This is a genomic window from Methanoregula sp. (genome assembly GCF_041645475.1).
Lineage (GTDB): Archaea > Halobacteriota > Methanomicrobia > Methanomicrobiales > Methanospirillaceae > Methanoregula.
Map to the genome: position 1 here is coordinate 173015 of NZ_JBAZQA010000003.1, position 115343 is coordinate 288357.

The 115343-nt window shown below is 52.0% G+C and carries 118 protein-coding genes and 1 pseudogene (2 of these 119 running past the window's edge); 76 read left to right on the plus strand and 43 right to left on the minus strand.

Translation table 11 applies throughout. The features are described from left to right. On the plus strand, window positions 1-646 hold the 3' portion of the coding sequence (locus tag WC598_RS04185; protein WP_372960213.1) for a hypothetical protein. It extends 326 nt beyond the left edge of the window; the window shows 646 of its 972 coding nt (coding positions 327-972); its start codon lies off the left edge, out of view; its stop codon occupies window positions 644-646. Window positions 647-1059: 413 nt separating this feature from the next. Here WC598_RS04185 and WC598_RS04190 read toward each other — a convergent pair whose 3' ends face one another. Further along, window positions 1060-1395 carry a hypothetical protein gene (locus WC598_RS04190; protein ID WP_372960214.1) on the minus strand — a complete coding sequence of 112 codons (336 nt, stop codon included), beginning with the start codon at window positions 1393-1395 and terminating at the stop codon, window positions 1060-1062. Between the two features lie 163 nt (window positions 1396-1558). On the opposite strand from WC598_RS04190, the gene WC598_RS04195 reads away from it, so the two are divergent. Beyond that, window positions 1559-2269, plus strand: a complete 711-nt coding sequence (locus tag WC598_RS04195; protein WP_372960215.1) for a hypothetical protein — start codon at window positions 1559-1561, stop codon at window positions 2267-2269. A gap of 15 nt (window positions 2270-2284) precedes the next feature. On the opposite strand, the gene WC598_RS04200 is transcribed toward WC598_RS04195, so the two are convergent. Continuing rightward, window positions 2285-2983, minus strand: a complete 699-nt coding sequence (locus WC598_RS04200; RefSeq protein ID WP_372960216.1) for a TIGR00266 family protein — start codon at window positions 2981-2983, stop codon at window positions 2285-2287. Between the two features lie 184 nt (window positions 2984-3167). On the opposite strand from WC598_RS04200, the gene WC598_RS04205 reads away from it, so the two are divergent. Genes WC598_RS04205 through WC598_RS04215 form a run of 3 tightly spaced genes read left to right on the plus strand, consistent with a single transcriptional unit; the run spans window position 3168 to window position 7264 of the window. Further along, a complete protein-coding gene (locus WC598_RS04205) occupies window positions 3168-4922 on the plus strand; it encodes an ATP-binding protein (RefSeq protein ID WP_372960217.1) in 1755 nt (584 codons plus the stop codon). Continuing rightward, on the plus strand, window positions 4919-5332 hold the full coding sequence (locus tag WC598_RS04210; protein WP_372960218.1) for a response regulator: 414 nt from the start codon (window positions 4919-4921) through the stop codon (window positions 5330-5332). Before WC598_RS04205 ends, WC598_RS04210 begins: the two co-directional genes overlap by 4 nt. A gap of 3 nt (window positions 5333-5335) precedes the next feature. Beyond that, on the plus strand, window positions 5336-7264 hold the full coding sequence (locus WC598_RS04215) for a PAS domain S-box protein (protein ID WP_372960219.1): 1929 nt from the start codon (window positions 5336-5338) through the stop codon (window positions 7262-7264). Window positions 7265-7291: 27 nt separating this feature from the next. Here WC598_RS04215 and WC598_RS04220 read toward each other — a convergent pair whose 3' ends face one another. Both WC598_RS04220 and WC598_RS04225 read right to left on the minus strand, forming a co-directional pair. Next, window positions 7292-8038, minus strand: coding sequence for an ABC transporter permease (locus tag WC598_RS04220; protein WP_372960220.1), 747 nt, complete (start codon window positions 8036-8038; stop codon window positions 7292-7294). 3 nt (window positions 8039-8041) lie between these two features. Further along, window positions 8042-9028, minus strand: a complete 987-nt coding sequence (locus WC598_RS04225; protein WP_372960221.1) for an ATP-binding cassette domain-containing protein — start codon at window positions 9026-9028, stop codon at window positions 8042-8044. Between the two features lie 156 nt (window positions 9029-9184). Between WC598_RS04225 and WC598_RS04230 the strand changes: the two genes are divergently transcribed. From WC598_RS04230 to WC598_RS04340, 23 genes and pseudogenes are all read left to right on the plus strand, one after another. Next, a complete protein-coding gene (locus WC598_RS04230; protein WP_372960222.1) occupies window positions 9185-9916 on the plus strand; it encodes a DUF2202 domain-containing protein in 732 nt (243 codons plus the stop codon). A 1978-nt stretch (window positions 9917-11894) separates the two neighbouring features. After that, window positions 11895-12569, plus strand: coding sequence for a hypothetical protein (locus WC598_RS04235; protein WP_372960223.1), 675 nt, complete (start codon window positions 11895-11897; stop codon window positions 12567-12569). Window positions 12570-12579: 10 nt separating this feature from the next. Then, a complete protein-coding gene (locus tag WC598_RS04240) occupies window positions 12580-15894 on the plus strand; it encodes a PAS domain S-box protein (RefSeq protein WP_372960224.1) in 3315 nt (1104 codons plus the stop codon). Beyond that, a complete protein-coding gene (locus WC598_RS04245; protein ID WP_372960225.1) occupies window positions 15872-17221 on the plus strand; it encodes a response regulator in 1350 nt (449 codons plus the stop codon). The genes WC598_RS04240 and WC598_RS04245 overlap by 23 nt, the downstream gene beginning before the upstream one ends. Next, the gene (locus WC598_RS04250; RefSeq protein WP_372960226.1) at window positions 17190-19289 is read left to right on the plus strand and encodes a CDC48 family AAA ATPase; all 2100 of its coding nucleotides are present in this window, start codon (window positions 17190-17192) and stop codon (window positions 19287-19289) included. The genes WC598_RS04245 and WC598_RS04250 overlap by 32 nt, the downstream gene beginning before the upstream one ends. 89 nt (window positions 19290-19378) lie before the next feature. Next, window positions 19379-19591, plus strand: coding sequence for a gas vesicle structural protein GvpA (gene gvpA / locus WC598_RS04255; RefSeq protein WP_372960227.1), 213 nt, complete (start codon window positions 19379-19381; stop codon window positions 19589-19591). Between the two features lie 841 nt (window positions 19592-20432). Beyond that, window positions 20433-21215, plus strand: coding sequence for a hypothetical protein (locus WC598_RS04260; RefSeq protein ID WP_372960228.1), 783 nt, complete (start codon window positions 20433-20435; stop codon window positions 21213-21215). Window positions 21216-21301: 86 nt separating this feature from the next. After that, window positions 21302-22177: a gas vesicle protein GvpN gene (gene gvpN, locus WC598_RS04265; RefSeq protein WP_372960229.1), complete on the plus strand. Its 876-nt coding sequence runs from the start codon at window positions 21302-21304 to the stop codon at window positions 22175-22177. Window positions 22178-22274: 97 nt separating this feature from the next. Next, window positions 22275-22634, plus strand: a complete 360-nt coding sequence (locus WC598_RS04270) for a hypothetical protein (protein ID WP_372960230.1) — start codon at window positions 22275-22277, stop codon at window positions 22632-22634. Further along, entirely contained in the window at window positions 22612-23376 is a 765-nt protein-coding gene (locus WC598_RS04275) for a GvpL/GvpF family gas vesicle protein (RefSeq protein ID WP_372960231.1), read from the plus strand. The genes WC598_RS04270 and WC598_RS04275 overlap by 23 nt, the downstream gene beginning before the upstream one ends. A gap of 2 nt (window positions 23377-23378) precedes the next feature. After that, entirely contained in the window at window positions 23379-23627 is a 249-nt protein-coding gene (locus WC598_RS04280; RefSeq protein WP_372960232.1) for a hypothetical protein, read from the plus strand. A 3-nt stretch (window positions 23628-23630) separates the two neighbouring features. Further along, window positions 23631-23939, plus strand: a complete 309-nt coding sequence (gene gvpO, locus WC598_RS04285; RefSeq protein WP_372960233.1) for a gas vesicle protein GvpO — start codon at window positions 23631-23633, stop codon at window positions 23937-23939. A gap of 27 nt (window positions 23940-23966) precedes the next feature. Further along, window positions 23967-24470, plus strand: coding sequence for an Hsp20/alpha crystallin family protein (locus WC598_RS04290; RefSeq protein WP_372960234.1), 504 nt, complete (start codon window positions 23967-23969; stop codon window positions 24468-24470). A gap of 80 nt (window positions 24471-24550) precedes the next feature. Then, a pseudogene (locus tag WC598_RS04295) lies at window positions 24551-24727 on the plus strand (gas vesicle protein); the annotation flags it as partial. A gap of 206 nt (window positions 24728-24933) precedes the next feature. Next, on the plus strand, window positions 24934-25581 hold the full coding sequence (locus tag WC598_RS04300) for a gas vesicle protein (protein ID WP_372960235.1): 648 nt from the start codon (window positions 24934-24936) through the stop codon (window positions 25579-25581). Window positions 25582-25615: 34 nt separating this feature from the next. Beyond that, window positions 25616-26722 (plus strand): ArsA family ATPase, encoded by a 1107-nt coding sequence (locus WC598_RS04305; RefSeq protein WP_372960236.1) that lies wholly within the window; start codon window positions 25616-25618, stop codon window positions 26720-26722. Window positions 26723-26726: 4 nt separating this feature from the next. Further along, window positions 26727-26942, plus strand: a complete 216-nt coding sequence (locus WC598_RS04310) for a hypothetical protein (protein WP_372960237.1) — start codon at window positions 26727-26729, stop codon at window positions 26940-26942. Next, entirely contained in the window at window positions 26942-27658 is a 717-nt protein-coding gene (locus WC598_RS04315) for a hypothetical protein (protein WP_372960238.1), read from the plus strand. The genes WC598_RS04310 and WC598_RS04315 overlap by 1 nt, the downstream gene beginning before the upstream one ends. Next, window positions 27645-28157: a hypothetical protein gene (locus WC598_RS04320; RefSeq protein ID WP_372960239.1), complete on the plus strand. Its 513-nt coding sequence runs from the start codon at window positions 27645-27647 to the stop codon at window positions 28155-28157. The genes WC598_RS04315 and WC598_RS04320 overlap by 14 nt, the downstream gene beginning before the upstream one ends. Before the next feature lie 16 nt (window positions 28158-28173). Then, window positions 28174-28536 (plus strand): gas vesicle protein K, encoded by a 363-nt coding sequence (locus WC598_RS04325; RefSeq protein WP_372960240.1) that lies wholly within the window; start codon window positions 28174-28176, stop codon window positions 28534-28536. Next, complete coding sequence (locus WC598_RS04330; RefSeq protein WP_372960241.1) at window positions 28530-29420, plus strand: GvpL/GvpF family gas vesicle protein; 891 nt, start codon at window positions 28530-28532, stop codon at window positions 29418-29420. Before WC598_RS04325 ends, WC598_RS04330 begins: the two co-directional genes overlap by 7 nt. Before the next feature lie 701 nt (window positions 29421-30121). Beyond that, a complete protein-coding gene (locus tag WC598_RS04335; RefSeq protein WP_372960352.1) occupies window positions 30122-30394 on the plus strand; it encodes a transposase in 273 nt (90 codons plus the stop codon). Next, complete coding sequence (locus WC598_RS04340; protein ID WP_372960242.1) at window positions 30378-30701, plus strand: transposase; 324 nt, start codon at window positions 30378-30380, stop codon at window positions 30699-30701. The genes WC598_RS04335 and WC598_RS04340 overlap by 17 nt, the downstream gene beginning before the upstream one ends. Before the next feature lie 240 nt (window positions 30702-30941). On the opposite strand, the gene WC598_RS04345 is transcribed toward WC598_RS04340, so the two are convergent. The 4 genes from WC598_RS04345 to WC598_RS04360 all read right to left on the minus strand — a co-directional run bounded on the left by WC598_RS04345 (window position 30942) and on the right by WC598_RS04360 (window position 34734). Next, window positions 30942-31967, minus strand: coding sequence for a WD40 repeat domain-containing protein (locus tag WC598_RS04345; protein ID WP_372960243.1), 1026 nt, complete (start codon window positions 31965-31967; stop codon window positions 30942-30944). A gap of 257 nt (window positions 31968-32224) precedes the next feature. Continuing rightward, window positions 32225-32869, minus strand: a complete 645-nt coding sequence (locus WC598_RS04350; protein ID WP_372960244.1) for a hypothetical protein — start codon at window positions 32867-32869, stop codon at window positions 32225-32227. Between the two features lies 1 nt (window position 32870). Further along, on the minus strand, window positions 32871-33908 hold the full coding sequence (locus WC598_RS04355) for a hypothetical protein (RefSeq protein ID WP_372960245.1): 1038 nt from the start codon (window positions 33906-33908) through the stop codon (window positions 32871-32873). Continuing rightward, window positions 33901-34734, minus strand: a complete 834-nt coding sequence (locus WC598_RS04360; RefSeq protein ID WP_372960246.1) for a radical SAM protein — start codon at window positions 34732-34734, stop codon at window positions 33901-33903. The genes WC598_RS04355 and WC598_RS04360 overlap by 8 nt, the downstream gene beginning before the upstream one ends. A gap of 176 nt (window positions 34735-34910) precedes the next feature. On the opposite strand from WC598_RS04360, the gene WC598_RS04365 reads away from it, so the two are divergent. After that, on the plus strand, window positions 34911-35270 hold the full coding sequence (locus WC598_RS04365) for a transposase (protein ID WP_372960247.1): 360 nt from the start codon (window positions 34911-34913) through the stop codon (window positions 35268-35270). A gap of 380 nt (window positions 35271-35650) precedes the next feature. Here WC598_RS04365 and WC598_RS04370 read toward each other — a convergent pair whose 3' ends face one another. The 4 genes from WC598_RS04370 to WC598_RS04385 form a co-directional block, all read right to left on the minus strand. Beyond that, window positions 35651-36046, minus strand: a complete 396-nt coding sequence (locus WC598_RS04370; protein ID WP_372960248.1) for a HEPN domain-containing protein — start codon at window positions 36044-36046, stop codon at window positions 35651-35653. After that, on the minus strand, window positions 36024-36368 hold the full coding sequence (locus WC598_RS04375) for a nucleotidyltransferase domain-containing protein (protein ID WP_372960249.1): 345 nt from the start codon (window positions 36366-36368) through the stop codon (window positions 36024-36026). Before WC598_RS04375 ends, WC598_RS04370 begins: the two co-directional genes overlap by 23 nt. A 548-nt stretch (window positions 36369-36916) precedes the next feature. After that, window positions 36917-37198: a hypothetical protein gene (locus WC598_RS04380; RefSeq protein ID WP_372960250.1), complete on the minus strand. Its 282-nt coding sequence runs from the start codon at window positions 37196-37198 to the stop codon at window positions 36917-36919. Between the two features lie 83 nt (window positions 37199-37281). Then, complete coding sequence (locus tag WC598_RS04385) at window positions 37282-37437, minus strand: hypothetical protein (RefSeq protein WP_372960251.1); 156 nt, start codon at window positions 37435-37437, stop codon at window positions 37282-37284. A gap of 851 nt (window positions 37438-38288) precedes the next feature. On the opposite strand from WC598_RS04385, the gene WC598_RS04390 reads away from it, so the two are divergent. The 13 genes from WC598_RS04390 (at window position 38289) to WC598_RS04450 (ending at window position 50407) form a co-directional block, all read left to right on the plus strand. Beyond that, window positions 38289-38621, plus strand: a complete 333-nt coding sequence (locus tag WC598_RS04390; RefSeq protein WP_372960252.1) for a hypothetical protein — start codon at window positions 38289-38291, stop codon at window positions 38619-38621. A 306-nt stretch (window positions 38622-38927) separates the two neighbouring features. Further along, a complete protein-coding gene (locus tag WC598_RS04395; protein ID WP_372960253.1) occupies window positions 38928-40028 on the plus strand; it encodes a DUF4238 domain-containing protein in 1101 nt (366 codons plus the stop codon). A gap of 39 nt (window positions 40029-40067) precedes the next feature. Then, window positions 40068-40610, plus strand: coding sequence for a precorrin-6Y C5,15-methyltransferase (decarboxylating) subunit CbiT (locus WC598_RS04400; RefSeq protein WP_372960254.1), 543 nt, complete (start codon window positions 40068-40070; stop codon window positions 40608-40610). Beyond that, window positions 40601-41206: a cobalt-factor II C(20)-methyltransferase gene (locus WC598_RS04405; RefSeq protein ID WP_372960255.1), complete on the plus strand. Its 606-nt coding sequence runs from the start codon at window positions 40601-40603 to the stop codon at window positions 41204-41206. The genes WC598_RS04400 and WC598_RS04405 overlap by 10 nt, the downstream gene beginning before the upstream one ends. Beyond that, on the plus strand, window positions 41193-41924 hold the full coding sequence (locus tag WC598_RS04410) for a cobalt-precorrin-4/precorrin-4 C(11)-methyltransferase (protein ID WP_372960256.1): 732 nt from the start codon (window positions 41193-41195) through the stop codon (window positions 41922-41924). Before WC598_RS04405 ends, WC598_RS04410 begins: the two co-directional genes overlap by 14 nt. Beyond that, on the plus strand, window positions 41921-42793 hold the full coding sequence (cbiG, locus tag WC598_RS04415; RefSeq protein WP_372960257.1) for a cobalt-precorrin 5A hydrolase: 873 nt from the start codon (window positions 41921-41923) through the stop codon (window positions 42791-42793). Before WC598_RS04410 ends, cbiG begins: the two co-directional genes overlap by 4 nt. Further along, the gene (cobJ, locus tag WC598_RS04420) at window positions 42777-43559 is read left to right on the plus strand and encodes a precorrin-3B C(17)-methyltransferase (protein ID WP_372960258.1); all 783 of its coding nucleotides are present in this window, start codon (window positions 42777-42779) and stop codon (window positions 43557-43559) included. Before cbiG ends, cobJ begins: the two co-directional genes overlap by 17 nt. Continuing rightward, a complete protein-coding gene (locus WC598_RS04425; protein WP_372960259.1) occupies window positions 43507-44193 on the plus strand; it encodes a precorrin-8X methylmutase in 687 nt (228 codons plus the stop codon). The genes cobJ and WC598_RS04425 overlap by 53 nt, the downstream gene beginning before the upstream one ends. After that, window positions 44168-45169, plus strand: coding sequence for a cobalt-precorrin-5B (C(1))-methyltransferase (locus tag WC598_RS04430; protein ID WP_372960260.1), 1002 nt, complete (start codon window positions 44168-44170; stop codon window positions 45167-45169). The genes WC598_RS04425 and WC598_RS04430 overlap by 26 nt, the downstream gene beginning before the upstream one ends. Then, a complete protein-coding gene (locus tag WC598_RS04435) occupies window positions 45170-45751 on the plus strand; it encodes a cobalt-precorrin-7 (C(5))-methyltransferase (RefSeq protein ID WP_372960261.1) in 582 nt (193 codons plus the stop codon). A 308-nt stretch (window positions 45752-46059) separates the two neighbouring features. Continuing rightward, complete coding sequence (locus tag WC598_RS04440; RefSeq protein ID WP_372960262.1) at window positions 46060-47967, plus strand: PT domain-containing protein; 1908 nt, start codon at window positions 46060-46062, stop codon at window positions 47965-47967. 478 nt (window positions 47968-48445) lie between these two features. Further along, on the plus strand, window positions 48446-50131 hold the full coding sequence (locus WC598_RS04445; RefSeq protein WP_372960263.1) for a LytS/YhcK type 5TM receptor domain-containing protein: 1686 nt from the start codon (window positions 48446-48448) through the stop codon (window positions 50129-50131). 93 nt (window positions 50132-50224) lie between these two features. After that, complete coding sequence (locus WC598_RS04450; protein WP_372960264.1) at window positions 50225-50407, plus strand: hypothetical protein; 183 nt, start codon at window positions 50225-50227, stop codon at window positions 50405-50407. Window positions 50408-50418: 11 nt separating this feature from the next. Here WC598_RS04450 and WC598_RS04455 read toward each other — a convergent pair whose 3' ends face one another. From WC598_RS04455 to WC598_RS04475, 5 genes are all read right to left on the minus strand, one after another. Then, window positions 50419-50934: a hypothetical protein gene (locus WC598_RS04455; protein ID WP_372960265.1), complete on the minus strand. Its 516-nt coding sequence runs from the start codon at window positions 50932-50934 to the stop codon at window positions 50419-50421. 390 nt (window positions 50935-51324) lie between these two features. Continuing rightward, a complete protein-coding gene (locus WC598_RS04460; protein ID WP_372960266.1) occupies window positions 51325-52197 on the minus strand; it encodes an A/G-specific adenine glycosylase in 873 nt (290 codons plus the stop codon). Between the two features lie 166 nt (window positions 52198-52363). Continuing rightward, a complete protein-coding gene (gene mutL / locus WC598_RS04465) occupies window positions 52364-54166 on the minus strand; it encodes a DNA mismatch repair endonuclease MutL (RefSeq protein ID WP_372960267.1) in 1803 nt (600 codons plus the stop codon). 2 nt (window positions 54167-54168) lie between these two features. Then, window positions 54169-56844, minus strand: a complete 2676-nt coding sequence (gene mutS, locus WC598_RS04470; RefSeq protein ID WP_372960268.1) for a DNA mismatch repair protein MutS — start codon at window positions 56842-56844, stop codon at window positions 54169-54171. A gap of 59 nt (window positions 56845-56903) precedes the next feature. Then, on the minus strand, window positions 56904-57632 hold the full coding sequence (locus WC598_RS04475) for a hypothetical protein (RefSeq protein ID WP_372960269.1): 729 nt from the start codon (window positions 57630-57632) through the stop codon (window positions 56904-56906). Between the two features lie 146 nt (window positions 57633-57778). Here WC598_RS04475 and WC598_RS04480 point away from each other — a divergent pair, with 146 nt between their 5' ends. After that, window positions 57779-59908 carry a thioredoxin domain-containing protein gene (locus tag WC598_RS04480; RefSeq protein ID WP_372960270.1) on the plus strand — a complete coding sequence of 710 codons (2130 nt, stop codon included), beginning with the start codon at window positions 57779-57781 and terminating at the stop codon, window positions 59906-59908. Window positions 59909-59969: 61 nt separating this feature from the next. On the opposite strand, the gene WC598_RS04485 is transcribed toward WC598_RS04480, so the two are convergent. The 3 genes from WC598_RS04485 to WC598_RS04495 all read right to left on the minus strand — a co-directional run bounded on the left by WC598_RS04485 (window position 59970) and on the right by WC598_RS04495 (window position 63301). Next, complete coding sequence (locus WC598_RS04485; RefSeq protein WP_372960271.1) at window positions 59970-60446, minus strand: pyridoxamine 5'-phosphate oxidase family protein; 477 nt, start codon at window positions 60444-60446, stop codon at window positions 59970-59972. A gap of 76 nt (window positions 60447-60522) precedes the next feature. Next, on the minus strand, window positions 60523-61899 hold the full coding sequence (locus tag WC598_RS04490; RefSeq protein WP_372960272.1) for a rhodanese-like domain-containing protein: 1377 nt from the start codon (window positions 61897-61899) through the stop codon (window positions 60523-60525). Between the two features lie 40 nt (window positions 61900-61939). Next, complete coding sequence (locus WC598_RS04495; protein WP_372960273.1) at window positions 61940-63301, minus strand: 2'-5' RNA ligase family protein; 1362 nt, start codon at window positions 63299-63301, stop codon at window positions 61940-61942. A 183-nt stretch (window positions 63302-63484) separates the two neighbouring features. Here WC598_RS04495 and WC598_RS04500 point away from each other — a divergent pair, with 183 nt between their 5' ends. After that, the gene (locus WC598_RS04500; RefSeq protein WP_372960274.1) at window positions 63485-63724 is read left to right on the plus strand and encodes a hypothetical protein; all 240 of its coding nucleotides are present in this window, start codon (window positions 63485-63487) and stop codon (window positions 63722-63724) included. A gap of 47 nt (window positions 63725-63771) precedes the next feature. On the opposite strand, the gene WC598_RS04505 is transcribed toward WC598_RS04500, so the two are convergent. Next, window positions 63772-63963: a hypothetical protein gene (locus WC598_RS04505; RefSeq protein ID WP_372960275.1), complete on the minus strand. Its 192-nt coding sequence runs from the start codon at window positions 63961-63963 to the stop codon at window positions 63772-63774. Between the two features lie 119 nt (window positions 63964-64082). On the opposite strand from WC598_RS04505, the gene WC598_RS04510 reads away from it, so the two are divergent. After that, window positions 64083-64313 carry a hypothetical protein gene (locus tag WC598_RS04510; protein ID WP_372960276.1) on the plus strand — a complete coding sequence of 77 codons (231 nt, stop codon included), beginning with the start codon at window positions 64083-64085 and terminating at the stop codon, window positions 64311-64313. A gap of 479 nt (window positions 64314-64792) precedes the next feature. Here the strand turns inward: WC598_RS04510 and WC598_RS04515 are convergent, their stop codons facing one another. Continuing rightward, on the minus strand, window positions 64793-65329 hold the full coding sequence (locus WC598_RS04515) for a hypothetical protein (protein WP_372960277.1): 537 nt from the start codon (window positions 65327-65329) through the stop codon (window positions 64793-64795). 1597 nt (window positions 65330-66926) lie between these two features. On the opposite strand from WC598_RS04515, the gene WC598_RS04520 reads away from it, so the two are divergent. The 16 genes from WC598_RS04520 (at window position 66927) to WC598_RS04595 (ending at window position 83920) form a co-directional block, all read left to right on the plus strand. Next, window positions 66927-67499: an archaellin/type IV pilin N-terminal domain-containing protein gene (locus WC598_RS04520; RefSeq protein WP_372960278.1), complete on the plus strand. Its 573-nt coding sequence runs from the start codon at window positions 66927-66929 to the stop codon at window positions 67497-67499. Between the two features lie 1458 nt (window positions 67500-68957). Beyond that, window positions 68958-69530 (plus strand): archaellin/type IV pilin N-terminal domain-containing protein, encoded by a 573-nt coding sequence (locus tag WC598_RS04525; RefSeq protein ID WP_372960279.1) that lies wholly within the window; start codon window positions 68958-68960, stop codon window positions 69528-69530. 177 nt (window positions 69531-69707) lie between these two features. Beyond that, window positions 69708-70649, plus strand: a complete 942-nt coding sequence (locus WC598_RS04530) for a hypothetical protein (protein ID WP_372960280.1) — start codon at window positions 69708-69710, stop codon at window positions 70647-70649. Between the two features lie 3 nt (window positions 70650-70652). Next, on the plus strand, window positions 70653-71150 hold the full coding sequence (locus tag WC598_RS04535; RefSeq protein ID WP_372960281.1) for a flagellin: 498 nt from the start codon (window positions 70653-70655) through the stop codon (window positions 71148-71150). Between the two features lie 6 nt (window positions 71151-71156). After that, window positions 71157-71648 carry a hypothetical protein gene (locus WC598_RS04540; protein WP_372960282.1) on the plus strand — a complete coding sequence of 164 codons (492 nt, stop codon included), beginning with the start codon at window positions 71157-71159 and terminating at the stop codon, window positions 71646-71648. A gap of 15 nt (window positions 71649-71663) precedes the next feature. Beyond that, window positions 71664-72395 carry an ATPase domain-containing protein gene (locus tag WC598_RS04545; protein ID WP_372960283.1) on the plus strand — a complete coding sequence of 244 codons (732 nt, stop codon included), beginning with the start codon at window positions 71664-71666 and terminating at the stop codon, window positions 72393-72395. A 1-nt stretch (window position 72396) separates the two neighbouring features. After that, on the plus strand, window positions 72397-74265 hold the full coding sequence (locus WC598_RS04550; RefSeq protein WP_372960284.1) for a type II/IV secretion system ATPase subunit: 1869 nt from the start codon (window positions 72397-72399) through the stop codon (window positions 74263-74265). A gap of 1 nt (window position 74266) precedes the next feature. Then, window positions 74267-75913, plus strand: a complete 1647-nt coding sequence (gene flaJ, locus WC598_RS04555; RefSeq protein ID WP_372960285.1) for an archaellar assembly protein FlaJ — start codon at window positions 74267-74269, stop codon at window positions 75911-75913. Between the two features lie 16 nt (window positions 75914-75929). After that, window positions 75930-77213 carry a hypothetical protein gene (locus WC598_RS04560; RefSeq protein ID WP_372960286.1) on the plus strand — a complete coding sequence of 428 codons (1284 nt, stop codon included), beginning with the start codon at window positions 75930-75932 and terminating at the stop codon, window positions 77211-77213. 71 nt (window positions 77214-77284) lie between these two features. Beyond that, window positions 77285-78094: a CheF family chemotaxis protein gene (locus tag WC598_RS04565; protein ID WP_372960287.1), complete on the plus strand. Its 810-nt coding sequence runs from the start codon at window positions 77285-77287 to the stop codon at window positions 78092-78094. Window positions 78095-78171: 77 nt separating this feature from the next. After that, a complete protein-coding gene (locus WC598_RS04570; protein WP_372960288.1) occupies window positions 78172-78534 on the plus strand; it encodes a response regulator in 363 nt (120 codons plus the stop codon). A gap of 4 nt (window positions 78535-78538) precedes the next feature. Continuing rightward, on the plus strand, window positions 78539-79579 hold the full coding sequence (cheB, locus tag WC598_RS04575; RefSeq protein WP_372960289.1) for a chemotaxis-specific protein-glutamate methyltransferase CheB: 1041 nt from the start codon (window positions 78539-78541) through the stop codon (window positions 79577-79579). Beyond that, the gene (locus WC598_RS04580) at window positions 79572-81533 is read left to right on the plus strand and encodes an ATP-binding protein (RefSeq protein WP_372960290.1); all 1962 of its coding nucleotides are present in this window, start codon (window positions 79572-79574) and stop codon (window positions 81531-81533) included. Before cheB ends, WC598_RS04580 begins: the two co-directional genes overlap by 8 nt. 9 nt (window positions 81534-81542) lie before the next feature. Next, window positions 81543-82154, plus strand: a complete 612-nt coding sequence (locus tag WC598_RS04585; RefSeq protein WP_372960291.1) for a chemotaxis protein CheC — start codon at window positions 81543-81545, stop codon at window positions 82152-82154. A 16-nt stretch (window positions 82155-82170) separates the two neighbouring features. Further along, window positions 82171-82659 (plus strand): chemotaxis protein CheD, encoded by a 489-nt coding sequence (locus WC598_RS04590; protein ID WP_372960292.1) that lies wholly within the window; start codon window positions 82171-82173, stop codon window positions 82657-82659. Continuing rightward, the gene (locus tag WC598_RS04595) at window positions 82637-83920 is read left to right on the plus strand and encodes a two-component regulator propeller domain-containing protein (RefSeq protein WP_372960293.1); all 1284 of its coding nucleotides are present in this window, start codon (window positions 82637-82639) and stop codon (window positions 83918-83920) included. Before WC598_RS04590 ends, WC598_RS04595 begins: the two co-directional genes overlap by 23 nt. A gap of 34 nt (window positions 83921-83954) precedes the next feature. Here WC598_RS04595 and WC598_RS04600 read toward each other — a convergent pair whose 3' ends face one another. Genes WC598_RS04600 through WC598_RS04610 form a run of 3 tightly spaced genes read right to left on the minus strand, consistent with a single transcriptional unit; the run spans window position 83955 to window position 87350 of the window. Next, the gene (locus tag WC598_RS04600) at window positions 83955-85148 is read right to left on the minus strand and encodes a hypothetical protein (RefSeq protein ID WP_372960294.1); all 1194 of its coding nucleotides are present in this window, start codon (window positions 85146-85148) and stop codon (window positions 83955-83957) included. Between the two features lie 48 nt (window positions 85149-85196). Further along, the gene (locus WC598_RS04605; protein ID WP_372960295.1) at window positions 85197-86969 is read right to left on the minus strand and encodes a ribosome biogenesis/translation initiation ATPase RLI; all 1773 of its coding nucleotides are present in this window, start codon (window positions 86967-86969) and stop codon (window positions 85197-85199) included. An 18-nt stretch (window positions 86970-86987) separates the two neighbouring features. Then, window positions 86988-87350, minus strand: a complete 363-nt coding sequence (locus WC598_RS04610) for a hypothetical protein (protein ID WP_372960296.1) — start codon at window positions 87348-87350, stop codon at window positions 86988-86990. A gap of 216 nt (window positions 87351-87566) precedes the next feature. Between WC598_RS04610 and rqcH the strand changes: the two genes are divergently transcribed. Together rqcH and WC598_RS04620 are read left to right on the plus strand one after the other, a co-directional pair. Continuing rightward, a complete protein-coding gene (rqcH, locus tag WC598_RS04615; RefSeq protein ID WP_372960297.1) occupies window positions 87567-89462 on the plus strand; it encodes a ribosome rescue protein RqcH in 1896 nt (631 codons plus the stop codon). Further along, complete coding sequence (locus tag WC598_RS04620; protein WP_372960298.1) at window positions 89452-90483, plus strand: mRNA surveillance protein pelota; 1032 nt, start codon at window positions 89452-89454, stop codon at window positions 90481-90483. The genes rqcH and WC598_RS04620 overlap by 11 nt, the downstream gene beginning before the upstream one ends. Before the next feature lie 1078 nt (window positions 90484-91561). Here WC598_RS04620 and WC598_RS04625 read toward each other — a convergent pair. Together WC598_RS04625 and WC598_RS04630 are read right to left on the minus strand one after the other, a co-directional pair. Then, the gene (locus tag WC598_RS04625) at window positions 91562-92665 is read right to left on the minus strand and encodes an IPT/TIG domain-containing protein (protein WP_372960299.1); all 1104 of its coding nucleotides are present in this window, start codon (window positions 92663-92665) and stop codon (window positions 91562-91564) included. Window positions 92666-92763: 98 nt separating this feature from the next. Then, window positions 92764-93441, minus strand: a complete 678-nt coding sequence (locus WC598_RS04630; protein ID WP_372960300.1) for a peptidylprolyl isomerase — start codon at window positions 93439-93441, stop codon at window positions 92764-92766. A 55-nt stretch (window positions 93442-93496) separates the two neighbouring features. Between WC598_RS04630 and cyaB the strand changes: the two genes are divergently transcribed. Beyond that, window positions 93497-94033: a class IV adenylate cyclase gene (gene cyaB / locus WC598_RS04635; protein ID WP_372960301.1), complete on the plus strand. Its 537-nt coding sequence runs from the start codon at window positions 93497-93499 to the stop codon at window positions 94031-94033. Window positions 94034-94354: 321 nt separating this feature from the next. Here the strand turns inward: cyaB and WC598_RS04640 are convergent, their stop codons facing one another. From WC598_RS04640 to WC598_RS04655, 4 genes are read right to left on the minus strand one after another with little or no spacing between them, the layout of a single operon-like run. Further along, entirely contained in the window at window positions 94355-94996 is a 642-nt protein-coding gene (locus WC598_RS04640; RefSeq protein ID WP_372960302.1) for a metallophosphoesterase, read from the minus strand. Beyond that, window positions 94993-96111 carry a TIGR04013 family B12-binding domain/radical SAM domain-containing protein gene (locus WC598_RS04645; RefSeq protein ID WP_372960303.1) on the minus strand — a complete coding sequence of 373 codons (1119 nt, stop codon included), beginning with the start codon at window positions 96109-96111 and terminating at the stop codon, window positions 94993-94995. Before WC598_RS04645 ends, WC598_RS04640 begins: the two co-directional genes overlap by 4 nt. A gap of 55 nt (window positions 96112-96166) precedes the next feature. Next, the gene (locus tag WC598_RS04650) at window positions 96167-96640 is read right to left on the minus strand and encodes a hypothetical protein (RefSeq protein ID WP_372960304.1); all 474 of its coding nucleotides are present in this window, start codon (window positions 96638-96640) and stop codon (window positions 96167-96169) included. Between the two features lie 58 nt (window positions 96641-96698). Then, window positions 96699-97112 (minus strand): DUF126 domain-containing protein, encoded by a 414-nt coding sequence (locus WC598_RS04655; RefSeq protein WP_372960353.1) that lies wholly within the window; start codon window positions 97110-97112, stop codon window positions 96699-96701. A gap of 44 nt (window positions 97113-97156) precedes the next feature. Between WC598_RS04655 and WC598_RS04660 the strand changes: the two genes are divergently transcribed. Together WC598_RS04660 and WC598_RS04665 are read left to right on the plus strand one after the other, a co-directional pair. After that, window positions 97157-98317 carry a proteasome-activating nucleotidase gene (locus tag WC598_RS04660; RefSeq protein WP_372960305.1) on the plus strand — a complete coding sequence of 387 codons (1161 nt, stop codon included), beginning with the start codon at window positions 97157-97159 and terminating at the stop codon, window positions 98315-98317. Between the two features lie 47 nt (window positions 98318-98364). After that, a complete protein-coding gene (locus WC598_RS04665; protein ID WP_372960306.1) occupies window positions 98365-98838 on the plus strand; it encodes a DUF5804 family protein in 474 nt (157 codons plus the stop codon). A 138-nt stretch (window positions 98839-98976) separates the two neighbouring features. Here WC598_RS04665 and WC598_RS04670 read toward each other — a convergent pair whose 3' ends face one another. The 3 genes from WC598_RS04670 to WC598_RS04680 form a co-directional block, all read right to left on the minus strand. Next, on the minus strand, window positions 98977-99123 hold the full coding sequence (locus WC598_RS04670) for a hypothetical protein (protein ID WP_372960307.1): 147 nt from the start codon (window positions 99121-99123) through the stop codon (window positions 98977-98979). A 219-nt stretch (window positions 99124-99342) separates the two neighbouring features. After that, window positions 99343-99468, minus strand: a complete 126-nt coding sequence (locus tag WC598_RS04675; protein ID WP_372960308.1) for a hypothetical protein — start codon at window positions 99466-99468, stop codon at window positions 99343-99345. 283 nt (window positions 99469-99751) lie between these two features. Continuing rightward, window positions 99752-100927, minus strand: coding sequence for a proteasome-activating nucleotidase (locus tag WC598_RS04680; protein ID WP_372960354.1), 1176 nt, complete (start codon window positions 100925-100927; stop codon window positions 99752-99754). A 260-nt stretch (window positions 100928-101187) separates the two neighbouring features. Here WC598_RS04680 and WC598_RS04685 point away from each other — a divergent pair, with 260 nt between their 5' ends. Continuing rightward, a complete protein-coding gene (locus WC598_RS04685; RefSeq protein WP_372960309.1) occupies window positions 101188-101697 on the plus strand; it encodes a multiprotein bridging factor aMBF1 in 510 nt (169 codons plus the stop codon). Window positions 101698-101709: 12 nt separating this feature from the next. On the opposite strand, the gene WC598_RS04690 is transcribed toward WC598_RS04685, so the two are convergent. Next, window positions 101710-102363, minus strand: a complete 654-nt coding sequence (locus WC598_RS04690) for a DUF47 domain-containing protein (protein WP_372960310.1) — start codon at window positions 102361-102363, stop codon at window positions 101710-101712. Window positions 102364-102370: 7 nt separating this feature from the next. Then, window positions 102371-103399, minus strand: coding sequence for an anion permease (locus WC598_RS04695; RefSeq protein ID WP_372960311.1), 1029 nt, complete (start codon window positions 103397-103399; stop codon window positions 102371-102373). Here WC598_RS04695 and WC598_RS04700 point away from each other — a divergent pair. Next, a complete protein-coding gene (locus WC598_RS04700) occupies window positions 103380-103634 on the plus strand; it encodes a hypothetical protein (protein ID WP_372960312.1) in 255 nt (84 codons plus the stop codon). The genes WC598_RS04695 and WC598_RS04700 overlap by 20 nt on opposite strands. 26 nt (window positions 103635-103660) lie before the next feature. Here WC598_RS04700 and WC598_RS04705 read toward each other — a convergent pair whose 3' ends face one another. Then, complete coding sequence (locus tag WC598_RS04705) at window positions 103661-104032, minus strand: hypothetical protein (RefSeq protein WP_372960313.1); 372 nt, start codon at window positions 104030-104032, stop codon at window positions 103661-103663. 235 nt (window positions 104033-104267) lie between these two features. After that, window positions 104268-104750 (minus strand): hypothetical protein, encoded by a 483-nt coding sequence (locus WC598_RS04710; RefSeq protein ID WP_372960314.1) that lies wholly within the window; start codon window positions 104748-104750, stop codon window positions 104268-104270. Between the two features lie 229 nt (window positions 104751-104979). Between WC598_RS04710 and WC598_RS04715 the strand changes: the two genes are divergently transcribed. Genes WC598_RS04715 through WC598_RS04725 form a run of 3 tightly spaced genes read left to right on the plus strand, consistent with a single transcriptional unit; the run spans window position 104980 to window position 107724 of the window. After that, complete coding sequence (locus tag WC598_RS04715; RefSeq protein WP_372960315.1) at window positions 104980-106200, plus strand: ABC transporter substrate-binding protein; 1221 nt, start codon at window positions 104980-104982, stop codon at window positions 106198-106200. Then, entirely contained in the window at window positions 106169-106954 is a 786-nt protein-coding gene (locus WC598_RS04720; RefSeq protein ID WP_372960316.1) for an ABC transporter permease, read from the plus strand. Before WC598_RS04715 ends, WC598_RS04720 begins: the two co-directional genes overlap by 32 nt. A 2-nt stretch (window positions 106955-106956) precedes the next feature. Continuing rightward, a complete protein-coding gene (locus tag WC598_RS04725) occupies window positions 106957-107724 on the plus strand; it encodes an ABC transporter ATP-binding protein (protein WP_372960317.1) in 768 nt (255 codons plus the stop codon). Between the two features lie 77 nt (window positions 107725-107801). Here the strand turns inward: WC598_RS04725 and WC598_RS04730 are convergent, their stop codons facing one another. Both WC598_RS04730 and WC598_RS04735 read right to left on the minus strand, forming a co-directional pair. Continuing rightward, complete coding sequence (locus WC598_RS04730) at window positions 107802-108212, minus strand: DUF3795 domain-containing protein (RefSeq protein WP_372960318.1); 411 nt, start codon at window positions 108210-108212, stop codon at window positions 107802-107804. 69 nt (window positions 108213-108281) lie between these two features. Further along, a complete protein-coding gene (locus tag WC598_RS04735; protein WP_372960319.1) occupies window positions 108282-108932 on the minus strand; it encodes a flavodoxin family protein in 651 nt (216 codons plus the stop codon). 308 nt (window positions 108933-109240) lie between these two features. On the opposite strand from WC598_RS04735, the gene clpB reads away from it, so the two are divergent. The 3 genes from clpB (at window position 109241) to WC598_RS04750 (ending at window position 112652) form a co-directional block, all read left to right on the plus strand. Further along, window positions 109241-111835 carry an ATP-dependent chaperone ClpB gene (gene clpB / locus WC598_RS04740; RefSeq protein ID WP_372960355.1) on the plus strand — a complete coding sequence of 865 codons (2595 nt, stop codon included), beginning with the start codon at window positions 109241-109243 and terminating at the stop codon, window positions 111833-111835. A 9-nt stretch (window positions 111836-111844) separates the two neighbouring features. Beyond that, entirely contained in the window at window positions 111845-111985 is a 141-nt protein-coding gene (locus WC598_RS04745) for a hypothetical protein (RefSeq protein WP_372960320.1), read from the plus strand. A gap of 376 nt (window positions 111986-112361) precedes the next feature. Beyond that, a complete protein-coding gene (locus WC598_RS04750) occupies window positions 112362-112652 on the plus strand; it encodes a 50S ribosomal protein L30e (RefSeq protein ID WP_372960321.1) in 291 nt (96 codons plus the stop codon). A 69-nt stretch (window positions 112653-112721) separates the two neighbouring features. Here WC598_RS04750 and WC598_RS04755 read toward each other — a convergent pair whose 3' ends face one another. From WC598_RS04755 to WC598_RS04765, 3 genes are all read right to left on the minus strand, one after another. Next, complete coding sequence (locus tag WC598_RS04755; RefSeq protein WP_372960322.1) at window positions 112722-113726, minus strand: transcription initiation factor IIB; 1005 nt, start codon at window positions 113724-113726, stop codon at window positions 112722-112724. Next, entirely contained in the window at window positions 113713-113865 is a 153-nt protein-coding gene (locus WC598_RS04760) for a hypothetical protein (RefSeq protein ID WP_372960323.1), read from the minus strand. Before WC598_RS04760 ends, WC598_RS04755 begins: the two co-directional genes overlap by 14 nt. Before the next feature lie 342 nt (window positions 113866-114207). Further along, entirely contained in the window at window positions 114208-114426 is a 219-nt protein-coding gene (locus WC598_RS04765) for a hypothetical protein (protein ID WP_372960324.1), read from the minus strand. A 248-nt stretch (window positions 114427-114674) separates the two neighbouring features. Between WC598_RS04765 and WC598_RS04770 the strand changes: the two genes are divergently transcribed. Beyond that, window positions 114675-115073 (plus strand): GerW family sporulation protein, encoded by a 399-nt coding sequence (locus WC598_RS04770; RefSeq protein ID WP_372960325.1) that lies wholly within the window; start codon window positions 114675-114677, stop codon window positions 115071-115073. A gap of 16 nt (window positions 115074-115089) precedes the next feature. Continuing rightward, on the plus strand, window positions 115090-115343 hold the 5' portion of the coding sequence (locus WC598_RS04775; protein ID WP_372960326.1) for a DUF2953 domain-containing protein. It continues 427 nt past the right edge of the window; 254 of the gene's 681 nt are visible here — the first part of the coding sequence; its start codon is at window positions 115090-115092; its stop codon lies off the right edge, out of view.

Sequence of the window (115343 nt, forward strand, 5' to 3'; positions counted from 1 at the left end):
GGACAAAGGAACAAAAAAGCAGATTCTCCTGACATTCAAGCTTCCGCAGGACGTGGGGAACGGCGGCAGGTACGCGATGGTTGTCATCCACACCCTCCCGGGAAAGAATGTCACCGCTTCGGACACCAACATCCCAGTATTTTTGACCATTCTCGGGAGCAACCCGAACGTTGAAGGCAGCATCACCAGTCTTGCGGCAGAGAACGTCACTCTCGGCCAGCTGGTTACCATCCTGACCGGCTACAAGAATACCGGCAATATTCACCAGAGTAATGTCGTGAATGTGGTGAATATATCCGGATCGAACGGGAACTTCCTCATTTCCAAATCCACAGAACCGTTAAAGGAGACGATCCTCCCGGAAAAGACCTATGAGTTTAGCATAACTCCCGATATCTCGAAGCTGCCTGCCGGCACCTATACCGTCCTTTCGAAAGTATATGCCGAGAACGGGAAATATCTCGACAAGAAGACCACTACGTTCACCATCAAATCCCCGGCGGGTGCCCAGGTATCGGCAACTCCTCTTGCAAATGCCACCTCCCCTCCCACACCCGCAGCCACCAAATCCGGTCTGCCTGCAGTTCTTGGTCTCGCAGCTCTTGCCGGTGCGATGGTACTGATATCCTGCCGGAAGAACCACTAACCACTCATTCTTTTTTGAGATCCTTTTATCCAGAGAGTGGATTATCCGGTTGATCCGTGTTATATTTTCTCCAAACCGGTTTCCTGGCCCGGGTCTGCTTTGCGCCCCTAATGTCCAGAATGGTTACAGGTTACAGGTTACAAGTTCAGTTTCAGCTTCCCGGTCCGCATTGGGAACACCCCTTTGGCGCGGCAGGGATATTCGAAAAATCATGTAATCCCTAATGAGGTTATTGATCCAGATTCTCTGCATTGCAAACAACAGGCGTGTGACCGCCTCACATCCCACGGGAAGAAAGCATCCGGATGAGCATCCGCTTAATCCCCCTGCAACCGGTTCGTAAGCACAAAAAAAAGATCCGGTTGTTATGCCCGGCAAACCAACGCGGCATACAGAGATTTCAGTCGCAGTGCTTACCGGAGTCCCGCGATCTCAGCGTCAATCCAGTCCTGAATAACGAGTTTTATTTCATCCCGGCTCATGCCGGGCAGGTACTTCCTGCGAATCACGATCTCAAGAGTATCCAGGACCGGGGTTACTATCGTAAAATACGACTGCTGGCCTTTGAACCCGCCATTCTTTTCCAGGTGAACAAGGACAAGCTCATTAAGATGCTCAAGCTCCCCGGTCAGGTCGATGATCTGTTCAAGGGTAAGAGCCGCCGGCACCGCGGACTGCAGTACATCGCAGTGGCCGGAACCCGCGGTGCTTTCCTGCGATCCGGATTCCCGTTGTTCATGGTCGAGCATGGTCATTATCCTGCATCATATTCCAGCGGCCGGTGCCGGACCCCCGGCCTGGCCGGGGCTGATACAGAGAGTCTTTTTTTTGGGAATTAAACCTTTGCCCGGCCGGGCAAGTCGCAAAGGTTTAAGCACTGCCATGTTCTCTCCTTGTTCATACGAACCGGATGTGATCCCTATATCAAGCACCGCACTCCTTGTAATCGAAGGGCTCTGGTGGACTCCCGAGCAGAAGCCCAAACGACCGTCAGTGCTCCACTTTCTCGAAGGCCTGGAAAACTACCGGGGCGATTTCAATATCTATTATGCAAACTTTTACGAGAAGACCGGGTTCCGGCGTGCGCTTGAGGACGACCTGACCAACACAAGCGAAGGCCGGCTCTTCCTCTACGTTGCAGCCCACGGCACCGGGAAGAGGATCGGGGGACTCAAGGCCAAGACCGGCATGAAACTTCCGGCCATGTTCAAGGCAGTGAAGAATGCAGCCAACTATTCCAATATCGAGGGAGTCCTGATTGGCTCGTGCAGTGTTGGCAACAATATTGACGATTTTATCTCGACTACGAAGAACTCCCACATTGCCTGGATCTTCGGCTATACCTGCGAGATCGGGTGGATGGCGAGCACCTTAATCGATGTCTCGATCTTCGAGCACCTCATGAAACTCCGGAAAACCGATCTCAAGGACCGGAAAAAGATCCTTGACGCGTTTGCCCGGGCCCTCGGCCGGTTCAACGGCGATTATGTGCTCTGCAAGATGAAGGGGAAGAATATCCCCTTAAAAAACGCCATCACGCTCGTTGTCCAGCCCCGGGGCCCCGGCTTCAAGGCGCAGGATGAAACCCCGTATCTCCTGGAAAAACTGGGCTGGAATTCCTGAAATCACGTCAGGAACCTATACCGGTTTGACTTTTATCTCGGGCTTTGGCAGGTAAGGGATAAGAGCCGTTGCAATCTTTGCAAGGTTCATGGACTGGAGTACCACTTTTCCCGGGCCCGTGAGGGTGGTGACAAAGAGGCCTTCTCCGCCAAAGAGTGCGGTTGTCACTCCCCCGGACAGCGAGATGTCGTAGCTGACCGTGTCCTCAAAACCGACAACCAGACCGGTCTGGACTTTCACCACTTCGCCCGGTGCGAGAACCTTCTCGACAATATCCCCGCAGCAGTGGAGGAGAACCGTGCCGTTCCCGCTCATCTTCTGGAATATGAACCCGCTCCCGCCAAAGAGGCCGGCCGGGATGTTGGCCGTGAACGCAAGGTCCAGCTCAACCCCGTCATCGCAGCAGAGAAACGAGTCTTTCTGGGCAATGAACTCTTTTTGCGGTGCAATAACAACCGCAAAAATCTTGCCGGGGATGGTGCCGGCAAACGAGACAAAGCCCCGCGTGTCCGGAGAGAGAAACCGGGTGAGAAACACGCCCTCCCCGGCAACCGCCCGCTTGATACCCGATATGAGGCCCCCCTTGAGCTGGCTCTCCATGGTCATCGTACCGCTCATGTTGACCATCGAACCGGCTTCAGCGTATATCCCGACACCTGCGGGTAAATCGATCTCGGCCATCTGGAGGTTATTGCCAATAATCTCGTAGTCCATAGTAATCCGGAGAGGAATTCGACGGAAAAGTACAAATGTGTTTGGGAATTGAACCGTATGGTTTCCAGCCGGAAACCGGATTTTTCTCACCGTCATGCTGGCGATTATAAAAAACAACGGATTTATAGCATCACTTCAGAACATTGATCAACTAATAACCGGTGTCAGGTGTTGATACATACTCATGGGAAAGATTTCTGAACTGTTCCGGAAGAATATCGGCCTCGCCTTTTTTCTCCTCATCCTGGCGGTGTCTGTGTTTATCTTCATCGCAGTTATCCTGCAGACCCAGAATATCCTCGTGCAGGCTGACGAGAACGAAGGCCTCTCTTCCGTTAAAATAGCGGCCGGGATGATCGACGGCAATATGCTCGAAAGCATCGGTCCCGGCGATGAGAACACGACCGCATACAAATCCCTCCAGACCGATCTCAACCAGCTCCGAAGTGCCAATCCGAATATCCGGCATATCTACACGATGAAACGGATCAACGGTACAATTGTTTTTGCCGTTGATGCCGATTACGGCAGCCGGACCTCGTCAGTTCAGGGAGCCCGCATCGGTGAGACATATACCAATGTCACACCGGCCCTGATGAAAGGGTTTTATGCTCCGGTTACAGGAGCGGGTTTCACCACTGACGAATGGGGCACGGTCCTCTCCTCCTTTGCCCCGGTCTATAACCAGCGCGGCGAGGTTGTCGGGGTAGTCGGCGTTGATCTCGATGCCGGGATACTCTCCTCGCGCATGACGATGTTAAAGAACATGTACATTCTCGTCCTGCTCGCAATATTTGTTGTAGCCGTATCGGTTGCCGCCTTTACTGCATCCATGCAGAAGGAGGCATACCGGGCGCTGAGGGAGAACGAGGAGTACCTCAACACGATCATGCAGTCCATCCAGGCCGGGGTTCTTATCATTGATGCAGAGACCCATATCATCACGGATGCCAACCCCAAGGCGCTGTCCCTGATCGGTGCAAAGAAAGAGGATGTGGCAGGAAAAACCTGTCACGCGTTCGTTTGTCCGGCCGAGACCGGCAACTGCCCGGTAACGGATCTCGAAGAGACGGTGGACAATGAGGAGCGTATCCTTCTCGATATCAATGGACGGAAGATCCCGATCATAAAAAGCGTCAACCGGATCACGCTTGGCAAAAAGAAAATGCTCATCGAGTCGTTCGTTGATATCAGCGAGCGGAAGAAGATGGAGGAACAGAATGCCCAGCTCATCAAGGATCTGGAGACTGCCAACTCGGAGCTCAAGGATTTCGCCTACATTGTTTCGCATGATCTCAAGGCACCCCTCCGGGCCATCGGGTCGCTCTCTCAGTGGCTGTACTCCGACTACAAGGACAAATTCGATGACGATGGCAAGACCCAGCTGGATCTCCTCGTCAACCGGGTCCAGCGGATGCAGAACCTGATCGAAGGGATCCTGGAATATTCCCGGGTTGGACGGGTGCGGGAAGAAAAAGAGCCGGTCAGACTGGATGCCGTGATTCCTGATATCATTGACAGCCTTTCCCTGCCACCCCATATTGCGGTGACCATAGATCCACAGCTTCCGGTCATTGCGTATGAAAAGACCCGGATCCGCCAGGTCTTTGCAAACCTGATAGGAAACGCGGCCAAGTACATGGACAAGCCCGCTGGAGAGATCCATGTCGGCTGCAAGCCCGATGGATCGTTCTGGAAATTCTCGGTTGCAGATAACGGCCCCGGGATCGACTCCCGGCATTATGAGAAGATCTTCCAAATCTTCCAGACCCTCCAGCCCCGGGATCATATCGAGAGCACCGGCATCGGCCTCTCGATTGTGAAAAAGATCGTTGAGATGAACGGCGGCAAAATCTGGGTCGAGTCTGAAGTAGGAAAAGGAAGCATTTTTTACTTTACCGTGCCGATATCCGGGATATCGGATGAGGGATCACCATGAACAGCGAGAGTACCATACTGCTAATTGAAGACGATGTCGTTGACATGATGTCGGTAAAAAGAGCGCTCAAGGAGCTCCAGGTAACCAACCCCTTAACGCATGTCGAGAACGGGGAAGAGGCACTTGCGTTCCTGAAAAACCCGGCAAATGTCAAGCCGGCCATCATCCTTCTTGACCTCAACATGCCCAAGATGAACGGGCATGAGTTCCTGGCTCTCATGAAAAATGACGAGGAATTAAAACGGATACCGGTGATCGTCCTCACCACGTCCCGCGGGGAGCTCGACAAGGTCCAGAGTTTCGACAACGGCGTTGCCGGTTACATGATAAAACCCGTGGATTACCGGCAGTTCGTGGAAGTCATGCGCACGATCCGGCTCTACTGGACATTAAGTGAATTACCCGGATAACCTATGACTGCGACCCCAGGAAACGATCGAAACCTGACGCTGCTTTTAATAGAGGACGATCGTGTAGACCAGATGGCCTTCAACCGGCTGATCCGGGACCAGAGGCCCTCGTACACGGTTCGTATCGCCGGCACACTTGCAGAAGCCCGGACGCTTCTGTTAAAGGAGCCGGTGGACATTGTCATCTGCGATTTCTACCTTGGGGAAGGAACGCCGTTCGATATCATCCCGGATCTCAAAGCCCGGGGAATACCGATCATCATCGTCTCCGGCGCCGAAGACGAGGACTCGGCAGCAGAAGCGATTCGGAAAGGCGCGTTTGATTTTATCGTCAAGGACCAGAATTATAATTACTTAAAAGTCCTTCCCCTGACAATCGAACGGGCTCTCGATGCAAGTCTGGGGATGGTGGATACAGCAAACGTACATGGCAGTGACGCTGCCGATCCTCCCGTGGAGGCAGATCACTCGGGCGACAAAGAGGATATCCAGCTGCGGCGCCTTGTTGTTGACCAGTCCGAGCTCATTGCCCGCTACCGGCCCGATGGTACCATCCTTTTTGTCAATGATGTATACTGCCGGTATTTCGGGAAGACCCGGGCAGCACTGATCGGACAGCCGTTCGAGCCGTTTTTACCGGAAGAGGACCGTCAGATTCTCAGGAACCAGCGGCTTGAGCTGAGCTTAGATAAACCTGCCGTGACGTTCGAGCACCGGGTCCACCTCCCCTCCGGAACCCTGCGCTGGATCCGGAGAACCGACCGGGCACTCTTTGACGAAAACGGTACCGTCATCGAATACCAGATGGTCTCAACCGATATCACGGAACAGAAGCAGGCCGAAGAGGCACTGCGGGAGAGCGAAGCGCGCTATCGTATGCTCGCGGAACATGCGTTTGACGGTATCCTTATCCAGGACTTGAACGGCCGGACCCTGTATGTCAACCAGAGCATTGTGCGGATGTTCGGGTATTCCAGCCTCGAAGATATCATCGGGAAAAATACCCTCTCCTTTGTTGCCCCCGAATCCCGGGAAACGGTCCGGGGTGACCTGCAAAATGTTACCGGTGGAAACCAGGGCTACCTCCAGAAATACCACGCGGTGAAACCCAACGGCGAGAAGATCATCGTCGAATCGGTAGGAACGCTGATCCCGTACCAGGGCAGGACCGCAAACATCGTTGCACTGCGGGACGTAACAGAGCGGGAGAATGCCGGCATCCAGCTCCAGAAAGAACTTGCCCGCAAAAAAGATTTCATCAATGTCGCGGCCCACGAACTCCGCACCCCACTCCAGCCGGTGGTCGGGTACCTGAACCTGCTGCTTGACGAAGAGAGTGGATACGTGATCCAGCCGGATGTGCTCGAGATCCTCAAGAAGATTCGTATGTACGTGGAATCGGAGCGGCACATGGTGAGCCAGATCCTGGAGCTCAGCCTTCTCGAATCCGTCCATGAGCATTACTGGCCCCAGATAGCGCCGGTCGCGATCCGGGAACTCCTCGACCTCGTGATTCGGCAGGGGAATTATGATTCTGAAGCCGGTATCACCGTCAATGTCCAAAAAGACTTCACCATCAACAGCAACGGCCCCTACATCCATGAGATCCTGGACGAGATCCTATCGAATGCCGTAACATACTCAAACGAACCCCGGATAATTTCCATTGACGGGGAAGAGACGGAAACGGAACTCAGGATCTCGATCACGGATAACGGACGGGGTATTGCGCCGGATAAACTGGAGGTCATTTTCGATCCCTTCTATCTGAGCGATGCGGACAAGCTCTCCCGGAAATACGGGCGGCTTGGCGTTGGGCTGACCATGGCCCGGAACCGGGCAACCCATCTCGGGGGAACGATCACGGTTAAGAGCGTCTTTGGGATCGGGAGCACGTTCACGCTGACCCTGCCAAAGAACGGCAGGGAATAACCTTCTTTTTGTTTTTGGGTTTTACCCTTATATCCGGATTTTCCTGAACAGAAATGCTCCGGTAACGGTCATTGCGAGAGCAAAACCCCCGATAACGGCAAGACAGATGAGCGGGCTTATCTGGGAGACGCCGGTCAGGCCGTACCGGATTCCCTCTACGCCGTATGTCAGGGGATCGAGTAGGGTGACGATGCCCATCCACGGGGGCAGGCTTGAGATCGGGAAGAACGCGCCCGAGAGTGCGAAGACCGGGAAGATGACAAAGTTCATGATGAGCTGGAACCCGGTCATGTCCTCCATCCGGGAGGCAATCGCGATCCCAAACGCGGTGAACGAGATCCCGATCAAGGCCATGAAGAGGAACGCTACCAGGAAGCGGGCCGGGTTGTCGATCGCAAGACCGATGAAGAGCGAGAGGACGAGGATGATGATACCCTGGATGAAGGCAGTTGTTGCGCCGCCAAGCGTCTGGCCGAGCATGATCTCAAGCCGTGAGACCGGGGCAACAAGCGTCTCTTTTAAAAAACCGAACTGCTTGTCCCAGATGATCTGGATCCCCGAGAAAACCGAGGTAAAGAGGACGCTCATGGCAACCATCCCCGGGATGAGGAAGACGATATAGTTCCCGCTTCCCGGCAGGGTCACGACCGCGTTGAGGCCGAACCCAAGGAAGATGAGAAGGAAGAGCGGCATGCTGATGCTGCCGATGATCCGGCTCTTTGACCGGGTGTACCGCTTCATGTTCCGGAGCCAGATCGTGTAGATGATGTCCATTTTTCAGCTCCTCATCATTTTCTGGTGCCGGCGCATCGTCTCCTTGTTGTCTGCTTCCTGCTCCCGGATTGTTTTTCCGGTAAAGAAGAGGAAGACATCCTCGAGGGTAGGCTTGTGGATGGAGAGAGAATCCACGGGTACCTGGTTCTCTGCAAGGAGCAGGACGATTGCGCTGATGTGCTGCTCGGCATTCCGGAGGCTGACCGATACCTTTCCCTCGTGCTGTTCTACCCGACCGAGCTGCGATGCGGTAAGAACGCTCCGGGTTCGCTCCGGGTCCGGAGAGCCGATGGTCACGACATCGCCCCCGATCCGGTCCTTGAGTTTTTCCGGGGAGTCGAGGGCTATGATCTTACCGTGATCGATGATGGCGATCCGGTTGCAGAGCCGGTCGGCCTCCTCCATGTAGTGCGTTGTGAGGATGATCGTGATCCCTTTCTCTTTTGCAAGGGTAGCAATGTAGTGCCAGAGCAGGTTGCGGGTCTGGGGATCGAGGCCGAGCGTGGGTTCATCCAGGAAAAGGACCGAGGGGTGGTGGAGCAGGCCGCGGGCGATCTCGAGCCTTCGCCGCATGCCCCCGGAGAAGGTCTTGACAAGGTCGTCCTTCCGCTCATGGAGTTCCACGAGTTGCAGGAGTTCAGCGATCCGCTCGTTCCGCGTCTCTTTTGGGATCCGGTAGAGCCGCCCGTGGAAATCCATGTTCTCCCAGGCGGTCAGTTCCTCGTCAAGGCTCTGGTCCTGGAAGACGATACCGATAGAATTCCGGACCCCGTCCTCGTCCTTTTGAATATCAATACCATTGATCGTTGCCGTTCCCGATGTTGGTGGGAGCATGGTTGAAAGCATGGAGAGCGTGGTTGTCTTCCCGGCCCCGTTTGGCCCGAGCAGCCCGAAGATCTCGCCCTGCTCGATATCGAACGAGATGTTGTCCACGGCTACGAGATTATCATAGCGCCGGGTCAGGTTCTGGATATGTATTGCCACCGTCATGGAGATCCCGCCGGTCACCAAAAGACCGGAAGTTCCTGTGGGTAGATCTACTCGTCTGCTCTTTTAATACGTTTTTTATCAGGAGCCCTGCCCGGTCAGGTTCCGGCCCGGAATGCAATAGGGAATGCTTAAGATTATTTCCGGCAAGTCTATGGTATGTCCCGATCTCTCTTTATCGGAGTCCTGTTCGTTGTATGCCTCCTGGTTGCCGTCACCGGATGTACCAGCCAGCCGGCCGCTACGCCCGCGGCCACACCGGTGGGTACACCGGTTGCTGCACCGGTAGTTGTCACTCCCGCAGTAACGAACGCGGTGTATGACCCCGCAGCTGCACAGAAAACATTCCTTGCGCTCCCGCAGATGCCGCTCAATGCATCGGAAACCGCAGATATTCTCGAATTGCAGGAAGCAGAAAAATTCATCTGCGATCTCAACGCGATCCTTGCAACCCAGCACAAGGATGTCCCGGTCTTTATGACCATATCCAATGGATCGAAAGTCTTCATGGTGGCTGACAACGTCATCCTCCAGCGGTACGGCCTCGCCAACCCGGAAAATGCCCTTCCGGGGGTATTCACCAACGTGAAAATCCAGCGGGCGTACAATGCCGGTGTCAATACCGGCAGCATGGGGGTCAAGGATGCAATCATGGTGAGCGCAACCGCTGAAGACATGCATATTGCGGATCTTGCTGCTGCGATCGGGCGTACGGATAACACCGATCTCCAGTTCATGTACCGCCAGGAGCTCGCATTTGCGCGCAACAACTTAAGAACCCTCAGCCAGTGGTTGACGGCATACGGAGGTGTCTTCACCCCCACGTACATATCAGTTGATTATTACAATGCGCTGATGAATTCCCCGGTTGAGCAGATCCCGGTGAAATAATTTTTTTTCATCTTTTTTCATGTTCATTGCAACTACGTTCTGTTGCTTCGCGTTGTCCCGGTTTTGTTTTAAGATTATTTGCGTTAACGGATCTTTTTCTGAACATTGCCCGGCTCGCCGGGAGCCGGAGGTACATCCGGTTAGCTTTTCACAACCGGACTTTGATTAAAAAAATTTCGGCAAACCTTGCCTGAAATTCTCCGATCGGACCTTGAATGTACATTTTTCATCGCGATCATAACCCTGCTGCAAAATCTGATCCGGATCAACCGGACGTTGATTGAAAAATTTTTGGCAGGGTTTGATTGAAATTATTTTTACAGACTTTAATAATAAAATTCTGAACGGACCCTGGCTGAAATTTTCCGGGTTTCATTGAGTTGGTGTATCCCTTCCCCGCGTTGCGATACTTTCCGCAGGAAAACGCCTTGCCCGGGTTTTACTCTTGCACAGTTACCATTATTCCGGCGAGTATTCCACGTTCTGCGTGAACGACGCGATGCGGATAGGGAAGGAGAGGGGCTCCGGAACAGCCCCTGCCGGTTCTCCGGGCAATCTCCCATCCGGAAAAACACCTCCGTCTTCATCCAAAAGGGTCTGTATTGACCGATTTAATCGGCTGGGAATGTCCCGGATAATCAAAATACGCATGATATGGTGCTTTTCCAGATTCGCTGTTGTATAATTCGCAAAAAGATGCGACCCTCAAAAAACCGGTTTTTCAAATCGGGCTTATTTTGTCAAACGGGGCGTTTTACGAGGAGATAATTATCCCGCACTTTTGAGGGTCCGGCCTTTGCCGGGGCAGGTACCCGCATGTGAATCTGCATCGGCGTGGATATCCAGGTTGTTCTCTCAATAGTGCGGCTTCGGGATCCCTAAAACATGAGTCCAAAACAGGTGTTCTTTTCGATCTGAGCCTGCTTACCCCCATTTTCACAGAGAAACGCCAGCCAAACGCGTCTATGGGGTTTTTACAATCGGCACCAAAATGCTCCGATTGGCGTTAATCGCGATTACAAGGCGTATTTCAAAATAGTATGTAGAAGTGTGCTGGTTTTGGCACGTTACTCTTGGGATCGACCCTCCGTAAGGGCAATCCGGGCTTGTATGGGGCCCGGATTTGGGGATGAGAGATGAGAGGTTTTTGGGATGGGCATTATGACGGAGAATGGGGGGGAAACATCACTTTTTGACAGCGGGGGTGCAGTCCGTTTCCGGGATTGCGGGGGAGGCCCGGGGCAGGGAAAATTGATTGGATTGTCCGGAAAATTTGTTTGAGAATTATTTTATCGTACCGGAATTTTTTTTTTAATGTGACAGGTTTGGATTATTTTTGAAAATATTTTACCGGGTTTGGTGGAGATGTCAATTTTTTTAGAGAATCGATAAATTAAAAATGTTCCAAAGGATTGTGTGGAGGAGTCATTCCGTAATAGCAATACCTTACGCGAGAAAACACCTCGTCGCATTTTGTTCTTGCACATTTATCCATTTGAGATTTTTTTTAAAAGGAACCGGCCCAGGCACAACCCGCGGGGAGTTGTACCGACTCCCGGCAGTTCCGGGAGGAGGGAATCGTTCTGGATAATTAAGAAAATCCACAGCGTCTTCTTGTCCGGATATCATCCCGGATCAACCGCCTGTAATGCCCTGGTTTCCGGAACCCGATGCGATCTCACCGTTTTATCTGAACTGACCAGATCAGACCCCTCTTTTTTCGGAACTCATGGGAATATTTATCAGCTCATATACTGTTTAGGGAATGTAATGACCCTGCCTGATCCTTCACGATAACCTGTAAACAATCCTGCACGGGCAGTGGAGTTCAGAAAGAATCTTCGCCATGCATATTCGCGGATGGTTATGAGTATGCCGTATCTTTGGCAAACGGGGCTGATGAGAAGAACAGACCGGTACGGAGACGGGCATGAGAACGGGTTAGCCGTAGAGCGGTTCCGGGGCTGATGTGCACATCATGACACGAAAACTGATGCTGATACCAATCGTTCACAGTGAGAAAGAGATGGGGTCACTGAAAAGCGACATCTCAGAAATGATCGACCGGAAATTCGGAAAAGAGAAGCGGGATCAGCACAGGAAAGATGTGGCCCTGTTCTGGGATAACCTCCGCTCAATTATCGGAACGGTGCTCGCAACCATTGATGGCAGCACCATCCGGGTATACCAGGACGGCATCCCCATCGGAGGGGAGATCGGTGCCAAACTCGTTGCAATGGGCGCAAAGGACGGCATCCCCAACCACCAGATTGTCCTTTCCATCATCGAACAAGGCGGAGTGCTGGAAAAAACCGAGAGCCCTGCGCTCTTGAAAGAAGAATATGAGATCATCAAAGCGATTGTGAATGCAAAGACTGATGCGGAACGGGAAGCATTGAGCGAGAAACACAAGAACCGGCTCTATGAACTTACCATTGAACGGGACCGGTACATTGCACAACGGATAGGTGAATCCTTAAAAGATGGCCAGTACGGGATGCTTTTTATCGGTGCAACCCATGATGTCGCACAGTACATTGACAAGGATATCGACCTGTTCATCTGCAACTTTATTCTGGATGATATCATTGCCTGGCTGAAAAAAGACCGTTCTGATAACCGGGATGGTGTCCCGGTCAAAAAAATCGCATAAAGGAATTCCCATGTCATGGTTGCAACGGATAATTGATCGTGATTCCCATAACGCATCTCCCATTACGGAGAATCCGGGTGCGCTCATCCAGGCCGATTCACTGGCAGAATTTCTTCTCATTTCCGGAAAACCGGATTCAGCCGTATCAGTGCCCGGAAACAATGCTGCCTCCGGTTCTGACGTCCATGCCATTTCCAGAAAAACGATCCTGGTGGTCGAAGATGAAGGGATTGTTGCCGATGATCTCAAAGAGACACTGACAAGTCTTGGATATGCGGTTTCCGGCATTGCGAAATCCGGAGAGATCGCTCTTGCAATGGTCAGGGAACACTCACCGGATCTCGTGCTCATGGATATTCACCTTGCCACCGCTATGGACGGAATTGAAGCGTCAGGAAAAATCCATATGCTCTGCGATATTCCTGTCATCTATCTCACCGCCCACGCCGATAAGGCACTCCTGGAACGGGCAAAAGTTACCGACCCGTTCGGGTACGTCATCAAACCTTATGATGAGCGGGAACTCCAGTCCACCATTGAGATCGCGTTCTATAAACATGACCAGGATCTGCAACTCCGCAAAGCATACGGGGAACTGGAACACCGTGTTGACGAACGGACGAAAGAACTCAGCCAGATCAACCGTTCATTGAAAGAGAGCGAGCTGCGGTACCGCAGTTTGTTTGAGGGGGTTCCGACCGGTCTTTACCGGGCGGCTCCCTCAGGAAAGATTCTGGACATCAACCCGGCTCTTGTGCAGATCATGGGTTATCCGGATCGGGAAATGCTCCTGCAGGTCCGTGTTCCGGATCTGTTTGTGAACGCGGGTGACTGCACATCCTGGCGGATCCCGGGTGAGTGCCAGGGGACAGTACGTGAGGCCGAATTGGAAGTTCGCAGGTACGATGAAACAATTATCTGGGTACGGAACAGGGAAAGCTCGGTCTGCGATGAGAGGGGCAACCTGTTATACTATAACGGGAGTGTCGAGGATATCACTGAACGTAAACGGGCCTTGAAAGCATTGAAGGAGAGCGAAGCGCAGCTGCGATCCGTACTGGACAATTCTACCGATATTATCTACCGCCAGAACCTGCACACCATGCAGTACGAGTACTACAGCCCTTCCTGCACCGAGACCTATGATTTTTCCACGGACGAAATGAGCGCAATGAGAGAAGACGAAGTGCGCAACCGCGTGCACCCGGAAGACCGGGACCGGCTTGATGCATTTATGGCCAACCTCATGGAGAACGATCATGGCCGGATCGAGCTCCGGTGGAAAGTCCATTCCGGGAACTATCACTGGTTTTCGGTCAACATGACGATAATCCGGGGTGGTGACGGGCACCCGTTGTACCGGGACGGGTTTGCCCGCGATATCAACGAACAGAAGATGGCTGAAGAAGAATTATTGGCAAGTGAAGAACTTTCCCGCGAGATCCTGAACAATGCCAACGATGGGATATTCTTAATGGAGAGAACCCATGAAGGCCCGGGAAAATATCTCCTTATCAACGAAAAAGCCACGGACATGCTCGGATATGCAGCTGACGAGTTCCTTCAGATGGCCCCGCGGGATATTGTCCCCGCCGATATCCAGAAAAAAGTCATGAAGACCGTAAGAGAAAAACTGGATACGGTCGGGTACGCCACCTTCGAGTCGGTCCATATACGAAAAGACGGGAGTACCTATCCTGTTGAGATCAGTACCCATACGTTCCGGTATAAAGGAAAGGAGGTGGATCTCTCGATCGCCCGCGATATCACGGAGCGCAAGACAGCTGAAGAAGCGCTGCAGGAGAGCGAAAGAAAATACCGGCAGCTGGTAGATCTTGCACAGGAAGGGATCTGGGCAATCGATGCCAATGGAAAGACAACGTTTGTCAACCCGCGGATGGCGCAGATGCTCGGATATACGGTTGAGGAGATGCAGGGCGCTCACCTCTTTTCCTTCATGGACGATGCAGGAAAGAAAATTGCTGCAGATCACATCGAGCGCCGCAGGCAGGGAATTATCGAAGACCATGAATTTGAGTTTATCACAAAACAGAAAAACCGCATGTATGCAGCTCTTGCCACTGCATCCCTGTCCGATGAGCCTGGCATCTACAAGGGTGCTCTTGCGGTTGTCTCTGACATCACCCGCCAGAAAGCGGCAGAGATGGCGCTGCGGGAGAGCGAACAAAGGTACCGTAATATTGTTGAGGACCAGACCGAGTTCATCTGCCGGTTCTTACCGGACCAGCGACTCACGTTTTTCAACGAAGCCTATAGCAATTATTTCAGGTTGAACCGGGAAGAATGCCTCGGGAACCGGCATCCGGTTGTTCTTCCTCCTGCCGACTCCTGCCTGATGAAAAACCATCTCGCAGCACTTACACCGGAAAAGCCGGTAGCAGTAATCACCCACAGGATAATCCTGCCCTCGGGGGAAGTTCGCTGGCACCAGTGGAGTGACCGTGCAATCTTTGATAAGAACGGCTCCGTTGCTGAATACCAGTCTGTCGGGCGGGATATCACCCTCCAGAAAGAGACCGAGACCCAGCTGAAAAATTACCAGGATACCCTTGAACACCGGGTACGTGAACGCACGTCCGAGTTATCCCGGACAAACCAAAAACTGAAAAAAGAGATCGAAGATCGAAAAACAATCCAGAAAAAATTAACCATATCGTCCAATGAAAAAGATCTCCTTCTCGGGGAAGTGCACCACCGGGTCAAGAACAACCTGCAGCTGATAATCGGGCTCATCGATCTGACAAAGACGAGGGCGCACGAACCGGCGGTCATCTCCACCTTAACCGATATCATCGTGAAGGTGCAGACCATGGGACTCGTTCACACGCAGCTGTACGAGAGCAAACGGTTTGACATGATCAATATGAAGCAGCAGATCAACGACCTTGTCGAAATGATATCCGGGTTTTATGATCATGAATACCTCGATGTGACCCGGCACATTGACTGCGATGAGATTTATCTTCCCGTGGACCAGGCAATACCCTGCGCACTCGCACTCAACGAGATCATCTCCAACATACTCAAACATGCATTCAAAGGGAGGAGGAGCGGGCATGTGGAGATCTCGTCATTCCTCCACGGGAATATGATCCGGTTCGTTATCCAGGACAACGGTGTCGGGCTCCCGTCGGGGTTCGATATCGAGAAGAGCAACCGGCTCGGACTCCGGCTGATGCGGACGCTTGTTGAACAGCAGTTGCACGGCAGGGTAACGCTCACCAGCAAGGCAGGGACTGAAGTTGTGATAGAATTTCCATTACACCTGGAGGAACCGGAAGATGGCACATGTACTGATAGTTGATGACGAAGCGATCATCACGATGCAGATCGAGGAAAAGATCAGCGCCATGGGGCATAAGGTGGTTGGCAGGGCCTCATCCGGAGAGGATGCAATTGCAAAGGCACGGGCAACAAAACCTGATATCGTGCTCATGGATATCGTCATGCCTGGAAAAACGAATGGTATCGCAGCAGCAAGAATGATCCGCAAGGATCTGGGTATCCCGATCATATTCATTACGTCGTATGCCGATGACAAGATCATCTCCGAAGTAAAAAAGGTGAACCCGTATGGGTATATCGTCAAGCCCTTCAATGATCTGGAACTCAAGGCAACGGTAGAACTGGCACTTTTCAGGAAAAAAAATGAAGGAACCGGACCGGGAATGAAGGGACATACGAACCGGCCGGTATCGGATCCAACGGGGGATGAGAGCAGTGATATAATCGAACCGGACGCTCTCATCACACCGGAGAGCCGGACGGTCCTTCTCAATAATTTTTACCATGGTCTCATCCTTCTCCTGTACGCCTCTCCGCAGACCCCCGAGTCAATCTATAAAACATTCATTGAATACGGGCTTACTAATAATCACCAAATCTTCTTTGGCTATTACCAGTCCCGTATTCCGAAGTCCTTTTACAAGGAGATCCAGAATGGTGCGGTCCTCACGCACCGGTTGAAGCCGGGAACCCTCGATATGGTCATCCCAGCCATTGAAACAAAGGCAACTGCATTGCGGAAATGCGGGACACCGGATGCCTTGCAGATTCTTCTCGATTTTTCCGACACTCGGGATTTTGCGCAGATCTGTGCTGTCAAAGAGTATATCCTCAAACTGATGACCGAAGGCCTGCCCGTATCAGGGATCATTGCATTGAATATCGAGCAGCTGTGCCGGGAGGAGATAGATTCGGCATCTTCCGGTATCACAAAGGTAATTGTCTCCACCGGCGATGAGACCTCTGTCTCTATCGCAAACCATTCCTATCCGCTCGAATCCATCTCCATTGTACCCCAGGCGGTTGTAGAGGAGATCGTGCGAAAATCCTTAGAACCGCTCGTCCTCTCGATCCTGAACAAACCACGGTCCGGCTACGATATTGTCCACGAAATTCACAGCCGGCACAATGTCCTGATTCCCCAGTCCCGGATTTATGCGATCCTGTACGAACTCGAACGACAGGGGATCCTTGAGGTGAAAACATCCGGCAAATCAAAACTGTACGCTCCCACTGAACGGGGGAGCATGTATATCCGGCAGAAAGTGAACGAGTTCAAATTTACATTCCAGCATATCTTTGGAGGCGGAGCACATGATGTTGAAAGTATCAGCAGCGCGAAATAAGGATATCGGGCGGGGGATCGGCAGGATCGATCCCAAAACAATGGAAGAGCTTGGTGCAGGTGTCGGGGATATTATCGAGATCTCCGGAAAGCGGACAACCTGTGCAAAAGTGATGCCATCATTTCCCGAAGACCGGGGCAAAGGTACGATCCAGATCGACGGCATCGTCCGGAAAAATGTAGGTATCGGCATCAATGAGACCGTTGAGATCAAATTGATAACCATTCCTCCGGTCAGCCAGATGGTACTCCAGCCGCTTGACCGGTTCTTACAAAAAGAAGTTGACAGCCGCCTGTTTGAAGGAATCCCGGTGACAAAAGGCGACCAGATCCGCCTCTCCATGTTCGGGAAGAAATTCGATTTCCTCATCTGTGATGCCACACCGGAAATCGGGCTTATCTCCCGGACTACGGTTGTAAAAATTCACGGGAAGAAGACGCAGGAGAAAGAGATAAAGAAGAGCTTCATCTCGTACGAGGATATTGGCGGGTTGAAAGGGCAGGTCGACAAGATCCGGGAGATGATCGAACTCCCCTTAAAATATCCCGAACTGTTCGAACGCATCGGCATTGATCCCCCCCGGGGGGTTCTGCTGTACGGCCCGCCGGGTACCGGAAAGACCCTTATCGCAAAAGCAGCTGCACAGGAGACCGATGCCTACCTGATTTTCATATCCGGCCCCGAGATTGTCGGGAAATATTACGGGGAGTCGGAAGCCCGGCTCCGGGAGGTTTTTGCAGAAGCCCAGAAGAATGCACCCTCGATTGTCTTTATCGATGAGATCGACGCAATCGCCCCGAAAAGGGAGGATGTTGGCGGGGATAAGCAGGTTGAACGCAGGATCGTTGCCCAGCTTCTCTCAATTATGGACGGGCTGAAGGACCGGGGTCAGGTAATTGTAATTGCAACAACCAACCTCCCGAACTCGCTCGATCCGGCACTCCGGCGTCCCGGACGGTTTGACCGGGAGATCATGATCCCCATCCCGGATCGTGAAGGCAGACGTGAGATAATCGAGATCCACACGCGGGGAATGCCCCTTGCAGCCGATGTTGATCTGGACGAACTGGCAAATATCACCCACGGGTATGTTGGTGCGGATCTTGCAGCACTTTCCCGGGAGAGTGCCATGCATGCGCTCCGGAAGATATTACCGGATATTGATTTTAAAAAGCACGAGGTACCCTACGAACTTATTGCCACGCTTACCGTCAAAAAAGAAGACTTCTTAAACGCATTCCGGGAGATCGAACCTTCTGCCCTGCGGGAAGTCTTTGTTGAGATCCCTGACGTCAGCTGGGAGAACGTGGGCGGACTTGTGGCAATCAAAGACGAGATCCGTGAGGCCGTCGAACTCCCGTTGAAATGTGCAGACCTGTACGCCTACGCGGCGGTCACTCCCCCGAAAGGGATACTGCTGTATGGCCCGCCGGGTACCGGAAAAACCCTCATTGCAAAAGCAATTGCCCATGAGACACAGTCGAATTTCATCTCGATCAAAGGCCCGGAACTCCTCTCGCGGTTTGTCGGGGAATCCGAACGGGGTATCCGGGAGATTTTCAAAAAAGCCCGCCAGGCGGTTCCCTGCATCATCTTCTTCGATGAGATCGATGCCATCGCCCCGGTCCGGGGCGGCAGGAATGACAATGGCGTTACCGAGCGGGTCATTGCGCAGCTCTTAACCGAGATGGACGGCCTTGAGGAGTTAAAAGGGGTCACAGTTCTTGCCGCGAGCAACCGGATCGATATGATTGATCCCGCACTCCTGCGGGCCGGGAGAATGGATCTCCTCATCGAACTGCCAAAGCCGGATGAGGCCGGACGCCTTGAGATCTTCGGGATACACACAAAGAAACGCCCTCTCGCAAAAGGGGTAAAACTGGCGGAGTACGCGAGGGATACGGAGGGCCTTTCCGGAGCAGAGATCGAAGCAGTCTGCAATCGCGCCACCATCCTTGCTATCCGCGAGTTTGCAAAGAGCGGGCAGGACCAGGCCGCATTTGTGGTGACTTCGAAGCATTTCCTCCGGGCGGTTGAGGATGTATGGGCAAATACTTCCAATGCGTGAAACTTGATTCGGAAATTCCGGGTATCTATATAGTCTTCCCGATTGAGTTGGTTGTGGGCAGAATGCCCAGACAAAAGGAGGAGAAAAATATGGTAGAAAAAATGAACTCATCTTCAAGCCTCGTTGAGGTTATCGACCGTATTCTGGACAAGGGCATTGTTGTTGACGCATGGGCACGCGTCTCACTTGTCGGTATTGAGATCCTCTCTATCGAAGCCCGAGTCGTGATCGCATCGGTTGAGACGTTCCTGAAGTACGCCGAAGCGGTCGGACTTACAGAACACGCAGAAATTGCGGCATAATACGCACACATCCGGGGATGAATTCAGACGGGTGGGGATGCAGACCATCCGATATTTTGAATTCGATCCTCATATTATTAAAAAAAATGCATCCACACCAGAAAAATCCTGCAAATGCTGTTCATCATGTCATACTATTGCACGTCCCTCATGCGGCATAATATGACAACCATTTTCATATCTTTTTTGTTCATTCTGACGGCACATCTCATGCCAAGAGAAAATTGCGGGGAATTATTACCAGAGGCCCATGCAGAGAGAAAACAGAGATGAGATGAGTGTGCGGGCTCAGGGTTTTTTATTTAAGTCCCTGATACTGGTTGAGATCGTAATCTTCAATCAGGACGAGACATAGTGCCCATATCCTCATAAAAATTGGCAGGGAAGCGCCAGACCGGACCTCTTGGCAGACCCGTTGTCGTACGTGATATACTGCACCTTGGCGTGTAATCGTTCACGAGGGTTTTTTGCACGCGGATGCCAGGTTATCCATCGCTCCCATTTTGCGGGCCCGTTTTTTTTTAAGGAGGGTTGTAAGGCCGTCGGGCCCCCACCGTTTTTTTAAATACCCGTTCCATTCGTGCCTTACAGCATCATCATTTCATGCCGGAGACAAAAAAATGGCGGGCGTATCACCGAGAATTCACAATAACGGATCTCACGATCATTCCGGACTCAGGACAAAACCCTGATCCCTTGTGCAGCCGCAAATAGTGACCCTTCATTCCACGTGAATTCTATCCTCTTTTTTTGAAACTTGCATTGGAACTTCCGGGCACGTATTTATCAGATCCCTCCAGAGTGGAGTGTGTAATAATAAAGACGATGTGAGGTGGGAAAAATGAGAATTGCAGATGGAATGCACCAGATCGTTGACAATATCAACGAAGCCAGATCGGTACGGGTATCGGACATAGCGGGGCTGACCCGGGAGGTCGGGGCAATCCGGGCGGGCGCACAAAAAGACTTAAAACAGATCAACCGCACCCGAAAACACGATGCAACTGCCCAGCACAAAATGCTCCACAAATATGTAAAGAACCTCCGGCACGATTCCGATGAGATGCTTGGCGGCTTTTCCGAAAGCCGGATGGCAATGGGACAGGAATGCAGGGAAAACCTTGCAGATTTTACGCACCAGCTCAGAAAGGATGTCACGGACATCCGGCTTGACGCGGTCCACATGATCCATGGCTTTGCTGATGAGCGGGTGAGTCGTGGCATCGAACTTTCCCGGATGCTTACGTCATACAATGATGGTATCATTGAAGATGTGCAGCAACTCATGGGCATCTTCAAAAAGGAGCGTATCCCGTTTAAGGAAGATCTCGCAGAAGCTCATACAATCTGGCAGAACGAGCGTTCCGGGGTGCATGAGCATGTCAGGGCCCATAAACGAACCGAGCCAAAACAGAAAGAGACCGTAATGGCGCCGGAAGAGAAGGCTGAAGCGGCACTCAAAGGAAAGATCCTTAAAGTCCTGAAAAATTCCCCGGATGGGATCACTCTTGCAAAAGCGGGAAAGAAAGTGGGGGTTGAATGGCGGAGGCTTGTCAAGCCCGCAAAGGAACTCCTGGAAGAGGGAAAGGTCACCAAAAAGGAGACGCAGTACTTCCTGAGCTGAAACGTTACTCCGGAAGACCTATTTTTGGTTTGACTTAGCCAGAAAGATCGTTCAACCGGATGGTCACAACTGCAGGAGAGCATACTATGGATCTTGTAACCGTTATCAACCCAAAACCCCAGAACGAATTTGTCGAGACCCCCTATATTACGAACATTGCTGACCGGAGTCTCCGCTACATAAAAAAAGGATTTCCCGTCCACCTTTCAGGACCAACCGGCTGCGGGAAGACCACCCTTGCGCTGCATATTGCATACCTGCTCGGGAGACCGGTGGTACTGATCAATGGTGACGAGGAATTTACCACGTCTTCCCTTGTCGGCAGCCAGTCCGGGTACCGGAAACGAAAGGTTGTTGACCGGTTTGTTTCAAGGGTCTACAAATCTGATGAATCCATGACCAAGACCTGGCTGGATGACCGGCTCACATCCGCCTGCAAGCACGGGTTCACCTTAATCTACAACGAGTTCACCCGGTCGCGTCCTGAAGCAAACAATATCTTTCTCTCGGTACTCGAAGAGCGGATGCTCGAACTGCCCAGCGCTTCTGATGACGGCAATTACATCAAGGTTCACCCGGACTTCTCGGCAATCTTCACGAGCAACCCGGAGGAGTATGCCGGGGTCTTCCGCTCCCAGGACGCCCTGATGGACCGGATGATCACCCTGCCGATGACCCATTATGATGAGCAGACCGAGATAGCAATTACCCAGGCAAAGGCAGGCGTCCCGCATTCGGTTGCCAAAAAGATAGTAACCCTGGTACGAAAACTCCGGGCCGCAGATCTCTGCGAGTTCACCCCGACAATCCGGGCATCGGTTGCGATTGCCAGAGTCTATGAGGACGGGGACAAAGACTGGTTCGAGCAAAGCTGCGTTGATATCCTCTCTCCGAAGATTGGAAAGGGAGACCAGGGGGATATCGATCCTGCCGGTATTATCCGCGACCTGATAGCGGCGTAGAGTTACAGCTATCCGGGACATTGTACCGAACGCCGGTCCTGAGCCCGGATAACCAATACCGCATGGCGATATGACGTTTCATGGAAGGAGTAACCGTATGAAGACCGCACGAGATATCCGATCCGGACTTGACCAGTCCCGGGAGAAGAAAGCCACCTGCAGGACAATCCAGATCGAGAACGAGATTAAAACGCAGATTGCTGAGAGCGACGGTGCACTGCTCACGGAAGAAGAACGCACCGCAATTATCGAAAAAGAGGAAAAACGGATCCGTATCCATAACCGGGCGCTGACAAAAGCCCGGCGCAAGATCCTCAAACGAAAAGCTGCAACTGCGATAGTACAGGCTGTCCGCAGGGGAGAGTCCGTTGAGAAAACGGGCAGCGCTACCGGCATTCCGGATAAAATCCCCGCTCTTAAGAAGAAGGAGTATCATGAAATCGATGTTGCGTACTGATACCCAGTCAAAACGCCGGTGGCGGTACGTATATGCCATCATCCTCTCAAAGAAGGAGCATGCCTTTGGCGCAATAGGCCTTGATGGCGAGAACGTTTACACGATCCACTACCGGGAGATTGCAGCCGTTGTCTCCGATTCAACCACAAAGACCTTCGAGGTGCTCGATTACGGGATCACCCACCAGCAGGCGCTCGAGAAGATCATGAAGGAGTATTGTGTTATCCCGATGAGCTTTGGTCAGTCCACAACGGAGGGGGATATCAAGACATTCCTCTCCCGGAACTACCCGAAACTGAAAGGATACTTCACAAAACTCACCGGCAAGACAGAGCTCGGCCTGAAAGTGACCTGGAAGATCGACACTACGATCAAGGAGATAGCTTCGTCAAATATCAAGATCCGGGCAATGAAACACCAGATCGCAGGAAAACCTCTCGAGAAAACTTACCACCAGCGCCTCACCCTCGGGACAAAAGTTGCCGAGGAACTGGGCAAACGGGAAGAGAAGATTGCCACGGATATCTTTGCCCGCCTTGCCGGAATATCCGCAGACGCAAAGCGGAACAAGAACCTCTCGGACGAGATGGTTTTGAACGCCGCATTCCTTGTTGACAAAACCAAAGAGCGGGATTTCGATACGCTGGTCAACACGCTCGAACAGGATTACGGCGACAAACTGCTGATGAAGTACGTAACAGCCCCGCCATATAACTTCGTGAATGTCCGGATCCGGAGCTGATCATGGTACTCATCGTCGATGACCTGCTGAAACTGCCGATCGATCTGGGCATGAAGGTACTCCAGGCAATCGCAGATGACGCGGACACGATGACATTGAGCACGGAGCGTGCAGTCCGGGAACAGGTGCTCCGGACCCAGATGCAGTTTGAGCAGGGCGATATCCCCGAAGACGATTATCGCGTGAAGATGGGAGAACTCCGAAAGCGCCTGGATGTATTGAAAGGTGTCAAACCGAGAAAAAAGGTGTAAGAAATGGTAAAACAGGTACAACAACAAGTCAGGTCCGGCAGTCTGGACATGAAGCGGGTAATGGATACGGTTAAAGCGGAGATGGTGGGACTTACCTCCCTGCCGTTCCATACAATCACCGGCGTAGCGCTTGACGAAGAAACCCATGCACCGATTGTTACCATGGAACTCGTAGAACGGAAGGCGATTCCGGATTCCATGGACCTTCTGGGGTTATACGAAGTTATGACCGATGAGGCGGGCATGGTCAAAACGTTCAAACGGGTCAGCATGCGAAAACGCGGGGACGCGGTCTCGAATACTGAGTATTAGAACGTCCGGTCAAATTGAGGGGGGAGAATGATGGAGAAACAGAAAAAAACAAAAAACGATGCACCGGTCCTGGACTTCGGCTTAAAGTTCGGGGGGATACTCACCGAACTGGGAAATTTCACCCAGGATATTACCCGGATGGTCGAGGAAGGCCAGACCGAGATGTCAAAGACCGGGGAGATCTCTTTTGACAAGGCCCAGAAACGCAAAGGCATGTACGGGATATCGGTCCGTATGGGGGGTGACGGATTGCCCCGTGTCGACACCTTTGGCAGGAGACCGGAAGCAGATACCCGCGAACCGATCGTTGACATTTTCGATGAAGCCGACCGGTTGCAGGTGATAGTCGAGCTCCCGGGCGTTGAAGAGAAGGATATCAACGTCGGGATAAAAGAGACCACCCTGACCCTCACTGCCGGGAAAGGTGAACGGAAGTACAAAAAAGAGATTGATCTCGGGGCTCCGGTCAAAGGCGAGCCAAAAAAACAGTACAAGAACGGAATCCTTGAAATCAATCTCAAAAAGGCGTGAGATCGCAGGAGGTCCGGGACAATGTACAGGTTTGCAGGAACAGGCGTTGCTGGTATCCACCCCAGAGCATGGGATGACTAATGGCGATACAGGCACTGCGGGATGACTCGGCCAGTTCCCTTGTCGATGTAATAGAGCGGGTGCTGGACAAAGGGGTGATCATCAACGCCGACATCTGCGTATCCGTTGCCGGTGTCGAACTCCTCGGCATCAAGATCCGGGCAGCAGTTGCATCGTTCGAAACTGCCGCCAGGTACGGGCTGGAGTTCCCCTCCGGAACGAACCTGAATACGGCGGTCTGGGACCGGGTAAAAGAGGACCAGGAACATTGTCCCCAGTGCGGAAAAGCCGCTCCCATCCATGTACTGCTCAACGAGAGCTGCCCGTGGTGCGGATGGTCCAGCGCAAAAGCCTTGAAAAACGCCCTGCCATTAAAACGGATTCAGACCCGGAGGTGAGCGGGATGGATGCAACCCGAGAACGGCGAACCACCCTTGTCGACCTGCTGGACCGGGTGCTGGAGAAAGGTGCGGTGATCGATGCAGATGTGATCATCACCGTTGCCGGAGTTCCCCTCATCGGGCTCAAACTCCGGGCCATGCTTGCAAGCATCGAGACCATGATCCAGTACGGGATGTGGGCCGACTGGGACCGGGCCATCCGCGCCGCTGCATGCGACGAGGAGAAGCGGAAGATCGCGTCAGAAAAAGCCCTGCTTGCGGGTGAGACGCCGGCATTCCAGTGCGCTGCATCCTACTGGCAGTCTAACAGTACCTGCCCGGCATGGACATACGGCACACTCACCATCACCGATCGTGCAATCCGGATCCACCGGAGAGAGCCGCTCGCATGCCTTGTGGCAATCCGGTTCGAAGACCTTGCCGGGTATTCGCTCGAATATGGTACGGTCTCGGTGTCCGCAGAACCCACTGGGTATCTCCATCTCGGTCTCACGGACGGATCGGTCTGTTCACTCCACCCGGCTGCCGCAGAAGAGGTCATTTGCTGCATTGGCGCAGAAATGAACCGGAAAAATATCCCGTGGGCGCCCGTGGAATGCCAGGCCCGGATGCCGGAGAATTACCGTAAATGTATCGTTAAAGAGGTGTGAACCCACCCGTATCCCGCAACAGGATGGACGTGCCATGACCCCCCCGGTCCGATTTACAAAAAAAACCGCGGAAAAGATCCGTACCCCACGAATACCTACCGGCAGAACCCCCCCGGTATCTTCAAAAAGTGCTCCAATACGTATCTCTCACAATGCCGGACATCCGGCGGATCCCGCATCACCGGCAACAAAGATCATCCTCTTTGGCGGGAAAGGCGGGGTGGGAAAGACATCCGCGGCGGCTGCCACGGCACGGGCACTTTCCGAATCGGGAGACCGCGTTCTGATAATCTCGAGCGATCCTGCACCCTCCCTGTCGGATATCTTTGAATGCACCATTGGAGGAAACGTTACTGCTGTAGGAAAAAATCTCTCGGCAATCGAGCTCAATGCCGATGTCGTTTTAGAAAAATACAAGAAGATCTATGGCAGCGCCATCATCGATGCCCTTGCCACCGTTATCCCGATAAAAGAGGATGTGCTCGACGACATCCCCAATACGGTCATACCGGGATTCGATGAGCTCTTTGCTCTTGAAGAGATGCTCACCTTCCTGCCGGAGGGGTATGATTACATCATCTGGGATACCGCACCCACCGGGCATACCCTGCGGCTTCTTGCCCTCCCGGATAGTATTGTCGGCTATACGGACGGTATGCAGAAGATACAGGAACGGCTTTCAGGGGTTATTGACACGATCCGGGTACTTTTCAACCGGGATTCCACCAAGGACAGCTTAACCCTGGCATTGCTGCACCTCCGAAAAATGGCCCGGCACGCCCTCTCGGTCCTTACCGATCATACGCGAACCGAGTTCGTTCTCGTCATCATACCCGAAGCTCTTGCCCTGTACCAGACCGAACGGTTAAAGCAGGAGCTTGACCGGCTCGGGATTCTCACCGCGAGGATTGTGGTAAACAATCTCATACCGGAAAATACCTGCCCGTTCTGCATCTCACGCCGGGAGGTACAGCAGCGGTATCTCAGGAAGATCCGCGAGCGCTATGAGGATGTGCTGGAGGTTATCGAGGTGCCGCTCTTCCCTGGGGAACTCAAAGGGCGGAATAACCTGATGGAATATGCCCGGTATCTTGACTGGGGAAAAGATGTACGGCAACGCGAGGCTGCGGTGAAGGTGTAATCCGATGAAAACGAAAGCTCGAAAGAAAAAAGGACAATCGGTTCTTGAAAGGGTAAAAAACGTGAGGATCGAGATTGTTGAGCCCGTGAAGATCAGTCCGGTCCGGCCCCTCTCCATCACTATTCCCGGTTTTTCCATGGAGACAACGGAAGTTGGCGTATCCGAGATCTGCCACAACAAGGCCATGTACCTGCGACTCTCCTTACGGAGTGATACCTGATGACTCAAACGGAGGAGAGCAGCATGAGCCCGATAATCGCGGTGCTGGCCGGCACACTCCATGAAATGTATACAACACTCCGGAAGAAGTACCCGGACGAGATCCTGCCGCTCTGCGCCGGCAACGGTGCACGGGATACGGGGAGTCCGGCAGAGCTTGAAGCGCTCCTTTTGCGGCATGCGGGAGATACCGAGGTCCGGGAGATCCTTACCCGCAGGTTCCGGGAGTGCGGGGCTGTCGCCAGTTCGATACCGGGCCCGCAACCTGCCCCGGCCGGGCAGCGATATGATATCTTCCGTACTCTCGATGAAGAAAGTGCCTGCATCCTCCGTATCCTGTACGAGCGGAGGTTTGCCACGCTCGATGAACTGAGTGAATGCTCCGGGCTCACCCAGTACGATGTGCTGCACCGGCTCAAGGAGATCATAATTCCGCGGTCCGTGAAACGCCGGGGAAAGCCGATAGCGGTCTTCAGGGAATCCGGAATGGATCTTTACACCGGCAGGCAGATCGCATTTTCCTGGTGGCTGAATGATGATTTCCAGAAGAAAGATGCAATTGAGGTTGTGGAGGCAGATGACTGCCTGATGATAACGCTCGATCGTACCGGGTGCAAGCTGCCCGCGGACATGCCGGCATCGGCTGCCTTCCGGCATGGCATCCTGGAGATACGGGTGGATACCGGGCAGAGAGGGGGATACCATGAAAAAGAATGAACGAGAAACCGACGAGACCGGGGATGACGAGAGCGTAGTGGAAAGTGTTGTGAACGATGTGCTCCCGGGGATGGGGAGTCTTGTGAAGAACCTGCGCAAACGATCCCCCGAGCTTGACCAGAAGATCAAAGAGAAAGACCGGGAGATCAAAAAGAGGCTCGAGGAGGGATATTCTCCGGAACCGACCGTCACCCACAGTGTAAAGATCCGTTCGCTTGTCCCCCCGGGCCGGAAGGTCGCAGAAGAACGCCCGGAGAACAAGACGATCGAGCCTATCACCGATATCTTCAATGAGGGCGATGAGCTCAGGGTCGTTGTCGAGATGCCGGGGGTAACAAGGGAAAAGATCCGGATCGCTCTCATTGGCCGGTCCCTTGAGATATCGGCAAAAGAGGGCGGGAAACGCTACAAAAAAGAGATCCCGTTACCCTGGGAGGGAAAGGTTTCAAAGGAACGGTACCAGAACGGGATCCTGGAACTGGTCCTGGAACAAAAGTGATACGGGAGCTCCTGGAATGACAATCGAGATCGATGAGAGCAACTTAAAAGAGGGCGTGCTTGGACTGGTGATAGCCGTTGTCGAGATTCTCGAAGAGGCGCTCAAGATCCAGGCATTGAAGCGGATGGAGTCCGGGTTGCTCGCGGACGAGGAGATCGAGCGCCTCGGCAGATCCCTCATGGATCTTCACGAGGCAATTGAGCAGATCAAAACCGACCAGGGTCTCACAAAGACCGTGGACGAGATCCGGGCCGAACTGGATGACATTGTCGACGATGTGGTCGAGAAGATGGTAAACCCCGTCGATTCCCGCGACCTATTGGGACAGGATACCGTCAGCCCGGGAACGTTATGGAACCGGGAGGGCGAGCTATGCTGAACAGGACTGCCATGGTGGAACAACGCGGCCATACCGATACCCCGGGAGAGGCTGCTGGAATGAACGATGCCCCGGGTTCCACGAGTGCCGATATCCGGGATGTCCAGGCTGCACCGGGAAAAGACGGCTTGTACCTGTATGCGCTCGTGGAGAACGGCAGGGAAATTCCCCGGGGAATTACGGGTGTTGACGGGGAGCAGGTTTTCGGGATTCCCTGCCGTACCATGTCTGCCATCGTGCATGCCTGCCCGCTCACCCCCTATGCGAGTGAGGATAAGGAAGTGGTGACCGGATGGGTGGTGAGCCATGAACAGGTCCTGGAACATCTCATCGGGGCTGGTATCAATACGATCCCCTTCACGTTCGATACGATTATAAAACCGGAGAATGGCCTTGATGCCCGGAGGGTGCTTACCGGATGGCTGTCAAAAGAGTATGAGACGTTTGTACAGAAGTTCGGGAAAGTCCGGGGGAAGAAGGAGTACGGGGTCCAGGTATCGGTCAGCCGGCGGAAGATTGGGGACGCGATTGCCGCAACCAGTGACCAGATACAGCAGCTCGATGAAGAGGCAAAGGTAAGCGGCCCGGGAAAAATGTATCTCATCCGGCAAAAACGGGAAAAAGCGATTAACGCTGCAACGGATGCAGAAATTGCCGGCATCATAACAGAGATCACGGGAAAGATCCAGGGATATTGCAGCGATCTCCACATGGGGAAACTGAAGAAGTGGCAGGTTCCGGAACGGGACATGATCCTGAACTGCTCGTGTCTCGTTCCTGATGAAAACTACCCGAAGCTGGGCGCTGTGCTGGAAGAGATTGAGCAGGAGGGAAACGTATCCATACGATTCACCGGGCCGTGGGCAGCGTACTCGTTTGTCTGAACGTACCCTGCGGTAAAATCGGATCCGGATCAACCGGACTCGGATTGAAATTATTTTGGCGGACTTTGATGATAAAAACCTGAACGGGCCCTGCAGAAATTTTCAGGGTTTTATTGAGTTAGAATATTCCATCCCAACGTTGCGAAGCCTTACGCGGGAAAACGCCACGCCCGGGTTTTACGTTACGCATTTGCCGGTATTCCTGCCCGAAAATTGTTTGCCCGACAGGTATCCGGTAAGGTGTGCATATGACACCGTGCCGGGCGGGAATGAGGGGACCCGGATCAGCCCCTGCCGGTTCTCCGGGCAATCTCCCATCCGGAAAAACACTTCCGTCTTCATCCAAAAGGGTCTGTATTGACCGTTTTAATCGGCAGGAAATGTTCCGGATAATCAAAATACTCGCGATATGGTGCTTTTCCAGATTCGCTGTTGTATAATTCGCGAAAAAACGCGACCCTCAAAAAACTGATTTTTCAAATAGGGCTTATTTTGTCAAACGGGGCGATTTACGAGGAGATAATTTCTTGTGTCTTTTGAGGGTCCGGCCTTTGCCGGGGCGGTACCGGCAGGTGAATCCACTTCAGAGAGGATATTCTGGCTGATATCTAAAACGTATGTCTTCGGGATCCCTGAAGCCGGAGTCCAAAACAGGGGTTCTTTTTGTTGTAGCCGGTGTGAGATCGGATGGATACTGAGAGATCTTTACCTTCAGCGTTGCTGATGCCGAACACGAACTAACCATGGAGGGGGTCTTCTCTGACCTCAAGGAACAAGGGTTCAACAAAGTTAATCTCATCTTTTCTGATGGTCACAACGGCATTCAGATTGCTACCGGGAAGAGGTTCCCGGGGACTTCATGGCAAATGTGTCACGTACATTTCATTCGTGCAGTTATCAGGAAAATCCCCAGAAAATACCACAAAGTGATAGCCGAGACATTGAAAGAATGTCTGAGTGATTCCCTCCGATGAACGGGGACTCTCTCGGGCAGCCGACACGATTCGCCGATTCAACCAGGGATTGTTGAATTATCAAACGTTTCCTACGGGGTTCTGGAAGAAGATCAGTATTACCAACCTCCTCGAACGAGTCAATAAGGAACTCAAACGCCGAAGCAGGATGATGGGAGCATTTCCAAATGATGCTTCCTTGCTCAGACTTGCCGGTTCGATCCTCATCGATATCAATGAGGAATGGATTACCGGTAGCCGGTATTTATCTTTGAAGAGCGAGATGATCTCTTTGGATACTGAGGCTTCGGATTTTACAGCAATATAGAGACACTACCCAAAACTACAAAAATAAAATATTTTTTCATATGATTTTTATTTTATTGATTTGATCACTCAAATTTTTTTGTATATTTGCTATTATACATTGTTAATTTTAATGATTCAACAGTTGACTGTGTATTATATTAAAATAACAAAAGTATGCTGTTAGTGTGCGCTTTCAGAGGTTAACACAAAAATACAAAGTTTAAAGGCTTTTACTTTAAGTTTCTTCATAAAAATTTCCTTATGAATGCCCATCTGCGGTTCCATTCCGGCTAAAGAAATAGACGTTTCCATCAGACGATCCTGCAACCACCCAGATCCCGTCTCCACTGACTGCGACACGGTTCACGGCTTTTCCGGCAATATACTTCCAGAGAAGCGTTCCATCCTGATCGAAACAATAGATGCCCGAATCCTTGGAGCCGGCCACTATCGTATTCCCGTTCCGGGATATTGCCAGGCTCGTAACCGGCTTCCTGGCGATATATGTCGAGATGAGCGTCCCGTTCCGGTCGAAGAAGGTGATTCCTGAATCATCTGATCCAGCAACGATATACTTACCATCCGATGACATTGCAATCGTTCTGACAACATCTCCGGTCGTAGCATTCCATAGCAGGTTTCCGGTATTATCAAAAACATATACACTGTGATCCCGTGATGCTGCCGCAATAGTATGTCCGTCAGCGCTCATTGCAATATTTTCCAGAGGCCTGCCGGTCTCATTGCTTTTCCAGAGAAGCGCTCCGCTCTGGTTGAAATAATATACCCGGGAATCCTCCCCGGATGCCCCAACGTACTGCCCGTCCGCACTCATCGCAACATGATTGCCGGCATACGATTCACTGGTGTTCTTTCGGTTGAACGTAGTGAAGTGCCAGGATGGAATATTTCCATTTGGATTCAAAAACCAAACCCGGTTATGACCCGAGGTTCCGATAACGAACGTTTTCCCTTCGGCACTGAGATCCATGCTCTCGATCCCGTCTTCGAATCCCCACCCGCCATCCAGAAGCCGGGTTCCGTTCTGACTAAAGTAATAAAAAGTGAAGCCCAAGGATCCTACGATAAATTTTCCGTCGTCACTGATGGAGAGATCTCTGAATGTCCCCCCATAGGTTCCCGGCTCACTGCCGGGGGTATAATTCCAATGGAGGATTCCCTCACGGTTAAGGCAATAAAGATCGGGGCCTGAACCAGCAGCAACATATCTGCCATCTCCACTGATTGCAACAGATCTGACGCTCTTGCCGGTTGCTGAATACATCCAGACCGGCGTTATCGTTTCTGGTAGGGAGCCAATCCTAACGATAGAACCGGAACTATATGCATTATTATATGAGACATTTTCATAAAGCGCTGTTTCTTTATGCTGTTGAAGAGTGAATGCAATTACTGCGAGAAAGAGGATCACCAAAATCAGCGCTAGCAACAAAATAGGTCCATATATCTGTCGGAAAGGACGTTTTCTTTTTTGAGGGGATGAGTCAGTTTCATGTGCCATAAAAGTCCGGAAATTATGAATCAGGGAACGGGACCCGTTCCCCGATTCCAGGTAAATTCTCCCCAGTTATTGATTAACCATTCAGCAACAGGCATATCAGCATGTTGGTATCGCAAAGATGATCCATCGATGATGATTCCCGTTACTTTCCATATCGAAATGGTGTTAACTGTGCCTCCATACCCCCAAGGCATCTGCACTTGAGGAGGCCCAAGACATTGGTTCGATGGATCATCACAACGCTGGGGCTGTATATCAGATTCTCCATATTGGAAAAATCTCCAGTTCGTACGGACCTGATAATCTCCGCCCCTGAACTCCGCAACCATTGCATGAGAATTCCGTGCCGAAGATACAATATACAATTGTCTTGTGTTATAGTATAAACCCATGAAATTATACCAGCATTCTTCACAATCATTGTTATCTTTATTTCTCCATTCAGCATGGATCAATGCATTGTATGCAATAGTGTTGTCTTTACTTGCCCATCCCCATCGGGCAATAGCATTTTCATTACAGACGGACTCTATTTCGATACCCCCGTTGATTCTATGATGAATCATGAAGTTTATATCCTGACCCTGACTTGGGCGACACTCTGGAACGGGACAGTTTGCCCAGTCTCCGTAATCCCCATAATTTCCCCATCCTCCGCCTCCCATTTTACACCTCCAGAAGTCCTTCCCGGATCAGGTACTGGGGAAGGATCCAGCCGTTGCAATACACGAAATTCTTATCTTTGGTGATAATGTCATTGCCACAATAGGTCTGGCTGGTCCGGAACCTGTTATTATAGGATTCGTAATGCGTTCCTTTATTCCCGAGAGGAGAATCGACCGGAGTCTTTCTGACCTTTTCATAGACGGATAGTAGGTCCCCGTCAGGTAAACGGTCACTCCCTTTCTTAGTCTGCCTTTTTCGTACATCGCGGTAGAGCGAAGGCTGGTAACAGATAGTCGGCTGATCAACAGGTTTGTGTTTCAGTTTCAGGGCATAATTGATACATTCCCCGATAACAGCAAGATCGTAGGTTTCCTGCTTTATCGCTGTTATGAATGCACCATAATCATAACCGAACCATTTCAGGTTCGGGAAAATATCCATATACTCTGCAGGAAATCCCCCGACCGCGATAACCTTCCTCTCACTCCGGGGAAGAACCATCTTCGGTTCAAATGAATCGGACACCAGTTCTTTCGGATGATGAAGAATAAAACCGGTATCTACACAGGGGGTATCGAGAGGTTTTTCCACTTTGGTAATAACTTCCTGAAACCGTTTTTCATGCGCCTTTTCGAAAAAAGTTACAATATTCGGATCCTGGTAATACGTGAGAAGATAATTCCGGACATACTCCTCCCAGGAATTTTTTACATCGGCTGATATTATCTCATTGTATGTCTGGAATAGATCGAGAAATGCAGATCCGATCGGTGAAAACGGCATGGATACTTCGATAATATAAACATCAAAACCCTTGGGAAGCCAATGCTCAAATGCATCGCGGTTTTGTACGGCTTCCAATGGAATGCTGTAATGATAGCACCCGTTTTTCAGATATTGTTCTCCATCATACTGTCCCTTGATCCTCTGAAGACAGGCTACTTTTTGACCCTGTTTCCGGAAGTATTGTTCAAGTGCAATTGCTGTACTGGTTTTTCCCTGATTGCGAATTGATGCCAACGCATAAACTTTACTCATGATGTAACCTCTTGCAGCATGTCTGGAACTGATCGCGCGATGTTTTGTCCTGGATCTTGTCCCAGAACAGAACCTCACGAATTTTCTGAGGATATTTTCCAAGGATCTTCTGGTTTCTTGAACAATCCCAAATTGTCCCATCAGGCAGGATTGATACCCCCAAAATTCCTGCAATGCAACCCGTTCGAAGGCAGATCTCTGGCATCAGGATGTGAAGTTTTTCAAGTTTTCTCAAAACATCCTGCCTGAGCGTTATCCATTGCGAGTAAGGGATGGGTTCAAGATTATTATTCTGGATTGGCTGGAAAAAATTGAAATTGAAGAGATAGGATCCTGTTTCAGAACACAGGTTGATGACATGGTCAATACAATGACGGTTTTCCTGGTTTACGGTGAATGAAATACAGTGGGGAATGTGTCGTTCCTGAAGCAGATGTAAAGCCCGGACTGCACAATCATAACTGCCTCCACCCCGGATAGAATCATGGGTTTGCCGGTCCCCATCAACGCTAACCTGAACCGAATCAGAACTCTGGAACGTATCGATAACCTTGGAAATCAGAATACCATTTGTACTCAAAACAACTCTGCCGTTCAATTCCCGGATCATCTTGCATATCCCGGAAAAATCCGGATGGAGCAGCGGATCTCCCCCGCTGAGAATAATCGTACTTTCCGGTAAAGGAAATCCCGTATTCAGGAAGTCCGTGCAGACATTTTTCACCATATCGAGTGGCATAGAGGTACTCCCCTTGTTCAGGTAACAGTGCCTGCACTGCAACTGGCAGTAATCCACGATATGAAGATCCAAAAAGTTCTGGGGCATTAATTAAAGCTTTATTATTCAGATATATAAAATATTCATTTTTTTCTTAAGAAAAATATGAAATAATGTGTAAATAAAATTAAAAATCTGAATAAGTGCGCGGAAGAAATTAATCGTTATTACCAAACCCCTCTTCTGAAAAATGTCACAAACTCCTTAAATATCAGTGTTATGTCATGGACCATGGATACGACTCCGAGAAAATGCACCGGTTTATTCGCGAATCTCTTCACGCAGATTCGATCATTCCTGCTCGATCTCATCTATTCTCTACGAATGTCTCGGGGAAATATCGAAAGGAGATGACCGAGAACTTTGATTCAACTCGCTATCGAAAATGGATCCTGGTTGAAACCAAATTCTCCATCCTCAAACGGAGGTTCGGAGCTGATCTGAAATCCCGAAAATTTCAGACCCAGAAGAAGGAAATCTCATGTACGATCATTCTCGCCAACCTTGACAGGTTTATACAATTTGTTTGGAGAATGGTTTTCTATCGAGCAATTTATTCCAGGCAGACCTTGATTGAAAGATGAATCCGGGGGCATCATTCCGACGATACAGTATCCGGCAGCCGGAGGTACACCCGGTTACCTTTTCACAACCGGACGTTGATTCCATTTTTTCGGCAGGCTCTGCCGGAAATTTTTTGATCGGACCCTGAAGGTACATTTTTCATCGCCATCATCACCCTGCTGCAAAAGCTGATCCGGAACAACCGGACTTTGATTAAAAAAAATTTGGCAGACTCTGATGATAAAATCCTGAACGAACCCGTTCTGAAATGTTCCGGGTTTCATTGAGTTGGGGTATCCCTTCCCCGGTTGCATGCACCATAACCTCTGTCTTTCCTTCGTGGAGTTTTCCTTTACAGAATCTGCAACGAAACAATCTGGAATTATGGTTCATCTCGCTTTTATTTTGCCTCGCTGAATTGTTGCTCAGCCCACGAAAAAACCGTCTCTGCACCTTTTAAGGCTTTTTGGTATTCCCGTTCTTTTACCGGTTCGTAGGATCCGGGATACCGGGTTGATACTGCATAATGGGAGAGTGAAACCGCCGTTTTCACCTCATCCGGCACACGAATGTCATGCGTTTCAATTGCTTCTATGAGATGGGCGATCGAATGTGTCTGGGGCGGGACGATTCCATTGATGATCAACAGACCTTTGAGAGATTTTTCTGCGGCCTGTTCGCAGTCAAAGCAGAGATCTTCATACAGGATATCAGGAGCACTCTTTCCCTGCCGGGCACGAGCGAGATTACTTCGTGCCCGGACAAGCCACGTTTCAGCAAGGGACCGGTTTTTCATAAATGATCCTGCCCTGCTGTGCAATGTCATGGTATATCAGGAAGGGATTGTCCCTGAGTTCGGCAAACGTTTCCGGTGTCTCGACAATAATATCAACCGGCACGCCGACCCCGTACAGGTCTCCGTAGAGTTTCATTGCGAGTTCCCGACGGTGCTTAACCCCCCGCTTGATCACGCAGATATCATAATCACTTTCAGGTGTCTGCGTGCCTTTTGATCGTGAGCCAAAGAGGATTATGCGATCGGGATCTGCGGATCGTGCAATGATATCAACGATCTTTTTGAGTGCCGCTGAAGTTATCCGCGATGCATTTTTTTTCATGAAATTCCTGGCCATCAATCATACACCCGGGGGTGCATATTCTTTTTATTGCTGGTGATTGTGTATCATTCAGAAATGGATAATCATTTCCCCTTTTCCTCAACAATCGCAATCTCCCATCCGTGAGCCCGTACAACTCGGACACCCGTTTATCAATCACACCACCTTGTGCCTCAACCTGCCGCTGGAACAGCGTCGTCTCGTAATCGAGTGTGATGCCCCGTCTCCCACTTTTTCGACGTGAGATAAAGAAAGCATATACGTTTCCTTCTCATTCTTTCGATACGTCCCCACCCATAAAAAAAAGCCTTTTCCCGTAAGATGCCGGCTTGATGGAATCCGGTATCTCTGCAAACTATTCGCCATCCTGATCAAAAAACCGGATATAAAAACCGGGATTATCTACAGGGAATACGAAATCCGGGGGACCTCCAGCCGGATATGTGTCGGGACCAAATCCCATCCATTGTAAAAACTCCCTGTCGTCATCCGGAATTTTTATGGTAGTTATAATTCGGTTTCGTTTCAATGCAATATTACTCAGTCTGTTAATCCCAGCATCCGGCATCCGTAAATGTCAGGGTCTTCTTTCCACAGGCCGGGCAGAGATACAGAATATCGGATAGAACAAACTCAGTGGCGGAATCGTTCGTTCTCCACCGGAAAACCGGTGGGGTTTTTGGAACCTGGTTGTGATGTGACTGGAGCTCCGGATCATTGTAAAATGTCAGGTGCTCCCTGCAGGTACCGCATAGTTTGTTCTTCTTTTGATACTCGGAGACAACAATCGTTTTGCAGACGGCGCAATATGCCGGTGCTTTGAGTGTCATGGTATGATCCAGAGATCCACTCCCTACCGGCAGAGCTTCGGTCTCAAAACCGCATGGGCAGGTAGCTCTCAATAGTGAGCCCACTACATCCAGTCCCCCTGCACAATCCCAATCTCCTCATCCGTCAGCCCGTACACCAACTTGTCAATGGAAACATCCGTTGCCTCAACCTGACGCTGGAATGGCCTCGTCTCATGTTCCAGCTTTGCGTCCTGCAACCGCGTGTTCAAATCAAGCATCTGGATGACGAGCGTGATTATCCTGTCGGGGCGGGCTATGTCGGCGGGGTCGGATATGTTGATGGGGTGGATGGGGAAGAATATGAAAACCTAACATATCAAAATGTTGATTCATCATTTTAACGTTCACACTCCCAGTGGCGAAAATTATAATCCACTGAATTGGAAAGAAATACAAGATGGGTCGAATGGCAGACAATATTGGTGAAAAAAGCAAATTCACCTCAAGACCTTAAAGGGATAGGATCTGCGATATTACACAAGAAACGCCTCGCCAAATTTTACTCTTGCGCATTTGCCAGAATTCCGGCCCGAAAAATGTTTGCTGGCGGATATCCGGGGGGTGTGCGAATGACTCCATGCCGGACGGGACTGAGGAAGGGTCCGGATCAGCCCCTGCCGGTTCTCCGGGCAATCTCCCATCCGGAAAAACACTTCCGTCTTCAACCAAAAGGGTCTGTATTGACCGTTTTAATCGGCAGGAAATATCCCGGATAATCAAAATACGCGCGATATGGTGCTTTTCCAGATTCGCTGTTGTATAATTCGCGAAAAAACGCGACCCTCAAAAAACTGATTTTTCAAATCGGGCTTATTTTATCAAACGGGGCGATTTACGAGGAGATAATTTCGTGTGTCTTTTGAGGGTCCGGCCTTTGCCGGGGCTGTTACCGGGATGTGAATCTGCGTCGGAGAGGATAGCCTGGTTACTCACTCAATAGTGAGGCTTCGGGATCCCTGAAACATGAGTCCAAAACAGGTGTTCTTTTCGATCTGAGCCTGCTTACCCCCGTTTTCACTGAGAAACGCCAACCAAAAGCGTTTATGGGGTTTTTATAATCGGCACCAAAATGCCCCGATTGGCGTTAATCGTGTTTAAAATGCGTATTTCAAAAAAGTATGTAGAAGTGTGCTGGTTTTGGCACGTTACTCTTGGGATCGACCCTCCGGAATGGCAATCCGGGCTTGTATGGGGCCCGGATTTGGGGGTGGGGGATGAGGGGGTTTTGGGAGGGGTGTTGCGACGGAGAATGGGGGGAAATCATCACTTTTTGACAGCGGGGGTGCAGTCCTTTTTCGGGATTGCGGTGGAGGCCCGGGCTGTAAAAATGTTAATGGGTTGTGCGGGATATTCTTTGCAGAAAATTTTTGTCAAAATGTTTACATTGCCAAAAATATTTTGAAAAAATCGAATCCACTTTTTTTGGTGTGAGAGTTTTTTTTAGAGAATCGATAATTGTAAATTTTTTTTCAAAAGATCGGTGAGGGAATCCCTCTATCTTAGCGATGCCTTACGCGCAAAACGCCTCGTCGGGTTTTGCGCTACGCACTTACCGGTATTCCGGTGCGAGAAAAATTTTCCCTGCGGATATTCAGTGAGATGTACGAGAGATCCAATGCGGAGATGGGTGAGCGAAACTCACAAACATCCATGAACTATCATTATTGAATATCACTACTTATATCGCCTAATTTCACGTATTGAGAAAATGATGACTGAATATAAAATTCAACATTTTGTTCCGCAGTGGTATCAAAAAAATTTTGCATCCGATTCGTCAAAGAAACAAATTTGGGTTCATGATATAAGATCGGGAGAAATTGCACAACAGACAATTTATGAAACCGCACAAGAAGACGATTTTTATGGTGTCGAATTTGAAAAATTCTTGAAACCGTTTGAACAAAATTCGGCAGAGTTGATTAAAACAATTCTTACTATTGATCAGATAAAACAGTTGTCTCCAGTGTCGATTGGGAAATTGCATAAATTTTTCACTCTTCAAATGTATCGAACAAAAACCTCGAAAATAATTGCAGATAAAGCAGTCAAACGGCATTTAGAGACCGACCTTAAACCGAAATATAAGTTTTTATTTCAAGGTCAACCAGAAAAACTCGAATATGTTGAGAATCTTGATTTATCGGATATTGATTTTTTTAAGCATGATATAAAAATGGCATTGGCAAGTTCCGAAGCATTATCCGATTTAAAATTTTTTTTAATTGAGAATAAAACAAAAATTCCGTTCATAACGAGCGATGATCCAATTACTGTAAACAATTATTTCTTCAAAAAAACGGGGTACCCAGGATTATTTTCTCCTGGATTGCAACTTTTTTGCCCTGTAACACCAAGAATTACTCTGGCTTTGATTCATGATGATGTGTATCATGTTCAAACGAACTCCGATCAAAAAATTATCTTAAATCAAGAAACAGATGTAAATTATTTAAATTCATTTCAATTTTTAAAATGCAATAAGCAGATCATATCCGACAAAAATTATTCCTCCTATTATTCTACTCTTCAAAAAACCATTGGTGAGATTCAATCCAAAAATAAATCTGTTAAATCACTTGAAGAAATAAACTATGGAATTCATTTTTCATTTATCAGATTTAATCCAAAATCCTCACAAAAATTGGCTGTTTATTCAAAAAATGGTCAAAATGCTCAAAGAGCCGGGAAAACTCGGGTTAATAAACCCATCCGTAATGAGACCATATTTGATTCAGTAATTCAAAAAACAGAAACGGTAATTCGAGATTTTCTAGTAGAGATAAATTCTCTACCCTCTACCCAATAAAACAACCCTTAATACCCTCCCCCGACAAAACTTGTGCAGATGCCCGACCAAAAACTTCCCGGCGGTCCGACCCAGGACGAGATCATGGCCGTCTCCCTTGCAAAAATGGGAGTCCGCAGCACCGACACGGTCCTTGAGATCGGCTGCGGGACCGGCAAAGTCTCGGTTGCCATGGCACAGCGTGCAAAAAAAGTTTATTCTGTTGATATCCGCCCCGAAGCAGTTGCCCTGGCAACGGAAACTGCCAGGAAAGCCGGTGTGCACAATATCGAATTTTCACATGCCGAAGCAACCGCGTTCCTCCACAGCGAACGGATTTATGACTGCGCTTTCCTTGGCGGGACAAAGAACCTGCTCGCCATCCTGCCGTCGCTTTCAAAGAATGTGCGGAGGACGATCGTGATAAACGCGGTGCTCCTGTCAACGGTCAGCGATGCGGTGAACGCCCTCCAGGAACTCGGGCTCTTCTGCGAGGTCGTGCAGGTGCAGGTGTCGCGGTCGCACGCGATTGCGGGGAGTATCATGTTCAAACCGATTGATCCGGTGTATATCATTGTCGGCCGGGGGGCAGCATGCTCGTAGGGCTCGGCCTCGGGCCGGGAAACCCGGAGCTCCTCACGCTCCGGGCCGTGCGGCTGCTTAAGGAAGCGGACGGGGTTTTTGTGCCGGGCCGGATTGCGCACGACCTTGTTGCTCCGTACCGGGAACCGGTCATGCTCGATTTCCCGATGACGGACGATGAGACCCGTATACGGACATGCCTCGAAGAGAATGCCCGGAAGATTGCCCCGGTTGCCGAGAAGGGCTTTGCGGTTTTCGGCATCCTTGGCGACCCGAACTTTTTCTCAACATTCTCACGGCTCTGTGCGGTGATTGCCGAGACGCATCCCGCAATCGAGTTCCGGACCGAACCGGGGATCAGCTCCATCACGGCATTTGCCGCTGCCGGCGGGGTCTCGATCAACGAGGGCTTCTCGGTCTCGGACGGCACGGTCTCGGATACGAAAGTTCTCATGAAAGTGAGAAAGCCAAAGGAGAAAGCTGCCGCAATGCGGAAAGAAGGCTACCGGGAGTTCGTGCTTGTCGAGCGGATGTATTTCCCGGATATGAAAGTGTACCGCGATGATGAGCTTCCCGAAAAGAGCGATTACATGAGCGTGATGTATGCCAAGAAATAACGAAAACGTGATCTGGTTTGTCGGTGCCGGTCCGGGCGATCCCGAGCTCATCACGGTGAAAGGAAGGAACCTGCTCGACAAGGCAGACGTGCTCATCTATGCCGGCTCGCTCGTGAATCCCGTTCTTGTCGCCTCCAGCAGTGCTGCCGAGAAAGTTGACAGTTGGGGTATGCACCTCGACGACATGGTAACGCTCATGGCCGACCGGATGCGTCAGGGCAAGGCCGTTGTCCGGCTCCACTCCGGTGACCCGGCGCTCTATGGCTCGATTGTCGAACAGATTGCCGAGCTTAAGAAACACGGCATCACGGTTAAGATCGTGCCGGGCGTCTCATCGGTCTTTGCAGCAGCAGCGGCTCTCACCACCGAGTACACGCCCCGGGGGGTTTCCGAGACCTTGATCATCACCCGCCCGGCGGGAAAGACGCTTGAGAAGGATTACATTGCCGAACTTTCGCAGTACCCGGCAACGATGGCCTTCTTCCTCGGGAGTGAACACTTTTCGGACATCACAGCCAAGCTCGCATGCCCGAAAGACACTCCGGCAGCGGTGATCTTCCACGCGTCCTGGCCCGACCAGAAGATCATCCTTGGCACGGTTGCGGATATTGCAGGAAAAGCAAAGGATGCCGGGATTACCCGCTCTTCCCTGCTCATCGTCGGAAAAGCGGTCAGCGGGATAGCATCCGGATACCAGCGCTCGCACCTTTACTCATGACGGAAACGGTTGTCGTTGCACTCAAACGGTTCCTTCCCGAGGCAGAGCGGATAGCAGGTTTTCTCCACGCGGATGTTATCGAATATACGCCAACCGCATTTGCGGACCTCTTCTCCAAAACCCGGCGCATTGTTGCCCTTATGTCGATGGGGATCGTTGTGCGGGGGATTGCCCCGCTCCTTTCCGACAAGTGGACCGACCCGGCGGTCGTGGTCGTGAGCCCCGACATTCGTTTCGCCATCCCGCTCATCGGGGGACACCACGGGGCAAACGCTCTTGCAAAAGAGCTTGCAGGGCTCGGCCTTGTCCCGGTCATCACGACCGCAACGGAGTCCACCGGCCGGGATTCGGTTGAAGCGATTGCGGACCGGAACGGCTGCGATATCGTGAACCGCGATTCCACGCGGGCGGTGAATGCCGCAATGCTGGACGGCGATGTACCGGTACACACTGTGAAGGGGCCCGGTATCGTCATTGCCGGCCCGGATGTCTCGATCCTCGTGAAGAAAGGGGAGTACACGGTGGGGGTCGGCTGCCGCAAGGGCGTGACTGCCGATGAAGTCACAGCCTCGATCCGCACGGCCCTTGAAGAATCCAAAATTGATCTGGAAGATGTTCTCGTGTATGCCACGACCATAAAGAAGCTCAACGAGACCGGGCTTGTCGAAGGGATCGGTGCCCTCTCTGGCAATTTAATATTCCTGAACGATGATACAATAAACGCTATTACGGGGACTTCCCCCTCGCGGGCCGGACGGATAGGCCTTCTCGGGGTTGCGGAGCCCTCGGCGCTTGCCACGGCAAAACGAAAGGAACTGATCATGGGAAAGAAAGTTTACGGGAGAGTCACCGTTGCCATCGCACACTGAATCCAGGGGATCGCTTGCCATCGTCGGCCTTGGCCCCGGGCGCACCGAATACATCACCCCCCGGGCCCTCAAGGCCGTGGCCGGTGCGGACTATGTCATCGGCAATGCCCTGTACCTTGAACCGCTCGAGCAGATCATAAAGGGCAAGCAGGTCATCCGGAGTTCGATGGGAAAAGAGGTTGAGCGGGCACAACAGGCCATCGATCTCGCCCACGAACACCGGGTTGCCATAGTCTCGGGCGGTGATGCCGGAGTGTACGGCATGGCCAGCATTGTTCTTGAGGTTCTCGAACATTCGGGCGATGAGATCGAAGTCGAAATCATCCCGGGCGTCACGGCCGCGAATGCCGCAGCATCCCGGGTGGGCTCTCCGCTCTCCGGAGATTTTGCCGTGATCAGCCTCTCGGATCTCTTGACCCCGCTCGACGTGATCGAGGCTCGGCTGGACGCGGTCTTCTCGGTCGGGATTCCGGTTGTCCTGTACAATCCCAAGAGCCGGGGACGGCCGCACAACTTTGCGCTTGCAATCGAACATGCGAGAAAACATCTTGAGCCAACAACGCCGGTGGCGATCGTGAAAAATGCCCTGCGGGATGAAGAGGAGCAGATCATAACCACCCTTGGGGAGATCGAGAAGTCCGAGCAGGCCGTTGATATGCACACGACCGTTATCATCGGCGGAAGGGAGAGCAGGATCTGGAGGATGAAGGATAATGTCAAAGGAATCATCACGCCACGGGGATACCACCACAAGTACGTATATTGATCCGGGTGCCGACACAAAGGAAGGCTACGCGATCTCGAAGAAGTCCCGGACGCTCGCCCGCGAGATGGTCGGCAATGCAACCGTAGAGGACCGGGTAAAACAGCGATGCTCGGTTGCGGTCGGCGATTTCGCGATGGCCGATCTCATGCGCTTTCACAACAATCCGATCAAAGCTGCGCTCGATGCCCTCCGGAACAAGACCCCGATAATCACAGATATCCGGATGGTGCAGGTCGGAATCCAGAAGAAAGGGCACCAGAGCGAAGTTATCTGTGCCCTGGACTACGGTTCCGATATTGCCCGCGAACGGGAAATCACCAGGAGCTCTGCCGGGTTCCTGGCCCTGAAAGAAAAGATCCCCGGCTCGGTTGTTGTCATCGGGAACGCACCCTCGGCACTCCTCTCGCTCTGCGCTATGGTCAGCGAAGGTATCCGCCCGGCAGTCATCATCGGCGCCCCGGTCGGGTTTGTCAATGCCGCGGAGTCCAAGGCACTCCTGCGCACGGTGGATATCCCCTCCATTTCGACAGAAGGGACAAGGGGCGGGACTCCGGTAGCGGTTGCTGCAATCAATGAATGCATCACGATCTTCATCGAGGGCGCTTCCGATGCGGGATCCGGTCACCGGCTTTGATTACCCGGATGCCTGGGTCTCCCGCTGCACGGATAAGGAAAAGCGCCTGCTGGCTGAGCAGGGTCTTGCGGTCCTGACGGCATCCGGTACTGCCCTTATCCGGGGATTCACCACCGGGACAACTGCTGCCGCTGCGGCAAAAGCGGCAGTCCTCGCACTTGCCGGGCCGGTCTGTTCTGTACGGATCCACATTCCCTGCGGACTTTTTGTCGATGTCCCGGTGCATGGCAATGCCGGCATCGCGAGATGTACAAAATTTTCCGGGGATTACCCGTCCGACGTGACAGCAGGGATCGAATTCATTGCAACAGCATTTCCCGCACGGGACGGCATCACGCTTCAGTTCGGGGAAGGAATCGGCAGGTTCTCGCGCGATACGGTCCGGTACCGGAAGGATGATCCGGCGGTCAGCCCGTCGGCATATGCCTGTATCACGTCTTCAATAGAGGAAGCCCAGAAGGAGATGGGGTTACCCGGTGTCAGGGTAACGATCCGGATCCCCCGCGGGGCAGAAGTTGCAGGGCAGACCCTGAATCCCCGTGTCGGGGTTGATGGCGGCATCTCGGTTCTTGGCACCACCGGCCTTGTCGAACCCTGGGATGATCACCTGACCGAGTCCACCGTTGCCCGGATTGCAGCAACTAATGACCCGGTGCTTACGACCGGGCGGATCGGCCTGCGGTACTCCCGGCTGCTCTTTCCGGACCGGGACGTGATCCTTATCGGCGGCAAGATTGGTGAATCGCTTGCCGCTGCCCATGGCAATGTCGTGCTCTCGGGGCTCCCGGCGCTGATCCTGAAGTTCATCAGCCCGAAGATCCTGGAAGGAACCGGTTACAGGACCGTAGAAGAACTCTCCGTTTCACCGGCATTTAAGGAAACCATGAAGACCTCTCTTGCTGAATTTAAGACTATGCGACCGGATGTCCGGGTGGTTCTGCTGAACCGCGACGGGACGATCCTTGGAGAAACGTAAATGAAGATCATCGGGGTTGGATGTGGCCCGGGCCTTATCACGGAACAGGCAATACGGGAACTTAAGAAAGCACGGATCGTGTATGGATCGGAGCGGGCGATCGAGCTTGCCCGCCCCTACCTGGTTTCCACCTGCAGCATCAAATCGATTGATGATTTCAAGAATTTGAGCCGGCTCCCGACCGCGTCTATCATCCTCTCGACCGGTGATCCCATGCTCGCAGGTCTCGGGTACCTGCCCGGCGAAGTTATCCCGGGAATCTCTTCCCTTCAGGTTGCAACGGCCAGGCTTCATATCCCGCTTGCCCGGGTCTCGGTCGTTGTTGCCCACGGGAGAGGCCATGAGAAGGGGATGGCTGATACGGTTGCCGAAGTAAAGCGGGGTAAGATCGTCTTCCTTCTCGCAGATCCCAAGTTTGATGTCGATGAACTCTACAGCCGGCTGGCTGATCTCGCAGATCCCGTGCAGATCGCGCTCTGCGAGAACCTCGGGTATCCGGACGAGCGGATTGTTGTCGGGAATATCCAGTCTCCCCCAAAGACGTCCGCAGCGCTGTATTCCCTGGTAATCGGGGAATTCTGAAATACTTTTTCTGTACGGAATCTGGTTTTCAGGCTGCGCCTTTTTCCTGGCAGTACTCTCCAAATCAATCCTGAGGTTTTGAGAAATTATTCTGTTCCGGATTAATCCTGAACGCGATACAACCGAATTTATGGAATCATCCGGACCGGGATTTTCCTGTATGAAATGAGGCCGGGTCACGATATTCTGATAGAGATAGCCTTGATCCATTTTCCCCGGAACAGTATGGAAATGATGTGGATCCCGTCATCCTGTTAACGAAGAAAAATAGCAAAACTGATGTATATTATTAAACAAAATTAGGTAGTATGGAAAAAATTCAGATTCAGTTCAACGAATCTGACTATAAAATTTATTTTGAATACTGTTACCGGTATTATCAGATCCATGATATCATCCGGAAAAAATCCATCCTGACATTTCTGGAGCTCTTCTGTAACGGGGTTCTTCCCGTGGAGGAAGAGGACATCACCCAGGCCCACCTCCAGCTCTTCCGGAAACACGATGAATTAAAGAAGGCCTCATATTTTGCTCCCGGAGATACGGCGCTTGCGCTCCAGGTCCGGTCCTGCGGGGACATCCTCATCTTCTGTAAAGACTTAGAGAAGATGTACCGTCTTTTTCTCAAACAGGGAATTACGGCAAATTATCTCATCATCCTCGGCACGTTCTCCAAAGTGATCGAAGAGGCGAAAAAAGGCCCACTCTCGGACCTGTTTGACTTTGATGCCCAGATGATCGAGTCGCTGGCCTCACCACTTGCAGAGATCATAAGGAAGAGACTGGGCAATGACCCCCCATGGCAATCCGTGCTCCATGAACTGACGGTTATCACAGCCCGGTTCAACCAGTTATCGACGGGCGTAAAATTCGATCTCGAACTGGTCAAAGTGGTTGCACCACCCGTTGTCTTCCATTTCACCACGGATGTGGATGCGGGCGAGATCCTCTCGGCAGTACCTGCATATTATGACGACAGCGAACTCGAAGAGTTCGAGACCCTCCTCAACCGGACCTATGACCTGTTCGAAAACGAACTGGATTCGAGCGTTGACTGGGAAAAGATAGCACAACCGCTCAATGCGATCCTTGCAAAAATAGCAGAACAGCGGGAACACCTGATCCGGGAACATTCGACTTCCGGCGATCGTTACCTGCTGGCACCCCATACGGATATACCATCTTTTGGGGAAGCGGCTCCCAGGGCCGGCGCACTCATAACCTCATTTACCGGCGTAGCACAGAAAAGCGGGCACAGGGTATTTGAGATCGATTTGAGCCGGGAGGGAACAACCCAGATCGATTCCCCGATAACGGTTTACCCTGCCACGGAAAATACGAATGCTCCTGCAATCGCCCCATTCCTGCCGATGATAATCGGGATCCTGGTAATCCTCTTGTTTATCTTCGGGACGGGTGTCCTTTCCGGGGCCTGGGATCCCAGTGCAACAGGAAATTCCTCGACCAGCGCATTCTATGCAAACGGAACCGCAATAACGAAAGGGGCGTCTGTCATTGCCACTACCGTAAAACCAACCGCCACGTCAACGGTCAAACCAACCGCAACGCCCACAGCCAAACCCACCGCTACACCAAATGCCACACCCACAATAAAAGCAACAACAGCCGTTCCAGTATCTTCGTCATATTCATCTGCGGATGTTGGCAACCATCTCGTTGAACTCGCGTTTGGCCCGGACACGAATGTTATTCAGAAACCGACGAAAGATCTTGTCTGGCTCTCCATTATGGGTGCTGACCGGCAAAGTGACGAGACGCTCATTGCAGACTTCATCAGCCAGTTCAATGATCTTTCCACGACAACAAAACTATCAACAAATCTCGACCTTACCAGTGAGGCTGACATCACCCTTGTCCTGCTCCCGGAGAGTTCATTGCAACAGATATACGTTGCCGGGACTACGAAAGTCTATAAAGATCCCTCCACCGGCACGATCTATGCCATCAAAACCGCTGGTAAAACCTATGTAAATTCCGATTTGAGGGGAAATGCCCGGTTGCGATGGGTTTTGCGTGCCGTTCTCATCAATCTTGGATTTGTTGGCGAGACAACCAAATATCCTGACAGCCTGTTCTATGCCAAGGCTACTGATGCATACGACTTAAACGAGATCGATCTCAAGGCACTGGAACTGATGTACGGTAAAAAAGTGAAGAATGGCATGACGAAAAGTGCCGTGAAAGCCCTTGTATAATCCCGGGGCACTCACCCGGGAGTTCCGCTTTTAACGAATCCGCTCAGGATCCTGAGGGAGATGAGCACCTCTTTTTTTGTCCGGCTCCTGTTCCCGGCGGTTTTTGTTGTGATGAAACGGGATGCGGGGATTTTTTCCCGGTACTGCACGAGTAACAAAACCACTCCGGATCATATCGGATGAGAAAAAAACCCGTGATGATCTATCTCAAAGAAAACCGTTACGGATCCTGTTCTTCCATGTGCTGGATCCAGCGGTGTACAGAACAGTTATTGAGCCAGCACCGGTCCATGAAGGATTGGCCAGTTGCCAGCCCGGGGATTATGCCGGTTAACAGAGCAGGAAAAGACAGGAATTACGTGAGGCGCATGCAGTTATCAGGGAGGAACTCGGTCGGAGGAATGGAATAATCGTTCATAGTTCGGCGATTGGTACTTTTCCTCAATACCTTTATCCTGTACCTCATACATCTCTTTACATGCCAGTAACCCTCTTCGGGGAATTTGTGCTCCTGTTCCAGATGGCCTGTGTCATCTTTCTTTTTGCCTATCTTTTCTCGAAGAGCAGGTTCTATACTCTTGTGCTGGAGCACCGGGCATCGGTTGCCCTCCAGGTCTTTCTCGCACTTGCCTTTGGTCTCCTCTCGGTGTATGGCATGAACAGCGGCATCACGTTTTATACGGCCAATGTGAACATCCGGGATTTCGGGCCCCTTGCTGCCGGTCTTGCCTGCGGACCCTATGTAGGACTCGGGGCCGGGATAATCGGGCTGGTTTATCGCCTCTCGGTGGGAGGAACAAATGTTTATGTTGTGGCGCTCGGGCCGCTTATCGCAGGGATTGCCGGCGGCCTTGTCTATTACTATAACAACCGGGACCTGGTATCGACAAAAAAAGCGATCATTATCACACTTTTCATAGAAACGTTCATCTCAGTAATAGCTCTTTTTGCCCGGATCCTTGATGGCAATTCTGTCGAGAAGGTGATGACGGTGACCGTCAACGTGGCAATTCCTATGATCATCATGACCAGCATCGCAGTCGGGGTCTTCTGCATCATCCTTCACAATGAGAAGAGCGAACGGCGTGTCCAGAAAGAGAAGATGCAACTCGAACTGGAAGTGGAGTCCCGCAAAAACCTTGATACGATCATCAACGCGATTGCCGATCCGGTCTTTGTCAAGGAACGGAACCACCGGCTGATCCTGGTGAATGATGGATTCTGCCGCATGTTCGGCCGCGCCCGTGAAGATATCATTGGAAAAACCTCCTATGACTTTTTCCCGGATGAGCAGTCACGGCAGTTTTTTGCGGACGATGATTCTGTGTTTGGCAGCCGGGCGCCCCATGAATCGGAAGCAACGATTGCGAATATGAACGGGCAGAAGTACACCATCATCCTTAAGAAAACCCATTACCTTGATTCATCCGGCCAGGTGTTCATTGTCGGCATCATACGGGATATCACCGAGCGGAAACGCATCGAGGTCGCGGTCCAGAACCTGAATAAAAAACTCACCATGCTCTCGACCATAACAAGGCACGACATCGTTAACCAGCTGCTGATCCTGATGGGGTACCTGAAATTTTCGCAGGCTTCCCTTCACGATCCGTCAAAGATGGAAGATTTCATAGGGCGGGAGATACGGGCTGCCCAGACTATCGAGCGTCAGATCGTCTTCACCCGCGATTACCAGGACCTTGGTACCAGCGTTCCCACGTGGCGAAATGTTCCGCAGCTCATTGCATCAGCAAAAAGCCAGTTGAATTTTACTGATAACATCAGGGTCTCGGTCCAGGTCCCGCAGGTTGAGATCTTTGCCGATGCGCTGATCGAGAAGGTGTTCTACAACCTCATGGAGAACTCGCTCCGCCACGGGGAGCATGTTACGGCAATAGCATTTGCGTTTGAAGATACCGATCGCGGGGCCCTGATTACCTACACGGACAACGGTACCGGGATCTCCCGTGAAGATAAACCGCATCTTTTCGAGCGCGGGTTTGGGAAAAATACCGGTCTTGGCCTCTTCCTCTCCCGGGAGATCCTTGCCATCACGGAAATATCGCTCGATGAGACCGGTGAGCCGGGGCAGGGAGTCCGGTTTGAGATCCGGATCCCCCGGGGGGAATACCGGTTTCCCCCGCCACAGAATGAAAAACACTGACCCTCCGCAGGGTCAATTCACTGCGCTTGCGGTTATTCTCCCGGCAATCTTTTTTCCTGCGGGGTTGTATAGTTCTACCAGGGTTGAATACGCATGGATAAGGCAACAAAATCAAAGCTGAGCATCGGGTTATTTGTTCTTGGGTTTGCGATGATCTTTGTTCAGGATTTGAAACGCCTGGATACGATCAATCTCGGTTTTACCTGGCCGTTTGCGATCATGTTTTACCTTGGCCTGATCTTTATGGCGGCGGGGTACTGGCTCAAACAGTCTTGACAGGTATCGGCTTATGGTAATTTTTGTTTGGGTTCATCATTCACACTGATTTTTATCTCGCATTGGCGATCACCTTCGCACATGGTCCGGACAAACCGTGCTGAATAGTTTTTATTGAGGTGCGGGACCGAGGTCAGGGTCAGCGCCATACATTTGCGGAATGTCCGCTCTCCTTCGGTTCGTATGGCCGTACCTTCTTCAATGAGCGGGCAGCGCTTCACAACAATAACTGCCCGGTCCTCGGATACTTTGATGCTCTCGCTCCGGAAGCCGGGGCCGAAGAGGAGGATCATGACGGTCCGCAGGGTCTCTGCAAGGTCGGTTGCATTGCCCACCGGGAGAGAGAGGGTATGGGCAATCGAGAAGACGGTGCGGGAGAGTTCCATCCAGATGACCTGCTCGATCTCATCATAGCGTTTTCCAACAATCTCCCGGAACGCTGCATCGTACAGGGCCGGGAGCCGGCTGGCATTTTCAGATGCGATCTTCCATTTCACTTCATCAGGAATCCTGTTGAGATCCGCCATAGGAAAAATCCCCGGTACTATAATCGTTGTATCACGATCCTGTCATATCAACTGTTTGGTAAGGGCCGAATGGTCCGATCCGGCTGCAGGGGAAACGAACCGGAACTGCGGGCCGGAAAATTGAAACCGAACTATGATGAGACGGTTGGTGGCACCCTGTTCCTGATTACCAGGAGCGACGACGCCCGAGACGGGGCGCCCCCGCGGAGGATCCGTGACCAGGAGAAAAATCCTATCACCGCCATGTGTCGGAGGGGGATGCAGGATGGCCCCCACATACCAACAATTTTCATGATCCGGGTGTGAACGCCCGTTCATGGGCGTTTCAACAGAGCCATTTTCCCAAAAATCGTACCTTTTTTGCCGTCCTTCGTATTCTGATAAAACAAATCAGGAAACAAGTCGGATCCGGTCACTCTCAAAAAGAATGAACCCGTCCCACACGAGGCCGGCAAGAATCTTCCGGATCCGTGCCGGGTCCTCTTTGAAGAATGCGAGAACCTGTTCCATAGTCAGCCCGCTCCCGGGCAGGAGGAGCCGGAGGATCTCGCCCCGGATCTTCCGGTCGGATCCCTCGAATGCGGATTGTTTTGTGTAATGCAGGCTGCGCCGGTTGGGGTTCTGGACGGTCTTCCTGAGATCCGTTCCAAGGTCCATGAGAGCCCAGTACCAGACCCGGGGATTTTCCTGGTACAACGCCCTTTCCACCAGCGGGAGGATCTCCCGGTCGCTGACCGTTGCAATATCCGAAAAGAAATAATGAATGAAGACCCGGCGGATGTTGGTCTCGATGAAGAGGACCGGCCGGTTGAACGCAAAGGCACAGATGGATGATGCGGTTGCCGGGCCGATGCCCGGAAATGTTGCAAGTACGGTCGGATCATCCGGGAGACTGCCGCCATATTCATCCATGACCCGTGCAGCACATTTCTGGAGGGCTATGGCCCGGCGGTTGTAGCCCATCCCCTGCCAGGCGGAAAGGATCTCCGAGAGGGGAGCACCTGCGAGGGTGGCAAAGTCCGTAAAGGCCGCAATGAAGGCCGGGAATCTGATGGTCACCCGCTCCACCTGGGTCTGCTGGAGCATGATCTCGGAGACGAGAATGGAGTAGGGATCCGTGTTCTCCCGCCACGGCATTTTCCGGCCATAATCCCGGTAATGATCGAGAACCATCTGCCGGAACCTTGCAACCCCGTCATCGGTTGTATCCCATACCGGAGAGAGGGGATTAGTATCCAGTATCATCTGATCGGTTTTTTTCATGGATGGACCTGAATTCTTCAAAAATTATCATGGGGTTATTCCTTTTGTGGTGGATCAACGGGAATAATAATGGTTCAGATGATGACATGACAAAAAAGAGTGCTCCCGTTGGGGATATCCAACGTGTTTCCATCCACTCGCGGAATCCAGAGATGCATCCGGAATCTCAAATCCGTTTGAACATGGCGTCGAGATCGGTGCGGGTGAACCGTATGATGGTGGGACGGCCGTGGGGACAGGTGTAGGGGTTTTCAGTCAGGCGCAGCTGGTCGAGGATCCGCTGGGACTGCTCCATGGTCAGCACCGTCCCGGCCTTGATTGCGCCCCGGCAGGCAATAATACGGGTGAGACGCTCCCGTCCTGTAACGGTCCGGGAGGGATCCGGCCGGACGAGATCGCTGATAACCTCGTCAAGAACGCCGGTATCCTCAGCCCGGCCAAGCACGACCGGGATTGCCCGGACAAGGAATGTGTCTTTCCCGAAATCCTCCAGGATAAATCCTTCCTGCGCAAGGGCAGGGATGAGGTCCCGGATAACTGCGGCATCGCGGGGTGTGCGGTTGAGGACAACCGGTGATATGAGTTCCTGGGACTGGTGTTCGCGGACAGAACGGCGCTGTACCTGCTCGTAGAGGATCCGCTCATGGGCAGCGTGCTGGTCGATGATGAAAAGCTCGTCCGTGCTGGTCCGGGCAAGGAGATAGATCCCCCCAAATTCACCGATAACGTTCATGAACGGAATTTTTGATGCGGTTGCAGGAGTCCGCGCCCCAACCGGCAGTTCGGTCTGCCGGAGGCGCTGATCCGAGGAGATTGTGCCGGGATGCGTTGATTCGAAAACGGCAGCTGGAACTGCAGAATCCTGCGGATACGCGGAAGATACCGGTTCGTCCGTTGATGGTATTAATGGCTCAAAGGCCGGTTCCTGAGTTCCTGCGGCCGGGATCAGGTTGTGGCTGAGCAGGGCCGTACTGACCGCTTCACGGACTGCATTACGAATCTCGTTCTCCCGTGAAAGGCGCACTTCCTTCTTGGTCGGGTGAACGTTTACATCGACAAGGGCCGTATCGATTGCGAGGGTGAGGAATGCAACCGGTATCCGATCCCTGGGAAGCAGGGTACCGTATCCCTCTTTTATTGCATTGCTGATGAGCGGGGAGGAGACAAACCGCTGATTGATGGCAACGATAAGGCGCGAGGTATCCTTGCGGGAGAGGGATGGCGGGGCAATGTACCCGCTGATGGTCATGAACGGGAGCGTGTGGCTGACCGGTATGAGTTCCTGTGCAAGATCGCTCCCGTAAATGCGGGCGATGGTATCGATCGCGTGAGCGGATCTGTCGGTCATGAGCTGTTCGCGCCCGTTGTGGAAGAGCCGGAATGAGACTGCCGGCCAGGCAAGGCAGATGCCCTCCAGGATCGTGTGGAGATGGGCAAGCTCGGTGTTGAGGCTTTTTAAGAATTTTTTCCGGGCGGGCGTATTGAAGAAGAGTTCCTCGACAAGGATTGTCGTGCCGGTGGGTGCTCCGGTTTCGTGCTGCTCCTGCAGTTTTCCGCCATAGACGACAATCTTTGTACCGGCCTCGGTGTCGCTGCCGCGGGGTTTTGTGATGAGGGTTACCCGGGATACCGCGGCTATGCTGGCAAGCGCTTCGCCCCGGAATCCGAGCGTCCTTATCTGGTTGAGATCCTCGATGGATGCGATCTTGCTCGTTGCATACTGCGTAAACGCGAGCAGGGCATCGGACGGAACCATCCCGCACCCGTCATCGGTTATACGGATTCCCGCAATCTCCCCTCCGGAGGATGTGATATCGATGCGGATCGTCCTGGCTTTGGCATCGATGGCGTTTTCGATGAGCTCCTTGACCACCGAGGCCGGCCGGTCCACGACCTCCCCGGCCGCTATCTTGTTGACGGTCGACGGGTCGAGCAGTCGTATGACGGGGCCGGGGTTCTCGTTCTTCATGGTCATCCTTTACGGGGGGAGAACGATTTTTTCAGTTCAGCAAGGGCTGTGAGGGCCTGGAGGGGCGTCATTTCGTCCGGGTTCAGACGCTCAAGCTCGTCAAGAGCCGGGTGGCGGGCAGCGGGTGTCCCTTCGGGGTCGTGATCGTCGACAAGCAGGATCTGCGTGTAGCGCTGGGGGCGGGCACCGGAAGGGGTCGGGCGGTTCTTGTCCTCATCGAGAAGTACTTCGGCCCTTTCGGTCACTTTCTTCGGTATGCCTGCAAGGCGTGCCACGTGGATACCGTAGCTCTTGTCGGTAGCACCGGGAATGAGCTTGCGCAGGAAGACCACGTCATCCTTTGTCTCCCGGACGGCAAAGTGGTAATTTTTTACCCGTTTGAGGCTCTCTTCCATGGCTATGAGCTCGTGAAAGTGCGTGGCAAAGAGGGTCTTTGGACCGGCGGTTGATTTCCCGTGCAGGAATTCAAGAACGGCTTTTGCAATCGAGCTGCCGTCCGCCGTGCTCGTGCCACGCCCGATCTCGTCGAGAATCACAAGGCTCCGGGGCGTGATATTGTTGAGGATGTTCGCGAGTTCGAGCATCTCGACAAAGAAGGTGCTCTGGCCGCTCGCAAGGTCATCGAACGCCCCTACGCGGGTGAAGATCCGGTCAAGTATCCCGATATTCGCGTGCCGGGCCGGGACAAAACTGCCGGCCTGCGCCATGATGCAGATGAGCGCAACCGAGCGCATGTACGTGGACTTACCAGCCATGTTGGCCCCGGTGATGATCATGATCTGCGTATCGCTTCCGGACAAGTCGGCATCGTTGGGGACAAATCCACCCGGGACACCCTGTTCCACCACGGGATGGCGCCCGTCACGGATAACGAGCGTGTCGGAATCGCTGAACTGCGGGCGGACATAATCCCGCGTCCGGGCAACTTCCGCAAGTGCCGAGGATACATCCAGTACCGCAATACCACCGGCAATAGCCTGGAGATGAGGGATCTCGTCCTGGAGTTTTGCAATGAGCCCGGTATAGAGTTCACGTTCGAGAGCAAGCACGCGCTCATCCGCATTTGTTATGAGGGCTTCTTTCTCCCGCAATTCAGGAAGGGTATACCGCTCGCCGGTTGCGGTTGTCTGCTTGCGCTCGTAGTGTGCGGGAACAAGGGCAAGGTTGGGGCGGGTAACGTCGATATAATAGCCGAAGATCCGGTTGTACCCGATCTTGAGCGACTTTATCCCGGTCTTCTCCCGCTCCGTGTTCTGGAGTTCGACAATCCAGTCCCTGCCCGTGTGGAGCACCCCGCGGATCTCGTCGAGCTTGTCTGAATAGCCGGGCCGGATAACACTCCCGTTCCGGGCAATGGCCGGGGGATCGTCCACAATGGCCTTCCGGATGAGATCGATAGTTTCCGGCATCTCGCAAATTGCGCCAAGGGCATTTCCGAGAAGGGCCGGCATCGCGGCATCGCGGTCATCCAGCGAGGACCGGAGGCCGGGGAGGGTCGATAAGGTTTCGGCAAGGGCGAGCAGGTCGCGGGGGCCGGCATTGCCGTACGCAATCCGGGCGGCAATCCGCTCGATATCCGCACAGCGGGCAAGGTGCGATAGGAGACATAGGCGCATGGTTGTGCGAGCTGCCAGGTACTCCACGGCATCCAGGCGCCGGTTTATTTCGGGAATGTCCGTGAGTGGACGGGAGATGTTCCGGCTCATGAGCCGGCTCCCCATCGGTGTTTTTGTCAGGTCGAGCGATGAGACGAGCGTTGCACCCCGGCTCCCGCCCCGGATGCTCTCTTTTATTTCGAGGTTGCGCAGCGTGATGGCATCGAGCATCATGCCCTGGGTGGAGGAGCGCATCGAGAGGCTGCTGATATGGGAAAGGGGCGAGAACTGCGTCTCCTGGGCATAGGAGAGGGCAGATCCGGCAGCCCCGATTGCAGCCGGGTATTCGTCGCAACCATAGCCGGCAAGCGATGCCACATGAAAATGCCCGGTCAGGCACCTGCGGGCCTGCTCTTCAACAAACGCGCTGTCCCGGAACGGTGTGACGACAACTCCCCGCTCCTGGAGGCATGCCCGGAGTTCCGGTCCGGACCCGAGGGGCACTATGCATTCGGCCGGGCGGTAGCGGGCAATCTCGGAGAGAATGTTCTGGAGGCCGACATCGTGTCCGATCCGGGCTGCAAAAAATTCCCCGGTCGAGATATCCAGAAGTGCCATGCCCCAGGACTTGTCTTTTGCATCCGGGCAGAGGGCCATGAGATAGGTTGCAGCCGGAGAGGAGAGCATCGAGGAATCGATGACCGTGCCCGGGGTGATCACCCGGACTATCTCCCGCTTCACGATCCCTTTTGCGGTTTTTGGATCTTCCACCTGGTCGCAGACGGCAACCTTGTAGCCCCGGCTAACCAGTTTTGCAATGTAACCATCCGCTGCGTGGTACGGAACACCTGCGAGTGGGACCCGGTTGTCCCCACTCTTGGATCGCGATGTCAGGACGATCTCGAGTTCGCGGGAGACCAGTTCGGCATCCTCATAAAAAGTCTCGTAAAAGTCACCGATCCGGAAGAATACTACCGTATCGTGGTACTTCTTCTTGAGGTCGCGGTACTGCTGCATGACGGGCGAGAGGCGCGGACCGCTATCGGAATCATTTGCTGAACCTTCCGGCTGTTCATGTACCATGGGTGCAGAAATGTAGCCTCCCGGAGCAATTAATACCGATCTGATCGATGCAGCCGGATTCAGCGGAGATGGTTATGGATGTAGACGGCAATCAGGGGCAGTGAGCAGGCGGCTGCAATGAGTCCAAAGGCAAGGCCGAGAGAAAAACCCATACCGATGACAGCGGTGATTTCCGAGAGCGCACCAACTGCCCAGGGAATGCCGCTCCAGAAGACCAGGGCACCGGCAAGCGCAAGAAGGAAGATGCCGACAGCTGCATTCCTGAGATCCTGCGGGCTCGGTCCAACCGAGAGGACGAGACTTATTGTCAGGTACAGGTAGATGAGGAACCACCAGTTCTGGTGGTAAATGAGATTTTTGAGAAAGAGATCAAGAATTATCGTACCCATCTGCTGGATTGCTGACGTGGAGAGCATCGTTGCGGGAAACGCGGGAAAGAGGCAGCCCAGATACGACGCAAAACACCAGGTTATTCCCGAGAGGACGAGCGGGATGCAGAAGAGCGGAGCAGTGGAGATGACAACATCGCCAAGCCACGGGAGAAGCGGACGGGCATACGTAACTGACCCGCCCTCTTCTGAGAAGAAGACAACCTTCTGGATTTTTGCGCCGGTAAGGATGCAACCGAGTATGTGGGAGCACTCGTGGAGAATAACGCCCGGGGCCCGGATGAGGTAATAGATTCCCCTCACCGGGATAACAGATGCCCATACCCGGTCGAGTGCTGTCGAGAGGAGCATCACGAGGATGCCAGTTGCAATAACAACGAGAAATGCTTCGGCCTGCATGGGAATCGGAGGATTACGTCAAAATATATTTTACGTTCTTCCTGCATTAAGTGCCGGTATCGCTCCCACCGTGTCCGGTAATCCGTATACGGGATAACGCTGTCTCATCTGGAAGACTCATTATCCCCTGCGGCCAAAGGAGACATATGCCCCCTGCCCAATATCCTGATCACAGGACCATTCCTGCTGCTCCGCCCAACCGGCTCGTCCGGGAGAAGAGCCCGTACCTTCTCCAGCACGCGTATAATTCGGTCAACTGGTACCCGTGGGGTGAAGAGGCATTTTCCCGGGCCGGGCGGGAGGATAAGCCGGTCTTTCTCTCGATCGGTTATGCCACCTGCCACTGGTGTCATGTCATGGCTCACGAATCCTTCGAGGATCCCGGTATTGCGGCGATCCTTAACCGGGATTTTGTCTGTATCAAGGTGGACCGGGAGGAGAGGCCGGATATCGACAGCGTATATATGGGGGTCTGCCAGATGATGACCGGCCAGGGCGGCTGGCCGCTCACGATCATCATGACTCCTGAGAAGAAGCCGTTCTTTGCCGGCACCTATTTCCCGCCGGAAACCCGGTTCGGGATGAATGGGCTTCCGGCGGTCCTTGCCCGGATCACCCGGCTCTGGAAGGAGCAGCGCGAAGCGCTTCTTGCCTCGGCCAATGAGATCTCTGATGCCGTTGTGTTGCAGCAGGACTTTCACTCTTTCGGGGATGCCGACGCTTCATTCATCACTGCCGGATATAATGCCCTTACCGCAGTGTTCGATCCCGTCAATGGCGGTTTTGGCAGGGCTCCGAAGTTCCCGTCCCCGCCAACTCTCCTCTTCCTTCTCCGTTATTACGCCCGGACAAAAGACAGAAACGCGCTCCGCATGGCAGAACAGACGCTTGACGCCATGCGGGGCAGCGGCATATACGATCATGTCGGGGGCGGGTTCCACCGGTACTCGGTCGACCAGAATTGGCGTATACCCCATTTCGAGAAGATGCTCTACGATCAGGCGCTTCTCTGTATGACCTATACGGAAGCAGCGCTCCTCACCGGCAACAAATCCTGGCGCAGGACAGCAGAAGAGATCATCACTTATATCCTGCGGGATCTGACCTGTCCCGAGGGAGCCTTCATTACGGCGGAAGATGCTGACAGCCCCGGGGGGGAGGGTGTATTCTATCTCTGGAAGAATGATGAGATTGAAGCCGTGCTGGGAAAACCAGATGCCCTGTTCGCAATGCAGGTGTTCGCCATTTCGCCATATGAAGACCGGATCCCCCCGGGACAGGATTCCGGGGCCGGGGTTCTCTATTGTCCCGGAAAACCGGAAAAACAGGCATGTGCCAAGGGCATTCCGGAACAAGAATTTGCCCGGCGTTTCGAATCGGTCAGATCCCGTCTCTTCGAGGCCCGCCTCAAACGGGAGCGGCCGTCCCGGGACGGGAAAGTTCTCGCAGACGGAAACGGTCTCTGTATCGCGGCGCTTGCCATTGCTTCGCGGGCATCCGGGGATGCCCGGTACCTGGCCGCCGCAGACAGGGCCATGGACCTCCTCCTCACCCGGATGCGTATGGCAGACGGGGGACTGTTCCACCGGTACCGGGATGGTGAGGCGGCCATTCCCGGGTTTGCCGATGACTATGCGTTTGTGATCCGAGCGCTCCTGGAACTGTACCTCTCAACGTTCAACCCGTCCCGGCTTTCGGAAGCGCTTGGGCTGCACCGGTATTTCCAAAACCATTTTTGGGATGAAACCAGCGGCGGGTTCTTTTCAACTGCCGACAATGCGGAGCATCTGCTTGTCCGGAAAAAGGAACTCTATGACGGGGTTGTACCCTCGTCCAATTCCATGGCGCTTGGAAACCTGGTCATCCTTTCCCTGCTGACCGGGGATCCGCACTATGAGAAGACTGCATCGGAACTGGCACGGGCCTTTTCCGGTGCGGTCAGTGTGGCTCCGTCAGCGTACACGGGTTTTCTCTCGTCCCTCGATCTGCTCGTGAACCCATCGACCCTCGTTGCCGTTGCCGGTTCCGGCCCGGAACAGACGCTTCCGCCTATGATCCGGGACCTGTGGGGCCACTACTTCCCTTCCGTGACCATCCTCTGGTGCCGGAATGACGATCCTGCATTGGTTCGCACGCGGGAAGAACTCATGCCCGTTACGAGGGGGCTCGTGGCAATCGGCGAAAAACCTGCTGCCTATGTCTGTTCCGGGCGTCGTTGCTCGTTGCCGGTTACCGATACTGAAAAACTGCTGGAACTGCTTCGTGGAAACTCATGAGCAAAACCCTCCGGTTTTCCGGATAGTTTTTATTTACAGTCTTTGATTAAAAGAAAAAAGGTCAGAGATTTTTCAAGGCAACCAGGTCTTTTACGCCCACCAGTTTCCAGACAAGGGATCGCTCCTCTTCTGCTATCGCAACCGGGGCATCCATGGGGGAATGGCCGAGCGCTGCAAGGATATTGCAAGAGAGGTTCCGCTCAACAATCAGGTCAACGAACTTTTCCCGGATGATCTTCTTCTCAATGGAATCGTGAACCTCCTCAAGATAGCCCTGCATGGTCACGAATGTGTAGGAAGAGAGATCTTTTGTATATTTCTCGATCTCGACCGATACATACGGGCTTTTCCGGAAATATTCGAGTTTCTTCCCGTACTTCGTTGAGAGGAAGTAGAGGAACGAGCCGTCGAAGACGTAGAGGAACGGGGCGATGTACGGGTACTTCTCACCCTGGAACGCGATCCTGCAGACGTAGCCTTTCTCGATCAGCTTGTCGTATTCCTGTTTTTCCATCCGCGGGATCTTGATGATCTCCATACAATCACAACAATCTGCATGACCAATAGAACCAGATAAACCTTGTTAAACTCTGCTCGAAAATCAGGGAAATATATTACCGCTCAATCCGGAAACCCGCCAGTTTCCATGCGGTCATCCCGCCAAGCACATTGGTCACATTCCGGTAGTTGTGTGCGGCAAGGTAACTTGCCGCAAGGCTGCCCTTATACCCTGCATCGCAGTAGACAATGACCGGTTCACCGGTTGGGACCCTGTCGAGATGCTGTGGCAGTTCCCCGACATAGACATGCACGGATCCCGGGATATGTCCGACAGCGCGCCGGTTCCTGATATCGCGCACATCAAGAAGGAATACAGGTTTCGTTCCCAGGCGCTCTGACAGCTCGCGGACCGAGCAGGCCGGGAGCGTGGCGATCTCCTGCCCGGCGCGTGCCCACGCAGGAAAACCCCCGGCAAGGAAGCCGGAGGTGTTGTCAAATCCCATACGGAAGCACTGGAGATACACCTCTTCTGTGTTCTGGTTGAAATCGTCGATAAATATGATCGGTGTTTCATAGCCGGCATACCAGCCCAGGAATGCGGAGATCCCGTTCCGCCAGATCGAAAGGCTTCCGGGAATGTGCCCGGCACTAAAACTGGTGGGTGCACGGATATCGATCAGCTGGCAACCGGTCTTACATGCCGCATTTACTTCTGCAACGGTAAGCGGGCGGAGGTATGGTTCTTTGTCCCTGACCGGGGGGCCATGCAGGTTGTATGTTTCCATGGTCCGGAAATACGGGGGAACATAGGGGGATTCAGATCTTCTTATTTCAATGAATCTTTCCTTTCCAAGGGAGAGGACCGGGTTTGTTTTTCTTTCGTACCCGATGGTAGTAAACGGGTGATCTGCAATATCCCCGCCACAGACCGAACCGGCACCGTGGGCCGGGCAGACAATGACACCGTCCCCGAGCGGGATGAGTTTTTCCGTTATGCCCGAAAAGATCTTCTCTGCCATCTCGCCGTTTCGATTCCTGCCGAAAAAGTCAGTCCGGGCAATATCCCCGGCAAAAAGCGTGTCCCCGCAAAAGACCATATAGGGCGGGTCCGACACATCGGGATCCCGGACAACGAGCGAGATGCTTTCCTCGGTGTGCCCCGGAGTCTCAATGACGGTGATCTCAAGACTTCCAAGGGTGAACCGGTCGCTCTCCTTCACCTGGTTCCCGTACGAAAAATCCATACGGCTCCCGTGATAAATCTCTGCCCCGCACTGCCGCTGTAACTCAAGCGACCCGATAACATAGTCTTCGTTGCGGTGCGTCTCAAAGATGTGCGTTATTGAACATTCATGCCGGGATGCCAGCTCAAGGTAAATCCTGCAGTCCCTCCGCGGGTCGATCACTGCCGCAGTTGTGCCCGACCCGATAAGGTAGGAGTTGTGAGCAAGACCCCGGGATACAATTTGCTCAAAAAACAAAAATGCCATCACCCTGTACCCTGAAATGAATCACCGTGGCGTAAATAGGTTATGACCCGGACAGGGCATTCTTTCGGAGATTCCGCACCGTTCCCTCCGGCAGGACATAAGGATACCGGAGTATCAGCGGAGGACACATCTTCCGGCCGGGATTTTTCCGGATGAGTCGGGAGAGTTCCTCAAGACTGACCGGCACGTACCCGACAACTTCTGCGCTGACATTGATCCGGCGGTTTGTAAAATTCATGAACGGGAAGTCACGCAGTTCATTGTTGTGGTGGTGACCGTGGATAACCCATCCATCGAAGTCGTGGGGGGCATCAGCCGGATCGTGTACCAGGAAGAAGCGTATCCCGTTATACACAATTTCCGCACTCTTAACCCACCCGGGCATCTCATCGTCATGATTTCCTTTGATGAAAGTAGCTCTCCCACCCAGGCGGTTTACGTATCCGGAAACCGGGGGTGCTCCTTGGCCGTACCGCAGATCCCCGAGATGGTAAATCGGTGCATTGTCACCGGTTGTCAGGTTCCAGTTGCGGATGAGAACCGTATCCATTTCGGCGCAATCCGTAAAAAGAAACGGGCGGGAGCAGTACCGGATGATGTTGGCATGGCCGAGATGCATGTCAGCAATGACAAAGATATCCTCCGGATCAGCTTCCCGCGGGGTCTCCAGTTCAAAACCGGCAAAACGCCGGAAATTCCTGAGCGTATCCTGCCATATACGGCTGTCGTGACCGTGATCGCTGTAGACCCAGTGTTTTTCAAGAAGATCATACTCGGCAAGAATCTCCTCGTTCTGCATAACCGTGATCCGAAGGCCTGTGCCGTCCAGCAGGAGCGGGGGGAAGTGATCTGCCAAATCCAGCGGCACTATTTTTCTCAAGAGGTGTACAATGCGGCTGATGAAACCGGGTTTGGCGGTTTCACAGTGTACGGTTCCCGGATCTGCCCTGTTTATCCGGGAAAAGCATGCTGATGCCTGTTCCGTGCTGAGACGGTTTGCGACCGTTATATGAAACCATTTGGCTTCGGGCTTGCTGTCCCATGCATTGAGGCTTGTCGTAACGGGTAGAAGAGATGCGGCAAGTGAACGGGCCAGCTCCGCAAGTGATCCGGAAGGCGTGACTGAGAATGCGATCACGCTCCCGTGCATGCCCTGCCGCATCTGCCAGCCATTGATCATGAACGGGACCGGTCCGTACCTGCAGGCAGCGGTTCCAATCGTTTCAAGGAGATCTGCCGGAGTTGTGCCGGGACCAAGGACCAGCGGGCCGAAAAGGGTGATATGGGGGTGACGCTCCATAAATGCTTCGAGATGGAATTTCCCGGCGATCGCAAATATGGTCTCACGAATCCGCCATTTTGTCGCGGCAAGGCGGATCTCAACAAGATAGGTATCTTCCATGGAGGCAGCCCTTGTGTATTTTTGTATTGGGGCTTTGGGGGTTAAATCTTTGAGATTGTTTTCCAATCGGCCGGGACCCAAAAAAAAGACAAGGTCGTAAGTGTCAGTCCAAAGCCGGCGTATCGTATGAACCGGCAAAAATTTAATGAGCTCCAAGGACATGTGAGTGGTAGTGATGCTGTTATGGCCTGCATCTGTTACAAAACCAGTTCCGGCAAAGCGTCGCATCCCATACAGTGGATTGCGGTTGCCAGTTTCCCCCGGACAGAACCGGGATTTCATGCTGCACTCAAAGAGGAATCGCACCTGATCGATTCACCGTTTGCCCATCGTATCATCAAGGCCCGTGACGACGATTGCCAGAGAGTCTGGCTGGTCCAGCAGTGCCATCCCTGGGCATGTTGTTTACCGGAAAATACATAGAAATCTTCACGAGATATCGGATCAGAGACCCAATGCCCCGTTTTTCTTCAGGTTTTCTGTGGCTTGTTATATGCCAGGCCAAACAGCATGATTATCCCGAGCATAGTTGTTGCCACCCCCCCGATACCCAGGATTATCCGTATCCATGGTGCAAGGGCGGTTGCGGAGATCAGACCTCCGGCAATAAGTATTCCACCGGCAAGAATTGCGAAGATCGGGGCCATAACTGCTTCTGCCATTGTTGATCCTGCTGTCAGGTTTCCATTTCTTGTATTTACGGTTGTTGATTTCAACGGATCATGCCGGCTTTTGAGAACACAAGGATTACCTTTTTAATATCTGCAGATAATTTCAGATAATGCCACGTGGCCGACCCAAGAACCTAAGCCTGTATGAACAGACGAAAGTCAGGAAAATCCGTATGCGCCTGTCGGAACAAAAAATTACCCGGTTTGACCGGCTTCATGATTCGGCATTGTTACAGACGGTACATATCGATTCGTCCGGGAATATTTACGTTAAATATGATTACTTCTGCGCCCAGATGCAGGAGATCCGGCGTATTGTATCCGATTTCATTGATGAATAATTCCCCGAATAATTTCCCGCAGGTTTTCGTACAGGTACCTGGATCGGATACTGAGGGTAAAAGCCGATAACACCGTTTTTTTTATGCAGAATATTGGCAGGACCCTGGGTGTGTGGATATGCCTGTTATTATCAGAAATTAATCCCCATCACACCGGCCTGTCAGAATAATACTTACATGACCCGAAAAGTGCCTTTTTATTTTTTTCCGATCCGATCGATTCGGACATTCCTTGAAATTATGGGTTGGCGAGCAGACCGAGCTTGATGAAGCAAAGGTATAGCCATTGAAAGAGGGTCTGCTCTCATGTTACCGGGAGCGAAAAAAAACCAGATATTCAACAAAGCAGATTCTCGCGATGAGATAACAACAATCCCTTGTTTTTTTCATACAACATCAAAACCTGCGAGTCGGTTTTCCATCACTGGGATCTGCGGTCACATTGAAGAGAACGGTCGATCCGGAAGATATAATGGTAATTATTCCGGGTTTTTGATCAGTTTAACATAGGCTTCAAAAGCCGGGGCTCCGGTCTGCAGCTTAAATCCTTCCGATGAATATTGCCGATCGTCAAGACAGATATAATATTTACCGGTTTTTTCCACGGAAAAGATCTGGCTTCGCGGTGACATGACATCGCTGAACAGGACCACCGGAACAATGCCATCATATATGAATTTTTTATTGACATCATCCCACCGTGGCGAGATTGTTTTGAAAATCTGAGCATCATTGTCCTTGAGCAGAAGAATATTTGTGTGACCCCAGCGGGTGGATGCTGAGGATGAAACAGTGATCTTATACCGTTCATCAGGGTACAGGTATGGCTGGCCTATTGCTTCCTGCAGATCTGCACAATACCAGTTATTATACTGGGCAATGTAGGTTTCATCAAGAATAACCTGGTTGGTCTTTTTTGAACCGGTAAGGACCAGGCCGGTATAGGAAGAGGTTGGTTCCGGTGTTGTCTTTACATGCGTGGCGGCCGAAGAAACGATGCCGGGGGGGGTGACCATAACCGTTACATAAATTATTTCTGGCGTAGGCGTTGTAATCGCCGGGGCCGGGGCGTTAATATTTATGCACCCGCTTATGAGTAAATGTCCCAGGATCAGGATTGAGAGACATGTGAAAATCTGCCCGGCTTTCATTTTCGCACCCGTTTGATTAAGAATTCTTACAAGTACCTGTGCAATAAACCTTTCATTCTGCATTGGCTGACAGACAGCATCCGATAATAAAGAAAATGCTGCTCTCATGAGATGATTTCCTAAAAAGGAAGATTCGCGCCAGACCAAAAAATCTGATGGCCGCGTCACCATACTCTGATGTGTTGTCGTGTAAAGGGACAACAAAGAGATCAGCAAGCCGGAATACCGGGTTTATCCTAACTGCGGAGTCTGCTATTATCTGGACGGATTTCTCCGTATTCCCGCAAATATTCGAAGAAGACGTATGCCCGGCCGCAGATTCTCATCCTCATATTGTCCAAGGACTACCTCTTAAGGCATTGCCGGGAATTTGTCGAAAATATTGGGGACATGGAACAAGCCCAAACACCCGGATCGGTCTGTCGAATCCCATTTCACACCGCTCCAAAAATGCATCGTGCGGATAAAAAAAAACCAAAATCATCGGATAACGTTCAGAAAAACATTAAACCGGGTCTCCAATACCAACGATAGAATTCCCAATACCACTATCTACGTTTCAGAATTTCCCTGTGGAGACTGCAGCCATTATTATCCTGCCAGAACGGGTACGGTGAGGAAACATTACCATAATAAGGTAATGTCAGTTGACGCATCTCGCCAGGCCATAACCGGATGTATCCCATCCAATTCTCCCGTCCATGATACCCGGCATGCTGAATAACAATTCCGAAAATACCATGAATACCGAAACCCCGGGTGTTATGTTCTGGAAAAAGATACGATTATGGAGAGATCCATCGCCATATCCAGGAACCACTTCTGGCAGACATCTTTATCCCGACCCGTTCCGGAAACAATGAGATCATTTAGGTATATTTCGAGCGGATATCGCGCTACAGTTCAAGAATAAGAAACCTGCCAGATGCCAGATCCTAAAAACACCGTCTCCATTCAGAAAAGACGGTTCCGTTGGGATCTGAGTGGTGGAGTATTTCTTGTCCAGAAGAAGGAAATTGCTACCAAAAATATTGTCTGTGAGATTTTAACCACTTACAATCTATCTTTATTAAGGTTTTTTTGGTACAGAATATTAACAATGGTTGGATACAGGCAGGAGCCCGGAAGAATCTCCAATACTACGAAATTGTGTGAGCCCATCCCAGGCACTATACCGGCAATGACAGATAAACGATCAATAAATCAAAACAAAAAAATGCATACACATACTTCCCGTGTAAGGAAGTACAGTTAAACGCCAAACTAAATACCACAAGCATCCATCCATTGGTTTTTTGGAATCTCTCCAAAAAGGGCATTGAATATTGATACTGGATACAGTTTTTTTTAAAACGCAGAAAACATGTATTTTATCCCCCACCTTGTGGCAAAAATATAAATATGATTGATGCAATTTAACCCTCAAGGGTTTTGGATTACCCTTAGCCCCCAAAGGTGAATCATGAGATCTATTCAAAATGATAGTGCGTTCACCGGTCTCGAGGCAGCGATTGTGCTCATCGCATTCGTTGTCGTTGCGGCGGTGTTCTCGTACGTGGTGCTCGGCGCCGGTTTCTTCACAACCCAGAAGAGCCAGGAAGTCGTCCACACGGGTGTACAGCAGGCGAGCTCAACCCTTGAAATCGTTGGTAATGTGTATGGCAGTGCGGACACTGCAGGTAACGTAATCAATGCAATCAATTTCACCGCAGCATTAGCCCCAGGCGGAACGCCGGTTGATTTTGACAAGGTTGTATTGACCTACAGTAATGCTACCCAACTCCAGACCCTCACGCAGGGATCAAGAAGTGCGGCAGCAACTGCAGGTAAATGGACCATTGTAAATGTCCAGAACCAGATCACGGCCGACAGCGTTCTTGAACGTGGCGAACAGTTCGACATTATGGCAATGCCAAGCAACGGCATAACAAAGAACGACTATTTCACGATCGAAGTCAAGCCATCCATTGGTGCGGCACTGGGTATCACCCGAACTGCCCCGGCTTCTATCCAGAGAGTTAACATCCTCTACTAATTTTTTTCATAAAAATCTGGGAACAATCAAGTCCCCGGTACTCTTTTATTGAGATGATAATTTCCATCAATAATCTCGAACCCTGCATTTACCAGCCAATCAATGGCACCTGAAATCGATCCGGTACGGTGTATAATTGCAGATTGATACGCGCAGAGGTGGTACCCATATCCATTTCGCCAGGTTATCCGTGGTTGAGACGTTGTTGACACCTCAAATTTCTGCACGCAATATTGTCGCACCGATCGTGCCGATCCCCGGAACGGACCAAAGTATCTGTCACGGCCTTCGGTTTTTTGCAAGTTGTTGAGAATTGCCGTTCCGGTTCTTAGATCTTTTCGGGCAGCAGCTCAATCAAGGTAACCTAAGTCAGGAGTTGGATCAATCGATACGCAGGAGACTGAGTCCGGACTGCATCCCGATCGTGCGCGTAATCATTAAGGTAGATTTCAGGTAATCTTCTCTGGAGGAACTCCGGATAGGATCTCTTTGAAAAATAAAACCAGATTCCCGAACAGACCGGTAAAGTATGCCGATAACCGGATACAGGCAGAATCAAGAACCTTGTGGATCCGGTTTTTTATGATCGATTCGTTCTTTTACCAGGTTCTCCCGTAATCTCGTAAGTGCCCGGGAATCTCATTACCATGGACAAAATTCCTGACAGTGAAATTTTACTCATCCGGGGCAGGTTCTGCTATCCATTCTGAATCGAGCCTATCGGTCTTCTTTCCCCAATCCCTTTGATGTGACACGAATTGGTAACAATGATCTCCCCATATTCTTGTAAGATTGTAAGACCTCGCAGAGTGAGATGCTGTATTCTTCCGCAGATTCTAATATTACTGCCGGACAATGTTCCATGATACCCCATTCTTTCAGTATGAGGCGTTGTTCCAACCTATTGTGGTAGTGTCCCGCCATTTTCTGTCCGTTTCGTTCGAGGATTGTCGCAACAAGAAATCCTCCATGGACGTCTATTCCCCAACCTTTACTTCTTGATTGTTCCATATTCACCACCTTGTTGGCAGAATGATTCCTCGAATGTCATTTGTCATCCGCGCACTCAGGCACACTTAGCTGTTCGATATGCCATATTTGGCTCGTTTTTTATCAGGTTCTTTGTCCTGATATTTGAACCACCATGACAGTCCACAAAAAAGGGGTTGCCATTTTTCAGATTTTCATTGCTTTGGGGTGAAGCCTTTACTTCATGCGGGTTTTTAGAAATTCATTACTGATGAAACGCCAACTGAATACCACCAGCATTCACCTATCAGTTTTCCGGGATCTCTCTAAAAAGGGGCATTGAATATTGAACCCGGAAGAGTTTATTTTTTAAAAAAAAACGCAGAAAAGTTGTTTTTTTATTCCACACCATAGAGCAAAAATATACATACGATTGATGCGATTTACTTTTTAAGGGTTTGGATTTATCTTAGCCCCCAAAGGTGAATCATGAGATCTATTAAAAATGATAGTGCATTCACCGGCCTCGAGGCAGCAATTGTGCTCATCGCATTCGTTGTCGTTGCGGCGGTGTTCTCGTACGTGGTGCTTGGCGCCGGTTTCTTCACAACCCAGAAGAGCCAGGAAGTCGTCCACACGGGTGTACAGCAGGCGAGCTCGACTCTCGAAATCGTTGGTAATGTGTATGGCAGTGCGGACACTGCAGGTACCGTAATCAATGCAATCAATTTCACCGCGGCATTAGCTCCGGGCGGTACCCCGGTTGATTTTGACAAGGTTGTATTGACCTACAGTAATGCTACCCAACTCCAGACTCTCACGCAGGGAAATAGAAGTGCAGCAGCAACTGCGGGTAAATGGACCATTGTGAATGTCCAGAACCAGATCACGTCCGACAGCGTTCTTGAACGTGGCGAACAGTTCGACATTATGGCAATGCCAAGCAATGGCATAACGAAGAACGACTATTTCACGATCGAAGTCAAACCATCCATTGGTGCGGCACTGGGTATCACCCGAACTGCCCCGGCTTCAATCCAGAGAGTGAACATCCTCTACTAATTTTTTTTTCAAAACCAAATCGGTTCAGCTTAAGTTCCCGATGCGTTCCAGATTTTTTTTAAAACCAACAGTATTCTACCAAATATTTGCTGAAACTTTCAGCATCACGTTATGCATGCATATTTTATCATAAGAATGTTTATTAGTTAAAAATGTAATATAACGATTAGATAATTTATGGCGGTAAACCAGTCTCAGGTCGACCATATCATTACTGCCGCATCAGAGGATGATCCGGAAGTCAAGCTTCAGAATCTGGAGCGAGAGGTCGACCTCATAAAAACATCCATCAAGCGCCTCCTGATGGACATCCGGGAACGGATGAATGAGCTGGAAAACCCCTTTACCCTATCGGCTACATCGGGGAGTGGAGTGACAACTCCAAATTCCGGGATAGAGTCTGAAGTCAGTGATGCAAAGAGCTCTGCCCTTGAGGCCCGGGAAGCTGCGTTGGATGCACGGGAATCACAGATGGATGCAACAAAAGCAAAAAATGATGCCGAGGCAAAAACTGAGGCTGATACTAAGAAACAAATTCCCCCTGTTAAAGAGGAGATCCCACCAGCACCGGTAAATGAAGAAAGAAAGATTCTTGAAGATCAGATGCTTGCAGCATTAAAATCCCAGATGATGCAGGGACATAAAGCTCCTCCTCCTGCTGCCCCCCCCACACAGATGAACGAGAAACTGCGTCTCCAGAAAGTGTACAAACTGTTCAAATGGACGCACCAGTCAGTTAAAAAATTCGGACATGACCGGCTTGAGATCATGCTTGAATCCTACCGGGTTATGGGATATATTCCTAAGGAATCAACAGATGAAATCCGGGAAATTTCCCGGCTTATGCCGGCAAACCTCGGGGAAGAACACGAAGTCGGTCCCGATGAGTTCGTTGCGGAGCTGTACGCACTCAACAGGATACTTGCCCCCAATGATACATCCCTTGACCGGGACATGATTGAAGTGATGATGGAACAGCGCCAGCAGAATATACCTGTTTCAGAACGAAATACTGAGGACATGATCGATCTCTCGAATATGGCGCTTAATGAGAAAAAATCATCCTCGAAAAATAAAGAGAAAGATGAAGAATGGATGAATCTTCCGGACAGGATATAACCAATGTCAGCCGATACGATTACCACGGCATTGTTCCTGATAACTGCGGTTATTGCAGCAGGTGTCCTCATCAATGCAATTTATCCTGTTGTTTTTAACATGGCCGGAACATTCTCATCGGCAACCCATGAGTCAGATCAACGGCTCCGCACGGATTTCAAGATCGTCCTTGCTACAAATGACAAGGTAGAAACGGAGGGTGTTATACTTGGACATGTCTGGATGAAAAATGTGGGCAGTGCCAAAATATCGATGGATGAAATAGAACGTTCCGATGTCTTTTGTGGCGCTGTCGGAAATTTCCAACGCTTGGATTATGGGATCACTTGGGTAGCAACGATCAAAGAATCCGCGAGTCAGGTCAATAATTTCTGGGATCCGGGTGAGACCCTCGAAATTACATTTCCTGCCAGCATTTTACCCGCTACACCCAATATGGCATATTTCCAGTTTGTCCTGCCCAACGGGATCTGGCGGTCAACCGAATTTACCGTGATCTGATATTCTATGGCCGTTGCAGAAATAATCGGAGCAGCAATCGGGGTACTTCTCCTTGTTGTCGTAGCATACATCCTTGTCGGGGGGACACTGACTGCAGCTGAGACCGTTGCAAATGCCCAGAAAGATCTGACAATACTTAACGAAGCCCGGATACGCACGGACATCCAGTTAAACACATCGGAAATTAATCCAGTGGGGATATCAGCGCTTAATTTTAGTGTAACAAATTCAGGAAACGAGATCATATCAGATTTCACCCACATGGATATCTATACCTACAATGCATCAGATATCTACCAATATTATAACTATGATCCAGATGATAAGGGCGGTACGGGCAACTGGACCATCACCACGTTCGATAACGATTATATCCACCCGAACATGCTCGACCCGGGTGAAAAAATGTGGATCAAAGCAACATTTCCAGGATTAACACCGCTCCGGATCCAGATCACCACGGGCAATGGAGTATCGGCTTCAACAACCGTTGTATAACAGGGGAGAAAATTCATGGCACACATTTCTGATCTGATGGGAGGCGAGGACCGGCAGATATTATCCACCGGGAACAGTGAACTGGATAAAAAAATAGCGGATGGCCTGCCCCTTGAATCCCTTACCCTTATCGAGGGAGAGAACGATACGGGTAAAAGTGTGCTGACCCAGCAGATCATCTGGGGAGCTATGAAACAGGGTATGTCGGTTGATCTCTTCACCACGGAGAGTACCAGCAAGAGTTTCATCAAGCAGATGGAATCCATGAGTCTCGATATCTCGGAATATTTTGCCTGGGGTTACCTTAAAGTATTCCCGCTCCACGTAGTCGGATTCGAATGGAAAAAAGAGGAGATGGAAGGGATCCTGGCACACCTCATCGGCCATATCCAGAAAAGCAAATCCCAGGTTATTATCGTTGATTCACTCACCCTGTTCACGGAATATGCCCAGACAGACACGATTCTTACGTTCTTCACCAACTGCAAATCGTTAGTTGATCACGGGAAAACAATCCTCGTTACCCTCCATACCTATGCATTCGAGGAAGATACCCTGGTCCGGATCCGTTCGATCTGCGATGCCCACCTGAACATGAAAAAAGCCCTTGTCGGGGATAAGTACGTCATGGTCATGGAAGTTATCAAAGTCAGGGGTGCACGGAAAACAACCGGTAATCTCGTCAGCTTCGAAGTCCACCCGGGTTATGGCATGAAGATCATCCCCATGAGTTTTGCGAGGGTCTGATATGGGGACGCTGTCTGTCGCAATCAACCTCCCGTTTACACCAGAAGTTGTGGACTCCAATGTTGATTTTTACAATGATATTGAATCCAGTCCGCTGTACAAAATGCTTCCGGCAAATGCCAAAGATTACGTCAAGGCCAGCCCTCATCTCCTTGAATACCTCCACACGTTCCCGGTGAATACCTATGGCATTCCCCTCTTTCTCGCAGAACTGAAAAAAGACCTGCGTACGATGAAAAGCCCGAATATCATCTATCCGGTAAACGATACCACGTTTGTCCATATCCTTCCGGATCCCGATGATGTCAGGAATTTTTACATCCCGATCGAACCATCATTCCTTCACAGTGTCAGCCAGATGTTACCGGTTATTGAAACAAAACTTATCGATCTTATCGATGCCCTTGAAGATGATCCTCTCAACGACAAAGAACGGACGGAAGTTTTAAAAAAGATGCTGGCAACGGTTGCGGTTATCAGGCCGAAAAATGTTGACATATCCAAATTTACCGGCGGTGTGGCAGGGAAACAGGATATCAAATCAAAGATGACAAAATTTCTAAATACGGATTTTACTGCCCAGAAAAAGATGAAGGACACCAAAAAGAAGCACCAGACTCCCCTTACACCTGATGGCAAGGTTATCCTGACCAATGAAGAGTACCGGGCAATCGAATACCTGCTTATCCGGGATAAGATCGATATGGGAGTACTCAAGCCATTTCTCTCTGACCCGTATATCGAAGATATCTCCTGTGACGGGGTCGGCCCGATCTTCATTGAGCATAAGATCTTCAAAGGCTTGAAATCGGTTATTGAATTTAAAGTATCGCAGGAACTGGACGAATTTGTTGTCAAGATGGCCGAGCGAATCAAGCGCCCCATCACGTACCGCAGCCCGATTGTGGATGCCACGCTGCTCGATGGTTCCCGTATCAACATAGTTTACGGCACTGCCATCTCCCGGCATGGCAGTAACTTCACCATCCGTAAAGTCAACGAAGTGCCCTTGAGCATCCTTAACATCATCGAAGGTAATGGTCTTGATTACCTCTCGGCAGCATACCTCTGGATCTGCGTGGAATACGGCATGTCACTTTTCGTTTCCGGGGAAACTGCCAGCGGAAAGACAACACTGCTGAATGCAATCACCACGTTCATTCCACCCGAAAACAAGATAGTTACGATTGAGGATACACCGGAATTAAACGTGCCTCACCGCAACTGGATCCGGGAAGTTGCGCTTGCAAAGGGAAAAGGAGAAGGGGGCGGAGCCAGCGGGGAAGTATCTATGTTCGACCTGCTCAAAGCTGCTCTTCGTCAGCGTCCCAACCAGATTCTTGTGGGGGAGATCCGGGGTGTCGAGGGTGCAGTTGCCTTTGGTGCCATGCAGACTGGGCACCCGGTCATGAGTACGTTTCACGCAGCATCCGTTGAGAAACTTATCCAGCGTCTCTGCGGGGATCCCATCAATATACCGAGAACCTATGTCGATAACCTCAATCTCGTGGTTATCCAGAGCGCAGTCAAACGTCCCGACGGGCAACTGGTACGACGGATGATCAGCGTTAATGAACTCGTAGGATTCAACCCGGAAACGCAGGGATTCACCTTTGTCGAGATGTTCAGCTGGGAGCCGGTGTCCGATACATTTACCTGGTCGGGAAAAGGCAGTTCTTTTTTACTGGAAAATAAGATTGCCACCATGCTGGGTATGCCTGAGAGTAAAAAAGCGGAGATTTATCTCGAAGTGGAGAAGAGAGCTAAAATTCTGGAACGGCTCCATAAGGCCGGGTATACCAAGTTCTGGGATCTCTTCCACATGATGACAAAGATCAAGAAACAGGGCCTCCTGACAATTGGTTCCTGATATGGCGGATATCCCTGCAAAGGAAGGCACGGTAAAAGAGGCAAAACCACTCCCGTTTGCCTCCACAATAGGAGACCTCAAAGAGAAACTTGAGGTAGCCGCCGAGGGTAAACTGATGAGCGCGGACCTGCTCTTCATGAATACCTACATGGCCTCACTGGCACTTGCCAGTGCATCGAGACCGGAAATATTTTCCTATTCTGCAAACCGGAAAGAGTACATCTCTGCCAAATACATCACCAGGGTTGAGACATTTGTCAAACAGTGGAATTACAGTTATTCCGAGGCACTCAGCATTGTAGCTGAACGAACAAGTAATACCACCCTCCAGAGCATGCTCAACCGGTATGCAAATGCTATCGAGTCCGGTGTGCCTGACGAAGATTTTCTGAAAAATGAGCTCAACACCGTGAAGAGTGTTTACCGGAGCCAAGTTGAGCAGGGACTCGAGATGCTCAAGAAATGGGGAGATGCCTATATCGCCATGCTCCTCTCCGGCACGGTCATCGCGGTTACGATGATGGTATCCATTGCCATCTACGCACCAGCCGGTCTCGATATGACCCTGAATATGTCATACGGGATCATTCTGTGTATCAGCGTTTTCGGCAATGTCCTCATGTACCAGTCTGTACCGAGTGACCCGAAAACCCACGGACTCAAAGACCGTGCATCCAAGGAACAACAGACAATCTATGCCATGGAACGGATCGTTGTTCCATTAACCATAGCTGCAATAGTGATCCTTTCCCTTCTGGGAATATCTGCGGGGCTGATTTTTCTTCTTGTCGGAATATTGATGGCGCCTATGGGAATCATCGGTTTTATTGATGACTCCAATATTACCCTGCGGGACAGTGATTTTTCAGTATTTATCCGAAGTCTGGGTGCCGTTATGGGGGGCCAGGGAACAACGGCAGTATATGCACTCAATACCATCGACAAAAAATCACTTGTCTCCCTTGAACCTCTTGTGCTCTCCGTATACTCCAAAATGAATCTCGGCCTTGATGACAAACAGGTCTGGGGTAAGTTTATCGGGGAATCGGGAAGCAATTACATCTATAAGTACCTCAATATTTACCTCGATACGGTAACCCTTGGCGGACCTCCCGAACCCATCGGGACCGTTGTTGGTTCATCGGTTCTGGAAATGGTACTGCTCCGTGAGAAGAAGGATATGCATGCCAAAAGTTTCATCGTCCTCCTTGTCCCGATGCATATGGCAATGGCCGGTATTTTTGTCGCGCTCTACCGCATCATGGTAGTTTTGACAGGATCCGTTGCTTCCATGATGGAACAATTCCAGGCGGCACAGAACACTGCAAGCGCAGGTTCCGGCGGGGGTATATCTGCGGGTGCTGTACTTGGCGGGGGGATGACTATGTTTACGAATTTCCCGGAGAAGGAGATGGGGGCGTTTGTGGTCTACACATTAACCATCATCACTGCGTCCAATATCCTCGCAGCACGTATTGTTGGAGGTGGCGATCGGTATATGTTTTATTTCTACACAGCAATATTCTGTTCATTGACCGGCCTTATCCTTCTGGTTGGCCCCATTGTAGTAGGCTTGTTCTTCAGCCCGGAAGCACTTCAGAATATGGCCGCAGCTGGCGCAGCAGCAGGTTCATCAGCCACCAAATGAGAGCAAGGGATTTTCCATGAAAGAGAATACACGCAGAATCGTCCTGTTCGCAATTATCGTCATAACGGGTTCCGTGATGATCCTGTTTGATGTTCCGCTCATCATCATGATCCCCCTTGTCATCGTAGTCGGTTTCATCATCCTTTTTGTGACCGGGGCGGTATCTCTTGCAGATATCAAATCATCTCTGGCCCGGCCAAAACCGAAAGGAACTCCCAAACCTTCGGGTACTCCAGCGGTGCAAAAAAAAGGCGGTTTATTTGACCGGTTAAAACACCTGAGCCTTTCAAAAAATAAAGAGAGCGGCAGCGCACAGTCCCCGTCAAAACCCGTAAAAACTCCTGAAAAGAAGCTGCCGGCAAAAGTCCCCGAGAAATCCGGCGGATTACGCGGGCACTTCAGTTCGATCATCACATCGTTCAGATCTATTGGAACGGTTCTTCAGGAGCGAAGTAAACGCCAGAGAAAAGTCGGCGAGATCAACACACAACTGGATAAAACCGTAAGCGAGAAAATTGAGAAACCTGCAGCCCCGACACCACTCCCTCCCCCGGTCGGAGGGGCCGGTAGTTCAGCAGCACCATCCGGGGATGCCGATCCATTCCTTTCGCTTTCCGAGGATGAGTTCGATCCGGGACTTCTCGACGGACTGGGCGATCAGGATTTCGCATCACCACCAACGGGCCTGAACGCGGCAGGATCTGACGGCGATCTGCCCGATCCGACCATGGATATCGATGCAGCCTCCAATGCGATCCTGCAAGCTCAGGAGCCGAATTCCCCGGATGAATTCAGCGGGCTTGATGGCGGAGATTCGTTAGACACGGATTTTGGCGACCTGGATAATATCAGTCTCGATGACATGGATATGGATGGTGAACTTGACGGAGACTTGCCTGACATGCAGGATACTCCGGCACCGGAGGCAGTTGCCGCACCTGCTTCCGCGCCGGCTTCGCCACAACAGGATGCTGCACAATCTGCGGTAAAAACAGCCTGGATTCCATCTGACGCACCCAAAGGTGCGGATCAGGTAGAGGATCAGATATCAACCCAGTCGGATATGGCCGCATTTGCAAGCGGCTCAACCAGCGATGAGGATATGCTCAGTTCGCTCGCTTCTGACGTAAAACGGATTGAAAAGAAAGTGGATATCAGTCTGGTGCGCGAACTGAAAGACTTCAAGGCTCCTGCAAACGAGATCGAAAAAGAACTTGATGACATGTATCAGAAGATCTCTTCGGTTAAGAATACTCAGGCAAAAAAAATTGAGACAAACCCAAAGAATGGAATGAAATAAACACCTTTATGATAATAGTACAACGTATCAGAAACCCGGTAACGGGAAACCATACCTGCACGTGAGGATGTATGAAAGAAGTTCCGGCAAAAATAGAACATAATAACCAATGGATTGTTATCAAACTGGGCATCGGCGATGATCGTATTGCCCTTCCCGCACCTATCAACCAGGAGATCCTCTTCAAAGCAGTTGCAGATGTTGCTGAAAGGAAAAATATTCTGATAATCACCGTGAAAACCGATAAAGAAACGGTTTACAAGATTCTGTCCGTAGAGAAAGTACTGGCAGTATTAAAAAAACTCATCCTCGGCTCATGCAATGCCTATCGCCTGATGGCATATTTCATGTCCCCGGCCATTCGCGGGGGCGTGATGATCAAGGAGGCGGCCTGGGAAAAAGGGAGTGTGGTTGTTGTCCAGAGCGGGATCTGGTTTGTCGGTGCAACGAAACAGATCTGCGTTCCGGTAACTGATGTTGCAGCCATTGAGCTCACCAAAAGGGATGTGCAGGGAAAGGCCACGGAAGTGGTAAGGATAGACCATGTCGAGTCCGGTGAAGTAGTTTCAAGCCTCGTACTCTGTCCCCTCTCAACCCTTCAGGTTCTCTACAATTTTCTGAAAGAGACAACAAAAGGCATGGACATGAAAGGCACCGAGCTTGACGGTGTCGACCAGCAGGTGGCAATGCTCATCTACTCCGGGATGGATTCGCACGCAATCGAGAATATGCTCAATATTCCCCACAAACAACTCGATGCCATATATGACAAAATACTCAAACTGGGTCTTGCCGATGTGGTAACAATCCGCCGTGAGGTTCAGCTCACAACAAAAGGTGTCAGATACATTTCGGATGCCACCAAGTCTCAGACAAACTAACGGTTTTTTCCCCTTTTTTTCTTGTTTTTCCCATACAGTTTTATGCAATGGTTTACCAATCACATATTTGATCGTCAATGGGAAAGATTCTGATCGTGGATGATACACTCTTCATGAGAACTCTTCTAAAGAACATCCTGTTCTCAGGCGGACATACAATTGCCGGAGAAGCAGGCGATGGAGAAGAGGCCGTGGCAAAATACAAGGAACTGAAACCTGATCTCGTCACCATGGACGTTGTTATGCCCAAAATGAACGGTATTGAGGCACTCAAGGCAATCAAAGCAATCGATCCTGGTGCAAGGATTGTGATGTGCACTGCCGTTGGACAGGAACAGATGGTGAAACTGGCCATCAAGTCCGGAGCCAAGGGCTATATTGTCAAGCCGTTCCAGGCACCCAAAGTGCTTGAGGAAGTCAAAAACGTTCTCGCCACCTGAGACCATGGTAAAGGTACTCATTGTTGATGATTCCGTGTTTATGCGCACGGTCATCCGGGATATGGTCACCAAGGACCCGGCTATCGAAGTAGTGGGAACTGCATCAAACGGTATTGATGCACTGGAACGGATTGAAAGCCTCAGTCCTGACCTTGTGACCCTGGATATTGAGATGCCGAAGATGAACGGTATCCAGGTTCTTGAAGAACTCAGGAAAGTCAAGAAACGCCCAAAAGTCCTCATGCTGAGTTCTCTTACCTCGAAGGATGCCGAGATGACCTATCAGGCCATCCGGCTCGGTGCCGATGACTTCATGCTCAAACCAAAAGACATACCCCATGTCCGGGAAATCGAGCAGGAACTGGTCTCGAAGATCAAGCACCTGGTAACCCTTATCGCCCCACCCAAACCTCATAAGCCCCCGGCGATAGCCGGATCGGCAGAAAGGGTCGTCCTGATCGGTTCCTCCGCGGGAGGACCCCCGATGCTCGATACCCTTCTGGCGGCTCTGCCATCGGACCTCCCGGCAGGTGTCATGGTAACCCAGCATATGCCCGTAGGTTTCACTGCGGCCCTTGCCGAACGGTTTGACCGCATTGCATCCATGCCGGTCAAGGAGACAGAAAACGGGGATCTCGTTGAGACAGGAAAGATCCTGTTATCCAAGGCAGGTGTTCACACGGTTGTCAGCGGCGTCATGGAAGGGAATAAGCAGATGACCGGCCGCATTGTCCACTCCAATTCACCTCCCCTGCATGGCGTCCGGCCCGCAGTTGACAAGACCTTTGAGTCTGCAGCACACGTATACGGCAAGAATATCGTTTCAGTAATTCTCAGCGGGATGGGGAATGATGCCGGGGCGGGAGCTCATGCAATCAAGGAAGCTGGCGGGGTGAGCCTTATCTGCGATGAGAAGGATTGTCTTGTATACGGAATGGCCAGATCGGCAATCCAGCATAATGCAGTAGATAAAGTGCTTCCGCTCAACAAACTGGCAAAAGAGATTGAACGGGTTGTCCGGCAGATGGAGGATACCAATGTCTGAATTTGAGGCTTACCGGGGCCTGTTTGTTGCAGAGTCACGGGAGAACCATGAGAACCTGGTTAAAAACCTCCTAATCCTGGAGAAGGGTGTCGATGAGAATGCAATCGACGAAATTTTCCGATCGTGCCACACCTTAAAAGGAGCCTCGGCATCGATGGGCTATGCGGATATGGAACGGCTCTGCCATGCCATGGAAGACGTGTTCCAGATCATCCGGAGCGGGAGTGCAGAGATGACCCAGGAACTGGGCAACCTTCTCCTGGCATGTTCCGATGTCCTAGAACAGATGATCGATGACGTTGAAGCCGGTGGCGATACGTCTTCCAAAAACCCGGATGAGCAGGTTCATGCCCTTAAGGACTGGCTTGGAAAACGCGGGGTTACAAAGGGGAAACAGCCGGACCTGCCCACAACACCCGTTCAGCCAATCGAGGTTACGGAAAACCCGGATGAAAACTTTGCCGACACTCTCGGCTTACCGGAATATGACATGCATATCACGGTAGCCAGCGAGTGCATGATGAAGGATGTGCGGGCCATGCTTGCCATCGGCAATCTCGAAGAACTTGGGACAATCCTATCAATTACCCCTTCAAAAGAAGCCATTGATGAGGGGAAATTCGAAGGTACTGTAGATCTCCGGATCCGCAGCGATGCCGGAGAGGATGCCCTGAAAACCGTTGCTTCGGGAACCGAGATCGCGTTGGTGGAGATAAAACCCGTAATAAAGGAAGAAGCACCGGCTCCTGCTGAAGCATCAGGCACGGCAATGAAAGGACCGGATGCGGACAAAAAACAGGTATCATCTGCGGACAAGAACCGCGAGATCAAGCATCTCCGGGTTGACATCAACCAGCTCGACCACATCATGAACCTTGTTGAGGATCTCGTCATCAACAGGGGCAGGCTCAAACAGATCTCGGAACAATACAAGATCAAAGAGATGGATGAAGCCATCGGTATGGTTGACCGTTCCGTATCGGAACTCCAGAACCTGATGATGGTCATCCGGATGATCCCGCTCAACCAGATATTCAACCGGTTACCCCGGGTTGTCCGGGATGTAGCCCAGTATGACGGGAAAGAAGTTGAATTTGTTATTGAGGGCGGGGAGACCGAACTTGACCGGAGTGTGATGGACGGCCTGAACGATCCGCTGCTCCACCTCATCCGAAATGCCGTCAACCATGGCATCGAATCTCCCGAAACCCGGGAGAAGACCGGCAAGCCAAGGAAAGGCTTCGTCAAACTCTCTGCCCACCGCGACCGCGACAATGTCATCATTGAACTCATTGATGACGGCGCAGGGATCAATGTGGAAAAAGTCAAGTCAAAAGCAGTCGAAAAAGGATTAATTACCCAGGAAACTGCGGATACCCTCACTGTTGAACAGGCCATCGACCTGCTCTTCCAGCCGGGGTTCTCAACTGCCGACAAGATCACGGATATCAGCGGACGCGGCGTAGGGCTCGATGTTGTAAAACGCTCGATCGAGGCGCTCAAAGGAACAATCCGCGTAGAAACAAACCCGGGCAAAGGGAGCCGTTTTGAACTTCTGCTTCCCCCCACCATGGCAATTGTTGACGTGATGATTGTCAAGATCAACGGGAAACGACTGGGTATTCCCATAAGCAGCATCGTTGAAGTCGCCAATTTCCGACGGGATTCCACCCACCACATAGGAAAAGGCGAGGCAATACTGCTCCGGGACGAGGTATTACAGATCATGTGGCTGAACGATATGGTCGGTGTCTCCAGGATATGTGAGATCCTGATCGTTGTTCAATACCAGAAGAGAAAATGCTGTATCCCGGTCGACATAGTTGAAGGAAAACAGGAAGTGGTGGTAAAACCGCTCAGCCGGTTCATCGGCAATACCCGGGGAGTCAGCGGGGTAACCATTCTGGGAGATGGTGAAGTTGTGCCAGTGCTCGATGTCAACACTATGGTTTAGGAGAAGATCATGAAACTATCAACAGTTCAGGCTGATGCAATCCAGGAACTCGGAAATATTGGTGCCGCACATGCCGCGACTACCTTATCCCAGATGCTCGGGAGTGCAGTCGAGATGAGTGTACCGGCTATCAAGGCAATCGATATCTCAGAGCTTGGAACCTATATGGGTGAAGAGTCTGCAGCCATGGTGGCCTTCGAACTCCAGGGTGAGATCCCCCACGGAGGGTACATTATATTTTACATATCCCGGGAATCGGCCATCCGCCTCACAAATACCATGCTTGGTTTAACGGATATGAACCGGACCATGAACGAGATGGATGAAAGCGCACTTCTCGAAGTGGGAAACATCATGGTCTCCGCCTTCCTGGATGCAACCGCCGAACTCCTGGGTTTCATTATGCTCCCATCGCCACCAGCGCTCAGTATTGACATGGCCCACGCAGCCATGTCCACTCTTGTTGCCCAGATGGGCGAAGAGATCGATGAAGTCCTGCTCTTCTCCACAGAACTGATATGCGAAGAGCATAAAATCGACAGCGACATCATCATGATGCCGGAGAACAGCACGCTTGCGCGTATTGTTGAGCTGATGGAAAATATGATGAAAGGTGTTTAACCCCGTTGTGAATACAATGACCGAACCGCATTCCCATGACCAGACGGCAATGATTGGAATTGGAGAATACCGAGTAGGTTCGTTCCCCATGATGACTATCGGTCTCGGTTCGTGTATAGGTCTTACCTTGTATGATGACTCGCTCAAGGTCGGTGCAATGGTCCACATTATGCTCCCGGAAAGTGCAGGCAGAAAAGACCGTCCGGGCAAGTATGCCGATACCGCGGTTCCCCTCCTCTTAAAAGAACTGAATGCTCTGGGGTCTAAGAACCGGTCCCTTGTTGCAAAGATGGCCGGTGGTGCAAGCATGTTCGAATATTTCGGGGCGAACCTCAATATTGGTGAAAGAAACGCAGAAAAGATACGGGCTCTCCTAAAGGAACACAATATCAGGCTGGCAAAAGAAGAGGTTGGCGGCAAATGCGGCAGATCGGTCACATTCTTCCCGGGAAACAGCGGGAAGATCTCTATCAGGAGAGCGGATGGCACCACTGGTGAACTATAGCACTGCTGCATTTACCCTCATTCTCATCCTTCTTATTTCCCCGGTTACTGCCGACGCATCAGGTTCACTCGGGGGAGTTTCCAACCAGCCTGCAACCGTTACTACGGATTACACAATTCAGTTGTTCTCTCCGACTGCCAGCATGATCCATTCGGATCAGATCAAGGATCTGATCAATGGACCCTGGGGAAATGAGGTTCTTATTGCCACATCGTTTGGCCTTTCTTCCTATAACGGCAGCTGGGAAACCCGCCACGCCAACCTCAATAATGTTTCAGCAGGGCTTCTCGATGATTATATTACGGCTATGGAATATGATGCGGATGGCAATCTCTGGCTGGGCTATTCCGGGGGGATCCAGATCTTTAATGGCAGATACTACCAGACCATCCGCGATCAGCAGCTCTTAAAAGATCCCCGCATCAACGATCTCCAGCGCTGGAATAACGATATCTGGATTGCTACCGGCAATTCCGGGATTCACCGGGTCCACAAGGGAACCTGGACGTGGTTCCAGCCGATGACAGAAACCGGACCGGGTTTTTACGAGATTGACAGCATGGTCGTAGATCCCGCAACAAATGCACTGGTCATTGCAACAACGAAGGAGGGTTTATGGATAATCCGGTCTCCGGAAGAGCCCATCCGCTTTGAGCAGCTGGCCGGCAAAAACACGATCTACGGTTCCATGGACCACGTCAGGAAAGATCCCATGGGCGGTGTTTATTTCTTTGACCAGTCATCAGTTGCACATTACGGGGCGGATGCCGGATTCGCACCGGTCCTGACAACCAGCGATCTCTCAAAATCTGCTGTTATGATCAATGACATTTCAGCGGGCCCTGATGGAAAACTGTATATCGCTTCAGATGACGGCCTGTTTATCTGGAAAAACGGAAAGATTTACCGGCACCTGACCCGGTTTGAGGGAATCGGAACATCATCCGCAGTGCGGACGGTGAATGTCGATGCCCTGAACAGGGTCTGGTTTTCAACAAAGGAAACGATTGGCTATTACATCGATACAACGGAGCCGGATAACCTGATCCAGATTGTGCTGGTGACTCCGGGACCGGATTCGTCTCTGGTTCAGACAACTTCACCGGGTGGGATTATTTCGCCCGGATCTCCATTAAGCCCCTCATCATCACGACCCCTGCCGGAGACCGTCAACGGGTCTGGAAAAGGCTCGGTTTTTGATCCTATAACCGGCTTTATCAATGCGATCTCAGGAGTATTCGGAATCAAACTGTTTTCCTGATACCGTTTCCGGCAAAAAGGGGTGAGGGGCCCGGTCACTTTTTCCGGTTTAATTCTTCAAGACAGAACTGATCGATAGAGTCAAGAAGAGTTTTCCGTGCCTTCCTTATCCGGCTCTCATCGGGTGAAATGAAATCTCCCGCCAGGTACCGAAGGGTAGTTGTATAATACAGGAACCGGGAATATTCCTTTTCGAAATCCGCCAGCTTTGTTGTGGCGTCTTTTTGTTCATGGCTGAGGAGATCAAAAGCAAAATCAAAGAGTTCAACGATATGCGAGGGCATGCCCCGGGTCATCGCCAGTTTCCGGAAACTGTGGTAGGTTATTTTCTTGTTTGTCAGGAGCGAGAGCTTGAGTCCAAGATAGATCGGTTCAAGTTTATCGGGGTATTGCTTGAGCAGCTGGTTGACAATACCTGCCGCACCAGCAGCATCACGGTTTTCCAGCTTGTAATAATACATCTCGCGGAGGAACTGGATATCATTGTAAAACCGCTCGGCACCCAGATCGAGGAATCGTTTCCGCATCTCGGTATTGCCGGTCAGGACCGCGTTTTTCAGGCCGGTCTCCACAAACCATTTTTCGCTGGGAAACCATTCAAGGGCAACAAAGATCATCTGCCAGAAGATCTTCTCAAGGAATGTGGGATCGTCCAGTTCGAGCTGGCGCAGCTGGTTTAAGGCGGGTTGCTGCTTCGTGAGCGTGATCATCAGCTCCCGGGCAAGGAGTTCCATCTCGCCCGGCCGGTGGGATTTTGACCGTGGATCATCGTTCTTGAACTCCCGCAGCGAAAGAACATAATAGCAGTATGCAACGGCAGTCCCGAGCTTTGCATCCAGGGTTGCATATTTCTTGAGGAATATAAGGGCATGAACCGAGTCGCCGCTTTTGAGCAGCTTGAGCCCGACAACGATGTTGATGCCCCGTTCAGCTTCCTTGTTCTTCTTGAACCGGAGGGCATTTGCCATCACTTTCTTGATATATTCGAAATCCCCGGTATTCGTGCTCGAGTCCAGGACTTTGAACGTTATGCTATCAACGAACTCGTCATAGGTTTCACTCGGGAGATTCGGAAACGACGATTCCAGCGCGGAGATGACATACCCGTAAAAAACCGGCAGGTTTACATCAACTTTCGCGGTATTGCGCTCTATATACCCGTCAAAATCTTTCTTTAAAAGGTGCAGCTTGTCGTATGTTATTGCATCCGAAAGCTTCTCTCCCCGCATATAGGGAAAATGGCATGTTAAAATATTAAAAGGTATGATAATGGATTGTTACGTTTCATCCTGGGCATAGTAGTAAAATTCGCCCAGGCTTTTCTGTTCCCGGTCAAGGAATGACTCGGGTTTGTTGATCCGGGGACGCCCGCTCTGGTCGCGGCGGAAGGTGACATCCAGCTCCCGCAGGAACCGGTTCATACCGTCCCTCATCCGGAATGGGCCTGCGGCAGTTCCCTGAATACCCGGTTCACCCTCAAAGACAAGGATGCGTTCGCTGATCATGTCGATGAGGTAGATGTCGTGGTCGATGACCATGATACCTGCTTCCCTTCCCTCGGCATGGTGTTTGATCATCCGGGTCACCTTGACACGCTGTTCAACATCGAGGTGGGCACTGGGTTCATCCAGGATATAGAGATCTGCATCTTTGGAGAGACATGCAGCGATTGCCACGCGCTGCAACTCCCCGCCACTGAGGGAGTCAACCGGGGACTGGAGGATCGGGCCAAGGGTGAGGGCTTCCAGGATCTCATGCTGGTACATGGAGGAATCGAATTTTGTCGTGCATTGGCGCAGGTACATCTCCACGCTGTCGGAAGTCTCCGCTTTGATATACTGGGGTTTGTACGAGATCTTCAGGGACGTCTCCATGGTACCGGTAGTGGGAGTCTCTGCCCCGGCAAGGAGTTTTGCAAACGTGCTTTTCCCCATACCGTTTGCCCCGACAACGCCCAGTACTTCGCCGGAACGGATCGTGCCTCCGGACACGGTGAGATGGAACGATTCATACTGTTTGGTCATTGCAGGAACAATGAACAGATCATCGCGGTGAGAGCCCTTGTCATGTGCGCGTTTCTCGAAGACCACCTGGGTATCCCGGAACCGGACATTCTCCTCGTTCAGGTAGCCTTCCAGGTACTGGTTGATACCTACCCGCACACCTTTGGGCCGGGTGATGATACCAAACACCGCTGGTCTGCCGTATCCGACATGAACGGTATCCGCAAGCATGTCGAGGATGGCCAGGTCGTGCTCCACGATCACGACCGGGCGTTCGGTTGCAAGGTCACGGATCAGTTTTGCAGCAGCTATGCGCTGGTAGATATCCAGGAATGGGGTGATCTCATCGAGGAAATAGAGCTCTGCATCCCGGGCCAGACACGCCGCGATTGCAACACGCTGCAATTCCCCGCCACTGAGCGTGGTTATCTCGTGGTCGAGTATCCCGTCAAGCTTGAGCACCGGCAGGATCTCGGACAATCTGCCGCGTTCATCCGTTGTTTTGAGCAGGTTGCGGACCGTGCCGGAGAAAACCTTCGGGATGTAATCGATATACTGGGGTTTGGATGAGATCTTCAGGGTCTTTTTGGAGACGGTCTGGAGATAATCGAAGAGTTCTGTTCCGGCATACTGCCTGAGGATATCCTCCCAGGCAACCTCATTGTCAAAGTTCCCCAGGTTGGGGCGGAGCTGGCCGGAGAGGATCTTGACCGCAGTACTTTTCCCGATGCCGTTTGCCCCAAGGATACCGGTGACCTTTCCCTCAACCGGGATCGGAAGACCATACAGGGCGAAACCGTTCCTGCCATACCGGTGGGTGGGGTGCTCAAGCTCTTCAGGAAGGCTGACGATGTCGATCGCATCGAACGGGCATTTCTTGATACAGATGCCGCAGCCAACGCAGAGTTCTTCGGAAATGACGGCTTTTCCTTCGGCACCGATGATAACAGTTTCATCGCCCGTCCTCACCCGGGGACAGTAGATGATGCATTCCTTGCCGCACTTCCGGGCATGGCAGCGGTCTTTATGAACGATTGCTATTCTCATGGAGATCACAAAAAAAGATCAACGGGGTATTGCCGTCAGCAGGAGGGTCCAGGTCATAAACCAGAAGGCAAAGGTCATGAATCCCTGGTAGAACCAGTCCTTGCCGCCGAGTTTGCTTGTGTCCATGCCGCTGAGGATAAAGATGTGTTTTTGTATGACAATGCCCGCAAGCATGAGCATGAATCCCAATATGCCGTCATTCTGGAAACCGGCCGCATCCGGAACCCCGCCAATATAGTAGGAGAGAGCCCCGGTGATGATACCCAGAAAGGAGGCAACAAGGGTCCGCTTGATGCGGGCAATATGTTCTGCCTGTTTATCCTGCTTTGTTTTCTGTTTTTTTGTGAGAACAGGCTGTTCTACGATGACTTCTTCGCTCATCCCGCAACACCAGTAGTCATATTTTTTGGTGCGCAAGCCATATGTAAGTTAGTATCAAAATCCCGTCTGCGCACATCAGGGTACGCGTCCAGTTTGGCAAAAGAGCGCGTTGCCGGTTGAGACCTCATGAACGTGCTCCGTACTTCCCCGGAATGTGCTCATGGGATGAAACAGGACCGTGTTTTTTTTAGTTGCCGCATACTATGTACTGTATCTATGGCATCCGAGCAGGGAATGAGCGGGATCGACGTCAAGGCGATGACAGCCGAGTTGTGCAACAAGCTGCCGCTCTGGATCGACAAGGTATACCAGTTCGATACCCGGACGCTCGCAATCCGCCTCAATGGTGAGAACAAGAAGCGGTACCAGTTGCTCATTGAAGCAGGAAGACGGGCCCACCTGGTCACGGACCTCCCCGAACCCCCGAAAAACCCGCCGCAGTTCGCCATGCTGCTCCGGAAATACCTCTCCGGTGGAAAAGTGCTTGCCATCCGCCAGCACGGCCTGGAACGGATTCTTATTTTTGACGTGGGCAAGGGTACGACAACGTATCACCTTATTCTGGAGCTGTTCGATGAAGGCAATATTATCCTGGCCGATGAGAATTACCGGATCGTAAAACCGCTCCGGCACCACCGCTTCAAGGACCGGGAGGTAGTTCCCGGTGCCCAGTATACCCTTGGAAGTTCTGATCCTACGGCTTCTTCAGAAAATCTTGCAGAGGTACTTGCAAAAGATGACCGGGATCTGGTCCGGGCACTTGCAATCGGGTGCATGTTTGGCGGAACGTATGCAGAATATATCTGTCGTGAAGCGGGCGTGGAAAAAACCGTTCCCGCTGCATCAGCCGATCCGGCAAAAGTGTTCCAGTCGATCCAGGCACTTTTTTTACGGGTTCTGGAAATGCCCACACCCGTCATAGCGCCCAAGCACTGCGAGCCGGTCGATCTCTGGGGCGGAGTCGGGGTTACATCGTACCCCACGTTCTCTCTCGCCCTTGAGGCCTTTTATCCCCTCACAAAAAAAGAGAAGAAGTCGTCATCCCGGCCAAAGATAGCCAAAGAGGATCGTATCCGCACCCATCAGGAAGCAGCCCTCAAAAAATTCGACCGGACAATAAAAAATACCGAGGAGCTCGTCAATGCCATTTACGAGAACTACCAGCTCATCGGCCAGCTGATAACCACTCTTGACGAGGCAAGCAAAAAGATCTCGTGGCAGGAGATCGAGAAGAAGATACGGCAGGCAGAAACCGAAGACGCAAAGAAGATCGTTGCGTTCTATCCTGAAGATGCGGCGGTAGATATAGACCTCGGAAAGAAAGTGAAGATCTTTGTTCACGAGGGCGTTGAGCAGAACGCCGGCCGGTATTACGATATCATCAAGAAATTCAAAAAGAAGAAAGAGGGGGCGCTTGTCGCAATGTCAAGGGCGGTTGTTGCGGTCAAAAAACCCCAGCGCAGGGAATTTGTTCCCTTGAAAAAACTCTGGTACCACCGTTTCCGCTGGTTTATCACGAGCGACGGGGTTGTGGTTCTCGGGGGAAGGGACGCCGGGCAGAACGAGGAACTGGTCAAGAAATACATGGCCGGGGGCGACCTCTTCGTTCACGCCGATGTCCACGGGGCAAGTGTCGTGATCGTCAAAGGCAAAACCACCCATATGGACGAAGTGGCCCAGTTCGCAGCATCGTATTCGGGAGCCTGGCGGAGCGGGCATTTCTCTGCCGACGTCTATTCCGCCCTCCCGTCGCAGGTGAGCAAGACGCCGGAGTCCGGGGAGTTCGTTTCCCGGGGCTCATTCATTGTCCGGGGAGAGCGGACGTATTACCGGAATGTTCCGCTTGCAACCTGTATCGGGATCATGATCGAGCCAAATACCACGGTAATCGGCGGACCGCCATCGGTTATCCAGGGAAAAACCCGGACATTTGTCGAACTCAGGCCGGGACAGTTCGAACCAAACGATGTTGCCAAGAAAGTCCTCCGGATCCTCAAGGAAAAATTTGCCGATGACGAGCTCAAGGCATTAAAAAATATCCTCAACACCGACGCGGTGGCTGCATTTGTTCCCCCCGGCGGTTCGGACATTGCAGGGCACCATGAAGGCTGAGTACGGCGAGATCCGGGGAAACGAGGGTGAGATCCGGCTGCTCCCGGAGAGCATCGATGATCTCTGGCATCTCCAGCATATCATCGCTCCCGGCGACATGGTGTTTGCAACCACATTCCGGAGTGTCGATACTGCCGGTGACAAGATCCGGCCGGAAAAAGTGGAGAAGCGCCCGGTGCGTCTTGGCGTCCGGATAGAGCGTCTGGAATTCTCCGAGCACGGGGTCCGGCTCCGGCTCACCGGTATCATCGAGCATGGCGTGGATACCGGGGCTTACCACACGATCAACGTGGAGACCGGCTACGAGATCTCGGTCATCAAACACTGGAGGCCGCTCGAACGGGAGCGGATCGAACGGGCGGTCAGGGCATCGGTGTACGGGGTCATCCACATCCTTACCCTGGAAGAGGGGGAGGCAGAACTTTTCCGGCTGCGGCAGTACGGCCCGGAGAGTATCATAACGATCACAAGCGGCAGCGGCAAGGGTGCGGAAACGGAATCAAGGACCGTTTTCTTCGATACGGTGCTCGGACACATAAACGATATCTCCGGCCCGCTGATCATAGCAGGCCCGGGGTTCATCAAGGACGATTTTGTAAAGTTTGCGAAGAGCCGGGCGGGCCCGCTCATGGAGAAGGCGGTTGTTGTCGAGACGCGGCGGATTGGACGAGGAGCCGTGCAGGAAGTGATCGGCAAGGGTGCGCTCGACAAGCTCATCGAGGATCTCCAGCTCTCCCGCGAAGTCCGGATGATGGATGAGGTCCTGCTCCGGATAGCGCAGGAAGGAGCGGTTGCCTATGGCCGTAAGGAAGTGCAGGAGGCGATCGGGTATGGCGCTGTGGAGCAAGTCCTGATTGCCGACACGCTTTTGCGGGACCCGGAGATCACCCTCCTCATCGAGCAGGCAGAGTCCATGCGGGCAGCGATCGTTGTTCTCTCCTCCAGTTTCGAGCCCGGCGAGCGACTGGTTGCACTCGGCGGGATTGCGGCACTGCTGCGGTATAATTTGTCTTCCCGGTAGAAACCGGCGTTCGTATCCGGGGTGCTGCTCCGAACGTGTACCTCCAGCCCGAAGAACCCGGACCCAGTACTTCACTCATTTCAGAATGGATCAATAACCCCAGATTTTCCTGTACATTCCCAATCCGGATTATGGCCCATCTTGGCTTCCGGGGACCCGATCGGGTACCACATGATACAAGTCCGACAAAAAAACACTCTCTGCAGAACACCGTTAAAGGGAAAAAATAATCCCCCGCAATTTGACCGGTTTTTAACTTCCGCCACAAATTACGGGAATAATTTCCGTGGTGGACAAAAAGGTTCCATTTTTGTGTTCACCACCGGACCCTGATGGGAAAATAAGCCCGTTCCTGGCCCGGATTGATGAGCGGGAATGTATGTCTGATGGCAGGGCGGTCTTATCCCATAAGGTGTAGGATTATTAACGAGTACCGGGACCGGTTCTTCCCGGGGGTGTCTGCCCATGATCGCGGCATTGGGTGCGGACGGAGCCCTGATGGGCATCGTAGACAGTGAAAGGATCGTTCCGGGGCATTTTTCGTATACCTAAATCTGAAGGTTTGGATTCTGCATCACCATGTGGGGAGCCGATTTTTGAATTGCAATCGATCTCCGGCAAAAAAATTTCAATCACCCCCTCACCCCCTGCCTGAATTTTTTCAATCGATCCTTGACTGATCGGTCGGACGTCTCACACCGGAAAAAATAATTTATTGTTGGATAAATATCCTACAAACGGATAATTATCCTACAGTAGGCAGATTTACCAACACCCTTTGATCGCGATCAAAAAAAATTCGGCAGACCCTGATTGCCTGCACGCGTCTCCGAAATCCTGGTGTCACCCCCGGGAACGGGTTAAGTCCATGCGGGCTTTTATCCTTGTCTTCATTTCAAGGTTCAAAATGGGGAAGGCTTGCTGCGATTGGGATGTTGCAACACTGCTGCGATATAACGTTTCCAAAACGTGATCCTCAAATAATGACTGACGTTGTTGCAATCACTTACAAGATTTGTATATCGGGATTCAAATTTGCTTCACAAAAACATAGGAAATTATGAAAAAAAGAGTGTCGTCAAGTATTCACAGTAAGTGTTGTTGGCGCTGTCACAGATGAGCCATCGGAATTAGTTACTACCAGTGACCAACTCCCATATGTTCCGGTGGGAATGTCAAATTTGCATACCATCTGGGTCAAGCCAGACTCAATCAAACAATCCGAAACGGAAGTGATGGTGGTACTACTCTGCGTGAGTTTTCCCATAATGCCACTTCGGAAGTTGGATCCAGAAATGGTTATTGAGTGACGGTCCGAACCTATCACCGATGTAGGGGAGATACTGCTGATAGTTGGGGCGGTTGTTGAAGCGGACGTTGTCGTAGTTGTAGTCGTTGTTGTTGAGGAAGTACTTCCCTGGCGCACATTGAATCCGTTCTTAAACTGGTGATATTGCCCGTTCGGGTTCGTCACCAGAACATCCCAGTATCCCACGGAAGCATCGGAGGGCAGGGAAAAGGTGCAGGTCATAAGATTGGCTGACGATACACTCACGCTGGTTGCGGTAATATTCGTACCGCCGGATTTTACCAGGACAACGGTTGCACCCGTAACGAAATTGACCCCTTTGAGTTCCGTAATGGATACCGAGGTTCCGGTTTTACCGTTATCGGGCTCGATACTGATCACTTTTGGCAGACCGGCTGTGGAGGTGGTGGTTGTCGTAGCCGTGGTTGCTGATGCAGCCGTGGTGGCTTTTGTGGTATAGACCTGCGTTGCAGTCACTGCGGCAGTAGGAGTGCTGATGGGAATAGCCGATACCGATTTTGTACCAACCTTCTGGGTGTACACCTTTTCAATGATCGACCGGCTTATCTTCTCGGTCTTGGAATCCATCCGGTAGCCCCAGGTTCCGTCGCTGTTGGGGTAGATGTAGGCCCGCTCATACGTATCCGCACCGGCATCGTATTTGATGATCAGCAGTGCAGTGCCAGAGGAGGATTTTGGGTTTTTGATGATATCCCCGGCAGAGTACAGGGCCCCGGATGAAGCCGCAGTTGTGACACCCGGTTGGGCAGCAGTTGCATTGGATGAAGGAGTATCACTGGAACAGCCCGCGATAAGGACTCCAGCAAACAGGAGTAAAAAAAATACGGAGATAATACCTGATGACTTGTCCATAGTGATTATTGCGTTGTTGCTCTATTAAAAAAAGCCGATTACTTCCAGCAGCCGGTAAAAAACTGGATTGTCAAAAAATAAAAAAAAAAGAATGGAATTTATTCTTCTTTCTTTTCAGGTTTCTTGAAGGTCTCAACAAGAGTAATCTCGGAAATACCGGCAATCTGCTCGAAACCTTCGTGGATGATCCGGCCACGCCAGAGAAGCCAGCGGCGGTCGTAGTTGATACCCGGGGGCAGGATTACCGTTGCGGTGCTGCCGGACATGGTGATCTCCATGTCCCTTCCGGCATAGAGGTGGACGAGCCCCTTGAGCTGGTCAAGGGGTTCTGATACCTCTTCTTCGATCTTATACGAGTAGGTAAGAGTCTGCCCGGCGAGCGGGGCATTGAAATCGACAATAACCTTTGAACCAATGACATCGACAACCGTTCCTTCGCCGACCTCTTCGATCTTCACGGGCATGCCGCGAACCGGTTTCTCGGAGAACTTGTTCTTCGGGAAAGACTGGATCTTCTTGGGGTCGCGGTCGCCGAATGCCTTTGCCGGCTCAACGGTAATCGTTGCTTCGGACCCGGCTTTCTTGCCGACAAGTTCCTCGTCGAGACCGAGAATCACATGTTTCTGGCCGACACAGATTGTGACCGGGCCATAGAGAGCGTTTTTGCTGTGGATTCCCGCTTTCTTGGCTTCCTCTTCATCGGTGGTGTCAAAAACATTGCCATTTACTGTGCCGGTATAGCTCAGTCGGATAAAATCTCCATCTTTAATTGCCATGGTTCACCTGACTACATTAATTCGCAATGAAGACAGATAAAAGTGTGGCACAACCATGCTTGAAGTTGAACTCAAAGTCAGGGTCCCTTCGCTCGATCCGGTCCGCGAACGGCTGACAGAACAGAACGCAGAATTCTTAGGAAAACTGCACGAACACGACATCTATTACAATGCCCCCCACCGGGATTTCGGGAAAACGGATGAGGCGGTCCGGGTCCGGTACTCGGACGACCATGCAGTCGTGACCTACAAAGGGCCAAAACTCAAAAAGTTCGGGCTCAAGGCCCGCGAAGAGCTCAACTTTGCCGTGGAATCAGGCACTGCATTCGAGACCATGCTCCTCCGCCTTGGATTTACGAAAACAACGGAAGTGAACAAGTGGCGGGAGAACTACAAACTTGGGATTGCATCCATCTGCCTCGACAGGGTTGACGAACTCGGGACCTTTGCCGAGATCGAAGTCATTGTAGCTGATGAGACAGACGATCCGTCGGCCCGGATCGATAAAATTGCACGAGAGATTGGGGCAACCGGTGAGCCGATTCTCGCATCCTACCTGGAACTGCTGCTGGAAAAGAGATCGTTACGTTAGGTAAAACCGGATCTGATTTTTTCCTTTTTTAAAAATACAGATATTCTGCTGTGAATTTTTTTAGGAAATTCACAGGGATTTTTATTTTTTTTGTAAGCCGTAACATTCCGGTTTGCACCACGGGTCATCATCGGGAACAGACATAATGAGAGGGTATCAGAACCGGTGATACTATCACAACCGGAGGCACCATAGCGGAGGCTAACAGCCAGAAAACGTATGATAGAACAAAAACGCTTACAGAACAACGGCAAAATTGAGATAAGAAAAGTTTTCCAGGGACAGGGTTACCCCCGCCACCGGGCTTCATCAGCCGACGTTCTAAACGGTCAGCAGCTCAATCTTGATATCCCGTGCATCAGTCCCGAAGTGGATCATGGCGCAGTGGCCGTCCATTGCCGGGCCGGGGTTGACGATCTTGACGCCGTCAACTTCCATGATACCACGGGCTTCGTGAATGTGGGCACAGCACACAATGTCGAATGACTTCATGTGCTTGCGGATACTGTGGCTCCCGATGTGCTCCCCGGCAGGTTTGTCGAGGGTCTCAAAGGGTGGTGCATGGCAAAGAAGGACATTGTGGACCGACTTTTCCATCTTTTTCATCGCGCTGTTCAACACGTCATCTATCTGCTTGTCGGTCAGCTCGAACGGGGTACCAAAGGGTGTCGGGTTTGAACCGCCGACACCGACAATGGTCATCTTCCCTAAGTTGATCTGCGAGCCGTGCATGCACACGGCATCGGAGTGTTCGAGCGTCTCGATGATCTCACGCGGGTCACAGTTACCGGGTACGGCAAAACACGGCACATCGATTCGTGCCAGCATGTCATCAACCGCGTCAACGGGACCCATATTGGTGATATCGCCTGCAATAAATACCGCTTCTGGATTCAATTCCAGAAATGAATCAATTTTACCGAATTGACCATGGAGATCTGCTATCAATAGCACATCTTTCATGGTATATCATTTGAAGGGGGTCTAAAAAACCTTATCTCTGGATCGTTCCAGGATCCCGTCAATTTCCCCCCGAGAGCCAGTTTTCCGCAGAGATTTTCGGTTTCTGTCAGGAGTGGCCGCGCGGTGCTTCCGGCGAGAGGTGTCCCGGGAAGTGGGATGAACAGGTGGACATGGACTTTCCCGAACCGGGCAACCCAGCGGATCAGGTCCGTTGTCTCCTTCTGGTCTTCATCCGTCTCGAACGGGAATCCGACGATAAAGTCAACGATTGGCGTTATGCCATAGTCCCGGCACAGTTCCGTTGCGTGGACAACATCACCGGTCGTGTGGCCACGGTGCAAGCGTTGCAGCACAGCATCGCTGCCGGACTGGGCCCCGAAATGGAGCCGGGTATTCGAGCAGTACCGGTTCACCAGGTCAAGTGATTCCGTACAGACGAACTCGGGCCGCACTTCGCTGGGGAATGTGCCGAAATAGATATCGCTGTTGATCTTCGAAAGCAGGTGTTCGATCTTATCCCACCGGGGATGGATACCATCCGATCCATAGGCAAAAGCATTCGGGGATACGAACCGTGCCTGCCCGTAACGGTTCGCATACCGGGCTGCCTCATCGATCGACCGGTGACGCATGCAGTGCCCGAATATCTGCGGGGTCTGGCAGTAGCCGCAGGCAAACGGACACCCCCGGCTGATCTCGACATAGCCTTTCATCTGGGAAAAGGCAGGGAATGCATCGAGCCGTACGCAGGTATCAGCCGGTTCGAAATAATCCCCGGTTGCTACACCCGGGATCCGGCCGCTCCTCCCAGCGGCAAGCTCTCCAATGAGCCGGGGAAGAGTGTGCTCGCCTTCGCCGACAATGACATAATCGGCATACTGAACAAGATCTTCGTAACATGCCGTGGCATGGGGACCGCCGGCAACGGTGACGCAGTCCGCCTTTGAGATTTCATCCAGGTAATGGCGGGCATTGATCGAGTTAAGGCTGTAACAGGTCACATCAGCGACAGGATTCTCAACGGGCACAAGGACAATTTCGGCCTGCCCGCAAGCAGCGTACAGGGCAGCATAGGAGTTCCGTGCTGCTGAAATAAGCCTCCAGTTGACCTGCATAGTGATGACCGGTTTGTCCGGAGGTTAAAAAAAGAGTGTTGTAGCGGACCCTGGATTATCCGCGGGTGCGATATTCCCGCAGGACATCGGCTACCTTATAGGTCTGCCCGTTATTCATGGAAACCCAGACCTCGACGCGGTCGGGCTGTCCCTGCAGGGAGCCGGTTCCACGGGTTCCGTCCAGTTCAACATTGTCACCTTTTTTGATCCCAACCGTGGCGGCCTGGGTGGTCCCGTCAGTACGGGTCAGCTTGACATCAATCTTCTTGACGCTGATCTGTCCCTGCCCGCCCTGGAATGTTACCGGGATCTTGCCCAGGTAATCCTTCTCTCCTACATCAACTGTGACAGCATTGTAATCGGGAATAACATCGGTGGGCTGGGTAACCAGCGCTCCTGCACCGGTTGCGCCTGCCGTCCCGGAGGTCGTTGCCGGAGATGCAGTGCTTCCCTGGGGGGTTGTACAGCCGGCAAAAGCAAGTGCTGCACAGACAAGGATGATAACAGAGATTGCAAATTTATACTTCATAGCAGAAGATGCACGTCTCAGTTATTTGATATTTGTGCCCAAAAACAAAAATTGCAGGTCAGGCATCGGCAAAGGAGCCGTCGTATTCCATCTCCCCGCTTTCGCCATTGACCGTAACCGGGGTACCCTCTATGAGCCGGTCAAGCGAAACATCGATGCGGTCGATCATGGGAATCTCACTGATGATCGCACCGGTTGCAATGATCGGCTCCGCTTCTACGTTGATGATAGCCGCAGGCGCGTGGCCGTTCCGGCTCAGGGCATACAGGATATAGGATCCGACCGTTGATCCTTTCCCGTAGGGAAATACAAGCACCCTGCCGGCAATGCATGCGCCCTGTTTCGGATGCCCCTTCTCAACAATGATTCCCGTTGCCGGGTCCACGCCGGACAGGAACGATATCGGCGCCGGGCTTACGAGAAGCAGCCCGCTTCCGGTACCTCTGGATATACCTCTTCCCCTGATTAGCAAAATCACACCACATAAATGGTTGAAGATGAAAATATAAGATTGATATGGAAGAGACTGCCGTCAATAACACTGCGCCTTCAACCGAGCTCAAATACCAGATCCAGGTCAACGAGCTCGAAGCCGCCCTCCTTGAGATGAAGGTGAAGGTTGACGATCTCACAAAAGAAAATGGCCAGCTCAAGCGGGAGAACAACCAGCTCAAGCGCATGCCGCTCTTTGTTGCCGTGGTAGTCGACATCCTTGAAAACGGGGAGATCTACCTGCGGCAGCAGGGAAACAACCAGGAATACTTAACCCATGCCCCGGAAGATATCCGGCCGATCTTGAAGCCCGGTGCAAAGGTTGCGGTCAACAACGCCCTGTCTATCGTCAAGGTGATCGGGAACATCTATGACTCGCGCATCCGGGTCATGGAGCTTGTCGACAAGCCGCAGGAGACCTATGCGGATATCGGCGGCCTCATGGACGTTATCCGGGAAGTGCGCGAAGCAGTCGAGTACCCGCTGACAAAACCGGAGATCTTCCGGCGCATCGGTGTCGAACCCCCGAAAGGGATCCTGCTCTTCGGGGCACCGGGAACCGGCAAGACCCTGATTGCAAAAGCTGTTGCCCATGAGGCAAACGCGACCTTCATCCGCATGTCCGGAAGCGAACTCGTGCACAAGTTCATTGGCGAAGGAGCCGGCCTTGTCCGCGAGCTCTTCCAGCTTGCCCGCGAGCACAAGAAAGCGATCATCTTCATCGACGAGATCGATGCGGTGGGCAGCATGCGCACCAACGACGGGACGAGCGGCAGTGCAGAAGTCCAGAGGACGCTCATGCAGCTCCTCGCGGAGATGGACGGGTTCGACAACCGGGGAAATGTCCGGATCATGGCTGCCACCAACCGTGCTGACATGCTCGACCCGGCGCTCCTCCGGCCCGGCCGGTTTGACCGGCTCATCGAGATCCCGGTTCCCGACAAGGAGGCCCGGCTCCAGATCCTGAAGATCCACTCAAGGAACATGCACCTTGCGGAGGTCAATCTCGAGGAGATCGCGCTCCGGACCGAGAAGGCAACCGGTGCCGAGCTCGAAGCGGTCTGCCGCGAGGCCGGCATGATGGCAGTTCGCCGCGAAGCAGAAACCATCGGCATGGTCGACTTCATGGATGCAGTCCGTAAAGTCAGGAACGAAACGATCTCTGACAACCGCATGTATACCTGATTATCCGGTGCTATGCCCTGCGCATCCCGGTTTTGTGGGAGATGTGGATGAATATCCTCCTGATCCAGAAGGAAGGCATCGACCTCCATCACACCCTTTTTTCTTCCGAGACCAGCCGCCTTGTCCTGCGGTTCTACCACCCGAAAAAAAAGCCCTGCGGGGTGTATATCTCCTGTTCCACGATCAGCAGCGCCCTCTCGCTGGTTGCCGAGCTGCGCTGGTATATCCGGCGGTACGTCCGCGAACCGCTCTTTGAATGGGAGAGGGGTATTTATTTCACCCACGAACTTGCACAGGATGTCTATTACGAGCGGACGGCTGTACTCGGGCACGGCTGGAAGTTCAGGAAACTCTACGGGTTCAAGGACGGGAAACTGGTAACAACGCTTCCCATGAGCCCGGGTTCTACCATCGGGGATTATCAAGGGGAGTGTGCCGATATTACACGAGCAATTGAAATCTGGTGCAATGAGGACGAAGTGGATGAAGGCGAACTGATAAGCGGCCCGGATGAATCCTGATGGACGGTTGCTTGATCCGCATCGAAAAGCGTTCCCGGATTTTTTTTTAAATTGTTCCCGAATTCAGGAATCCCCGGGGGGCTTACGGGATCCTCCGACAGCCTGGAGAAAGACCGGGCGATATCCCATGAGGGGCCATTACTTGCCCCCCACAAATTCCACCGTTCCTGAATAGAGGGCGATCAGGATCCGGTCAACTGCCTCCCGCTGGTTCTGATCCGGAGGAAAGTCCGGGTCACAACTGGCTTTTTCTATCTGTCGGATTACATCGCCGATATTCGTCATGGTTGATTCAGTCTCCTAAAATGTTGCACCGTGCAGGCCGTATCCGGGTATAAAATGCTGAAATGCTCCGGGTAAATTCCTGTACCGGATTGTGCTTTCATTGAACCCAGCAGTTACATCAAATGCCGAATGGTTGGGAGGATTCAGCAACCAGACCCGGCAACCCATTCCCGGGAAAAACAAGGGGGTGCTATCCGGCACCCCGGAAAAGTTCAGATTTCAATGAGTCTTTTTTGCAAGGCTGGTTCCGAGAGCAAATAGGACGATTCCAATGAGAAGGAGCGGTACTCCCTCAACTGCTCGCAGAATAATGGTGTTTTCGCGGATTTGTTCAAGTAAGGTCATATTTTTTGTCTCCTGTATTGAGTATTGACAGATATCCGTGGACCCTGTCGCCATATATAATGCCAAAATGGCCCGGGTCATACCATCACACCGGAAAGGTGCTGCATTGAACCGGGAAGTTACATGGCTATTTTTCCGCTATTCTGAAATGATCAGAACAGGGTTCAGGATTATAGCTAAAAAAAGGCGGAAAGTATATTCAGTCAGTCTATAAAATGAGACTCATCGCGGGTTGTCCATGAGCAGACATGAGGGAGTCAGAGAAAAAAGTGTTTCCGGATGATCAGGCAAACATTGCGCCTTCGCCACCCGGTGTATTCCGGTTGAAATCCTGGCCAACTTTCGTTATGGCCAAAAGGAAATCTTCCTGGGTTATGGCCGGGCGGTCCTTGCGGATCGCAAACATCCCGGCTTCCATGCAGATTGCATGGAGATCTGCACCGTTCTTGCTTTCGGTCTGACGCGCAACTTCCTGAAGATCAACATCCGGATCAACGGTCAGCGACCGGCAGTGGACTTTCAGGATGGATAAGCGGCCGACTTCATCCGGCAGGGGAATTTCAATGATCCGGTCGAACCGGCCGGGGCGGAGCAGGGCCTTGTCAAGAATATCGATCCGGTTCGTAGCTCCGATGATCTTGACGTCGCCCCGGTTCTCGAACCCGTCCATGCCGGCCAGCAGCTGCATGAGCGTGCGCTGGACTTCGCGGTCGCCGGAGGTGTTCGCCTCGGTCCGGCTAGCCCCCACCGCATCGATCTCATCGATGAAGATGATGGTCGGGGCCTTCTTCTTGGCAAGGTCGAAGAGTTCGCGGACAAGCCGGGCACCTTCGCCAATATATTTCTGGACCAGTTCCGAGCCGACAACCCGCATGAAGTGGGCGTTGGTCTCGTGGGCCACCGCTTTTGCGAGCAGGGTTTTTCCCGTGCCCGGCGGGCCGTGAAGGAGAACTCCCTTCGGGGGATCGATACCGATCCGCAGGAAGAGTTCCGGGCGCTTCAGCGGCAGTTCAACGGCTTCCTTGATCTCGTTGATCTGCGCTTCCAGGCCGCCGATATCCGCGTACGTCTCCTGAGGGGAATCAACGAGCTCCATGCCGTAGACCGCTGAATCGAAGGACGTGGGGAGCAGTTCCACAAGAGCCAGCGACTGCTGGTTAAGGGTGCAGCGGGTGCCCGGTTTTAAGTCTTCCGGACTGATGGATGGCGAGCTCCTTACGAGGAACCGTGGTCCAGCACTGGACCGCACAATCACGCGCGATGAGTCGATAACATCGGTCACGGTCCCGATAATAAGCGGCGGGCTCCGGAGCTGCTCGCTCTCGCTTTTGAGTTTTCGCACTTCCCGCTCGTAGCGGATCTTCTGGGTCTCGATATACCGCTTGTCCGCCTCGACCTGCCGGAGCTGTTCGCGGAGTTCGAGGTTGCGGGATTCCAGGTTGCCGACACGCTCCATCATCTGGACTTCCAGATCGTGCTTGTCATTCTCGATCTGACCCAGCTGTTCGCGGAGCTGCTCAGACAATGACCGGTACAGCCGGTAGAGTTCCTCTGGTGTCTGGGGGTCCGGGGACTGGTGAAGGGTATCGGCCATCTCGTGCCTCAAATTATATAGGGAAACTGCATATAAAGTGTTTGTGAGGAGGCAGGCGCCGGTGTTTACCGATATTTCCATTCAGTGGGAATTTATACTCGTAAACGCTACTTCTTTGTGAGATTATGCAGTGCGAAATGTGTGGTGAAGCAATACGAGGCTCCCCGAAACTTGTCCGCGTGGAAGGGGCCGAGCTGCAGGTCTGCAGCAAATGCGAAAAATTCGGTACTGAAGTGCAGCAGGTCAGAAGAACAGACCTCGCCCGCCCGGCAGTATCCCGGCAGGGGGCGGCAAAAGCCCCGGCAGCTTCCCCGTCAGCATACCGGAAGCGGGATCTCTTCGACTATATGGAAGGCGATATTGTCGAGGATTACGCGGATCGGATCCGCAAGGCAAGGATGGCAAAGGGATTATCCCAGAAAGATCTTGCCATGCTGATCAAGGAGAAGGAGCATCTCATCAAGAAGATCGAGAACGCAGAACTGATGCCGGAAGAGGATGTCCGCAAAAAACTCGAAAAGGCGCTCGAGATCCGGCTTGTTGATGCTCCTGTCGATGAGGCGGAGAAGAAGATCCAGAGCAAGCTTGCCCCTACCCTTGGGGATCTCACCATCATACGGAAAGCAAGAAAATAAGGAATTTTTTTTTTAAGCAAGATCGATAACCGCATTGTGCAGGATATCGAGCGTCTCCCGCATTGCCCGGCCGGCATGCCGCATGTGGTGGTAGATCTCAAGCATCCTTACCGCGTGCATGGCATTGCTTGTCGTGAGAAGCTCTGCCATTCCTGCAATATAGATCTCTTCCATGGCATTGTATGCATCCCGGGCGTGCCGGATCTCCAGCTCAACGGCACTCTTGTCCGCGTTGAGAAACTTGATGCCCCGGGCAATACACCCGGTACCCTCCAGGAGTTTTTCGGCCATGTCGTGGATCGGCTTATCCGGGACAACCCTGAACGCGTACATCTCTTTTGCCGTCTCCTTTGCAATGTTGAGAATATAGTCCATCTGGCGGGAGATGCTGTAGATATCCTGCCGGTCAAACGGGGTGGAGAAGGATTTGATCAGCTTGGCTTCCATATCGTGGCGCATGACGTCCACCTCGTTCTCGATCTGTTCAAGTTCCTCCGGGTTGCAGAGCGGGCAGGCTTTCAGCCACGAGACCATCACCTGCACACCGGCAACGGTCCGGTCCGCCTGGCAGGCCAGCATCCCTTCAAAGTCATAGTCCCGGGGAAAGATAGACGAGAACAGGTTTTTCTTCTCGCCCTGCAGGTTTGTTCCAGGTGTTTTTTCCATACGATAATCACACTCCCATTACAGGGGAAAATACAAGGTAAAGGATTCCGGATATGAGCATGGTGACCGGTATGGTCACGGCCATGGCAATGAGGATATGCTTGCCTACATCCCATTTCACTTTTCTCGGGTTCTCTGCCGCCCCGACCCCGAGCACCGACATAGTGATGACCTGCGTTGACGAGACGGGAGCCCCGGCAGCAGTTGACATGGCAACAGATGCGGCTGAGAAGAACTGGGAATCGAACGAGTGAATGGGATCGATCCGGAAGATCCTGCGCCCGAGCGTATTCATGATCCTCCATCCCCCGGATAATGTCCCGAGCGCAATGAGAACAGCGCACGCAAACCGGGCCCAGAGCGGAACATCCGCTACGGCAGACATGCCGGCCGAGAAGAGAACGAGCGCTATGATCCCAAGCTGTTTCTGGGTGTCGTTGGCTGCGTTCGAGAAGGCCATGACTGCTGCTGCGCACCAGTTGAGGGCAATGATCTTCCGGTTGATTGTCCGCTCCGCATTCCGGAGGAGCAGCATCATGCATTTATGCATCAGGAAACTTCCGACAAACCCGATGATAACCGAGAGGACAAAGAAGAAGATAATCTTGATAAAACCCGCAAGTTCGTGGGCCGGGCCGAAGAGTTCGTCCACGCCCCAGAACACGCTCCCGATCCCGGCAGCGGCAATACCCGCACCGATAAGTCCCCCGATCAGGGAATGGGATGAGGAAGAGGGAAGGCCGAACTTCCAGGTTATGAGGTTCCAGGAGGTTGCCGTAACCATGGCAACGAGCAGGACAACAACGATCTGGGCAGCTGACGAGATCTCGAGAAGTCCCGTGAGGGTGAAGGTAACCGCACTCCCGCCACCTATGGCTCCGAAAAAGGACATGACTGCAACAAGGATAATGCCCATCTTCGGGGTTGCAGACCGCGATGCTATGAACGTTGCCGCAATCGAACTGGCATCCTGAAACCCGTTGGTAAACGTGAAGGCGAGCGCCAGCAGGATCGCGATGAGGGCAAGTTCGATCATGGCAGTAGTTTTTGGGAGTCAGATCCCGGGCTGGACGGTTCTGGCACCGGGCACAGCGCCCTATTTCACCGGTGAGATAAAAAAGGTGATGCCAAAGAAAACTGCAATACTGCCGGTTTACCGCGTTACGCGTGGCTTAAGCGAGGATCTCCCCGCAGCACCGGAGACAGGTCCGGATACCTTGAGGTCATACGCCGGTGTCTTAATGTACGCAAAGGTATTCCGGAACACCTAAACAAAAGAGGAGAGGAATGGCGGGAATTATTTTACGATGAACCCGTCAACCCGGTAATCCTGGAGGCATTCGCCATCCAGGAGCGACTCAAATGTCACCGACTGTCCAACCCCCATCGGCCCGATGAAAACCGATCGTGAATCGCGGATGGTCCCGGTTTTGGTATTAACGAGATTGAGGTTCAATGCTACGGTGTCGACCGATACATTTGCCGCATTGTAGGCATACCCGGTAACTTTCCCGTAGCAGCCGAGACCCGGCGACCAGTCATCGTGATATTCATAGTGGGCCCGGATAGAGTCGCGTGCAGTCTCCTGGCCAACGCTCGAAGTTGTGGTGCATCCCGCAAGAAACACCACGGCGATGATGAGCATGAAAACCGTAATTGTTTTTTTCATTCTTCACTTCTTGTTCGTTCTTTTCAGCTATCAGGTTTCCCGTCCCGCTATTTGAGGATAGGGGTCTTTTTCCGGATCACGTAAGTCACTCACATTTTTTTTCAGAATTACCCAGGTAACGTTAACAGGAAATTCCCCTGCCGGAACACCGGTAGTCAAAGAAACTGGCAAAAAAGAGGATGGAGTATTCCGGAACCTGCCCGCAAGGGCGATCGCCCCAGTCGCGGACCAGCCCTTACTTCTTTGCGGAATCTGATTTCTCTTTGTCGGCAGCGTAAATTAGCGGGGCCTGTTTCTCCGTTGCAAACGTACCTTTCTTGGTTCGCCCGTACCCTACGGTAGAGGTATTAAGGGCTCCTCCGAACCGGGGTTCCAGTTTCATGGTACCGTCATTTTGCATGATGCGGACCATCTCCGGCTCCGGTGGAGCAGCCGGGGCATCCGGCTGGTGGGCACTGCGTAACCGGACTACCGTGCTGCCATCGGAAGCGGAGACATACGGAGCCGCCTGTGCCGGGTAAGGGGTGCTCTGGACCACCTGCCCCTGTTTCAGTTCCTGCCGGCTGCGTTCTTCGGCCTCACGGGACATACTCATGGCGAGCGCCTTGAAGTCGAGCAGTTCTGCGATAAGCCCCTTGACCAGAGGTTCCATATCCTGTAACTTCCTCTCAAGAACAGCGATCCGTTCTTCCGATCCATCATTCACTGAATTTTCCATACTCGTAATCAGTTTCTCCTGCTGACCGGGTTCATTCCCGTGAACTTCAATCCCTGCATCTGACTGCACATACTGAACACTACTGGGGGTTTATGAGGTATTAAAGGGATGAGTCCCCATTTCGGAGCAGGACGGGTCGCAGAGAGGGCCGCGTTAAGGGTATACAGGATTTTCAAACCATGACAACATAAATATCCGGAAATCGTACCACAATCGTAAGGAACTATCCATGCAGAGACCAGGAAACGGCACCCTTGTATTCATCCTTGCCGGCCTCCTGGTCTTATCCATCGTCTTCATACTCCTCTTCGCCGTACCCGGGCTCGTATATCCGACCGATGACAATCCTTCGATATCCCTCCTGTATGCCTCTGCCGGCTCCATGCCCCAGCTGCTCAATACCAACCAGATCGATGCATTCCTTATCTGGGAACCGGTGGTATCGAATGCCCAGCTCTCCGGCATCGGGAAACGGATTGCGGTTCCAGCCGATCTCCCCCCTCCGGGAAAATGGAACAATTCCGCAATCAATGTCCTGGTACTGCGCAACAGGGTAATTTCCCAGGAGCCGGATTCCTCGGCACTCCTCTCTGCCCTGACAACGGCCGCAATCAACCGTACCAGTGAAGACCCTGCACTTGCGGAAAATATCACCGCCACCTGGGTATTTGGGAACAACCCCATCTTAACCCCGGTAGGATCGCTCAATCCGATTACTGTTGAGGAACAATCCTTTGCCAACATGGCCTTCACAGCCCGGGCAGTTCCACCGGAATCCGGCATAGTGCAGAGCGTTATGGCAACGACAACAGACACTGCCTACAATCCTCTTTCAATGATGAATGTGTCCGTTGCACGCAGGGGGGAGCAGTTCCTGAATGGATCCCTCGTCCCCCATACCGGAGGCAGCGTCCCAACGATCAACATCGGGTACATTCCCTCAACGGATAATTATGCCCCCCTCTATGTCATGGTCAAGGATTCAACATATTTCTGCAACAGGTACAACTTCTGCCTGGTTGCGGACAATCCCCAGGCCTCCCGCCCGACCTCCTGCACGCTGCTTGTACAGGGAGAGCCATTTGCAAAAGTCAACCTCATTCCCGGCCAGTCCGGCGGAGGCATCATGACAACGATAGGTCAGAATGCCCTGGATGGAGCCTTTGTTGGATCGGTTCCCGCAGAACTACAGATTGGCCTTGGCAACCCGTCGTCCATCATCCAGTCAATCAATACCGGCGGCTCGGGGCTCGTTGTGGGAAACAAGGCTCCCTGCAGGGACTGGCCCGGATTTGTCCGGTGGGCAAAAACCCGCTCTGCTGCCGGCAAACCCCTGGTCATAGCAACGGTCCAGAGCTCAATCCAGGAGGATATGGTGCGCGAAGCCTGCACGTATGAGAATATCACGGTGACTCTCTATGGTACTAATTTCGAGACAGACTTTACTTGAATATGGCAAAGGACTCCTGGTAATCGTCCTCCTGCTGGTTGCGTGGGAAGGCTTTGCCCTCCTTATCCAGAACAATTACATCCTTCCACCGCTTGGGGAGATCTTTTCCGTGCTGCTTCACCCGACAGAACCCATTCTCGGCGGCCAGAGCCTCCTCGCAAACACCCTCGTCAGCCTCCGTGAAGTGCTGACCGGTTTCCTTGTTGCGGCCGCACTCGCCATCCCATCCGGCCTTCTTATCGGATGGTCGCGGGAGATCCAGGTATACTTCAACCCGGTTATCCAGATCCTCCGCCCCGTGCCCCCGATTGCCTGGATGCCGTTTGCCATTGCATGGTTTGGTATCGGATTCAACTCCATCCTCTTCATCATAGCTATGGGGGCATTCTTCCCCATCCTTATCAACACAATTGACGGGGTTCAGGGTGTGCGGAAGCGGTGGATCGAAGTATCGGAGATGTTCCATGCAACAACCTTCGAGCAGCTCAAAACCGTGGTCTTTCCCGGGGCCCTCCCTATGATCTGGACAGGCCTCCGGGTCTCGTTCGGAGTTGCCTGGATGTGCGTAGTTGCCGCCGAGATGCTGCCGGGAACATCCGCCGGTGTCGGGTTTTTGATCATGTATGCCTATAACCTCGGGCAGATCCAGGTAATAGGTGCCGGTATGGTCATCATCGGTATCATCGGCCTTGGGGCGGATATCATCTTCCGGGCCGGACAGGCGCGGCTCTTTGGCTGGCAGGGGAAGGAGTGATTATGGCACCAGTACTTTCCATTGAAGGGATCACCAAAACATTCACAGACGGTGAGAGCATCTGCCGGACCCTTGACGGCATATCCTTTGAGGTTGAGGAGAACGAGATTGTCTGTATCATGGGCCCGTCCGGGTGCGGGAAGTCCACGCTGCTCCGGATCATCAACGATCTCGAACACGCGGACACCGGCACCATCCGCGAGGCATCCAAAGATAAAACCGGGAAACCAACGACCGCCATGGTCTTCCAGGACCATGCACTTTTCCCGTGGCTTACCGTGTATGACAACATCGTGTACGGCCTGCGGCTTTCTGTGCAGAAACTCTCTGAAGAGGAGATCGCAAAAAGGGCTGAGGGTCTCCTCTCGCTCACGCACCTGGACTCATTTGCAAAAGCCTACCCGCACCAGCTCTCCGGAGGGATGAAACAGCGGGCCTCGGTTGCCCGGGCGCTGGCTATCAAGCCCTCCGTGCTCCTGATGGACGAACCATTTTCCGCGCTCGATCCATTCACCCGCCGGGAACTTGAAGACGAAGTGATGAGAATACGCGAGGATCTCAGGACCACCATCCTTCTGGTCACCCATAACCCGACTGAGGCAATCTATCTCGCGGACCGGATTATTGTCCTGTCCGCACGGCCCGCGGTTGTAGCCGGGATCCTGTATGTCGATATTCCCCATCCACGGGAAATGGCAAATCCGGAATTCCTGAAGATACGGGAGACAATAATCCGGATGGTACGGGGAAAGGAGGGCCTCCGGGAGTGACCACGGCGGGAAGCCTGCGATACAGCCTTCGGAAATGAGTGAGAAAACACGGGGCTTTCATGAATACCGAGAATAATTCATTCCTTTTTTTCTCCACAGGAGTGGCATTTCCCGGTATGCACGCAGATAGTTCCCCCGCAGGCCGGGCAGGCCCATCGGGTCGTCTCGTTTTCAAAAAATTCCTGTATACCAAGGGTTCTGATATTCTCAAGGTTTCCTATCATGCTCATGGCGTATCGGGTCCGGTACCGTTTGTCGATATGTTGTACCCGGTTGCAGGGATATTTCGCACAGGAGAAACAGTAGTCCAGATTGTTGCTTATAAGTTCTTCGCAGGTTTTCATTGCGCAACTCCGGCAGCTCTTTGGTTTCGTCTCATCTGCTCCCCGGCAACCGGGGCACCGGTTCTTCTCCCGCAGGTACGCCCGGCATATCCCGCAGTTCATCCCGCAGGGGGCAATAACTGACACGTCATCGGGTAATACCATACATATTCCCCTTTTTTATAATTCTCTCTATTCCATTTTTTCAAATCCGGCAGCCGGCAACAGGAAAAATTACCTGATGTTCTTAACCAGCCGTGCCCCGAGTGCATAGGCCCGTCGGCAGTCCTCAGGGAAGTGCTCGTCCCGCCATCTCTTCTTCTCCTCCGGGTCAAACCGCGTGGCGACATATTTCGAATAATCGGAAAACTGGTACGTATCGGTGACAAAGAGCGACTCGCACGAGCCGAAGATCCGCTCCATCGCCATCTCCATTCCTTTCGCATTCCGGTCAAAACCCATCTCCCTCACCATTGCATCCGTTGCCCCGGCCGTGTAGATGAACCCGGTCCGGATCTTCTTCCCAAAGAGCGTTGACCGCTCCAGGTCATAGACCGAGTACTGGAACATCAGCCGTTCAAGGAAGGACCGGGTCTCTCCGGTTGTTATCCCGTAATATATGGGAGAACCTATGAGAATCGCGTCGGTTTTCTCAATTTTTTCAAATATCTCTGTGAGGTCATCTTTCCGGGCACAGTGCCCGTAACTCTTCCCATTTACCCGCTTGCAGGCAAAGCAGCTGACGCAGCCCTTATAGTCAAGGTCATAAAGGTGGATCAGTTTGGTTTTCGCTCCTTCAGCCCTTGCACCGTCAAGCGCATGTTCAAGGAGCGTTGCGGTGTTCCATTTCTTTCGGGGGCTCCCGTTCAAGGCAATAATCTTCATAGATGTTAGTCGGGGATAAAGGAATAAAAAGGTTCAGGGCAGGCATGAGATGCGGTTCCGGGTGGAAAGGCCCACCATCAGGATTGCAGGAACCTATTGGCTGGGTGGTCCGGAGTCATGCCGGGAGCCGGGAGTAATTACGTACCGCGGGAGGAACGGGAAATCAAAACTCAGGAGGGGAGTACTCTCTTTGCCATTCATCCAGCCTCGGATAACCTGCCGTATTGACAAACTATTTGACAGGAAAAAACACTATTACGCATATTGAATAGCGAAATTCGAACAACGAAATGTGGACAGCCATCATTATGAATTTCAACAATTTTACCATCAAATCACAGGAAGCCGTAGGGAAAGCAACGGAAATTGCAGCGGCAAAACAGAACCAGGCTATCGAGACAGCTCATTTACTCAAAGGGATGCTTACGGTTGACGAGAATGTCATCCCGTATCTCCTTAAAAAAATGAATGTGAACCTGGATAGTTTCATCCCTGCGCTTGACAGGATTGTCGACTCGTACCCGATTGTCAGTGGCGGCGGGGAACAGTTCCTCTCCAGTGATGCTACCAAATCCCTGCAGAAAGCCGCCGCACTTGCCCAGGAATTCAAGGATGAATTTGTCTCCATCGAGCATCTTCTCCTTGGGATCCTGTCAGTGAACGACTGCACCTCCCGGCTGCTGAAGGAGAACGGTGTTAACGAGAAAGGCTTAAAGACTGCCATCGGCCAGTTGCGGAAAGGTTCAACGGTGAAGAACCAGGACGCAGAAGAGTCCTATAATTCCCTGAGCAGGTTTGCCCGGAACCTGAATGATCTGGCCCGTACCGGGAAACTCGATCCGGTGATCGGCCGGGACGAAGAGATCCGCAGGGTGCTGCAGATCCTTTCCCGGAGAACAAAGAACAACCCGATCCTCATCGGGGAACCGGGTGTTGGAAAAACCGCCATTGCCGAAGGTCTTGCCCACCGGATCATTGACGGGGATGTACCGGATAACCTGAAATCAAAGCAGATTTATTCCCTCGACATGGGAGCCCTGATCGCCGGGGCCAAGTTCAAGGGAGAATTTGAAGAACGGTTAAAAAGCGTGATCAAGGAGGTGATAGCTGCTGAAGGGGAGATCGTCCTTTTCATAGACGAGATTCATACCCTAGTCGGGGCCGGCGCAAGCGAGGGCGCTCTGGACGCGGCAAATATCCTCAAGCCCGCGCTTTCACGGGGAGAACTGCACGTCATCGGCGCAACCACGTTAAAAGAATACCAGAAATATTTCGAGAAGGACAAGGCGCTCGAACGACGTTTCCAGCCGGTGATGGTAAATGAGCCGGACACGCTTTCTGCCATCTCCATCCTGCGTGGCATCAAGGAGAAATACGAGACCCATCACCATGTACGAATCAAGGATGAGGCGATCATTGCTGCCGTTGAACTTTCGCAACGCTATATCTCCGACCGTTTCCTTCCCGACAAGGCAATTGATCTTATTGATGAAGCAGCAGCAAAACTCCGCCTTGAGATCAACTCAAAACCGGAAGAACTGGAGATTATTGAGCGCAGGATCCGCCAGCTGGAAATTGAACGGGAAGCCATCAAGCGTGAGAAAGATCAGGGAAAACTCAAAGGGCTCAATGAACAGATCGGGAACCTGACCGAGGAACGAAACCAGTTGCAGGCAAAGTGGCAATCGGAGAAAGATCTGGTAGAACAGATCCAGGCACGCAAGACGGAGATCGAGAACCTGAAGTTCGAGGCCGACAGTGCTGAACGCAAGGCCGATCTTGGAAAGGTGGCAGAGATCCGCTATGGTCGTATCCCTACAGCCGAAAAGACCATCGAAGGGCTCAAAGGAAAACTGACCGTGCTGCAGAAGGATTCCGCGATGGTGAACGAGGAAGTGGATGCCGAGGAGATTGCCGAAGTGGTCTCCCGCTGGACCGGCATCCCCGTCTCCCGTATGCTCCAGAGCGAGAAACAGAAACTGCTGGGGCTCGAAGACGAACTCCATAGGCGCGTTGTAGGCCAGGATGAGGCCATCGGGGCGGTCTCCGATGCAATCCGCCGGAGCCGGGCAGGGCTGCAGGACACAAAGCGTCCTATCGGGTCGTTCATCTTCCTGGGTACAACCGGTGTCGGGAAGACCGAACTCGCAAAAGCCCTGGCAGAGATCCTCTTCAACAACGAAAACAGCATGGTGCGGATCGATATGTCGGAGTACCAGGAACGGCATACTGTTTCAAGGCTTGTCGGGGCCCCCCCGGGCTATGTGGGCTATGAAGAGAGCGGGCAGCTGACCGAAGCAGTCCGGAGAAAACCCTATTCCGTGGTACTGCTGGATGAGATCGAGAAAGCCCATCCGGATGTATTCAATATCCTCCTGCAGGTCCTTGACGACGGCCGCCTGACCGACAACAAGGGCCGCACCGTGGATTTCAAGAATACCATCATCATCATGACCTCGAACATCGGGTCTCACATCATTCAGGAAAACCTGGAGAATGTCACCGATAAAAACTGCGACGAGGTCTTTGACCGCACCCGCCAGGAGGTCTTCGAACTGCTCAAGAAGACCATACGGCCCGAATTCCTCAACCGGATCGATGAGATCATCATGTTCCGGCCGCTCACCCAGGATGAGATCCAGGAGGTTGTCGGGCTCCAGCTCGGGCTTGTCCAGAAGATGCTCATCAAGAGCGAGATCCGGATCCGGGCAACCGAAAGAGCCATCCGGTTCATCGCCATCCAGGGCTTTGACCCGCAATTCGGTGCACGGCCGATCAAGCGGGTGATCCAGAAGAGCGTGCTCAATGAATTGTCAAAAATGATTCTCGATGGAACCGTAAACAAAGACAAGGAGATCGTGGTTGACGAGAGAGCAGGAAAACTGGTGTTCATGAATTCCTGAACGGCACTGGTGACAAACCATTCCAGTACGAATCCCGCGATTGCGCTCGCAGATGGGTTGGCATACGATGAAGAGGATAAGGAACGGGATGGCTCTCCACCGGCCTTCCCCCTCTTTTTTGGAAATGCACGATTGGAGATCATCCTCTGAAGGTTACATCATTTGTAAACGGTAAAAAGAGTTAATTAGGCTACACCCGTGTTATTAGCAACCAGATACGATTCTGACTCGCACAACAATCTCAGGAAGTATGCTTGGTCGCGTATCTGCCCCATATGTCCTTCCCATTTTGAGAGGGTACGCAACCCCCCCGGGGAACGGACCTGATCAATTGATTTCGCAGAGAACCCGGATGAAAGCAGTCGGATGTCAGGAATAGTTCCTGATTTTTCCCGGTCCATTGTGTCCGATTAAGGGGATAAAAATGCAAAAACCGGATGCATTGTCGGGAGGAAATGGCCGGGCGATTTCAAACAATCGTGCCGGACAACACGGAACCCGGCACATTCCATAAGGAGATGTTCACATGGATTTCAATACCCAGCTCTTACGAGCGTTAAAAACCGGCAGTGTCGTTCTTGGCCCGGTAATGACCGAGAAATGCATCAAGGAGGGAACAGCCCGGATGATCGTTGTTGCAGGCAATTGCCCGGCAACCATTAAATCAAAAATTACCAGAAACAAGAACCAGTTCATTCATACCTTTGCGGGGTCCGGCATGGCTCTTGGAAACGTGTGCAGAAAACCGTTTTCCATCAGCACCCTCGCAATCATCAACCCCGGCGAATCGGATATCCTGTCCGTTATGCGGGTATGACATGGTATCATAAACGCAACCATTGGGGGTTTACGCGCCGGTATTGCGGTAAGAAATAAAAAACCAGGATCAGAGAGTGATCTCGAGATCCAGTTTTTCTGCCAGTTCCTTGTAACGGTTCCGGATAGTGACTTCGGTCACACCCGCAACTTCTGCAACTTCACGCTGGGTGCGCCGCTCACCGTTCAGGATGGAGGCAATGTAAATCGCCGCTGCCGCGACACCGGTCGGCCCCCTGCCGCTTGTCAGTTCACGCTCGGCGGCCTGCCGGAGGATTTCAATGGTCCGGCCCTGGACTTCCCCATTGAGGGTGAGACCCGAACAGAACCGGGGCACATAGTCCATAGGGGATGTTGGGAGGAGCCTTAAGCCAAGTTTACGGGAAACAAACCGGTAGGTCCTGCCAATCTCTTTTCTTGAGACTCGGGAGACTTCTGCAATCTCATCGAGAGTACGGGGCACGCTGCATTGCCGGCAGGCAGCATAGAGCGTTGCTGCTGCAACGCCTTCGATACTCCGGCCACGGATCAGGTTCTTGTCAACGGCGTCACGGTAGATCACCGCTGAGCATTCGCGGATGTTCCGCGGCAGGCCCAGGGCTGAGGCCATACGGTCCAGTTCCGAGAGCGCGAATGCTAAGTTCCGCTCAGTTGCATTGCTGACACGGATCCGCCGCTGCCACTTGCGGAGACGGTAGAGCTGGGCCCGGTTCTTGGAGGAGATAGCCCTGCCATACGAATCCCGGTTGCGCCAGTCGATCATGGTGGAGAGACCCTTGTCGTGGATCGTGAGGGTCATCGGTGCACCGGTACGGGCACGTTTCTGCCGCTGGTCGGCATCAAACGCACGCCACTCGGGACCCCGGTCAATGAACTCGTCATCGAGCACGAGCCCGCAACTCTGGCAGACCAGTTCTGCCCGCTCACGGTCGTGGGTCAGCTGTCGGCCGCCGCACTCGGGACAGGTTGTTTCGGTCTGGTTCTCCGCTTTTTTCTCCTGCTCTTTCTGTTTCGTTCGCGATTTGAACGATTCACGCTGAGACTGGAGAATTTTTATTTTTTCAATTTCCTGCATTCACGTTTCCTGAATAATGGTCTTTTTGTTTCGTATGGCTCTTGCATGATGCCGGCATATCCTTGGAAAGCCGTTCCGTGGTGAAGGGTTTTTCCGTGGGCCGGATCATGCATTTTCCCGCGGCAGTTGACGGTGGCATACGGGCCACCGGCGTTCCCAGGAGTATTGGGGATCCTGCCGGCTATCTTCACTTCGGGTCAGTTACCTCGTTGCAATACAGGTAATGCCGGTCTCTGTCACACGACATAATGAGCATCCGTTTGCGAGGGAAGTGCTCAAGTGCCCGTCCAACAACGATTACGCAATCGTTTGGATAAAATGGTGAGGGATCGGTTGATAGTTTTTAATGTAACGACATTTCGGCAGTTAAACATTGCGGGAATACCCAATAACAGGATCCGTCTCAAAATGTAAAAAGGGTTCATAGGCCGGGATCGAAGCCGCCTTACGGACTGTAATCAGACCCGTTCCTAAAGCACATTCACCGTAGTCTGCGTTCATCAGCCTGTTTCTGGAGCCGCATAAAATTTTCATTTCGCGGGCATTCGTGCGGATTTACCCCATGGGCCGGAATCCACTTCCCTTCCCGCGGGTTGAACCGGGCCGGGCAGGACATTTCCTTGACTGCCGATCCCTGAACTCCCGGAACCATCTTGATCCTGATATGTTCACAATCCTGACAAAAATGGTAACTGCTCATCTGTGATCTCCTGTCCGGGGGAATTTATCCGACTTGACGATGTCTCTTGTATGAATGAGGTTAAATGCCTTAGTATGGTGCCATAAGCCACCGGAATCCATGGAAGCAGTCCGGATAAAAAAAAGGAAACGCGCATTCAGCGCGGCAGAGTTCCGGTGAGGTGGCCGGGCGATCGCCAGAGGAGCTGGCACGATAGTGCTGATGGATTCATATACTGCAAAAACATAATCCTCACCGGTGAATATTCCGTGTCCAATGAAGAGATGCTCAAAGAGACATCAAACCAGCTCAGGGAATTTCTGGTAACCAAGAATGTTCTTGGTGAGCCGGTACGTTTTGGGGATAAAGTGGTGATCCCGGTAGCCCGCTACGGGTTTGCATTCGGCGCCGGCGGAAGCCATGCAAAGGATGGTGGCAGCCAGGGTGCCGGAGGTGGCGGCGGCATTGAACCGGTTGCACTTGTTATCCTCCACAGCGACATAAAAGGCGCCGAGGGCATCCAGATCATGTCCTTAAAAAAGGACAGCGCCGTGGCCCAGGCCATCTCTGCCATTGGCGAAAGCCTCGCACCTCAGGTAATCAGTGCCATAAAATCCTTCAACGATAAAACCGAGGATATGAAAGCGGACAAGACCAGGGAACTCTGATCCCACCACTCATCGTATGGATGCACTCCTCCTGCTGGCATGCCTGCTGCTATGCCTCATCATCCTGATCCTCATTCCCGTGATCCTTCTGTACATGATCCCGGTGCACTCCGTGCTGAAGTTCACGGTTTTGGAACAGACTCTTTTTGAGAGTTTTACGATCACGTGGGGTTGTCTGGGAATCGGGGTCGGGCATGACCCGAGGGGAACTCAGGTAACTGTGATTGGTGGCAGCCATGTCCTGAAATCGTTTCTCCTGGTCAGGGCAAG

Bases quoted from the DNA above. Each gene is read 5' to 3' on its own strand.
- WC598_RS04605 (WP_372960295.1), bottom strand. From the start codon at position 86,969: ATGAGAATAGCAATCGTTCATAAAGACCGCTGCCATGCCCGGAAGTGC.
- WC598_RS04590 (WP_372960292.1), top strand. From the start codon at position 82,171: ATGACCGAACCGCATTCCCATGACCAGACGGCAATGATTGGAATTGGA.
- WC598_RS04345 (WP_372960243.1), bottom strand. From the start codon at position 31,967: ATGTATTCAGCAACCGGCAAGAGCGTCAGATCTGTTGCAATCAGTGGA.
- WC598_RS04710 (WP_372960314.1), bottom strand. From the start codon at position 104,750: ATGGAAAATTCAGTGAATGATGGATCGGAAGAACGGATCGCTGTTCTT.
- WC598_RS04495 (WP_372960273.1), bottom strand. From the start codon at position 63,301: ATGGAAGATACCTATCTTGTTGAGATCCGCCTTGCCGCGACAAAATGG.
- WC598_RS04405 (WP_372960255.1), top strand. From the start codon at position 40,601: ATGCTCGTAGGGCTCGGCCTCGGGCCGGGAAACCCGGAGCTCCTCACG.
- WC598_RS04620 (WP_372960298.1), top strand. From the start codon at position 89,452: ATGAAGGCTGAGTACGGCGAGATCCGGGGAAACGAGGGTGAGATCCGG.
- WC598_RS04515 (WP_372960277.1), bottom strand. From the start codon at position 65,329: ATGGTCACCCCCCCCGGCATCGTTTCTTCGGCCGCCACGCATGTAAAG.
- gvpO (WP_372960233.1), top strand. From the start codon at position 23,631: ATGGTAAAACAGGTACAACAACAAGTCAGGTCCGGCAGTCTGGACATG.
- WC598_RS04430 (WP_372960260.1), top strand. From the start codon at position 44,168: ATGCGGGATCCGGTCACCGGCTTTGATTACCCGGATGCCTGGGTCTCC.
- WC598_RS04215 (WP_372960219.1), top strand. From the start codon at position 5,336: ATGACTGCGACCCCAGGAAACGATCGAAACCTGACGCTGCTTTTAATA.
- WC598_RS04370 (WP_372960248.1), bottom strand. From the start codon at position 36,046: ATGAAAAACCGGTCCCTTGCTGAAACGTGGCTTGTCCGGGCACGAAGT.
- WC598_RS04240 (WP_372960224.1), top strand. From the start codon at position 12,580: ATGTCATGGTTGCAACGGATAATTGATCGTGATTCCCATAACGCATCT.
- WC598_RS04665 (WP_372960306.1), top strand. From the start codon at position 98,365: ATGAATATCCTCCTGATCCAGAAGGAAGGCATCGACCTCCATCACACC.
- WC598_RS04730 (WP_372960318.1), bottom strand. From the start codon at position 108,212: ATGGTATTACCCGATGACGTGTCAGTTATTGCCCCCTGCGGGATGAAC.
- WC598_RS04525 (WP_372960279.1), top strand. From the start codon at position 68,958: ATGAGATCTATTAAAAATGATAGTGCATTCACCGGCCTCGAGGCAGCA.
- WC598_RS04580 (WP_372960290.1), top strand. From the start codon at position 79,572: ATGTCTGAATTTGAGGCTTACCGGGGCCTGTTTGTTGCAGAGTCACGG.
- WC598_RS04305 (WP_372960236.1), top strand. From the start codon at position 25,616: ATGACCCCCCCGGTCCGATTTACAAAAAAAACCGCGGAAAAGATCCGT.
- WC598_RS04680 (WP_372960354.1), bottom strand. From the start codon at position 100,927: ATGATGGAGCGTGTCGGCAACCTGGAATCCCGCAACCTCGAACTCCGC.
- WC598_RS04570 (WP_372960288.1), top strand. From the start codon at position 78,172: ATGGGAAAGATTCTGATCGTGGATGATACACTCTTCATGAGAACTCTT.
- WC598_RS04500 (WP_372960274.1), top strand. From the start codon at position 63,485: ATGGCCTGCATCTGTTACAAAACCAGTTCCGGCAAAGCGTCGCATCCC.
- WC598_RS04670 (WP_372960307.1), bottom strand. From the start codon at position 99,123: ATGACGAATATCGGCGATGTAATCCGACAGATAGAAAAAGCCAGTTGT.
- WC598_RS04700 (WP_372960312.1), top strand. From the start codon at position 103,380: ATGAGGGCAAGTTCGATCATGGCAGTAGTTTTTGGGAGTCAGATCCCG.
- WC598_RS04645 (WP_372960303.1), bottom strand. From the start codon at position 96,111: ATGCAGGTCAACTGGAGGCTTATTTCAGCAGCACGGAACTCCTATGCT.
- WC598_RS04200 (WP_372960216.1), bottom strand. From the start codon at position 2,983: ATGGACTACGAGATTATTGGCAATAACCTCCAGATGGCCGAGATCGAT.
- WC598_RS04360 (WP_372960246.1), bottom strand. From the start codon at position 34,734: ATGCCCCAGAACTTTTTGGATCTTCATATCGTGGATTACTGCCAGTTG.
- WC598_RS04275 (WP_372960231.1), top strand. From the start codon at position 22,612: ATGAAATCGATGTTGCGTACTGATACCCAGTCAAAACGCCGGTGGCGG.
- WC598_RS04690 (WP_372960310.1), bottom strand. From the start codon at position 102,363: ATGGAAAAAACACCTGGAACAAACCTGCAGGGCGAGAAGAAAAACCTG.
- WC598_RS04585 (WP_372960291.1), top strand. From the start codon at position 81,543: ATGAAACTATCAACAGTTCAGGCTGATGCAATCCAGGAACTCGGAAAT.
- WC598_RS04540 (WP_372960282.1), top strand. From the start codon at position 71,157: ATGGCCGTTGCAGAAATAATCGGAGCAGCAATCGGGGTACTTCTCCTT.
- WC598_RS04760 (WP_372960323.1), bottom strand. From the start codon at position 113,865: ATGCCACCGTCAACTGCCGCGGGAAAATGCATGATCCGGCCCACGGAA.
- WC598_RS04320 (WP_372960239.1), top strand. From the start codon at position 27,645: ATGAAAAAGAATGAACGAGAAACCGACGAGACCGGGGATGACGAGAGC.
- WC598_RS04715 (WP_372960315.1), top strand. From the start codon at position 104,980: ATGCAGAGACCAGGAAACGGCACCCTTGTATTCATCCTTGCCGGCCTC.
- WC598_RS04560 (WP_372960286.1), top strand. From the start codon at position 75,930: ATGAAAGAGAATACACGCAGAATCGTCCTGTTCGCAATTATCGTCATA.
- WC598_RS04725 (WP_372960317.1), top strand. From the start codon at position 106,957: ATGGCACCAGTACTTTCCATTGAAGGGATCACCAAAACATTCACAGAC.
- WC598_RS04490 (WP_372960272.1), bottom strand. From the start codon at position 61,899: ATGGCATTTTTGTTTTTTGAGCAAATTGTATCCCGGGGTCTTGCTCAC.
- mutS (WP_372960268.1), bottom strand. From the start codon at position 56,844: ATGGTACATGAACAGCCGGAAGGTTCAGCAAATGATTCCGATAGCGGT.
- WC598_RS04450 (WP_372960264.1), top strand. From the start codon at position 50,225: ATGGATAAGGCAACAAAATCAAAGCTGAGCATCGGGTTATTTGTTCTT.
- WC598_RS04535 (WP_372960281.1), top strand. From the start codon at position 70,653: ATGTCAGCCGATACGATTACCACGGCATTGTTCCTGATAACTGCGGTT.
- WC598_RS04205 (WP_372960217.1), top strand. From the start codon at position 3,168: ATGGGAAAGATTTCTGAACTGTTCCGGAAGAATATCGGCCTCGCCTTT.
- WC598_RS04435 (WP_372960261.1), top strand. From the start codon at position 45,170: ATGAAGATCATCGGGGTTGGATGTGGCCCGGGCCTTATCACGGAACAG.
- WC598_RS04695 (WP_372960311.1), bottom strand. From the start codon at position 103,399: ATGATCGAACTTGCCCTCATCGCGATCCTGCTGGCGCTCGCCTTCACG.
- WC598_RS04510 (WP_372960276.1), top strand. From the start codon at position 64,083: ATGCCACGTGGCCGACCCAAGAACCTAAGCCTGTATGAACAGACGAAA.
- WC598_RS04355 (WP_372960245.1), bottom strand. From the start codon at position 33,908: ATGAGTAAAGTTTATGCGTTGGCATCAATTCGCAATCAGGGAAAAACC.
- WC598_RS04720 (WP_372960316.1), top strand. From the start codon at position 106,169: ATGGTACTAATTTCGAGACAGACTTTACTTGAATATGGCAAAGGACTC.
- WC598_RS04480 (WP_372960270.1), top strand. From the start codon at position 57,779: ATGCCCCCTGCCCAATATCCTGATCACAGGACCATTCCTGCTGCTCCG.
- gvpA (WP_372960227.1), top strand. From the start codon at position 19,379: ATGGTAGAAAAAATGAACTCATCTTCAAGCCTCGTTGAGGTTATCGAC.
- WC598_RS04485 (WP_372960271.1), bottom strand. From the start codon at position 60,446: ATGGAGATCATCAAGATCCCGCGGATGGAAAAACAGGAATACGACAAG.
- WC598_RS04325 (WP_372960240.1), top strand. From the start codon at position 28,174: ATGACAATCGAGATCGATGAGAGCAACTTAAAAGAGGGCGTGCTTGGA.
- cyaB (WP_372960301.1), top strand. From the start codon at position 93,497: ATGCTTGAAGTTGAACTCAAAGTCAGGGTCCCTTCGCTCGATCCGGTC.
- WC598_RS04530 (WP_372960280.1), top strand. From the start codon at position 69,708: ATGGCGGTAAACCAGTCTCAGGTCGACCATATCATTACTGCCGCATCA.
- WC598_RS04250 (WP_372960226.1), top strand. From the start codon at position 17,190: ATGATGTTGAAAGTATCAGCAGCGCGAAATAAGGATATCGGGCGGGGG.
- WC598_RS04475 (WP_372960269.1), bottom strand. From the start codon at position 57,632: ATGCAGGCCGAAGCATTTCTCGTTGTTATTGCAACTGGCATCCTCGTG.
- WC598_RS04755 (WP_372960322.1), bottom strand. From the start codon at position 113,726: ATGCAGGAAATTGAAAAAATAAAAATTCTCCAGTCTCAGCGTGAATCG.
- WC598_RS04685 (WP_372960309.1), top strand. From the start codon at position 101,188: ATGCAGTGCGAAATGTGTGGTGAAGCAATACGAGGCTCCCCGAAACTT.
- WC598_RS04705 (WP_372960313.1), bottom strand. From the start codon at position 104,032: ATGAAAAAAACAATTACGGTTTTCATGCTCATCATCGCCGTGGTGTTT.
- WC598_RS04270 (WP_372960230.1), top strand. From the start codon at position 22,275: ATGAAGACCGCACGAGATATCCGATCCGGACTTGACCAGTCCCGGGAG.
- WC598_RS04550 (WP_372960284.1), top strand. From the start codon at position 72,397: ATGGGGACGCTGTCTGTCGCAATCAACCTCCCGTTTACACCAGAAGTT.
- WC598_RS04220 (WP_372960220.1), bottom strand. From the start codon at position 8,038: ATGGACATCATCTACACGATCTGGCTCCGGAACATGAAGCGGTACACC.
- WC598_RS04410 (WP_372960256.1), top strand. From the start codon at position 41,193: ATGCCAAGAAATAACGAAAACGTGATCTGGTTTGTCGGTGCCGGTCCG.
- WC598_RS04350 (WP_372960244.1), bottom strand. From the start codon at position 32,869: ATGGGAGGCGGAGGATGGGGAAATTATGGGGATTACGGAGACTGGGCA.
- rqcH (WP_372960297.1), top strand. From the start codon at position 87,567: ATGGCATCCGAGCAGGGAATGAGCGGGATCGACGTCAAGGCGATGACA.
- WC598_RS04375 (WP_372960249.1), bottom strand. From the start codon at position 36,368: ATGAAAAAAAATGCATCGCGGATAACTTCAGCGGCACTCAAAAAGATC.
- mutL (WP_372960267.1), bottom strand. From the start codon at position 54,166: ATGAAGAACGAGAACCCCGGCCCCGTCATACGACTGCTCGACCCGTCG.
- WC598_RS04210 (WP_372960218.1), top strand. From the start codon at position 4,919: ATGAACAGCGAGAGTACCATACTGCTAATTGAAGACGATGTCGTTGAC.
- WC598_RS04235 (WP_372960223.1), top strand. From the start codon at position 11,895: ATGACACGAAAACTGATGCTGATACCAATCGTTCACAGTGAGAAAGAG.
- WC598_RS04300 (WP_372960235.1), top strand. From the start codon at position 24,934: ATGGATGCAACCCGAGAACGGCGAACCACCCTTGTCGACCTGCTGGAC.
- WC598_RS04425 (WP_372960259.1), top strand. From the start codon at position 43,507: ATGTCAAAGGAATCATCACGCCACGGGGATACCACCACAAGTACGTAT.
- WC598_RS04400 (WP_372960254.1), top strand. From the start codon at position 40,068: ATGCCCGACCAAAAACTTCCCGGCGGTCCGACCCAGGACGAGATCATG.
- WC598_RS04625 (WP_372960299.1), bottom strand. From the start codon at position 92,665: ATGGACAAGTCATCAGGTATTATCTCCGTATTTTTTTTACTCCTGTTT.
- WC598_RS04330 (WP_372960241.1), top strand. From the start codon at position 28,530: ATGCTGAACAGGACTGCCATGGTGGAACAACGCGGCCATACCGATACC.
- WC598_RS04245 (WP_372960225.1), top strand. From the start codon at position 15,872: ATGGCACATGTACTGATAGTTGATGACGAAGCGATCATCACGATGCAG.
- WC598_RS04455 (WP_372960265.1), bottom strand. From the start codon at position 50,934: ATGGCGGATCTCAACAGGATTCCTGATGAAGTGAAATGGAAGATCGCA.
- WC598_RS04765 (WP_372960324.1), bottom strand. From the start codon at position 114,426: ATGAGCAGTTACCATTTTTGTCAGGATTGTGAACATATCAGGATCAAG.
- WC598_RS04610 (WP_372960296.1), bottom strand. From the start codon at position 87,350: ATGAGCGAAGAAGTCATCGTAGAACAGCCTGTTCTCACAAAAAAACAG.
- WC598_RS04225 (WP_372960221.1), bottom strand. From the start codon at position 9,028: ATGACGGTGGCAATACATATCCAGAACCTGACCCGGCGCTATGATAAT.
- WC598_RS04595 (WP_372960293.1), top strand. From the start codon at position 82,637: ATGGCACCACTGGTGAACTATAGCACTGCTGCATTTACCCTCATTCTC.
- WC598_RS04315 (WP_372960238.1), top strand. From the start codon at position 26,942: ATGACTCAAACGGAGGAGAGCAGCATGAGCCCGATAATCGCGGTGCTG.
- cheB (WP_372960289.1), top strand. From the start codon at position 78,539: ATGGTAAAGGTACTCATTGTTGATGATTCCGTGTTTATGCGCACGGTC.
- WC598_RS04365 (WP_372960247.1), top strand. From the start codon at position 34,911: ATGGACCATGGATACGACTCCGAGAAAATGCACCGGTTTATTCGCGAA.
- WC598_RS04735 (WP_372960319.1), bottom strand. From the start codon at position 108,932: ATGAAGATTATTGCCTTGAACGGGAGCCCCCGAAAGAAATGGAACACC.
- WC598_RS04260 (WP_372960228.1), top strand. From the start codon at position 20,433: ATGAGAATTGCAGATGGAATGCACCAGATCGTTGACAATATCAACGAA.
- WC598_RS04440 (WP_372960262.1), top strand. From the start codon at position 46,060: ATGGAAAAAATTCAGATTCAGTTCAACGAATCTGACTATAAAATTTAT.
- WC598_RS04660 (WP_372960305.1), top strand. From the start codon at position 97,157: ATGGAAGAGACTGCCGTCAATAACACTGCGCCTTCAACCGAGCTCAAA.
- WC598_RS04190 (WP_372960214.1), bottom strand. From the start codon at position 1,395: ATGCTCGACCATGAACAACGGGAATCCGGATCGCAGGAAAGCACCGCG.
- WC598_RS04750 (WP_372960321.1), top strand. From the start codon at position 112,362: ATGGATTTCAATACCCAGCTCTTACGAGCGTTAAAAACCGGCAGTGTC.
- WC598_RS04380 (WP_372960250.1), bottom strand. From the start codon at position 37,198: ATGACACTCAAAGCACCGGCATATTGCGCCGTCTGCAAAACGATTGTT.
- flaJ (WP_372960285.1), top strand. From the start codon at position 74,267: ATGGCGGATATCCCTGCAAAGGAAGGCACGGTAAAAGAGGCAAAACCA.
- WC598_RS04390 (WP_372960252.1), top strand. From the start codon at position 38,289: ATGCCCCGATTGGCGTTAATCGTGTTTAAAATGCGTATTTCAAAAAAG.
- gvpN (WP_372960229.1), top strand. From the start codon at position 21,302: ATGGATCTTGTAACCGTTATCAACCCAAAACCCCAGAACGAATTTGTC.
- WC598_RS04280 (WP_372960232.1), top strand. From the start codon at position 23,379: ATGGTACTCATCGTCGATGACCTGCTGAAACTGCCGATCGATCTGGGC.
- WC598_RS04395 (WP_372960253.1), top strand. From the start codon at position 38,928: ATGATGACTGAATATAAAATTCAACATTTTGTTCCGCAGTGGTATCAA.
- WC598_RS04520 (WP_372960278.1), top strand. From the start codon at position 66,927: ATGAGATCTATTCAAAATGATAGTGCGTTCACCGGTCTCGAGGCAGCG.
- WC598_RS04630 (WP_372960300.1), bottom strand. From the start codon at position 93,441: ATGGCAATTAAAGATGGAGATTTTATCCGACTGAGCTATACCGGCACA.
- WC598_RS04460 (WP_372960266.1), bottom strand. From the start codon at position 52,197: ATGAAAAAAACCGATCAGATGATACTGGATACTAATCCCCTCTCTCCG.
- WC598_RS04385 (WP_372960251.1), bottom strand. From the start codon at position 37,437: ATGCTTGATTTGAACACGCGGTTGCAGGACGCAAAGCTGGAACATGAG.
- clpB (WP_372960355.1), top strand. From the start codon at position 109,241: ATGAATTTCAACAATTTTACCATCAAATCACAGGAAGCCGTAGGGAAA.
- WC598_RS04565 (WP_372960287.1), top strand. From the start codon at position 77,285: ATGAAAGAAGTTCCGGCAAAAATAGAACATAATAACCAATGGATTGTT.
- WC598_RS04230 (WP_372960222.1), top strand. From the start codon at position 9,185: ATGTCCCGATCTCTCTTTATCGGAGTCCTGTTCGTTGTATGCCTCCTG.
- WC598_RS04445 (WP_372960263.1), top strand. From the start codon at position 48,446: ATGCCAGTAACCCTCTTCGGGGAATTTGTGCTCCTGTTCCAGATGGCC.
- WC598_RS04650 (WP_372960304.1), bottom strand. From the start codon at position 96,640: ATGAAGTATAAATTTGCAATCTCTGTTATCATCCTTGTCTGTGCAGCA.
- WC598_RS04640 (WP_372960302.1), bottom strand. From the start codon at position 94,996: ATGAAAGATGTGCTATTGATAGCAGATCTCCATGGTCAATTCGGTAAA.
- WC598_RS04290 (WP_372960234.1), top strand. From the start codon at position 23,967: ATGATGGAGAAACAGAAAAAAACAAAAAACGATGCACCGGTCCTGGAC.
- WC598_RS04505 (WP_372960275.1), bottom strand. From the start codon at position 63,963: ATGGCAGAAGCAGTTATGGCCCCGATCTTCGCAATTCTTGCCGGTGGA.
- WC598_RS04675 (WP_372960308.1), bottom strand. From the start codon at position 99,468: ATGACCTTACTTGAACAAATCCGCGAAAACACCATTATTCTGCGAGCA.
- WC598_RS04545 (WP_372960283.1), top strand. From the start codon at position 71,664: ATGGCACACATTTCTGATCTGATGGGAGGCGAGGACCGGCAGATATTA.
- WC598_RS04600 (WP_372960294.1), bottom strand. From the start codon at position 85,148: ATGCGGGGAGAGAAGCTTTCGGATGCAATAACATACGACAAGCTGCAC.
- WC598_RS04310 (WP_372960237.1), top strand. From the start codon at position 26,727: ATGAAAACGAAAGCTCGAAAGAAAAAAGGACAATCGGTTCTTGAAAGG.
- cbiG (WP_372960257.1), top strand. From the start codon at position 41,921: ATGACGGAAACGGTTGTCGTTGCACTCAAACGGTTCCTTCCCGAGGCA.